The following is a 115,343-nucleotide window of genomic DNA, read 5'->3' as shown; positions in this document are numbered from 1 at the left end:
CTGCTTGAGGACGATGGGAAACGCGACCGGCGGGATCGAGAAGTAGAACGCGGCGTTGCCGGCGATGCCGTGCGTGGCGCGCAGCTCGTCCAGCGAGGAGGCCAGCGTGTCGAACGCGGCGTCGTCGTCGAACGAGCCGGCCACGAACTTGATGTTCTCCGCCAGCCGGGCCCAGACGTCCTCCCGCCACGGGGTGCGGGCGCCCTTCTTGGCCGCCTCGTAGGCCAGCGACTCGAAGTCGCCGTCGCCCCAGTCGCGCCGGGCGAAGCCGAGCACCACGAAACCGGGCGGGAGCAGGCCACGGTTGGCCAGGTCGTAGACCGCGGGGATCAGCTTCTTACGGGACAGGTCGCCGGTGACGCCGAAGATGACCAGAGCACACGGCTCCGGGATCCTCGGCAGCCGGCGATCCTGTGGGTCGCGCAGCGGATTTCTCACGCCGCCATCCTCCCAGTTTTTGCCAGGCAGAGCAGGTTTACAGTGCCTGCGCGGCCGTTACGAGTTGATTGATTCCGGCCGTGCGGTCGGTGAGGTGCAGGCGAAGCAGCGGGCGGCCGTCCAGCGCGGCCCGGTCGGCGGCGGCCTGGGCGGCCTGCAGGCGCCCGAACGTGTACGGCCGGCCGGGGATCGCCAGGTCGTCGGTGACGGCACCGGTGATCTGCAGGAACGCGCCGGTCCGCGGCCCGCCCTTGTGGAACTGGCCGGCGGTGTGCAGCAGGCGCGGGCCCCAGCCGAAGGTGACCGGCTTGCCGGCCTTGTCGGCCAGGACGGCCCGCAGGCGCGCGATCTCCGCGTCGCCGTCACGGTCCAGATAGGCCATCACCGCAAGATAGTCACCGGCGTCCAGGACGGCCCGGAGCGCACCGGTCAGGGAGTCGCCGGAGAAGCCCTGGACCGCGCCGTCGGTGAACGCGGGCTCCGCTGTGGGCATCGCCTCCAGCAGGCGCGCCGTGTGCCGTTTCGTGGCCGCCACGTCGGGCTGGCTGAACGGGTCCACGCCGAGCACCCGGGCGGCCAGCGCGGTGGCGAACTCCCAGGCCAGGAACTGCGCGCCGAGCGGCCCGTTGACCGCCAGCTGCGCACCGATCCCGCCGCCGGGCACCGCGCCGGTGCCGAGCGACCCGCCGTACGCCACGGTCAGCACGCCGAGCCCGGTCGCGCCCGGTGCGGACGGCGACTCGACCACGACCGGCAGCAGCCCGAGACCGTCCTTGCCCAGCGACTCCGCGAGCAGCTGCTCGGCCCAGTCGCCGAGCCCGTCCAGTCCGCTGCCGTCCGGCACCAGCGCCACCGCGGAGTAGCCGGCGGTGGCCGCCGCGCCGATCGCGGCGCCGAGAGCCAGCGCCGGATTGTTCTCCTCGCCGCCGAGCGAGGCGGCGAACTCCTCCGCCTGGTCCAGCAGTTCGGCCACGTCGACCCCGGCCAGCGCGGCCGGGACCAGGCCGAACGCGGTCAGTGCACCGAACCGCCCGCCGACCGACGGGTCCGCCACGATGACGAACGCGCCCATCTCCAGCCCGGTCTCGACCAGCGGCGAACCCGGATCGGTGACGACCACGAAGTGCCGGCCGGCCTCCTCCGGAGTCCTACCGAGATCGAGAAATGCCCGGTGGTACGCCCGGCGCTGCGCGTCGGTCTCGATCGTGCCGCCGGACTTGCTGGCCACGACCACCACGGTGGTGTCCAGCCGGTCGCCGAGCGCAGCCCGGATCCGGGCCGGGTCCGTGGTGTCCAGCACGGTCAGCGGGCGCCCGAGCGTCGCGGCCATCGCGGCCGGTGCGAGCGAGGAACCGCCCATGCCGCACAGCACCACGTGGTCCAGGTCGCCGAGCTCCGCGCACAGCTCCGCGAGCTGGGGGAGCAGCTCGCGGGACCGGTGGAACGTGTCGAGCCAGCCGAGGTGCGCCGCGGCCGCCGGCTCCGCCTCCGGACCCCACAGCGTGGGATCCTTGCGGGCCAGCAGGCCGGGCACACCGTCGGCGACCAGCGCCCGCCGGACGGACGCCGGTGACTGCTCATCGATGGCGCGTGCGCCGTGGACGGCCAGTCCGGCGGCCGCCTCGGCGCCACCGCTGAGCAGATCACTCATCTCAGGCCGCGTCGCTCGGGTTGGACGCGCCCTTCTTGGCCGCGTCGAGCGACTTGGCCAGGCCCTCCAGCAGCTCGGCCCAGGAGGCCTCGAACTTCTGGACGCCCTCCTCCTCGAGGACCTTCACCACGTCGTCGAAGTCGATGCCGACCGCGGCGAGCTTGTCGAACACGTCCTGCGCCGCCGCGTACGACCCGGTGACGGTGTCACCGCGGGTGTCGCCGTGGTCCGCGTACGCGTCGATGACCGACTCCGGCATCGTGTTGACGACGCCGGACGCGATCAGCTCCTCGACGTAGATCGTGTCCTTGTACTCCGCGCTCTTCGTGCCGGTCGACGCCCACAGCGGACGCTGCGGGTGCGCGCCGGCCGCCTTGAGCGCTGCCCACCGCTCGCCGCCGAACTTCTCCTCGTACAGCTGGTACGCCAGCTGGGCGTTGGCGACGGCCGCCTTGCCCTTCAGCGCCTTGGCCTCGTCGGAGCCGATCTTGTCGAGCCGCTTGTCGATCTCGGTGTCCACCCGGGAGACGAAGAACGACGCGACCGAGGCGATCTTGGAGAGGTCGTGGCCGTTCGCCTTCGCCTGCTCCAGACCGTCCAGGAACGCGTCGATCACCTTGCCGTACCGGTCCAGCGAGAAGATCAGCGTCACGTTGACGCTGATGCCCGCGGCCAGCGTGGCGGTGATCGCCGGCAGACCGGCCAGCGTCGCCGGGATCTTGATGAGCACGTTGTCCCGGTCGACCAGCCACCACAGCGCCTTGGCCTCGGCGACGGTCTTCGAGGTCTCGTGCGCCAGGCGCGGGTCGACCTCGATCGAGACGCGGCCGTCCTGACCCTGCGAGCGGTCGTACTCCGGCTTCATCACGTCGGCGGCCCAGCGCACGTCGTACGTGGTCAGCGCGCGCGTCGCCTCCTCCACGGTGACGTCGCGGTCGGCCAGCTCGCGCAGCTGCTCGTCGTACGCGTCCGCGTCGGAGAGCGCCTTGGCGAAGATGGTCGGGTTGGTGGTCACGCCCACCACGTGCTTCTCCGTGCGGAGCTTGTCCAGCGTGCCGGACGCGAGACGGACGCGGGACAGGTCGTCCAGCCACACCGCCACGCCGGCGTCGGAGAGTTCCTTGAGCCGATCGGTCATCGGAATCACACCCCTATCAGAAGTCAGTTACCGGTCTTGCTGCCGGTGATGGCGCCGACCTTGGTGAGCGAGGCGTGCGCCTTCGCCACCACGTTGTCGGCCGTGAAACCGAACTGCTCGAACAGCACCGTGTACGGCGCGGAGGCTCCGTAGTGCTCAATGCTGACCGACTCGCCGGCGTCGCCGATCAGGTGCCGCCAGGACATCCCGATGGCGGCCTCGACGCTGACGCGCGCCTTGACCGACGACGGCAGCACCGACTCGCGGTACGCCTGGTCCTGCGCGTCGAACCACTCCTGGCACGGCACCGAGACGACGCGCGTCGGCGTGCCCTCGGCCTCCAGGCGCTCCCGCGCGGTCAGCGCGATCTGCACCTCGGAGCCGGACGCCAGCAGGATCACCGACGGCTGCGAGTTCGACGCGTCGACCAGCACGTACGCGCCCTTGGCGGTGTTCTCCGCGGAGGCGTGCGTGGACCGGTCGATGGTCGGCAGGTTCTGCCGGGACAGGATCAGCGCGGTCGGCCGGTCGGTGTGCTCCAGCGCCGCCTTCCACGCCTGGGCGGTCTCGTTCGCGTCCGCCGGGCGGACCACGTCGAGGCCGGGGATGGCGCGCAGCGCGGTCAGGTGCTCGACCGGCTGGTGCGTCGGGCCGTCCTCGCCGAGGCCGATCGAGTCGTGCGTCCACACGTAGACGACCGGCAGCTTCATCAGCGCGGCGAGCCGCACCGACGGGCGCATGTAGTCGGAGAAGACCGCGAACGTGCCGCCGTAGACGCGGGTGCCGCCGTGCAGCGCGATGCCGTTCATGATCGCGCCCATGCCGTGCTCGCGGATGCCGAAGTGCAGCGTGCGGCCGTACTTGTGACCCGGGAACGCCTTGGTGGCGTACTCCTCCGGGATGAAGGACGGCTCGCCCTCCATCGTCGTGTTGTTCGACTCGGCCAGGTCGGCCGAGCCGCCCCACAGCTCCGGCAGCACCGGGGCCAGCGCGTTCAGCACCTTGCCGGAGGCGGCGCGGGTGGCGACGCCCTTCGCGTCGGCCTCCCAGACCGGCAGCGCGGCGTCCCAGCCGGCCGGCAGCTCACGCTTGGACATCCGGTCCCACAGCGCCTTGCGCTCCGGGTTCGCGGCGGCCCACGCGTCGAACTTCTCCCGCCAGGCGGCCTCGGCGGCCTTGCCGCGCTCGACGACCTCGCGGGCGTGCTGCAGCACCTTCTCGTCCACCTGGAACGACTGTGCCGGGTCGAAGCCCAGGATCGTCTTGGTGGCGGCGACCTCGTCCTTGCCCAGCGCGGAGCCGTGGATCTTGCCGGTGTTCTGCTTCTTCGGCGCCGGGTAACCGATCACGGTGCGCAGCGCGATGAACGACGGCTTGTCGGTGGTCGCCTTCGCCGCGACCAGCGCCGCGTACAGCGCCTCGACGTCCTCCGCGTACTCACCGCCGTCGTCGAACGACTTGCGCCAGTTGACGGTCTGGACGTGCCAGCCGTACGCCTCGTAGCGCGCCGCGACGTCCTCGGACTTCGCGATCCGGGTGTCGTCCTCGATCGAGATCTCGTTGTCGTCCCAGATCAGCGTGAGGTTGCCCAGCTTCTGGTGACCGGCGATCGCGCTGGCCTCGTGGCTGATGCCCTCCTCGATGTCGCCGTCGGAGGCGATCGCCCACACGTTGTGGTCGAAGATCGACTCGCCGTCCGGCGTCTCCGGGTCGAACAGGCCGCGCTCCCGGCGGGCCGCGATCGCGAAGCCGACCGCGTTGCCGATGCCCTGGCCCAGCGGGCCGGTGGTGGTCTCGACGCCGTCGGTGTGCCCCTGCTCCGGGTGGCCCGGGGTGAGCGAGCCCCACTGACGCAGCGACTTCAGGTCGTCCAGGCCCAGCCCGTAACCGGAGAGGTAGAGCTGGATGTAGAGGGTGAGGCTGGAGTGCCCGGCGGACAGCACGAAACGGTCCCGGCCCGGCCACGCCGAGTTCGCCGGGCTGTGCGTCATGACCTTGTTGAAGAGCAGGTAGGCCGCGGGCGCCAGGCTCATGGCGGTGCCGGGGTGACCGTTGCCGGACTTCTCCACGGCGTCCATGGCCAGGACGCGGACGGTGTCGACCGCCTTACGGTCGAGATCGGACCAGCTCAGAGCGCTGTCCTCGGATGGGGTGGCAGCCACGATCTGTGTGCTCCTCGGGTGTGACCGGCAAATGAGATTTTCGACTACTCCAGTGTCCGACCCTAGCGAGCGCTGTTGAACACGCGCCCGCGGAACGCGGGAACAACCTAAGCTGTGAGCGGACACACGCCTTGATCATCCGCGTGCGCCGGTGTGACGCCGCGCATCCTTGCCGGGTCTGCCGGGACGGCGAATCCCGGGCCGATAGGCTGTCGCCCATGGCGCGTGACCTTGGCGGCACCCCTCTGAGGTGCGTCGCCGTTCGGCCGCTTGCCTGGGTCGCTCCAACGCCGATGCCGGAAGGTGACAATCCGTGAGCACACTCACCGAACGCCCGGTTCAGCCCACTGTCCGTGGGCGAAAGACCCGGTCGGTGAAGCGTCCTCCGGATGCCACCCCCCGCGCCGGAGATGTGATCAAGGCGTATGTCGCGCTCACCAAGCCGCGCATCGTCGAACTGCTGCTCGTCACGACCGTACCCACGATGATGCTGGCCGCAAACGGCCTGCCGTCGCTGTGGCTGATGGCGGCGGTTCTGGTCGGCGGCTCGTTCGCCGCCGGTGGCGCCAGCGCGCTGAACTGCTACATCGACCGGGACATCGACCAGGTCATGCGGCGCACCAAGCGCCGCCCGCTGCCGGCCCACTCGGTCTCGCCGCGCAACGCGCTGATCTTCGGTCTCACGCTCGCCGCGCTCAGCGTCGCGATCATGGCGTTGACGACGAACTGGCTGGCCACGGCCATGACGCTCGGTTCGATCGTCTACTACGACGTGGTCTACACGCTCTGGCTGAAGCGGGTCACCGCGTGGAACACGTTCTGGGGCGGCATCTGCGGCTCCGCGCCGGTGCTGATCGGCTGGGCCGCGGTCACCGGCTCGCTGTCGCCCGCGGCCTGGGCGCTGTTCGGCGTGGTCTTCTTCTGGCAGATGCCGCACTTCTACGCGCTCGCCATCAAGTACAAGGACGACTACGCGCGGGCCGGCATCCCGATGCTGCCGGTGGTGGCCTCGGTCCGCCGGGTCAACGTGGAGATCGTCGGGTTCGCCTGGCTCACACTGATCTCCTCGCTGGCCGCCTGGCCGTTCGGTCTGAGCTGGATCTACGGCGTGCCGGCCACCGTCGTGGGCGCGCTGTTCGTGCTGGAGTCGCACCTGCTGGCCCGGCGGGCGTCCAAGGGGGAGCCGGTCAAGCCGATGCGGCTGTTCCACTGGTCCACGACGTACCTCACGATCGTGTTCCTCGCGGTCGCGATCGACGCGCTGGTGTGATCACGACCCGATAACGCTTCGAACTGGGCTTTCTCGGCCGAAAGGTTGATGCCCGGCCGTCCCTTACGGGCCGTCTTGCTGGTGAAACGCCCGAAAATCCCCGTCGAGTGGTGCTACTCCCTGGGTGGCGCGCTGAAAGTCCGTTTCGTACCGAAATTTTGTCTCGTTTTTCTGGTATAAAGCCTGCCAAAACGGTCAATGATGACGTTGAAACCCCTCGTTAGAGGCATCACAAAAACTTCGGGTAACCCCTGCGTTTCATCTTCTGTCTGCCTACGCTTCCCCGCATGGCAGAAGGTTCCGATACGACGCTGACGATCGACGAGAAGTCGCAGCCGGCCGGTCTGGTCGGCAGCATCCGCTCTTTCGCCGCAGGGCACGGCGGCGCGAAGGCGGTCGTTGAGTACGTCGGTAAGCGCGGCGCCCGCATCGTTCTCGTGGGCGAGGACGGTGAGTGGGCGGACCAGTTCGCCTCCGACACCAAGACGGCGCGGCAGGCCTGCGAGAAGGCCGGCGTCACGGTGGAGAACGAGTGGGAGCGCGAGCTGATGGAGCAGATGCGCCCGAGCAACGACCTCTGGCGGTCCATGGGTCGCCGGATCATGGCGCGTTGAGCCGGTTCCGGCACCAACCCCGCCGCGCGGCATCACCGCAACCTCCAGCACCATCCTTGATGTGACAACCCGACCCTTCGACGACACGGCGACCCGGGCGCAGTCCCGGGTCGCTGTCGTCACCGCAGCCTCCATTCCCGACCTGGAGCCGGACGACCGCCTGATCCTCGCGCCGCTCGCCGCCGCCGGGATCGCCGCGGAGCCGGTCGTCTGGACCGACCCCGTCGTGGACTGGACGGCGTACGACCTGGTCCTGCTCCGCTCGCCGTGGGACTACACCGAGCGCCGCGCCGACTTCCTGGCCTGGGTGTCGTCCGTGCCCGGCCTGCTCAACCCGGCCGACGTGATCGTCTGGAACACCGAGAAGACCTACCTGCGCGACCTGGCCGAGACCGGCGTGCCGGTCACCGAGACGCAGTGGATCGGCGCCGGTGACGTGTGGGCGCCGCCGGAGTCCGGCGAGTGGGTGGTCAAGCCCGCGGTCGGCGCCGGCAGCGTGGACGCGGGCCGCTACGACCTCGGCGACCCCGAACACCGCGAACTGGCCGAACTGCACGTGGAACGACTGCTGGCGGCGGCGCGGCTGGTGATGGTGCAGCCGTACCTGACCGCGGTGGACACGGACGGCGAGACCGCGCTGCTGTACTTCACGGACCCGGCCACCGGCACGCTCGCCTACAGCCACGCGATCCGCAAGGGAGCGATGCTGACCGGCCCGGACACCGGCGTCGAGGGGCTCTACAAGCAGGAGCAGATCGACCCCCGGATCGCCACCGACGCGCAGCGGGCCGTCGCGGAGCGGGCGTTGGGCGCGATCCCCGGCGGCACCGAGCGGCTCCTCTACGCCCGCGTCGACCTGCTCCCCGGGCCCGGCGGCGACCCGGTGGTGGTCGAGCTGGAACTCACCGAACCGTCCCTTTTCTTCGGTTTCGACCAGGACGCCGCCGGCCGGTTCGCCGCGGCCGTCGCCGCGCACATCACCCGTTAGGGCGGCGGATTCCCTCGTTCGAGGACCAACGGGCGCGAGGGTACGGTGGGACGCGCTCATTTATTGACGCTGATGAATGTTGCTTTTGCCGCAGTTCATGTGTTGTTGTCGATGAATGAGCGCTTCCCACCGACGCCTCCTCGTCCTGCCGCTGCTCGCCGGGCTGCTCTGCCAGGCACCCGGCGTCGCGACCGCGACCGGCGCCGTCCCGGCACCGTCGACCGGGGTGACGTCGACCGGGGTGACGTCGACCGGGGTGACGTCGACCGGGGTGACGTCGACCGGGGTGACGTCGACCGGGGTGACGTCGGGCGGGGTGACGTCCTTCGCGGGGGCGGCCGCGACGCATCCGGTCACGCTGATCACCGGTGACCGGGTCACGGTCACGGCCGGTGACAAGGTCGCGGTGGAGCCGGGCCCGGGACGGGCCGGCATGATCTTCGTGACCCGGCGGGACGGCGGACGGCTGACGGTGACGCCGGTCGACGCGCTGCCGCTGGTCCGCGACGGCCGGCTCGACCCGCGGCTGTTCCAGATCGACACGCTCCTCGAGTTCGGCTACGACGACCGGCGCGCCGACCTGCCGCTGATCGCGAGCTACGACGGCGGCGGCGAGAACCAGCCGTTCCCCGGCCTCGCGGTGCCCGGCGCCACCGTCCGCGACGATCTGACCGAGCTCGACGCGGTACTGCTCAGCACGGACCGCACCCGGCAGGCCGCCTTCTGGTCCGCCGTCGTCGCACCGTCCCGCACACTCGCGCCGCCGTTCCCCGCACCGGCGGGGTCGTCCTCCGCGTCTGCGGGGTCGTCTCCCGCGGGCACGGGGTCGTCGTCGCGGCCTGCGGTGTCGTCTGCCGTGGTGTCGTCTGCCGCGCCGGCGGCACCGGCTTTCGCGTCCGTGGGGTCGTCTGCCGGGTCCGCGGGGTCGTTCCGCGCGGGTGTGGCGGACGGCGTGTTCGCGGCCGGGATCGGCACGATCTGGCTGGACGGGGTGCGGCAGCCCGCGCTCGAGCGGAGCGTGCCGCAGATCGGCGCGCCCGCCGCCTGGCAGGCCGGCCACGACGGCACCGGCACCACCGTCGCGGTCCTGGACAGCGGCGTCGACGACACGCACCCGGACCTGACCGGCCGGGTCGCCGGCCGGGCGAACCTGACCGAGGGCGCCGAGGACGCGCAGGACCGCACCGGCCACGGCACGCACGTCGCGTCCACGGTGGCCGCAGTCGCGCCCGGCGCGTCGCTGCTCGACGGCAAGGTGTGCGTCGACGGCGGCTGCGCCGAGTCGTGGATCCTGGCCGGCATGGAATGGGCCGCCACCCGGGGCGCGACCGTGGCCAACCTCAGCCTGGGCGGCCCGGACTCGGCGGGCACCGACCCGCTGGAGGCGGCGATCGGCAACCTCACCGGCGTGCTGTTCGTCGTCGCGGGCGGCAACACCCCGCTGGACTCCGCGATCAACTCACCGGCCTCGGCCGACGCGGCACTGGCCGTGGGCGCGGTCGACAGGTCGGACCGGCTCGCGTCGTTCTCCGCCCGCGGGCCCCGGATCGGCGACGGCGCGCTCAAGCCGGAGCTGGTGGCGCCGGGCGTGGACATCACGGCGGCGCGGGCCGGCACGGACCAGCGGGTGGCCATGTCCGGCACGTCGATGGCGGCACCACACGTCGCCGGCGCGGCCGCGCTGCTCGCCCAGCAGCACCCGGACCTGTCCGCCGCCGCGCTCCGGGCACTGCTGATCGGCGGCGCCACGCCACTGCCGGACATCGCGGTCGTCGCGCAGGGTGCCGGCCGGGTGGACGTGGCCCGGGCGATCACGCAGCCGGTCCTCGCCGAGCCGCCGGTGCTCAACCTCGGCCGCGCGTCGTGGCCGCACCAGGACGACCCGCTGATCACGCGCACCGTCACGTACCGCAACACCGGGTCCGCCGCCCTTGAACTTGATCTTGATCTGTCCGGCTTCCCGGCCGGCATGGCCGAGGTCAGCCCGGCCACGCTCAGCGTGCCGGCCGGCGGCGTCGCCACCGCCACGGTCACCGCCGACACCCGGGTCGACGGCGCCACCGGGCTGATCAGCGGGCGGCTCACCGCGTCCGGCGCGCTGGTCACGCCGGTCACGCTGGACCGTGAGGCGGAGAGCTACCAGGTCACGGTCGCGCACGTGGGCCGGGACGGCCGGCCGCTGCCCGACTACAGCACGCTGCTGGCCCGCGCGGACGGGACCGTGGTGGCGTCGCTGCCCGCGTCCCCGGCCGGCGACGGTGTCGTCACGGTCCGGGTGCCCGCCGGGTCGTACTCGCTGATGACCGCGCTCGTCGGCCCCGGCGTGTCCGTGCTGGCCCAGCCCGCGCTGACGGTCGCCGGCGACGTGCGGGTCACGCTCGACGCGCGGCAGGCCGCACCGGTCTCCGCCCGCGTGCCGGCCACCGACGCGGTCCCGGTGTTCGGCGAGGTCGCCACCACGCTCGTCACCCCGGCGCGGACCGTCGAGGTGGGCACGTTCGGCGGGTCGCTGGACGGCTTCTTCGCCGGCGCGACCGGCCCCGCCGCGGCCCAGCCCGGCTTCGTCGCCCGGGTCAGCTCCACCTGGACCGCGCCGGGCACGTCCGGCAGCCCGTACGTCTACCACCTCGGCTGGCTGCGGCGCGGCACGATGATGACCGGGCTGACCCGCACGGTCACGCCCGACCAGCTCGCCACCGTACGCGCCGACCACGCCCGGGAGGGCACGGTCGTGACCGGCCGCAAGACGGCCTGGCCGGTGCTGCCCGACACCATCATGGGCGGCTTCGCGCACCCGTTGCCGTTCGCGCTCCCGTTCGCCCGCACCGAGTACTACAACACCGACGGCGGCGCCTCCTGGTTCCGCTCGCTCGACGAGATCGCCCGGGTCGACGGCGTCGACGTCGCCGTGACCAGCACCGTCGCGCCACCGCAGGGCTACCGGCCGGGTGCCGTCGCGGAAAGCTGGAGCCGCGGCGTCTTCGCGCCCTCCGTCGCGTCCCCGCCGTACGACCACCAGTGGGTCACCCGGGACGGCGACACGCTCCGCGCCCTGGCGCCGCTCTACGGCGACGCGGCCGGCCGTGCCGGCTACTCCTCGCTGGCCACCGGCACCGTCACGCTCACCCGCGACGGCGAGCCGCTGGCCTCCGCCGACGGCGTCACCGCGGAGTTCGCGCTGCCCCCCGACCCGGCGTCGTACCGCCTGGAGGTCTCGGCCTCCCGCGGCGGCCCCGCCGTGCTCTCCACGGACGTGCGGGTGGCGTGGACGTTCCGCTCCGCGCACACGACCGGGCTGACCCGGATGCCGCTCTCCACGATCCGCTTCGCACCCCCGGTCGACGCGTCCAACGCCGCCCCCGCCGGCCGCCGCGTCACGGTCCCGGTCACCGTCCACGCCCAGCCGGACTCCGCCGCCGCACCGAACGCGCAGCTCACCGTCGACGTCTCGTACGACGACGGCGCCACGTGGTCGGCCGCGCCGGTCACGGCGGGCACGGTCGTGCTGGATCACCCGTCGACGCCGGGGTACGTCTCGCTGCGCGCTGCCGCCGCAGACGCGTCAGGCAACAGCGTTGTTCAGACCGTGATCCGCGCGTACCGTACCGCCTGATCCTCAGCCGGCGAGACGGCGCAGCGTGGTGTTCATGTTCCGTAGCATCAGTACGGTGTCCTCCGGCAGCGGATCCGGATTGAAGTGCATGACCTTGTTCCGGATCCGTCGGATCTCGTCCAGCCGTCCGATGAAGGCCTTTCGATCGAGTTGCCAGTTCAGACGTTCCCACTGGGCCTCGCTCTCCAGCACTCGCTGGTAGTCGCCCATCGACATGTCATCGAAGCCGTTGATGCGCGAGCTGCAGAGCGCTTTCACGTCGTCCAGCAAGATCCGGGCGGCGATCGCCCGTCGCAGTGCACGGTCCAGATCGCCGATCAAGATGAACGGGTTCGCGGTCTCCCCGTAGCGGGCCACGATGTCGTCGGTGGTGACGACGCCCGCCACTTCGTTTCGCTCGTTCTTGACGAAGACGAACCCGGATCGGCGGACTCGGTCCAGCACATCGAAGAGGTCGGTGTCGTACGGGACCGCCTGCGCGTCGATCGTGGCGTCGGCCAATCGTGCGTCCGAGTTCCGGTGCCGCGCCTGGCTGATCGACTGCCAGGTCACCGCGCCGCGTAACTGATGCTTGCCCGACATCACCGCGAGCTGCGAATAGTCGTTGAGCGACATCTTGGTCACGGCCTCGTTCATCGATGCCGTTGGTGGCACCGACTCGACGCCACTCAATGGGGACAGGTTGCCGACCGTGAGCCAGGCGTGGCGCGGCTCGGCGTCGTCCTCGTCGTCCTCCGGCAGGACGGTGACGTCGGGCTCCGGTTCTGCGGCCTCCTCCTGGGCGATCTCCTGCGCTGCGGTGATCATTTGAACCGTCGCGTCCAGCGTTACGCTCCGGAATCCCGGCCGGGTGGCGAGACCGTGGTTGGCCAGGTCCGCCTCGATGCGGCTCACCTGGTCGCCGCGATCGTGCGCGCCCCACAGCGACAGTAGTTCACGGACCGTCGTCGACTGCGGATCGTTCGCGTCCGCCCGCCTCCGCATCTCTCGCAGGCGTTCGTGCACGCGGGACAGATGGCCGTCACCGGCCGTCTCGGCCGCGATCGGAGGCGCCTCCGAGACCGCTTTATCCAGCAATTCTTGCCGCAGTGCGTCGAGGGGCCGGTGTTCAGGCTCGACGATCCAGGCGTGCCAGCCATCCAGTACCCGCGTGTTCGCGGCCGCCATTGCGGCACGGGACGGCGACTGGAATTCCTCCCCGTTCTCGAGGCGGATCCGGCCGTCCTCGGTGACGACAGCGCTGTACGACTCACGCATGCGCGGCCGTGTGAAACTGAGCGCCGTGCCCGGGGCGAGCAGTCCCGCGGCGAGTAGGTCCCGTAGGACGACGCGGCGTCCGTCGATGAGATATGTGGACCGGATGCGGTCGGGCGTCACCATGAGGACAACCCGTCGAAGGTCCGGCGCGCACCGATCGCGTGCCGCAGAATGTGCTCGATCAGTTTCGCCTTGCTCAGACCGCCCGCACCCTCGATGTTGAGTGCCTGCGCGATCAACTTCCGGTCCTCGTTGTTCTTGGCGACGCGGTTGAGGTGTCCGAGGCCGTCGCTCTCCGTCTCGCACCGGCGCAGCGCTTCCGCCGTCTCCGCCGCCTTCTGTTCGTCGATGGTGGGTTTGGTTCGGCCGGATGACCTCTTCGCCGGTGCCGGGTTCACCGCTGGCAGCGGCACGGTTTCCGGCGGACGCGCGCTCGACTCCATTGGGCGGGACGGCGGGGGCGCGCTCGTCTCCACCGGCTGGGACGCGGAGATGAAGGCAAGTGTGGTGTGCCCGTGTGCGAAGGCGAGCACCTCCTCCTCGCGCTGCTTGACCAAGAATTCGAGCACGCCGTGCGCAAGGCGCAGCATGGTCATCAGCGTCGATGCGGCCATGATCACCCCTTTTCGGAAAGGGAGGCCAGGAATTCCTCGGTCAACTCGCGTAGTTCGACGGTCAGCGGATCGACCGGAGAACCGCGGAGGACTGCCGGTATTCCGTTCTCGCCCGCCTCCGAGAAGTATTTAGGATTGTTGCGAATGGTGGACTGCAGCACGCGAGCCAGTCCTTGCGCGCGAACCAGTTCGATCTGATTGCGCTGGGCGTTGATCGGCCGACCGATCTGGTGCTGCGTCATGGTGAAGGCGATGCCGGCGATTCGCGGTGCGATGGGTCGTCGTGGACCCCAGTTTTCCGACTGATGACTGGCGTGTTTATTGAAGTCCTTTACCAGTTTGTTCAGGCTGGTGACCATGTAGCCGATGCCGAGCGTCGAAAGGTAATCTGGCTTGGCGGGCACGAGAAGATAATCGCTGGCCACGATCGCGGTCTTGGTGACCAAGCCGAAGTTCGGCGGACAGTCGATCATGATGAGGTCGTAGTCGCGGAACTCCGGTGCCTGTAGTGCGTTGGCCAGGCAGTCATGCACAAGAAGATATTTTCGGGTCGACGAGTCGAAGTCGTGGCCGCTGTTGAGGATCGCTCCCACTGCAGGTCGATGTCGATGAGGCCGAGGTGCGAGGCGATGAGGTCGAGCCGGCCACCCGTGTCCTGGATCCGCTCATTAACGCGTGGTGGAGTCACGACGAGTTCCGCTAGCGGCACCTTCTGGCCCGGGCTGTCGCCGTCGTACCAGCGCTTGATGGTCCGATTCTCGCGCAGTTCCTCCTGCCATTCGGTTGTGGTGTAGAAGGACAGTGTGAGATTTGCCTGCGGGTCGAGATCGATGACCAGAACTCGATGCCCGAGATTCGCAGTTTCCGCCGCGATGTTCGCGGTCAGCGTCGTTTTGCCGACACCGCCCTTGTAATTCATCACTGACACGACATGCACGAGACACCCCCCGGGTGGGTACGAAAGCAAATGGCCCCGGAGGCACTATATGTGGCAAATGGTTTTTCTAGTGAGCAGTCAAGAGGCGTCATTGACGAATGGCGCGAAAAGGGTGTCCGGGGGAATGGCATTCCCAGAATAGAGTGGACTTCCGGGTGCCGTAATCACCTGATCGGCGTAGTCATTCCGGCTACGCCGTGGTGTGCTCCCCCGCCGGGCGGGTGGCGTGCAGGACGTGGAGGGTGGCGATCCAGACCAGGCAGGCGCCGAGCATGTGGGCGCCGACCAGGATGACCGGGAGGTGGGTGAAGTACTGGACGAAGCCGACGGTGCTCTGGGAGAGCTCGACCACGAGCAGCAGGATCGCGGGGCCGGTGGGGGCGCCGGCCAGCCGGGCGGCGAAGTAGAACGCGACGGACAGGCCGATCAGCAGCATGACCAGGTCGACGTGGAGCTGGGAGATGAGCTCGGGGTCGAGGTGGTTGCGCTTGGCGCCGCCGTCGCCGGAGTGGGGGCCGGCGCCGGTGACGATGACGCCGACGACGACCACGGCGAGGCTGACCAGCGTGGTGATCCAGGCGAGGTGGCGCAGCGGGCGCGGGGGAGTGGTGGTGACCGGGTGGTCGACGGTGCGGCGCCAGAACAGGTACGCGGTGGTGATGACGAAGATGGAGCCGAGGAAGTGCAGGCCGACCACCCATGGGTTGAGGTTGGTCAGCACGGTGATGCCGCCGATCACGCCCTGCATCGGGATGCCGAGCAGCGTGACCAGGCCGAGCGTGACCAGGCGGCGCCGGCGGGGACGTTCCAGTACGGCGGCGAGCAGCGCGGCGATCGCGATCGCGATGACCACGAACGTGAGCAGCCGGTTGCCGAACTCGATGATGCCGTGGATGCCCATCTCGGGCGTGGTGGTGTAGGACTCGTCCGTGCAGCGGGGCCAGGTGGGGCAGCCCAGGCCGGACTTGGTGAGCCGGACCGCGCCGCCGGTGACCACGATGCCGACGTTCGCGACGAGGGACGCCAGGCCGAACCCTCGCAGCCAGCGGTCCAGGTTCCGGACGGCTCCGGGATCGGAGGTGGGCGGAGCGGGCGTGATCACGGACGATTGGCTCACGGAGCCCAATCCTACGCAGCGTCGTAGAGGCGTGTTCACCCCGGTGGCGCGGGTCACCGGAGGGGCGGTTTGCAGGTGCGAGCCGAAATACGTAACACTGGCGTAGTGAAAAACCTGGAGCTGCTCTCCGCGAGCGCGACGGAGGCCGACCCGGCCACCGGCGCGCAGGACGGCCGCACCCGGGACAAGATCACTCAACTGTTGCTGGAGCGCGGTGGCGCCACCGCGGCCGAGCTCGGCCGGGCGCTCGGGCTGAGCGCCGCCGGCATCCGCCGCCACCTGGACGCGCTGCTCGCCGACGGTGACGTGACCACCCGTGACCACACCTCGGGCGCGCCGCGCGGGCGTGGGCGGCCGGCCAAGGTCTTCCTGCTCACCGACGCGGCGCGGCTGCGGTGCGGCACGCACGCCTACGACAACATCGCCTCCGCGGCGCTGCGCTTCATCGCGGTGCACAGCGGTGCCGCGGCCGTCACCGAGTTCGCCGAGGCACAGGTCTCCGCGCTGGAGCAGCGCTGCCGGCAGGCCCTGGAGGGGGCGGGCGACGACCCGTTCGCCCGGGCGGAGGCACTCGCGGCCGTGCTGACCGCGGAGGGCTACGCTGCGAACGCGACCACGATCGCGACCGGCGGGCAGCTGTGTCAGCACCACTGTCCGGTGGCGCACGTGGCCGCCGAGTTCCCCCAGCTCTGCGAGGCGGAGACGGCGGTCATCTCCCGCCTGATCGGCACCCACGTGCAGCGTCTGGCCACGATCGCGCACGGCGACGGGGTCTGCACCACGCATATCCCGGCTCCGGCCGGGCACGCAGGTAACACCACCACGAAGAAGAACTCCACCGTGAGGACAGATCGATGACGGACCAGATCGCGCAGCCGATCAGCCAGGAGGAGCACCTCGCCGCGCTCGGTAAGTACGAGTACGGCTGGGCTGACTCGGACGCGGCCGGCGCCGCGGCGCAGCGAGGGCTGTCCGAGGCCGTCGTCCGGGACATCTCCGCGAAGAAGAGCGAGCCGCAGTGGATGCTCGACCTGCGGCTGAAGGGCCTGCGCCTGTTCGGGCGCAAGCCGATGCCGAACTGGGGTGCCGACCTGACCGGCATCGACTTCGACAACATCAAGTACTTCGTGCGTTCCACCGAGAAGCAGGCCGCCAGCTGGGAGGACCTGCCCGAGGACATCAAGAACACGTACGACAAGCTCGGCATCCCGGAGGCGGAGAAGCAGCGCCTCGTCGCGGGCGTCGCCGCGCAGTACGAGTCCGAGGTCGTCTACCACGCGATCCGTGAGGATCTCGAGGAGCAGGGCGTCATCTTCGTGGACACCGACACCGCGCTCAAGGAGCACGAGGAGCTGTTCAAGGAGTACTTCGGGACGGTCATCCCGGTCGGCGACAACAAGTTCGCCGCGCTGAACACCTCGACCTGGTCCGGCGGCTCGTTCATCTACGTGCCGAAGGGCGTGCAGGTCGAGATCCCGCTGCAGGCCTACTTCCGGATCAACACGGAGAACATGGGCCAGTTCGAGCGGACGCTGATCATCGCGGACGAGGGCTCGTACGTGCACTACGTCGAGGGCTGCACCGCCCCGATCTACTCGTCCGACTCGCTGCACAGCGCGGTCGTCGAGATCGTCGTGAAGAAGAACGCCCGGGTGCGGTACACGACCATCCAGAACTGGTCGAACAACGTCTACAACCTGGTCACCAAGCGCGCCGTGTGCCACGAGGGCGCGACCATGGAGTGGATCGACGGCAACCTCGGCTCCAAGGTCACCATGAAGTACCCGGCGGTCTACATGACCGGCGCGCACGCCAAGGGCGAGGTGCTCTCCGTGGCGATGGCCGGCGAGGGCCAGCACCAGGACGCGGGCGCGAAGATGGTGCACGCGGCGCCGCACACGTCGTCCAGCATCATCTCGAAGTCGATCGCCCGGGGCGGCGGCCGCACCTCGTACCGTGGCCTGATCCAGGTCCTGGAGGGCTCGACCCAGTCGAAGTCGACGGTGAAGTGCGACGCGCTGCTGGTCGACACGATCTCCCGGTCGGACACCTACCCCTACGTCGACATCCGCGAGGACGACGTGTCGATGGGGCACGAGGCCACGGTCTCGAAGATCAGCGACGACCAGCTCTTCTACCTGATGAGCCGCGGCCTCAGCGAGGACGAGGCGATGGCGATGATCGTGCGCGGGTTCATCGAGCCGATCGCCAAGGAGCTCCCGATGGAGTACGCGCTGGAGCTCAACCGCCTGATCGAGCTGCAGATGGAAGGCGCCGTCGGTTAATCCCGACGCTTCACGAATCAAGAGCTAGGACGAGATGACTGCTGAAGCCATAGCGCCGCCGAAGACCAAGTCGCAGGCGCTGCGCTCCTACGATGTTGCCGACTTCCCGGCGCTGACCGGCCTGGAGGAGGACTGGCGGTTCACGCCGCTCAAGCGCCTCCGCGGGCTGGCCGGCGCCACCGAGGCGGTCAGCGGCGGCGTCACCGTGGCGCTGCCCCAGGTCGACGGCGTGACCTTGCGGACGCTGGCCGCGTCCGAGGCCGAGAAGGTGCTGACCCCGTTCGACCGGGTCAGCGCGCTCGGCTACGGCGCGGCCACCGAGGTCACGCTCATCGAGATCGCCAAGGACGCGGTGATCAAGGAGCCGGCCGTCATCACGGTGACCGGTACCGGTGCCGAGGGGCTGCACGCGACCCGTACCCAGATCACGGTGGGCCGGTTCGCCGAGGCCTCGCTGGTGCTCTGGCAGCAGGGCTCGGTCACGCTGGCCGACAACGTCGAGGTCGTGATCGCGGACGGCGCCCGGCTGAACCTCGTGACGGTCGCCGACTGGGCGTCCGACGCGGTCCAGGCGCAGCACCTCAAGATCCGCCTCGGCCGGGACGCGCGCGTCGTGCACACCCAGGTCACGCTCGGCGGCGACCTGGTCCGGCAGTTCACCAGCGTGGAGTACACGGACCGGGGCGGCGACGCCGAGCTGTACGGCCTGTACTTCGCGGACGGAGGCCAGCACCAGGAGCACCGTCAGCTCGTCGACCACAGCGTGCCGGACTGCCGCAGCTACGTCGGCTACCGCGGCGCGCTGCAGGGCGCGGAGTCGCACACGGTCTGGGTCGGCGACGTGCTGATCCAGACCGAGGCGACCGGCACCGACACGTACGAGATCAACCGGAACCTGGTGCTCACGGACGGCGCCCGCGCCGACTCGGTGCCGAACCTGGAGATCGAGACCGGCGAGATCGCCGGTGCCGGGCACGCCAGCACCACCGGCCGGTTCGACGACGAGCAGCTGTTCTACCTGATGGCCCGGGGCATCCCCGAGGGCGAGGCCCGCAAGCTGGTCGTCCGGGGCTTCTTCGCCGAGATCCTGCACAAGATCCCGGTGGCGGACCTGCGCGACCGGCTCGGCGACGCCATCGAGGCCCGGCTCGCCAAGACGGGGGCCTGAATGCCGGCAACGGTACGGGTGGCGGCCGTCGCCGAGATCGCCAAGGGAACGGCCATCGCGGTGGAGGTGGAGGGCGTCCCGCTCGCGGTCGTGCACACCGACGACGACGAGTTCCACGCCGTCCACGACGAGTGCTCGCACGCCACCATCCCGCTCTCCGAGGGTGAGGTCGACGGCTGCACCCTGGAGTGCTGGCTGCACGGCTCGCGCTTCGACCTGCGGACCGGCGAGCCCAGCGGCCTGCCCGCCACCGAGCCGGTGGCCGTCTTCCCCGTCGAGGTCCGTGACGGGGACATCTACGTCGACCTGAATCCGAGTAATGGAGTAACGCTGTGAGCACCCTCGAGATCCGCGACCTCCAGGTGTCGGTCAAGCTGCCCGAGGGCGAGCTCAAGCCGATCCTGCGCGGCGTCGACCTGACCGTACGGTCCGGCGAGACGCACGCCATCATGGGGCCCAACGGCTCCGGCAAGTCCACGCTGGCCTACTCGCTGGCCGGCCACCCGCGGTACGAGATCACCGGCGGCACCGTCACGCTGGACGGCGTCGACGTGCTGGCGATGACCGTGGACGAGCGGGCCCGCGCCGGCCTGTTCCTCGCCATGCAGTACCCGGTCGAGGTTCCCGGCGTGTCCGTGGCCAACTTCCTGCGCACCGCGAAGACCGCGATCGACGGCGAGGCGCCGAAGCTGCGCACCTGGGCCGGCGAGCTGCGCGGCGCCATGGAGCGGCTGCAGATGGACCCGGCGTTCGCCCAGCGCAACGTGAACGAGGGCTTCTCCGGCGGTGAGAAGAAGCGCCACGAGATCGTCCAGCTGGAGCTGCTCAAGCCGAAGATCGCCATCCTCGACGAGACCGACTCCGGCCTCGACGTGGACGCGCTGCGGGTGGTCTCCGAGGGCGTCAACCGGGTCCGCGAGAGCGGCGACACCGGCCTGCTGCTGATCACGCACTACACCCGGATCCTGCGCTACATCAAGCCGGACTTCGTGCACGTCTTCGTCAACGGCAAGATCGTTGAGGAGGGCGGCCCGGAGCTGGCCGAGAAGCTGGAGTCCGAGGGCTACGAGCGGTACGTCGCCGGCGCCGGCACGGCCGCGATCTGATCGTCGAAGGAGCCTGATGTCGACCGCCGCGATTCCGCAGGGCATGCCTCAGTACGAGGACAAGCCCCGGTTCGACGTGGAGAAGGTCCGCGCCGACTTCCCGATCCTCGACCGTGAGGTCAACGGTCACCGCATGGTCTACCTGGACAGCGGCAACACGTCGCAGAAACCGCGCCAGGTGCTCGAGGTCATGCAGGCGCACCTGGAACGGCACAACGGCAACGTGTCCCGTTCCGTCCACACGGTCGGCACCGAGGCGACCGAGGCGTACGAGGGGGCCCGCGCGAAGGTCGCGGGCTTCATCAACGCGCCGAGCGTCGACGAGGTGGTGTTCACCAAGAACGCCACCGAGTCGATCAACCTGGTGGCGTACTCGTTCTCCGAGCGCGCCGACGACCCGCGTTTCCGGATCGGGCCCGGCGACGAGGTCGTCATCACCGAGATGGAGCACCACTCCAACATCGTGCCGTGGCAGCTGCTCTGCGAGCGCACCGGCGCGACGCTGCGCTGGTTCTCCATCACCGACCAGGGCCGGCTGCAGCTCGACAAGCTCGACGAGCTGATCAACGAGCGCACCAAGATCGTGTCGTACGCGCTGGTCTCCAACACGCTCGGCACGATCAACCCGACGTCCGCCATCACCGCGCGGGCGCGCGAGGTCGGCGCGTTGGTCATGCTGGACGCGTCGCAGGCCGCGCCGCACATCCCGGTCGACGTGCGCGACCTGAACGTGGACTTCATCGCGTTCACCGGGCACAAGATGTGCGGCCCGACCGGCGTCGGCGTGCTCTGGGGCAGGTACGAGCTGCTCACCGCGATGCCGCCGTTCCTCGGTGGCGGCTCGATGATCGAGACCGTGTCGATGAGCGGGTCCACGTTCGCGGCGCCACCGGCGAAGTTCGAGGCCGGCACGCCGCCGATCGTGGAGGTGGTGGGACTCGGCGCGGCCGTGGACTACCTCACCGGCATCGGCATGGAGGCCATCGCCTGGCACGAGAAGGAGCTCACCGCGTACGCGCTGGACGCTCTTCTGGCCGTGCCGGGTCTTCGGATCTTCGGCCCGGAGACGCCGGTCGGCCGCGGCGGCACGCTCTCGTTCGCGCTCGACGGCGTGCACCCGCACGACGTCGGTCAGGTGCTCGACTCGCTCGGCGTGGAGGTGCGCGTCGGCCACCACTGCGCGCGGCCGGTCTGCGCCCGGTACGGCGTTCCGGCGATGACCCGAGCGTCGTTCTACCTGTACACGACCACCGAAGAGGTCGATGCGCTCGTGCGCGGCCTCGATCAGGTGCGGAAGATATTCGGCTGAGGGGCGCGAGCGATGCTTGACGGGCTCTACCAGGAGATCATCCTGGACCACTACAAGCACCCGCACGGGCGCGGGCTGCGTGACCCCTTCGCCGGGGAGGCGCACCACGTGAATCCCACGTGCGGCGACGAGGTCACCGTGCGCGTCGCGGTGGACCCGGACGGCGTGCTCTCCGACATCTCGTACGACGGGCAGGGCTGCTCGATCAGCCAGGCGTCCGCCAGCGTGCTGCACGAGCTGCTGCAGGGCCGCCGGCCCGACGAGGCGGCCCGGGTGCACGCGGCGTTCGCCCACCTGATGGGCGGGCGCGGCGCGGTCGAGCCGGACGAGGAACTGCTCGGTGACGGCGTCGCCTTCGCCGGCGTCGCGAAGTACCCGGCGCGCGTGAAGTGCGCGCTGCTGCCCTGGATGGCGTTCAAGGACGCGGCGGCGCGTGCCGGCGTGGCCGTGACCACACCCGCTGCCTGAAAGGTTCCCTGATGACTGACACCCCTGCGTCGATCTACGACGCCACGGTTCCCGCCACCGCCCCGGCCGCGACGGACACCGCGGACTCCCCGGAGGTCGCGGCCGTGCCGTCGGCCCCGGTGGCCGTGGACCCGAAGCTGGTCGCGGACATCGAGGAGGCGATGAAGGACGTCGTCGACCCCGAGCTCGGCATCAACGTCGTCGACCTCGGCCTGATCTACGGCGTCCACGTGGACGCGGAGAAGGTCGCCACGCTCGACATGACGCTCACGTCCGCGGCCTGCCCGCTGACCGACGTGATCGAGGACCAGACCCGTACCGCGCTGCTCAGCGGCCCGGACGGCGGACTCGTCAACGACGTGCGGATCAACTGGGTCTGGCTGCCGCCGTGGGGCCCGGACAAGATCACCGACGAGGGCCGCGACCAGCTCCGCTCGCTCGGCTTCAACGTCTGATCACCCGGTGAACCGGTGCCCGGATCAGCCGGGCACCGGTCGCTTTTGGACACCGGCCGTATCCGGGTATCCCCCGATACGGCCTACCGGTGCGAACATGTCAGGATCAATGCCGTGTTGATCAGGCCACGGGCGCTGCTGCTCGACTTCCACGGGGTGATCGGCCACGCGACGGCCCGCCCCGGCCGCGAGGACGCGTTCATCGAGGTTCTCGCGCGCATCGCCGGGCCGTCCGTGCCCGTCGAGCGGATCCGCGCGGACCACGCGGCCGGCCGCGCGGCCTACCGCTCGTGGCGCGACGCCATGTCCCGCCCGTCCGCGCCGCCGGAGCTGTCCCAGCAGGAGTTCTGGGCCGAGTACGTGGCCGCGGACTGGCCGGCCGCCGCGCGCGCCGCGGTCCGGGACAGCGCCGAGGTGCTCAGCCGCCTCTGGCTGATCGACAACAACGACTGGACGCTGCTGCCCGGCATCGTCGAGCTGGTCCAGACCGCGGTCGACGCCGGTCTGCCGGTCGCGGTGGTCAGCAACACGCTCTGCGGCGCCGCGTTCCGCGAGATCATCGCGGAGTCCCCGCTGGACGGCGCGTTCGGCGCGGAGATCTACAGCGACGAGGTCGGCGTCCGCAAACCGAACCCGGCCATCCTCAAGCACGCGGCCGACCGGCTCGGCGTCGACCTGACGCACGCCTGGTTCGCCGGCGACAAGCTCGACCGCGACGTCCTCTGCGGCCGCCGCGCGGGCGTCGGCGCGACCATCCTGATGGCCGCGGAACCGGTCCCGCACCCCTCCATCACGCCACACACGAACGTGCCGGACGCGGACGCCCTCCGCACCCTGCTCCAGGCGTACCTGACCTGACGGTGCCGCGCCCGCGGCGGGCGGGCCGGAAAACCGATCGCCCGGCACGGTACGGGCGGCCACCATGGAGCGCATGACCGAGACGACGCGGCGCCGGCTCACCGTCCCGACGGCCACCCGGGCCGCGCGACAGCGGTGCGCCTCCGGGCCCGGCTCGGCGCGCCGCCGGCAGCGGCGGGGTTACCGGACCGCCTCGGCGCACCGCCGCCGACGGTGAGCGCGGCCTTCCTGGCCGGGGTGGTCGCCGGTTAGGCGTGGCCGTGCCGGTCGGGGCGATCGCGATCCTGATCGCCGGCCTGGCCGCCCGCACGTCGCCGCGCGTCGGTGCCGCCGCCGCGCTCGGCGTGGCCACCGCGGACGGTCTCTACGCGGCCGTCGCGGTCACCGGCGGTGCGGCCCTGGCCGGGATCATCGCGCCGGTCGCCGCGCCGATGCGCCGGATCGCCGCGCTCATCCTGGTCGCGCTCGCCGCGCACACCGCGTACACCGCGATCCGGCAGCACCGCCGTCCGGTCCGCGCCGCGGCCGGCGCCGGGATGACCACACCGATCCGTGCGTACGGCGGGATTCTCGCGCTGACCGTGCTCAACCCGATGACCGTCGTCTACTTCGGCGCGCTCGTGCTGGCCCGGCAGGCCTCCGGCGATTTGTCGCCGGCCGCGGCTGCGGCGTTCGTGCTGGGCGCGTTCCTGGCCTCGGCGAGCTGGCAGCTGCTGATCGCGGCCGGCGGTTCCCTGGTCGGCCGCGCGCTGACCGGCCGTCGCGGCCGGCTGCTGACCGCGCTGGTCTCCGCCGTCCTGATCGTGGCCCTGGCCGCCCATACCGCCACCTCCTGACCGCACCGGCCGACCGCTCCCGCCGACCGCGCTCGGCTGACCGCACTCGGCTGACCGCGCTCGGCCGACCGCGCCCGGCTGACCGCGCCCGGCCGAACCGCCCGGCACACCGCACCGCGCCGTGCGTCCCGCGCCACGGCGGCGCCGGTGGACCGCCGTCCGCCGCGGCGGGTGGCTCGTGGTGGCGGGTGGCCGCACCGTGACGAGCCGGACGCGCGGCGCACGAGGGCTGTTCCGCCGGTCACGCGGCGAGCGTACGGCCCGGGTCTGCGGTTGTATGTGGGAGTGACGGTGCTGGTGGTGGGCGCGGGCCCGACGGGACTGACGGCGGCGATCCTGCTCGCCCAGCGGGGCGTCCCGGTGGTCGTGGCCGAGCGGCACCGCGAGCCGTACCCGTTGCCGCGCGCCGTGCACCTGGACGACGAGGGCCACCGGATCCTGCAGTGGGCGGGCGTGGCCGACGCGTTCAGCGCGATCAGCCGGCCCGCGCTCGGGCTGCGGATCGTGGACGGGCGGCTGCGCACGCTCGCCGAGTTCCACCGGGACAGCGCGGTCGGGGTGCACGGATGGCCGCAGGCCAACATGTTTGACCAGCCGGCGCTGGACGCGCTGCTGCGGGACCGTCTGGCCGAGTTGCCGCACGCGCTGTTGCGCACCGGCACCGAGCTGGTCGCGCTCGACCCGGCGGGCCGGCACGCCACGCTGCGCTCGGCCGACGGCACCCACCGCCTGGAGACGGACGCGATCCTCGCGTGCGACGGCGCGAACTCCACGGTCCGCACGCTGCTCGGCGCGCGCAGCACCGACCTCGGCTACAGCGAGGACTGGCTGGTCGTGGACGCGGTCAGCGCGCACGACCTCGGGCACTGGGGCGGCGTGCACCAGGTCAGCGATCCCCGGCGCGCGGCCACCTTCATGCAGATCGGCGCGGACCGCTACCGCTGGGAGTTCCGGTTGCTGCCCGGCGAGACGGCGGACGGGCCGGACCTGACCGCGCTGCTGGCGCCGTGGACCGGCGGCACGGACGTGGAGATCCGGCGGCGGGTCGCGTACACGTTCCGGGCCCGGATCGCGGACCGCTGGCGGTACGGGCGGGTCTTCCTGCTCGGCGACGCCGCGCACGAGACGCCGCCGTTCATCGGGCAGGGACTGGGCGCGGGACTGCGCGACGCGGCGAACCTGGCCTGGAAGCTGGAGCTGGTGCTGACCGGGCGGGCCGGGGAGGCGCTGCTCGACACCTACCAGCGGGAGCGCCGCCGGCCCGCGCTGCGCCTCATCCAGGCGGCCCGGCTGCTCGGCGCCGCGATGACCGGGGGACAGGACGGTGCCGCGGCGGTACGCCGGGCCGTGCTGGCCGCGGCCGTCCGGGTGCCCGGGTTCACCGCGGCCGGCCTGCGCGGCATCGCGCCGCTGATCGGGCCGAGCGAGCTGCGCCCGTGGTGGAGCCGCCCGCCGACCGGCCGGGTGCTGCCGCAACCGCGGGTCCGGTACCGGGGCCGTGAGGTGCTGCTCGACGACGTGCTCGGCCCCGGCTTCGCGATCCTCACCACCGCACCGGGGCGGCGCACGGCGGAGCTCGCGGCGGCACTGGACGCGCCGGTCGTCGACCTGACGAACGACGTCACGGACGGGACCCGCGTGCTGGCCGGATGGGTACGCCCCGGCCGTACCCTCGTGGTGCGCCCGGATCGGTTGATCCTGAGGTCCGGTCACCGGTTCTCGGGCGCCTCCCGGCCGGAGAGCGGTGACGGCCTGCCCGTGTGAGCGGTGACGCACGCGCGCCACCGTCTCCGGCGTGACGTGGGAATGCCGTGGAACGCGAAGACGGTGGCGCGGCGGGCGATCGTCAACCGGTCGGCGACGTCCGTGCGGGACGGTGTCACCGAACCGGCGTCCGCGGAGTCTTCATGGCGTCGGCCGGAAGAGGGAAACACCGCTGTGACTCATGAACTACGCCGGCTCCTCGAGGAGGAGCTCGCCGGGGAGACGCCACCACCGCTCGGCGACGTGGTGCGGGTGTCCGTCGACTCGGGGCGACGCGTCCGCCGTCGGCGCCGGTGGTTCGCCGGTGCCGGCGGCGGTACCGCGGCCGCCGTGCTCGCCGTCGCGGGACTCGTCGCGCTGGGCACGCCGACCGGCTCCACCCAGCCACCCACCGCGGAGTCCTCGCCGGCGCTGACCGCGGCGGCACCGCCGGAGCAGGCCGCCCCGGCCACGCCGGGACGGTGCGCCACACCGAGCGCGAACCCGAGCCCGGCGGCCGGCGACCCCCGGCCCGCGGACGGCGCTGCCGGCCCCGCCACCAAGGGCGACCCCGGGCAGGCCGGGGGCACCGACCTGAGCCAGGCGGACGCGCACTCGGACGACCGGTGGGGCAGCGGCGGCCTCTGGATGGTCGACTGCACGGGCGCGCTCCGCGGGATCGACCTGACCGCGCCGGTGCTGCAGCCCGCGAGCGGGCTGGGGCTCGCCCGCACCACGCCGTCGGCCGCGCTGGCGCTGCTCTCCTCCCTGGTACCGAAGGGCGCCGTCGACGGGCTGGCCTACCGGGAGACCGCGGACAGCCCGCCCGGGTCCGTCTACGTGCAGATGTACCTGAACCGTGGCGACGGCGCCGGCATGATCCGCCTCTACCTCGCCGGCCCGGAGAAGATGACGGCCGGCCTCGCGTCGCGGATGTGCGTGGGCATGCGGTCGTGCGTGAACATGCCCGGCACCGGGCTGCTGGTGGTGGAGAACAACCCGGACGAGTGCACGCTCTTCCAGACCGTCTCGCTCTACCGCGCGGACGGCGTGGTGGTGTCGCTGATGCTCGGCGACTGCCTGATGTGGGACGGCCGGCAGAACCCGCCCGGCCAGGTCGTGCTGACGTTGCAGGAGGCGGTCACCGTGGTGCTGGATCCACAGTGGGGACCGCAGATGCCGATCGAGCTGATCAAGTCGGGCGCGACCGACTTCCCGAAGCTCGACACGATTGTTGGAGGCTGAGTGACCAGCGTTCCCGGCAACTACGCCCTGGCGGCGCCGGCCGTGGCCCCCTCCGCACCACCCCAGCCGTCGTCGTCCGAGTCCGGCGCGCGTCGCCTGCTGCGCACCGGGCGGGCCCGGGCCGCGCGCCAGGAGCAGGAGGACGAGTACGTCGAGTTCGCCCAGGCGATGGCGGAGCGGCTGCGGCGCACCGCGTTCCTGATGTGCCGCGACTGGCACCTGGCCCAGGACCTGACCCAGATCACGCTCACCAAGATGTACGTGTCGTGGAACCGGATACACGGCACCGTCAACGTCGAGGCGTACAGCCACAAGGTGCTGATGAACGCGCTCTTCGACCACCGGCGCAAGGGCGGCCGCGAGTTCGTCGGCATCGCGACCGGTGACCAGCTCGACTCGCCGGTCCCGGAGGCCGGCCCGGAGCTGCGGATGACGCTGCTGGAGGCGCTCGGCACGCTGCCGGAGCGGGACCGCGCGATCGTGGTGCTGCGCTACTGGGAGGACCACAGCGTGGAGACCGTCGCCGAGGTGATGGGCGTCTCCACCACGGTCGTGAAGTCGCAGAGCAAGCGCTGCCTGCAACGCCTGCGCCGGCTCCTCGGCGACCACCGCGCGCTGCTCCTGGAGGAGACCGACTGACGCTCTAGGCTGTGGGCATGCGCGCGCGACCGGCCGCGGGCGGCGGCCGCCGGGTCGAGGTGGTCCCCGGCCGCCTGACCCGCTGGCTCGACAACTTCACGGCCCGGCACGGGCAACCCCGGCAGACCATGCGGGGGTACGCGGTACGCCTGGAGGCACCGGACGGCGCGGTCGCGGAGCTGCACGCGCCGCCCGGTGCGCCGCTGACCGGCGACCCGGAGTCGTTCCTGGCCGCCGCGGTCGCGCCGCGCCCGCTCGGGCTGCTGCTGGCGCGCAAGTCCGCGGTCGCGGTCGGCTGGGCGGCCGGCGACGACCTGCGCGAGTCGAAGGTCGACCGCAGCTACGTGCAGTCCCGCACCGCGGCCGGCGGCTGGTCCCAGCAGCGCTTCGCCCGCCGCCGGGACAACCAGGCGAAGGCCGCGGCCGGCGGCGCCGCCGACATCGCGGTCCGCCTGCTGCTGCCCCGCGCGCGCGAGCTGACCGCGCTGGTCACCGGCGGCGACCGCGCCGCCGTGGACGCGATCCTCGCCGACCGCCGCCTGGCGCCGCTGCTGGAGCTGCGCGCCGAGCGCTTCCTGGACGTCCCGGAACCCCGCCAGGCGGTCCTGGAGGCCGCGCTCCCCGAGGCCCGCGCGATCACGATCGTCGTTCACGACCCCGAACAGTGACCGGGTCGTGGTCGCGTCCCCACGGGAACAGCGACCACGACCCGGCCCTCGGAGGTGCGGGAACTCAGAGCGCGTTGCCGAACGTGTTGCAGGATTTCGGGTCGCCGGTGTCGTAGCCGGTGCGGAACCACTTCTGGCGGTCCGCGGACGAGCCGTGCGTGAACGCCTCCTCGTCGACCGGGTTGCCGGACTTCTGCTGCAGCGTGTCGTCGCCGATCGCGGCCGCGGTGTCCAGGCCCTCCTGGATGTCCCGGTCCGTGATGCTCTTGAAGATCTTCTGGCCGCTCGCGTCGTCGGTGCCGGTCGCGTTCTTCGCCCAGGCGCCCGCGTAGCAGTCGGCCTGCAGCTCCAGCGCCACCGAGAGCTGGTTGGCCGCGCCCGGGTCGCGCTCCTGGGCCCGGCGCATCTCCGCCTCCGTGCCGAGCAGGTCCTGCACGTGGTGGCCGTACTCGTGGGCCAGCACGTACGGCTGGGCGAACTCGCCGGGCGCGCCGAGCTGGTCGGCGAGCTGCCGGTAGAACGTGAGGTCGATGTACACCAGGTCGTCGGCCGGGCAGTAGAACGGGCCGACGCCGGAGTCCGCGTTGCCGCACCCGGTGCTGACCGCCTGCTGGAAGAAGACGGTGTCGGACTCGGCGTACTGCTCGCCGAAGTGCTGCGGCAGCGCGTCCTTCCAGTAGTCCTGGATCGAGTTGACGTAGAGCGCGTTCCGGCACTCCAGCTGCTGCAGCCGGTCCTCCGCGCTGCACTCCTGGGCCAGCGACTGTCCGGAGCCGGCGCCGGTGTCGGTTCCGTCGCCGCCCATCGCGTTCAGGCCGAGTCCGCCGCCGACCAGCGAGACCAGCAGGAAGACCGCGAGCCCGATCCAGGCGCCCTTGCCGCCGCCGATCGGGATCGGGATGCCGGACAGCCCGCCGCCCCCGCCGCCGCTGCCGCGCCGGTCGGTGATCTGGTCGGTGTCGATCCGTGCGTTCTCGTTGAGCTCCATCGTCCGGCTCCACTCGTGATGCGAAGGGTGGCATCGACGTACCCGTTGATCTTGGAAATCAATCCGGCGGAGCGTGCGTTGCGGCATCGGTACACTGAAGGTTGGTGCTCCGCCGTGTGCGGAGCTTCTCTATGCGCCTTAGTAATTTCGTGCCGGGCCAGGTCTCCCGCCCGGGTCTCTTCGAGAGCGAGTCACACCGCATGATCACCGCCACCGGTCTGGAGCTCCGCGCCGGAGCCCGCATCCTGCTGTCCGAGGCCAACCTGCGGATCCAGCCGGGTGACCGGATCGGCCTGGTCGGCCGGAACGGCGCGGGCAAGACCACGACGCTGAAGGTGCTCGCCGGCGAGGGCCAGCCGTACGCGGGGAAGGTCGAGCGCAAGGGCGAGGCCGGCTACCTGCCGCAGGACCCGCGCACCGGCGACCTGGGCGTCACCGCGCGCGACCGGGTGCTCTCCGCCCGCGGCCTGGACGCGATCCTCCGCGAGATGAACGAGCTGCAGGAGAAGCTGGCCGTGGACACCGACGACCGGCTGGTCCGCAGGTACGGTTCGCTGGAGGACCGGTTCGCCGCGCTCGGCGGTTACGCGGCCGAGGCCGAGGCGGCCCGGATCTGCGCGAACCTGGGCCTGGAGGACCGGATCCTGGCGCAGACGATCGGCACGCTCTCCGGTGGCCAGCGCCGCCGGATCGAGCTGGCCCGGATCCTGTTCCGGGACGCCGGGGACAGCGGCATCCTGCTGCTCGACGAGCCGACCAACCACCTGGACGCCGACTCGATCAACTGGCTGAAGAGCTTCCTCGCCGCGCACAAGGGCGGTCTCGTGGTGATCTCCCACGACGGCGCGCTGCTGGAGGCCGTGGTCAACAAGGTGTGGTACCTGGATGCCACCCGGTCCGTGGTCGACCAGTACAACCTGGGCTGGAAGTCGTACCTCGAGCAGCGGGAGACGGACGAGCGCCGCCGCAAGCGCGAGCGGGCCAACGCGGAGAAGAAGGCCGGCGCGCTGATGGCGCAGGCCGACAAGATGCGCGCGAAGGCCACCAAGACCGTCGCCGCGCAGAACATGGCGAAGCGCGCCGAGAAGCTGCTCTCCGGCCTGGAGGACGAGCGCACCGCGGACCGGGTGGCGAAGGTGCGCTTCCCGGCGCCGGCGCCGTGCGGAAAGACGCCGCTGACCGCGTCGAACCTCTCCAAGTCGTACGGCTCGCTGGAGATCTTCACGGACGTGAACGTGGCGGTCGACCGCGGCTCCCGGGTCGCGATCCTCGGCCTGAACGGCGCGGGCAAGACCACGCTGCTGCGCATGCTGGGCGGCCTGCTGGCGTCCGACACCGGGTCGGTGAACCCCGGGCACGGGCTGCGTCTCGGCTACTACGCGCAGGAGCACGAGACGCTGGACGTGGACCGCACGATCCTGGAGCACATGCGCAGCGCCGCGCCGGACCAGTCGGACACCGACCTGCGGAAGATCCTGGGCGCGTTCCTGTTCAGCGGCGACGACGTGAACAAGCCGGCCGGCGTGCTCTCCGGCGGTGAGAAGACCCGTCTGGCGCTCGCCACGCTGGTCTGTTCCGGGGCGAACGTGCTGCTCCTCGACGAGCCGACGAACAACCTGGACCCGGCCAGTCGCGAGCAGGTGCTGGACGCGATCGCGAACTACCCCGGCGCGATCGTGCTCGTCACCCACGACCCGGGCTGTGTGCTGGCGCTGAAGCCGGACCGCGCGATCCTTCTTCCGGACGGTGACGAGGACGCGTGGAGCGACGACCTGCTCGAGCTCGTCGAGCTCGCCTGAGCCGCAGCTAATCCCACCTTTTGCAGTTCCCGTGAGTGGAATTGGCGCCGAAAATTTCAGTGACGGTAGGTATTGACGGCCTCTCCTGTCGGCGGCGACACGGGAGTGTGAAAATCTTGGCACACTCCGTACCGCCCGCGATGTACGGCCGACGATGCCGCACCGCGCGGGCGGCGCCAAGAATGCGCAGGTACGAGCCGATAGGCGGGTAACGAGCCAGCCCACGAAGCGACTCGGCCGCCGTGCGCGCGGCCCGACAGTGGCATGCGTGTCGGTTGGCGAACGAATGGTATCTGGCGCATGATCGTTCGAGGCGGTCTAATAGGTGGGACCGCATCGAACCGCACAGTCTGGGACGTGAGGATTCAACATGGCAGCCACTGGCACAGCCACCAGCACTGAGAAAGGTCGCCGAATTGTCGGGCAGGAGCGTCAGACGCTCGCCAAGGACCTCGTAAAGCGGTATACCTCTGGGGAAAGTATCCGCGCCTTGGCCGCCTCGACGGGCCGTTCCTACGGTTTCGTGCACCGAGTTCTGACCGAAAGCGGCGTTCAACTGCGCCAGCGCGGCGGCGCCCGTCGTCGCAAGAAGGCGTGAGCCCGGTAATCGCCGGCAAACAGTACGCGCGTCCGGGATCCCCCCGATGAATTCAGATAGTGGCGTGCGGCTTGAATGCGACGGGCCGGTGGCGACGGTGACGTTGTGCCGGCCCGACGTCCTCAATGCGCAGACGCCGGATTTGTGGCGCGCGCTGCGCAATTTCTCCCGGGAACTGACCGGAGACGTCCGGGTCGTTGTGGTCCGGGGCGAGGGACGCGCGTTTTCCGCCGGCCTGGACCGTGCGGTGTTCGGCGGCGGCGACTTCACCGAGCTGGCCGCGCTGCCGGAGGCCGAGGCCGCGGACCGGATCGCCGGGTTCCAGGAGGCGTTCACCTGGCTGCGCCGGCCCGACCTGGTGACGATCGCGGCCGTGCAGGGCCACGCGATCGGCGCCGGGTTCCAGCTGGCGCTCGCCTGCGACCTGCGGATCCTCGCCGACGACGCGAAGCTGTCGATGGCCGAGGTGACGCTCGGCCTGGTCCCCGACCTGGGCGGCACAAAGCGCCTGGTCGAGCTGGTCGGCTACGCCCGCGCGCTGGAGATCTGCGTGACCGGCCGCCGGGTCGCCGCGGCCGAGGCCGCCGCGATGGGCCTCGGCAACCTGGTCGTCCCGGTCGCCGAGCTGGAGCAGGCCACCAGCGACCTCACCGCCGCGGTGCTCGCGAGCAACCGGGACGCGGTCATCGAGATCAAGGCGCTGCTCTCCGCCGCCGCGGACCGCTCCTATGCCGACGCCGACCGGGCCGAGCGCGAGGCCCAGGTCCGCCGGGCCAAGGACCTCTTCGGGTGACCGAGGCGTCGGCCGCGTCGCACCGGCGACGCGAACGACGCCTCGATCAGTGGAGTGAACGACGCCTCGATCAGCGGGGTGAATGACGCCTCGATCAGCGGGCCGGCGCGAGCGGCGCTAGATTTGCGGCCGAGATGAACAACATGCGGGGAATGCCGGGCGGGCCCGGGAGCATGGGCGGCTGGTCCACGCTGCGGGCGCTGAACAACGAGAAGAAGCTCGAAGGCCGCAAGGTCGACTGGAAGGTCACCGGGCGGGTGATGCGCTTCGCGTACCCGTACCGCCGGGATATCGTGATCTTCCTGATCGCCGTGGTGATCTCCGCGGTGCTCGGCGTGGCCACGCCCGTGCTGGCCGGCGACGTGGTCAACGAGATCACCCGGGGTGGGCCGGAGGCGGCCCGGACCGTCGTCTGGATCGCGGTGGCGATCGCCGGCATCGCGCTCGCGGACGCGCTGCTCTCGCTCGGCCAGCGGTGGTACTCCGCGCGCGTCGGCGAGAGCATCATCCTGGACCTGCGCACCCGCGTCTTCGACCACGTGCAGCGGCAGCCGCTGGCGTTCTTCACCCGCACCCAGACCGGCGCGCTGGTCAGCCGGCTCAACAACGACGTGATCGGCGCGCAGCAGGCGTTCACGTCCACGCTCTCCGGCGTGGTCAGCAACGCGATCCAGCTCGCGCTCACCGCGGGCGTCATGTTCACGCTCTCCTGGCAGATCACGCTGCTGTCGCTGGTCATGTTGCCGCTGTTCATCCTGCCCGCGCGCCGGGTCGGCCGCCGGCTCGCCGAGATCACCCGGGAGTCGTACGAGCTGAGCGCGTCCATGCAGGCGACCATGGTCGAGCGGTTCGGCGTCGCCGGCGCGCTGCTGGTCAAGCTGTTCGGGTCGCCGGCCGACGAGGCGCGCAAGTTCGAGACCAAGGCCCGGCGGGTCCGCGACATCGGCATCCGTCAGGCGATCTACTCCCGCACGTTCTTCGTCGCGATGCTGCTGGTCGCGTCGCTGGCGCAGGCGCTCACCTACGGCCTCGGCGGCTGGCTCGCGGTCACCGGCGCGGTCAGCGCGGGCACGGTCGTCACGCTCGCGCTGCTGCTCACCCGCCTCTACGGCCCGCTGACCGCGCTCTCGAACGTGCGCGTCGACGTGATGAGCGCACTCGTCTCGTTCGAACGCGTCTTCGAGGTGCTCGACCTGCGCCCGGCGATCGAGGAACGGCCCGGCGCCGTGGAGATCACCGGTGCCCGCGTGGTCTTCGACGACGTCACGTTCCGGTACCCGACGGCCGCGGAGACGTCGCTGGCCTCGCTGGAGGACGTCACGGTGCTGGACCGGGCCGCCACCGAGCCGGTCCTGCACGATCTCTCGTTCACCGTCGAACCGGGCACCATGGTCGCGCTGGTCGGCCCGTCCGGCGCCGGCAAGTCCACCACCGCCATGCTGCTGTCCCGGGTCTACGACGTCACGTCCGGCGCGATCACGATCGGTGGCACGGACGTCCGCGACGCCCGCCTCACCTCGCTGCGCGACACGGTCGGCGTGGTCACCCAGGACGCCCACCTGTTCCACGAGACGATCGCGGAGAACCTCCGCTACGCGCGGCCCGGCGCCACCGACGGCGAGCTGTGGGCCGCGCTGTCCGCCGCGCAGGTCGCGGACGTGGTCCGGGAGCTGCCCGACGGCCTGGAGACGGTCGTGGGCGAGCGCGGCTACCGCTTCTCCGGCGGCGAGAAGCAGCGGATCGCGATCGCCCGCCTGCTGCTCAAGGCCCCGTCCGTGGTGATCCTGGACGAGGCCACCGCACACCTGGACTCGGAGAGCGAGGCGGCGGTGCAGGCCGCGCTCACGGCCGCGCTGACCGGCCGGACCGCGCTGGTCATCGCGCACCGGCTGTCCACCATCCGGGCGGCCGACCAGATCCTCGTCATGAGCCACGGCCGCATCGTCGAACGCGGCACCCACGAGTCCCTGCTCGCCGCGAACGGCCTCTACGCCGACCTCTACCGCACCCAGTTCGCCACCGCGGGCTGAACCGGCGCCGAGTCAAGGGCTATGCCCGCGCCTCGGTGCGCAGGCGGGCGAACTCCTCGATCAGCCGGGGGAGTTGGTAGGACGCGTTGAGGCCGCTGGGGTTGGGGAGGATCCAGATGGCGGTGCCGGCGAGGCGGTCGGGCTGCGGGCCGATGCCGGCCCTGGGGCGGGCGAACGCGGAGCGGTAGGCGCCGATGCCGAGCACGGCCAGCCAGGCGGGACGGAACTCGGCGACCTTCGCGGTCAGCGCGGCGCCGCCGGCGGTCAGCTCGGCCGGGGACAGCTCGTCGGCGCGGGCCGAGGCGCGCGGCACGATGTTCGTGATCCCCAGGCCGTACCCCGGAAGCGTGTCCTGCTCGGCGGGGGTGAGCAACCGGGGCGTGAAGCCGGCGCCGTGCAGCGCCGGCCAGAACCGGTTGCCGGGCCGCGCGAAGTGCCGGCCGGTCGCGGCCGAGTACAGCCCGGGGTTGATGCCGCAGAACAGCACGCGCAGGCCGGGGGCGATCACGTCGGGGACGACCCGGTCGGCCGCGGCGGCCAGCTCCGCCCTGGTGAAGGCCATCAGAGGGTACGGATGGCGCCGCCGTCGACCGGCAGCGCCACACCGTTGAGGAAGCTCGCGGCGGGGGAGAGCACGAACGCGGCGACGCGGCCGAACTCCTCGGGGTCGCCGATCCGGCGCAGCGGGATCGCCCGCCGGTAGCCCGCGGCGGCCGCCTCGGCGTCGCCGGTGGCCTCCATCAGCTCGCGCAGCCGGTCGGTGAGGAAACGGCCGGGCAGCAGGCTCAGCACCCGGACGCCGCGCGGGCCCAGCTCGTCGGCCAGCTCCTTGGCGACCATGGACAGGCCCGGCCGCAGCCCGTTGGAGATGCCGAGACCGCTCAGCGGCGACTTCGACGAGTTGGACGCCACGAACGCGATCACGCCGCCCTCGCCGAGCTCACCGGCGATCGTGCGGGCCACGCGCACCGCGCCCAGGAACACGGTCTCGAACGCGGACCGCCACTGCTCGTCCGTGGCCTCGAGCGTGGAGACGGACGGCGGGCCGCCGACGGAGATCAGTGTGCCGTCGAGCCGCCCGAACCGGGCCCGTGCCGCGTCGACCAGGCGCCGCGCGGCATCCGGATCGCCGAGGTCGGCTGCCACGCCGAGCGCGTGCTCCTCGCCACCCAGGCGGGAGACCGCGTCGCCGACCGCGGCCGCGTCGCGGGCGGAGATCACCACGCGGGCGCCGTCCGCGACGAGCGCGGCCGCGGTGGCGAAGCCGAGACCGCGGGAGGCGCCGGTGAGCACGTACACACGACCGTTCAGACCGAGCTCCATGGCAGTCATCCTACGCACGCGCGAGTTACAAGCCGTACGTACGGATTGCAAAATTACTGCGCAGCGTGACACGATCGACGGCGTGCCAAGGGTAAGCCAGGATCAGCTCGACGCGCGTCGCCAGGAGATTCTCTCGGCCGCGCGGGCCTGCTTCGCCCGGCACGGATACGAGGGCGCCACCGTGCGTCGCCTGGAAGAGGCCACCGGGCTGTCCCGGGGTGCCATCTTCCACCACTTCCGGGACAAGGACTCGCTCTTCCTCGCGGTGGCGGAGGACGACGCGGCCGCGATGGTCACCACGGTCGCGGAGAACGGCCTGGTCCAGGTCATGCGCGACCTGCTGGCCCGCGCCGGCTCGCCGGACACGGCCGGCTGGCTGGGCAGCCAGCTGGAGGTCTCCCGGCGGCTGCGCACCGACCCGGACTTCGCGTCCCGGTGGGCGCAGCGGCAGGCCGCGATCGAGGAGGCCACCCGCACCCGGCTCGGCCGGCTGCGCGACGCCGGCAAGCTGCGCGACGACGTGCCGCTGGACGTGCTGGCCGAGTTCCTGGAGCTGGCCTACGACGGGCTGGTGCTGCACCTGGCGATGGGCCGCCCGGCCGGGTCGCTGAGCCGCGTGCTCGACGTGGTGGAGGAAGCGGTCCGGCGCAGCTGAGCCGCGCCCGCCGGGAAGACCGAGGACGGCACGTTCTGGGGAGATCCACAACTGGCGGGTGTGGCGCACAATGACCGCATGGACACGCTTGCGGCCTCGGGCGACACGTGGGGTATCCCCGGCCCGACCTTCCTCGCGCTGTATCTGGGTGCCGTCGCCGTCGCCCTCGTCATCGTTCTGGTCCGCCGCCACTCCATGGCGGCCGGCCGTCAGGTGCCCGGAACGGATCATCTGACGGCCCAGCAGGCGGCGTACCTCACCGGGGGATCGGATCTCGCCGTCTACTCCGCGATCGCCGGCCTGCGCGCCGGCGGCCTGATCGCCAGCGCGCCGAACAAGACGCTCGCGCCGGTCGCCCCGCTGCCGGACGGCGCGCCGCCGCTGGACGCGGCGATCTACCGAGTGCTGCAGCGCGGCCCGTCGACGGTGTACGGCGTGCGGAACAACAGCCAGGTCAAGAGCGAGCTGGACCGGCTGCGCGACGACCTGGAGCGGTACGGGCTCGCGCTCGGCGAGGACGACCGCCGGGCGTACCGCAACACCACGCTGCTGCTCGCCGCGCTGGCCGCGCTCGGCGTGGTGCGCCTCGTGTCCGGCCTGATCAACGGCGCCGCGATCTGGTACCTCGTGATCATCGTCCTGGCGCTCGGCGTCACCACGCTGGTGCTGCGTTCGCGGACGCCGTGGATGACCCACGCCGGAAAGAACGCGCTGGCCGGGATGCGCACCCGCTACCAGTACCTGTCGCCGGCGCAGTCGCCGGCCTGGGACACCTACGGCATGACCGGTCTCGCGATGGGCGTGGCGCTCTGGGGCACCGCGTCGCTCTACACGTACGACGCCGCGTTCGCGGCCGAGGCGGAGATCCAGCGGCAGGCCGCGGCCTCGTCCGGGAGCGGCGGCGGCTGGTCCGGCGACGGCGGCTCGACCTGGTCCGGCTCGGACAGCGGCGGCGGGTCGGACGGCGGCGGCAGCTCGTGCGGCGGCGGTGGCTGCGGCGGCGGAGGCTGCGGCGGATGACCTCGCCGTTCTACGGTGTGGGGATCGGGTGGCGTCCGGAGATCTCCGGATTCGTCGGCGGGCTGCCCGGTCTCCGCTTCACCGAGGTGATCGCGGAGACCGTGCCGGTCACCGGTCCGCTGCCGCCCGGCCTGGCCGCGCTGCGGGACCGTGGCGTGACCGTGATCCCGCACGGCGTCCGGCTGTCGCTGGGCGGCGCCGCGCCGGTCGAGCCGGAGCGGGTGGCACAGTTCGCGGCCGCGGCCGAGGCGCTGGACGCGCCGCTGGTCAGCGAGCACATCGCGTTCGTCCGGGCCGGTGGCGTGGAGGCCGGGCACCTGCTGCCGCTGCCACGCACCCGGGAGGCGGTGGACGCGGTGGTGGCGAACGTGCGGCGGGTGCGCGCGGCCGTGTCCGTGCCGATCGCGTTGGAACCGATCGCGGCGATCTTCGACTGGCCGGACGAGGAACTGACCGAGGCGCAGTTCATCACCGAGATCATCGAACGGTCGGACGCGATGCTGCTGCTGGACGTCGCGAACGTCTACGCCAACGCGCGCAACCGCGGCACCGACCCGGTGGCGGTGCTGGACCGGCTGCCGGTGGAGCGGATCGCGTACTGCCACGTGGCCGGCGGCGACGACGTGGACGGCATCTACCACGACACGCACACGGCCGTGACGCCGCAGCCGGTGCTGGACCTGATCACGGAGCTGACCGCGCGGTGCCGGCCGCCGGCGCTGATGCTGGAGCGGGACGGCCACTACCCGCCGGCGGCGGAGCTGACCGCGGAACTGTCCGCGATCGCAGCCGCGGCGGGATACCCGGACCCGACGCGCCGTGGATGACCGCGACCGCGGCGGGCCGGCCGGCGCACCGCATGACGCGCCGGCCGACCTGCCCCGGGACCCGGCCGCCGGCCCGGTCCGTGATCTAACGGCCGGCCCGCCGCGGGACCCGGCGGCCGGCCCGGTCCGTGATCTGGCGGCCGGTCCGTCTCGGGGCCTGGCGGCCGGTCAGGAGGCGCTGGTGGCCGCGCTGACCGCCGGCGCGCCGGTCCCGGCCGGGTTCGACACCCGGCTGGTCGGCGTGGCCCGGGCTGCGCTGCTGCGCAAGCGCGCCGGCGTGGTCGCCCGGCAGTGGCCGATGCTGGCCGCCGGTTACGGCCCAGAGTGGATCACCGCGTTCGCGGAGTGGGCGGCCGGCCGGCCCACCACCGGCTCGCTGCGGGACGGCTGGGACTTCGCGCGGGCCCGCGGCGTGCGTGGGCCCGCGGCCGAGGAGGAATTGGCCCGGCGCGAGGTGGCGTGGCGCTACGACGGCGTGGGCGAGCCCCGGCCGCGCCGGATTCCGGCCGTCCGGCGTACCCCCGGGATGGTGTTCGTCCAGGTCGGCGGCCGGGTGTTCAGCCGTTCCAGGCAGCTTTAAACGTCTTGTTTACATGGTGGGACTGGTCGGTTCCCAGGCTGCTCAACTAGTGTGCGCGAGTGCCCCTCATGTTGCTGGCGCTCGACAACACCCTCCTGGACCGGGAGGCGGCGTTCCGTGCCTGGGGTGCGAAGTTCCTCGCCGAGATCGACGCCCCCGGGACTGACCTGGAGTGGCTGGTCTCGATCGACGCGGACGGACTGACCTCACGGTGGGACCTGGCCGACGCGATCAAGGCGCGGTACCGGTTGCGGGCCTCCTCGGTGGACCTGGTCGACGAGCTCGACCTCGGGCTGGTGGAACACACCCGGCTGGATCCGCTGGTGGCGTGCGCGCTGCGGATCGCGGACGACGCGGGCTGGATGCCGGTGGTGGTGAGCAACGGGCCGGCGTACCGGCAGGAGAGCATCATCCGCCGCACCGGTCTGGACCACTACGTGGCGGACTGGGTGATCTCCGAGGCCGCCGGCGTCAGCAAGCCGAACCCCCGGATCTTCACGCTCGCGGCCGAGCGGGTGCGCATGCACATGCGCGGCGCCTGGATCGTCGGCGACAGCCCGGAGGCGGACATCGGCGCGGCCGCGGCCATGGGCCTGCCCAGCGTGTGGCTGCATCGCGGGCGGCAATGGATGGAGTCGCGCTTCGAGCCGACCACCTCGGCCGGGTCGCTGATCCAGGGCCTGTCCGCGGTGCTGGCCGGCGGCCGGATGGTGCGTCCGTAAATCGCTTGCGCGGTCCGCCCGGGTCCGCGATAGTAGTCGCGCAACGACCTGACCAGGTTGTTCGTGCTCACCGCGTGCGGTGGGTGATTCCGCGGGGCGCGCGTGCGCTCGGCGAGAGAAGGAGGAGGTGCGAGTAATGGCTGTCATGGTCACGAGCTTCGCCATGCCTTTCTTCCTTTTCTCGTCCGAGGAGACGCTGAAGTGTTCGACAGTTCCCGTCCGCGTGGCCGTCGCAAGTTCGACGACGACGAGCCGCACGATCTGAAGTTCCGCGGTGCCCGCCGGCAGGCGGTCGCCGACGCCGACGTCCCCGACACCGGCGATCGCTGGTCCACGTGGGAGGCGGCCGACCACGGCCCCGAGCCGATCCCCGACTGGGTGGTCACCGAGCACGCCGCCGTCGACGACGAGCTCGGCGTGCTCAAGACCGGAAAAGAAGCCGACGTCCATCTGGTACGCCGCGGTGTGCCCGGCACGGACCGGTCCGTGCTGCTCGCCGTCAAGCGCTACCGGGACGCCGACCACCGCCTGTTCCACCGCGACGCCGGTTATCTGGAGGGGCGCCGGGTGCGGCGGTCCCGCGAGATGCGCGCGATGGAGAACCGCACCTCGTTCGGCCGGCAGGTGATCGCCGGGCAGTGGGCGGCCGCGGAGTTCGCCGCGCTGTCCCGGCTCTGGCACATCGGCCGGACCATGGGCGGCATCCACGTGCCGTACCCGGTGCAGCTGCTCGGCACCGAACTGATGCTGGAGTTCCTCGGCGACGACGACGGCCGGGCCGCACCGCGCCTCGCCCAGGTCCGCCCGGACCCGGACGAGCTGCTGGACCTGTGGCGGCAGGCGGTCGAGGCGCTGACCGTGCTGGCCCGGTGCGGGCTCGCGCACGGCGACCTGTCGCCGTACAACATCCTGGTGCACGACGGCCGGCTGGTCCTGATCGACCTGCCGCAGATCGTGGACGTGATCGCGAACCCGCAGGGCCGCGAGTTCCTCGCCCGCGACGTGCGGGTGGTCGCGGCCTGGTTCGCGTCCCGCGGCCTGCCCGCCGAACTCGCCGATCCGGAGCCGTTGATCACCACGCTGCTCGCCGAGGCGAACCTGCGGTAGAAACGACACATGGAAGACACGACAATCCTCAGCCAGATCAACAACCTGGTGGACGAGGAGCACAAGCTCCGCCAGCAACTCGCCGCCGGTGAGATCACCGCCGGCGAGGAGCACGACCGCCTCCGCGCGGTCGAGGAGTCCCTCGACCAGTGCTGGGACCTGCTGCGCCGCCGCCGGGCCGCCCGCGAGTTCGGGCAGGACCCGGACACGCAGGAGGCCCACTCCAAGCAGGAGGTCGAGAACTACCTGCAGTGACGGGTACGGGAGGTCGCCGCGCACGCGGTGGCCTCCCGTCCGCACAATGACGGCGTGCTGCCGTACTACCTCTATCTGACGACCGTCCCGCCACGCGACCGGATCGCGGCCGCGCTCGCCGCGGCGGGCGGCGTCCCGGCGTCCGCGGTCGACCTCGCCGACACCGCGACGACCGAGCGGAACTGGCGGGCGGCCGTGCTCGGGACGCTGCACCCGGTCGCCGGCGACCTGCGGCTGTGCGTGGAGGTCTGGTTCGGCGACGGCGCCCGGGTCCCGTCCGAACCGGAGACCGCGGCGGCGCTGGCCCGCACGCTCGACACACCGGTCGCCTACCCGGCCGTGGAACACCGGCCGAGCGCGTACCGGATGGCGCTGGCGGACGGCCGGCACACCCGGATCCGGGTGTACGAGCAGGACGAGCCGCCCGCGGACGGCGAGCCGGTCCGCCTCGACGTCGACGCCACCGAACACCCGATCCCCGCGCTGCCCCGCGTGCCGGTCATGCCGCTGCCGGAGGTCATCCACGACCACCCGCTGCCGTCCGGGTGCGACGTCCCGGAGCTGCGGAGCTGGGACCACCTGGTGGTCCGCGTCGAGTCCGGCTGGCCGCCGGACGGCTGGTACCCGGCCGAGCTCTACGCGTCCTTCCTGGCGGCCCGCGACGCTGTCGACGCCGCGGCGCTCGACGACCCGGCCCGCGCGGCGCTGGCCGCGCTGGACGCCCGCTTCCGTTCCCGGACCGTCGACGACGGCGGTGCGGCGCTCCGCGCCCGGCTCGCCGAGGCCCGGATCCCCGGCCTGGACTGGGCCCGCCCGCCCACGGTCGGCACCGCCTGGTGGTGGCGCCGGATCACGCTCCCGCCGCCATGGGCCCGCCAGCCGGGCGGCTGAGCCGCGGCATCCCACCGGCCGGGCGGCTGAGCCGCGGCATCCCGCCGGTCGGGCGGTTGAGCCCGGCATCCCGCCGGTCGGGCGGTTAGCGCCCCAGCACCACGGCCCGGGCGTCCACGTTGAGGATGTGGCCGTCGCCGAGAGCCGCCACCGGGTCGTTCCAGTGCACGTGCCCGCAGACGGTGAGCGCCGGCGGCCGGTTCGCCAGCCGCGCCCGGACCGCGCCGTTGCCGGGCTGCCCGGTCCCGCCGGCCGGTCCCTCGTGCAGGATCAGCACGTCGGCGGCGTCGGCGCCGGTGAGCTGGCGGAGGAACTCCGGCTCGGTCCGGCGGCCCGGCCGGGACGGGTTGCCGATCACGCCGCTCACCCCGCCCACGGTCAGTCCCGCCGGACGCACGACCGCGCCGTCCAGCAGCGCGACCTCGGGCCCGAACGCGGCCACGTCGGCCGCGTCGACGACGTCGTGGTTGCCGGCCACCCCGACGACGAACCGGCAGCCCGCGGCCGCGAACGCGAGCCACACGTCGGTCACGTCGCCGGACGCGCCGCGCACGTCCGCCTCCGGCGCCGAGTAGAGGTCACCGGCCAGCAGCACGCCGAGCCGCTCCGGCGGCGGCAGCAGCCCCGCGTCGGCCCACCCGGGCAGCCAGTCCGCGAGCGCGATGCCGAGCAGCACGTCGCCGCCACCGCGCGGCGACGCCGCGACGCCCTGCAGATCGCCGGTGATCAGGATCCCGTCGCAGCCCGGTGGCAGTGCGTCGACCGCCAGCCGCTGCACGGGGAGGCCGGCGCTCTCGGTGCCGCCACCGGTGCGGGCACGCCGGTACCGCAGCGTGGTCAGGTCGGCCGGCGTGGTGTCGATCAGGCGCATCGGCCGGGTCCGGCGGGCGGGGCCATGGGGCTGACCCTATCCGGCCGGCGGGTGCGGGGTGTCACGCGACCGGCGGCGGAACCGGCAGGGAGGCCGCTCGCGGCCGACCGGTGCCCGCGGGAGCACTCGGGGAGCGGCCACGCCGGAAGCGGGAAAACGGCTTCTCGGGGTTTCGGTGGGGGAAAGACGTCGGGCGGCCGCCCCAAAGGACGGCCGCCCGACGGCGGTACGGCGATGATCAGCTGGCGATCATCTTGCGGAGCACGTACTGCAGGATGCCGCCGTGCCGGTAGTAGTCGGCCTCGCCGGGGGTGTCGATGCGGACGACCGCGTCGAACTCGATGCCGGTGTCGGTGGTGACCTTGACGGTGCGCGGCGTGGTGCCGTCGTTGAGCGCGGTGACGCCGGTGACCGTGAAGGTCTCGGTGCCGGTGAGCTTCAGCGACTCGGCGCTCTCGCCCTGCGGGAACTGCAGCGGGAGCACGCCCATGCCGATCAGGTTCGAGCGGTGGATGCGCTCGTAGGACTCGGCGATGACGGCCCGGACGCCGAGGAGCATGGTGCCCTTGGCGGCCCAGTCGCGGGACGAGCCGGAGCCGTACTCCTTGCCGGCCAGGATGACCAGCGGGACGCCGGCCTCGGCGTAGGCGACGGAGGCGTCGTAGATGGTGGTCTGGTCGCCGGTGAGGTGGTTGACCGTGAAGCCACCCTCGACGCCCGGCACCAGCTGGTTGCGGAGCCGGATGTTGGCGAACGTGCCACGGATCATCACCTCGTGGTTGCCGCGGCGGGAGCCGTACGAGTTGAACTCGTGCCGGGCCACGCCGTGCTCCGCGAGGTACTTGCCGGCCGGGGAGTCCGGCTTGATCGAGCTGGCCGGGGAGATGTGGTCGGTGGTGACCGAGTCGCCCAGCTTGGCCAGCACGCGCGCGCCGGAGATGTCGCCGACCGGGGTCGGCTCCGCGGCCATGCCCTCGAAGTACGGGGGCTTCCGCACGTAGGTGGAGTCCTCCGACCACTCGAACGTCTTGCCGGTCGGCGTGGGCAGCGACTGCCACTGCTCGTCGCCCGCGAAGACGTCGGCGTACGCGGCGGAGAAGCCCTCCGCGCCGATCGCCTGCGCGATGACCTCGTCGATCTCCTGCGTGGACGGCCAGATGTCGTTCAGGAACACCGGCTTGCCGTCCGTACCCGTGCCGAGCGGCTCGGTGGTGATGTCGATGTCCATCGAACCCGCCAGCGCGTACGCGACGACGAGCGGCGGGGACGCCAGGTAGTTCATCTTGACGTCCGGGTTGATCCGGCCCTCGAAGTTGCGGTTGCCGGAGAGCACGCTGACCGCGGTCAGGTCGGCCTCGTTGATCGCGGCGGAGATCGCCTCGGGCAGCGGGCCGGAGTTGCCGATGCAGGTGGTGCAGCCGTAGCCGACCAGGTGGAAGCCGACCTTCTCCAGGTACGGCGTGAGCCCGGACCGCTCGTAGTAGTCCATGACCACCTTGGAGCCCGGCGCCAGCGTGGTCTTGACCCACGGCTTGCGGGTCAGGCCGCGCTCGACCGCCTTCTTCGCCAGCAGCGCCGCACCGATCATGACCTGCGGGTTCGAGGTGTTGGTGCAGGACGTGATCGCGGCGATCACGACCGCGCCGTGGTCCAGCTCGAACTCGGCGCCGTCCTCGCCGACCACCCGGGTGGGCTTGGAGACCCGGCCGTCGGCGCCGGCGGCCGCGCTGAACACGTGCGGCTTGTCGGCCTCGTCCTGCACGCCGTTGGCCGGCGGGTCGCTGGCCGGGAACGACTCCTCGCTGGCCTCGTCCGCGTGGCCCTCGGCCTGGACGTAGTTGCCGAGCGCGTCGCGGAACGACGCCTTCGCCTGGTTCAGCGCGACGCGGTCCTGCGGGCGCTTCGGGCCGGCCAGCGACGGGACGATCGTGGACAGGTCCAGCTCGAGCTTCTCGGAGTAGTCCGGCTCCGCGTCGACGTCGAGCCAGAGGCCCTGCTCCTTGGCGTACGCCTCGACCAGCGCGACCTGCGCCTCGGTGCGGCCGGTCAGCTTCAGGTAGTCGATCGTCTGCTCGTCGATCGGGAAGATCGCGACGGTCGACCCGTACTCCGGCGACATGTTGCCGATCGTGGCGCGGTTCGCCAGCGGCACGGTGGAGACGCCCGGGCCGTAGAACTCGACGAACTTGCCGACCACGCCGTGCTTGCGCAGCATCTCGGTGATGGTCAGCACCAGGTCGGTCGCGGTGGTGCCGGCCGGCAGCTCACCGGAGAGCTTGAAGCCGACCACGCGCGGGATGAGCATGGAGACCGGCTGGCCCAGCATCGCGGCCTCGGCCTCGATGCCGCCGACGCCCCAGCCCAGCACGCCCAGGCCGTTGACCATCGTGGTGTGCGAGTCGGTGCCGACGACCGTGTCCGGGTACGCCTGGCCGTTGCGCTCCATGATCGTGCGAGCCAGGTACTCGATGTTGACCTGGTGCACGATGCCGGTGCCCGGCGGGACGACCTTGAACTCGTTGAACGCGGTCTGGCCCCAGCGGAGGAACTGGTAGCGCTCGCGGTTGCGCTGGTACTCCAGGTCGACGTTGCGCTGGAACGCGTCCGCGCGGCCGAACAGGTCGGCGATGACCGAGTGGTCGATGACCATCTCGGCCGGTGCCAGCGGGTTGACCTTGGTCGGGTCGCCGCCCAGGTCACGGACCGCCTCGCGCATGGTGGCCAGGTCGACGACGCAGGGCACGCCGGTGAAGTCCTGCATCAGCACGCGGGCCGGCGTGAACTGGATCTCCACGCTCGGGTCCGCGTTCTGGTCCCACCCACCCAGCGCGCGGATGTGGTCGGCGGTGATGTTCGCGCCGTCCTCCGTGCGGAGCAGGTTCTCCAGCAGGATCTTCAGGCTGTACGGCAGGCGGTCGTGACCTTCCACCTTGTTGATCTTGAAAATCTCGTAGCTCGCGTCACCGACGCGCAGCTCGCTCTTCGCACCGAAGGTGTCGAGGCTCGCCACGTCGTACTCCTTCCCGCTGTCCCTGCGGTCCCTCGGCCCCCGGGGCCACTCGCCGCTCGGCGTGCTGGCTCCCGGAAAACGGGCTGACCGTGAGTAGTCCTCAAACAGTCTTTCGTACGTGTTACCCGTTCGTGTCGGTTAGGTAGGGCTAACTCGCCGCTCTACAAAACCGTACGTCCGTCTTGCTAGAAGCATACAGGGATTCCACGCGGCGGCGAGGGCGGGCTCAGCCCGTGGAGATGACGGTGCAGATCTCCGGGCCGTGCGCGGTCGCCCGGAGCAGATAGCGAAAACTCTGGCCCGGCACGGCCGCGCCGTGACTGTCCAGGAACTCCCAGTCCACCGCCACCATCGACAGGCCCTCCGCGAGGCGCTGCACGTCGCGGATCTGCGCGTGCGCGGCAACCAACTCGCGTTCCAGGTACGACGGCGCGGCACCGAGGAAGCTCAGCGCGACCGCGGTCGGCGAGGTGAACGTGAAGCTGTACGAGCCGGAGACCACCATGCCCGGCAGGGCATAGCACCCGGCGATCCCGGTCAGGTCACCGGCGGTCAGCGCGGCGCCATAGCGGTCGAAGAAGTCACTCAACGTGTCCAGATCAGTCGTGGCGCTCACATCTGCAGAGTTTCCTGCCAGCGACGCCCGCAAACCGCGCCGACACACCGATCACGCATCGTTGATCACGTACGGGACGCCGTTCGCGGGCGCGCTGGGCGCGATCTCGTGGGGCGCGCTGGGCTCCATCTCGTGGGGCGCGCTGGGCTCCATCTCGTGGGGCACGCTGAGCTCGATCTCGTGGGGCACGCTGAGCTCGATCTCGTGGGGCACGAAGTGCGAATCGTTGCGTGTGATGAGGCCGGCGGACTCGCGGATGCCGAGGCCGGCCGGTTCGCCGTCGACCATCCAGACGCCCAGGACCGGGTGCATCGGGCCGTGCGGGGAGCCGAACGCGGGCAGCGGGGCCAGCGCCTGCGCCACGAAGCCCTCCGCGCCGTACGGACCGGGGGCGTCCTCGAGCGGCGCGCCGTCGCGGATGAGCCGGGTGGACGCGCCCTCGCGACCCCACAACGGCTTCAGCGCGTACGACGTGACGTGTGCCGGCCGCTCGTCCGCGAACCAGGCGGGCAGCAGGTAGCGGCTGCGCTCCGGATCGTCCCGGTAGAGCTGCCAGAGCACCGGCAGCAGCCCCTTGTTGCCCCAGAGCGCGGCGGTCCACGGCGGCTCGATCCACACCGTGCCGCGCTTCGCCGGGTCGGCCAGGTCGCGCAGGATCGGCCGGCCGCCCTCCTCGTGCCACATCCACTCCCACGGGTAGAGCGCGAACACCACGTCGAGCTGCCGGCCGCGGAAGACCATCCGGTCCGCGCGGGTGTCCCAGCCGATCTGGGACATCGCGATCAGCTCGGTGCGGTACCCGGCCTGGCGGCACGTCTCCTGCAGGTACGCGGTGTTCATCCGGTCCTCGCCGGACGTCTCGCCGGTCTCGTACGCGAAGTGCACGGTCAGGTCCTCGGGCAGCCACGGCCGGGCCCGGCGCAGCGCGGTCAGGTTCCGCCGCCACGCCTCGACCAGCATCTCGTGCATGCCGTTCCACTGGTCATGACCGCCGGTGCCCTCCAGCCACCGCCACTGCACCACGGCGGCCTCCAGCAGGCTGGTCGGCGTCTGCGCGTTGAACTCCAGCAGCGTGGGCGGCCCGGTCCCGTCGTAGCGCAGGTCGAACCGGCCGTACACGCTGGGCGAGAAGTCCGGGGTCTGCGGGGGGTACGCGCGGTCCAGGTCCTTGTCCGCGTGGGTCCAGGTCTCCGGGCCGCCGTCCTGCCAGGTGCGGATGATCTGCGCGTGCGCGAACTCCGGCACGCCGAACCGGGCCAGCAGGCACACGTCCGGCGTGCACACCGGGTCGAGGTAGTGCCGGGACCGCACCGCGCGGTCGCGCCGCGGGCAGGTGCCGACGATGTGGTCGCCGGCCGCGACGCACATCTCGTGCAGCGTGGCGGCCGCGTGTTCCAGCTCGGCGATCTCGGCCGCGGTGAGGACGTACCGGGCGCCCTCCCGCCAGTACGTGCTGTCGTCGTAGGTCAGGCCGAGCCGCGCGTTCTCCGCCCGCCAGCCCGGCCGGGCCGCAACGGTCTCCCGCCGCACTCAGCCGCCGCCGGAGCCGGCGGCCGCGCCGCCCTGGCCGACGATGCCGGTGCGCACGACGCCGTCCGGCACCACGGCGGAGTTCCGCGTGCCGAGCGGCGCCGCGCCGGTCGGTGCACCCGTCGGAAGGCCGGTCGGTGCGCCGGTCGGCACGCCGGTGGGTGCGCCGGTGGGTGCGGCCGGGGTCGGCGCGGGCGCGTACGGCGCGGCCGGCCGGCGCGGGGGTGGGTCCGCGTCGCAGGCGGCCGTGCCGCCCGCCGCGAGTCCGAGAAACGCGGCGGTCAACGAGATCCGTCGCGCGGTCGTCCGTCGGGGCATTCACCAACTCCAGTGCGGGGGTGCATCCGATCATGACATCGGCGCGCAACGGCGTACCGACTTGCGCAAGGCTTGCGGATCTTTTGCAAGGTCTTGCATCGACTTTCATCGCGGGATAGCGTGCGGCGACACCGCTGACGAGGAAGGTTGTCGATGGACGCCGTCTGGAGAACGCTTGTCGCGGCGCTGGCCGTGACCGTGGTGCTGCCGCTCGGGGCCGTCGCGGGCGCCGGTCCGTCGGCGCCGCCGGGTCGGACCGCCACCGGCGCCGTGACGTGGAACGCGGAGCCGTCGAACGCCGTGCTGGCCGGTCAGCACGCGCCGGAGCGCGACGCGGAGCAGTTCTACTTCGTGCTGCCGGACCGGTTCGCGAACGGGGACCGGCGCAACGACCGCGGCGGGCTGGGCGGGGACCGGCTGAGCACCGGGCACGACCCGGCGGACAAGGGTTTCTATCACGGTGGTGACGTGCGGGGCGTCCTCGACCGGCTGGACTACATCGAGGGGCTGGGCACGACCGCGATCTGGCTGGCGCCGGTGTTCAAGAACCGGCCGGTGCAGGGCTCGGGCGCGGACGTGAGCGCGGGCTACCACGGGTACTGGATCACGGACTTCACCCGGCTCGACCCGCACTTCGGCTCGAACGACGACCTGAAGAGGCTGGTCGACGCCGCGCACCGGCGGGGCATCAAGATCTATCTCGACATCATCACCAATCACACGGCGGACGTGATCGCGTACGCGGAGAACCGGTACGGCTACGTCTCGAAGGAGGCGTCGCCCTACGTCGACGCGGCCGGGAACCCGTTCGAGGACCGCAACTACGCGGACGGGACGCGGCCGTTCCCGGCGGTCGCCGCGGACTCCGGGCCGTACACGCCAGTGTTCCGCACGCCGTCGGACGCGACCGTGAAGGTGCCGCGCTGGCTGAACGATCCGACGATGTACCACAACCGGGGCGATTCGACGTTCACCGGCGAGAACAGCGAGTACGGCGACTTCTTCGGGCTGGACGACCTGTGGACCGAGCGGCCCGAGTTGGTCGACGGGATGACGAAGATCTACGCGGACTGGATCCGGGAGCTCGGCATCGACGGCTACCGGATGGACACGGTCAAGCACGTCAACATGGACTTCTGGCCGCGCTTCAGCCAGGGGGTACAGCGGGCCGGCGGCGACGAGTTCTTCATGTTCGGCGAGGTCTACAGCGCGGATCCGCGGATCACCTCCGGGTACGTGCGGCGCGGTGGTCTGCCGGCCACGCTCGACTTCCCGTTCCAGGCCGCGGCGCAGAGCTTCGTCACCGGCACCGGGACGCCGCGGGCCCTCGCGGACGTCTACGCGGCGGACGACCTCTACACCGCGCGGGACACGGACGCGGGCCGCCTGCCGACGTTCCTCGGCAACCACGACATGGGCCGGATCGGGTCGTTCATCGCGGCGTCCGGCGGCTCCGAGCAGGAGCGGTTGCGGAAGGCGCAGCTCGCGCACGAACTGATGTTCCTCACCCGCGGCCAGCCGGTCGTCTACTCCGGGGACGAGCAGGGCTTCACCGGCCCGGGCGGGGACAAGGACGCGCGGCAGGACATGTTCGCCAGCCGCACGCCCGACTACCTGGACGACGACCTGATCGGCACCGCGCGCACGCACGCGACCGACAGCTACGACACCCGGCACCCGATCTACCGGACCATCGCGGCGCTCGGCGCGCTGCGGGAGCGCTACCCGGCGCTGGCCGACGGCACCCAGACCACCCGGCACGCGGCCGGCGCGCCCGGCGTGTTCGCCGCGTCCCGGCTGCTCGCGGACGAGCGGGTCGAGCACCTGATCGCGGTCAACAACGCGCCGGCCGCGCAGACCGTCACGATCGACACGTTCTCGCCGGCCACCCGCTTCGCACCGATCTACGGCGGGGGAGCGGCGGTGCGGTCCGGCGCGGACCGGCGGGTGACGATCACGGTGCCGCCGATGTCCGCGGTCGCGTGGCGCGCGGCCGCCGCCGTGCCGGGGCCGTCGGCGCGGCCCGGCCTGAGCCTGACCGCCTCGGCCGACACGGTGGAGGCGACCGTGATCGGCGGCGACCCGGCCGCGACCGTCACGCTCGCGGCGAAGCGGCCGGGCGGCCGGTGGGAGCTGGTCGGGACCGCGACGCGCGCGCCGTACCGGTTCCACCACGACCCGCAGGGGTTGCCCGCGAACGCGTCGATCACATACAAGGCAGTGGTGGAAGACAGCAAGGGGCGTACCGCCTCCGCCACCGCGACCGCGACCGTCGAGACACCGCCGCAGACGCCGAGCCGCGACTGGCTCGTCGTGCACTACCAACGCCCGGCCGGGGACTACGACGGCTGGAACCTGTATCCCTGGGGTGACATCGACCCGGCATGGGCCACGACCTGGCCGGCCGGGCAGCCGTTCACGGGCGAGGACTCGTACGGCCGGTTCGCCTGGGTGAAGCTGAAGCCGGGCGCGCAGAGCGTCGGCTTCCTGGTCGTCGACCCGTCCGGGACCAAGGACCCGGCCGTGGACCGGACCGTGGACGTGACCGCGACCGGCGAGGTGTGGGTCAGATCGGGCGACGCCACGATCTATCCGACGCGGCAGGCGGCGACCGGGGAGCCGGACCCGCCGCGCGACCCGGACACCGCGATCATCCACTATCGACGGCCGGCCGGTGACTACGACGGCTGGGGACTGCACGTCTGGGACGGCGCCGCGACGCCGACCTCGTGGGACGCGCCGCTGATGCCGGTGCGCCGGGACGCGTTCGGTGCGGTGTTCGAGGTGCCGTTGGCGGAAAGCGCGACCGGGCTGAACTACATCCTGCATCGTGGGGACGTGAAGGATCTCCCGGAGGACCAACGGCTCGACGTCCGCGCCACCGGGCCGGAGGTGTGGCTGCAGGCCGGCGTGCCGGGGCGGTTGCTGCCCGGCGGCACCACCACGCTCAGCCCGGACGTGGACCCGACCACGGCGGAGGCGCAGTGGCTCGACCGGTCCACGGTCGCCTGGGCCCGGCTCGCGACGCCCACGTCCGGCGAGGGGCGGCCGGCGGACGGCAAGGCGTACGCGCTGGTCTGGTCCGCGGACGGCGGCATCGGCGTGGCGGACGGTGAGCTGACCGGCGACTACGTCAGCGTCCCGCTGGCCGCGCGGCGCAATGGGCTCAGCGAGGCGCAGCGGCAGCGGTTCCCGCACCTGTGGGCCTACGGCGCGCTGGAGGTGCCCGGGTCCGCGCGTGTGCCGGACATCCTGCGCGGCCAGGTCGTCGTCACGGAGCGCGACCACACCGGCAGGCTCCTGGCGGCCACGGCCGTGCAGATCCCGGGTGTGCTCGACGACGTCTACTCCGGCGCGGTCACGGCCACGCTCGGGCCGGTGTTCGCGCCGGACGGGCAGCCATCGGTCTCGGTCTGGGCGCCGACCGCCCGTACCGTGCGGCTTCAGCTCTTCCCGTCGCCGTCCGCCACGCCGGCGTCCACCGTGGACATGCGGCGGGACGACGCGACCGGCGTGTGGTCGGCGTCGCCCGGCCGGGAGTGGGCCGGGAAGTTCTACCGGTTCGAGGTGACCGCGTGGCAGCCGGCCGCGCGGAAGGTGGTGACCGCGTCGGTGACCGACCCGTACTCGGTGGCGCTCGCGGCCGACTCCACCCACAGCCAGTTCGCCGACCTCGACGATCCGGCGCTCGCCCCCGAGGGCTGGGCGGACCTGACGAAGCCCGCCGCGGTGCCGGCCACCAGGATCCAGATCCAGGAGCTGTCGGTACGGGACTTCAGCATCGCGGACGCGACCGTGCCCGCCGCGGCGCGGGGAACCTACGCGGCCTTCGCCGAGCGCGGGTCCGCGGGTGCGACGCATCTGCGGGAACTGGCCGCGGCCGGCGTGACGCACGTACACCTGCTGCCGGCCTTCGATTTCGCGACGATCCCGGAGCGGCGCGCCGACCAGGCGCAGCCCGCCTGCGACCTGGAGTCGCTGCCGCCGGACTCGGACCGGCAGCAGGCCTGCGTGGCGGCGGTGGCGGACACCGACGGTTACAACTGGGGGTACGACCCGCTGCACTACACGGTGCCGGAGGGCGGCTACGCGGTGGACCCGTCCGGTGCGGCGCGGACCCGCGAGTTCCGGTCGATGGTGGCCGCGCTCAACCGGGACGGGCTGCGGGTGGTGCTGGACGTGGTCTACAACCACACGGCGGCGCACGGCGTGCACCCGCACTCGGTGCTCGACCAGATCGTGCCCGGCTACTACCACCGGCTGCTCGCGGACGGCACCGTGGCCGACTCGACCTGCTGCTCGAACACCGCGCCGGAGCACGCGATGATGGGCAAACTGGTCGTCGACTCGATGGTCACCTGGGCCCGCCAGTACAGGGTGGACGGTTTCCGCTTCGACCTGATGGGCCACCACCCCAAGGCCAACATCCTGGCGGTACGGTCCGCGCTGGACGCGCTGACGCTCGCGCGCGACGGCGTCGACGGTTCCAAGATCTACCTGTACGGCGAGGGCTGGAACTTCGGCGAGGTGGCCGGGGACGCGCGGTTCGTGCAGGCCACCCAGGCCAACATGGCCGGGACCGGGGTCGGCACGTTCAACGACCGGCAGCGTGACGCGGTGCGCGGCGGCGGGCCGTTCGACGCGAACCCGCGCGTGCAGGGCTTCGCGTCCGGGCTGTTCACCGACCCCAACGGCGACCCGGTGAACGGTACGCCCGACGAGCAGCGGGCCGCGCTGCTGCTGCGCCAGGACCAGATCAAGGTCGGCCTGTCCGGGAACCTCGCGTCGTACCGGTTCGTCGCGTCGTCGACCGGTGCGTCGCAGACCGGCGCGGAGATCCCCTACAACGGCTCGCCGACCGGCTACACCGCGGCGCCGGGCGAGGCGATCACGTACGTGGACGCGCACGACAACGAAATCCTCTACGACGCGCTCGCGTTCAAGCTTCCGCAGCGGACCTCCGCCCTCGACCGCGCCCGGATGCAGACGCTCGGGCTGGCCACGGTGGTGCTCGGCCAGGGCGTCGGCTTCGTGACGGCCGCGTCGGAGCGGCTGCGGTCGAAGTCGCTGGACCGGAACTCGTTCAACTCCGGCGACTGGTTCAACGCGATCTCCTGGGACTGCGCGGCCGGCAACGGCTTCGGTCGCGGCCTGCCACCCGCGCCGGACAACCAGGACAAGTGGGACTACGCGCGCCCGCTGCTGGCCGACCCGGCGCTGGTCCCCGGCTGTGACGCGATCACCCTGGCCGACGCGCGCTACCGGGAGCTGCTGGAGATCCGGCGGTCGTCGCCGCTGTTCTCGCTCGGCACCGCGGAGGCGGTCCAGGAACACCTGTCCTTCCCGCTGTCCGGCCCGGCCGAGACGCCCGGCGTGCTCACCATGCTGCTGACCTCCGCCGACGAGACCGTCACGGTGGTCTTCAACGCCACCCCGGAACCGGCGACGCAGACGGTCCCGTCGCTGGCGGGCACGTCGACCGCGCTGCACCCCGTTCTGCGGAACTCCGCCGACGAGTCCCTGCGCACGGCCGCGTTCGACGCCGCGACCGGCACGTTCTCGGTCCCACCCCGCAGCGTGGCGGTCTTCGTCCGATCCTGATGGCAGCCCGGCGCCGGTCAGCGGACCGGCGCCGGCTGAATCACGCGTCCGAGCGTGATCGATCATGTGAACGGGACGGCGATCATGGGAGACTGCGTGACAGCATCCTGTTCCGTTAGGAGGCGAGTCCGCCGATGAGCGTCTCCGCGTTTGATCAGTGACGAAGATGCAGCTGTATGCGGCTGCCCGCATCGAGTGGTATCTGCTCGTCGAGCCGGACGCGACCGATCCGACTCGCATCACGATGTGGTTGTTCCGCCTACACGGTGATCACTACGTCGAACATGCGACGGCCGGGCCGGGGCAGGCACTCGTGTCCGCTGAGCCGTTCTCGATCGATATCGCCACCGAATCGTTGATCCTCAAGCGCTGACCGCCCACGCCGCTCTCAGGCTGTCGTCGGCGCCGCGCGGAGGAGGGGGAGTTCGGCGGTGACCTGGGTGCCGCGGCTGAGCTCGGAGGTGATCTTGATGCGGCCGGTGTGTGCCTCGATGATCTCCTTGACCAGGCTCAGGCCCAGGCCGGGACCCTCCACGGCCGCGCGGACCGCGTTCGACGCGCGGTAGAACTCGCCGAACACGCGGTCGACCTCCTCCGGCGGGATGCCGATGCCGGTGTCGCTGACCGTGAGCACGGACGTGCCGGCGTCGCCGACCTTGCGGGGCGGGATCGTGCAGCGGAGCGTGGCGGTACCGGACTTGGCGGTGAACTTGGCCGCGTTGTCCAGCAGATTGCGCAGCGCGTGCGCGAGCAGCTCCGCGTCGCCGCCGACCTCGGCCTCGTCGGCGCGGCAGTCGACCGTGAACGTGACCTCCTGCGACTCGAACCGCGGGCGGAACTCGTCCGCGACCGCGTTGACCACGTCCGCGATCGGCACCGGGCGGCCCTTCGCCTTCGCCATCCGCGGGCGGATCGAGGAGAGCGTGACCATGTCGTCGACCAGCGCGCGCAGCCGGTGCGCGTTGCGGTCGATCACGCCGATCATCTTCTGCGCGGGTGCGGGCAGCTCCGTCGGTGACTCGTCGATCAGCTCCAGGTAGCCCTGGATGCTGCTCAGCGGATTGCGGATCTCCCGGGTCACGTCGGTGAGGAAGCGCTCCTTGTGCTCGTCCAGCGCCTTGACCTCGGCCAGCAGCCGGTTCTGCTCCGCGTAGACCGACGAGTGGTGCAGCGCCCGGTCGATGTCCTCACGGACCAGCGCGAGCAGGCCCAGCTCACCGTCCGGGACCTCGTACTCGCGCGGGAACGCCATCGTCACCGTGCCGTTCGCGCCGTCGCTGCCGCCGATCTCCATCAGGATCCGGCCCTGGCGGAAGTGGATGCCGGGCGGCGCGTCCGGGTCCTGCTCCGACATGGCGGCGTCGATCCGGCCCGGAGCCTGGGTGAGCAGGCTCGGCGGCAGCGGCACCAGGCCGGGCGCGTGCCACTGCTTCAGGCGCATGCCGCCGGCCAAGCCGCTGAGCTGCACGTACACCCGGTCGGCGCCGATCACCGGGCCGAGCTTGTCGACCATCTCCTGGAGCACGGTGTCGATGTCCAGGTGCGCGCGGACCGCCACGCCGATCGTCCGGGCCACCTCGCGCATGTGGCCCTCGTGCTCGTGGCGTACCCGCAGCCGCTGATTCTCGACCGCGAGCCGGTTCACCCCGTTCGCCGCGTTCTGCACCTCGGCCGGCCCGAACACCGGCGCACGCTCGTGGTGGTCGCCGCGCTCCAGCCGGCGCAGCGTGATGCTCAGCGCACGCAACGGCCGGATGATGTCGCCGACCGCGCGGTACGCCAGGTACAGCGTGACCGCGACGGTGACCAGCGTGATCAGCGCGGAGACCGCGTTCACCAACTGGATCAGGTCCCTCGCGGCGGACATCGACGCGGTCATGTTCGTGTCGATCCGCGCCTGGGCCTGCGCGTTCGCGGGCGGGATCGCGGCGAACGCGGTGGCCGCCTCCGACACGTCGATCCGCTCGCCGTTCGCGACCGGCTCCGCGTACGTCTGCCACCACCGCTTGCCGAGCGTCTCCTGCCGGTCCAGCAGCGTACCGAGATCGGGGTCGGCGGCGCGCAGCCCACGCAGCCCGTCCACGGCGGCGAGGAACCCGGCCGTACCGGACGAGTAGGCGTCCATGAACGTGGCGTCGCCGGTCAGCTGGTAGCCGCGGATCCCGGACTGCACGTCGGTCAGCGACTGCAGCACCCGCGCGTTCGTCACGCCGGCCGGCGCCCAACGGTTCGCCACCTCGGTCATCTGCCGCGTCGCGTACTCCATCACCACGGCCCGCGCCACCGCGGTCAGCGCCAGCAGCACCACCAGGACCGAGAAGTAGAACGTCAGCTGCCGACCCGCCGACCGCCCCTCACCCGGCGCCGCGTCCCGCCGCCGGTTGCCCGTGTGCCTGTTCTTCGCCTCACGCGCTGCCATCGCCGCCGCCTGGGTCCGATCCGCTGGAATGGGTCTGCGGTGTCCCATCGGCCCGTCCGGGGCGTTTATGAGCTTTTGGGGCTTCTTTCTACGGCCTGTACACCCGCCAAGATCCTGATATTCCCACATCCGGCCTGGCTGAGGGCCGAATGCGCCGCCGTGCACTCCGCTCGGGACGGCGGGCGCTTCGGTCGGGACGGCGGGCACGGCGGTCGGCCGGGGCGGCCGCCGGCCCGTGATCCGTGGCCACCCCGGAACGGCGGGCCGGCTACGAGAAGGAGATCCAGTCCAGGTAGACGAAGTCGCCGGGGGCGCGGCTGACGAACGAGACGTACACCGTCCGGCCGCCGGTGGCGGACGTGCAGGAGACGCTGCGGGTACGCCACTGCGACCAGCCACCGGTGTTGTCCACCGAGACGGACGCGGCCGGGGCCGACCACGGGCTGTCGTAGCGGAGCTCGATCCGGCCGCTGCTGCCCGAACCGTTCGCGATGCGTGCCGTGAACGTGCGCACGCCGCCGCCGAAGTTGAGCGTGTCGAAGCGCAGCCAATCACCGTTGCTGACCGCGGAGACACCCCGGCCGCCGGAGGCGCCGTCCAACGAGGCCGCGGTCACGCCCCACTGCCACGCGAACGACTCCGCCTCGACCTGGCCGAGGCTGATGCCGTTACCGCCGTGCAGCGGGGGCGGCGTCGGCGTCGGCACACCCGGCGCCACGGGCGCACCGGTGGTCGGCACGGCCACGCTGGGCGACGCACCGGCGGCCGGCGTGGTCCCGGCCGGCCGGGCGGCCGCGGCCGCCCGGCTCGGCGGCGTCGTCACCAGGCCGTTGTCCGTGGGCCGGCCGGGCACGGGAGACTCGAACGGCGCGCTGGCCGGGGGCGCGCTGACCGGCTGCTCCGCGCTCGGCGTCCCGCCGGGCGCGCCCGGCGGCCAGTTGCGGTCGCCGCCGCCGGCCCAGTCCGCGCCACCGGGCGCGCCGGGCAGGCTGACCAGCAGCCACGCGGCGGCGACGATCAGGACCACCGCGATACCGACCCCGACCATCGCCCGCGACGGACCGCGGCGCCGTGCGGTCTCGGGCACGTCCGCGTCCGGTGCGTCCGGTGCGTCCGGTGCGTCCGGTGTTCCCGGCGCTTCCGGCCGGCCGGCAGCTGCGGAGCCGGAGGCGGTTGCCGCGGCGACGGCGTCCGCCCGTGCCGCGGGTGCCGCCGGCCGGGCGCGGTTGGTGGGCGGGCGCTCCCGCTCCTGCTTGGTGGTGCGGCCCCGAAGCGCGGGCAGGATGACGGTGTCGTCACTGCCCGGCGGAACCGCGGGGAGCGTCTGCGTGACCGCGTTCTCGGCGGCACTGTTCTGCTGTGAGCTGTCCTGTCGCGCGGTGCCGTCCTGCTGCGCGGCGCTGTCCTGCTGCACGGCGTGATTCTGCTGCACGGCGTGGTTCTGCTGCGCGGCGCGGCTCTGCTGTGCGCTGTTCTGTGGCGCGGTGCCGCCGTGCTGCGCGGCGTGGCTCTGCTGTGCGCTGTTCTGCTGCGCTGCGCTGTTCTGCTGCGCTGCGCTGATCTGTGGCGCGACGCCGCCTCTCGGCGCGGTGGTGTCCTTGTGCGCGGTGGCGCCGGACGCGGATCCGCCGGGGGCGGCGTGGCTCGGCGTGTGGGCGCCGGCCCGTTGCGCGGTGGCTCCGGGTGCTGTGCCGCCGGGCGTGGCGGTGATCGGCCCGGCAGGCTGCGCGGGGATCACCTGGGTGACCGCGTCGCCGTCCGAACCGGCTCCCGGCGTCACTCCGCCGGAGCCGGCCTTCGGCGCCGCGCCGCTGGCACTCGCTTGTGGTGCCGCGCCGCCGGGACCGGCTTGTGGTGCCGCGCCGCCGGGACCGGCTTGTGGTGCCGCGCCGCCGGGACCGGCTTGCGGTGCTGTGTCGCCCGAGCCGGTTTGCGGAGCCGTGCCGCCGGGACCGGCCTTCGGGGTCGCACCGCCGGGACCGGCCTTCGGGGTCGCGGCACCGGGCTGGCCGGTGACCGCGGTGGTGCCGGCCTCCGGTGCGGCGGTGCGCGGCTTGATCAGCGGCATCACGATCGTGGCCTCATGATCGATTCGGCCCGCGGACGGTGGCGGAGGTGTGCGCACCGACTCGGATGCGTCACCGTCCGTACGCCGTCCACCAGGTATCTCGGGCTCGGTGTCCCGGCCCGAATCGCGACTCGGCATCGGCTTGAGTTCTCCCTTGTCCCGCGGCGCCGCTGATCGTACTGCGCCGTCCGGGCCGCGCGTCGACCGCGATACGATCTCGGCATTCCGCATCGAGGGTGCTGCATATCGTGCTCGGTCGCCAGGCGTGACAACGTTTCCGGGCCGCCGCGGCGTCTCGTCGGCATGGCGACCACGGCATCCCGATGATCCGCATCTGGCTCGGCCCCGACGACCTCGCGCGCACCCGGCTGCTCCCGGCACCGCTGCCGCTGCACGAGGTCTTCATCGGCGTCGCCGCCCGTACCGTCCAACCCGGTCGTGAACTGCGGGATCTGGTGCACCCGGCCGCGTTCCCGGACTTCCTCGCGCCGCTGCCGGACACGCCCGCGCCGGAGACGCTGGACGACTCGCTGCGCCGCCTGACCGGTGCCGGCCGTCCGCGGGTGCGCCGCGAGCTCATCGGATTCACCGGTGGCGTGCTCAACGCCTGGCACCACCGTCTCGCCGCCGGCGACCGCCCCGCGTTCCGCCGCCTGGCCGACGCCATCCGCCGGCACCACGACCGGCACACCGCGCCCGCCAGTTCCGGTGCCGCGGCCCACGTCCAGCGGGACGTCCGGGCCAAGACGCGGGACCTGGCCGCGACCGGCGTCGAGGGCCTGTTCGCCACGATCCATCCCCGGGTCCGCTGGCACAACCCGGTCCTGATCGTCGACACCGCCCACGATCTGGACCTGCGCCCGAACGGCGCGGGCGTCACGCTCATCCCCTCGGTCGCGGCCACCCGCCCGTGGGTCGGCACCGACCCCGGCGCTGTCTTCATCGCCTACCCGGTCACCGAGCCTCCCGCCCCCGGTTCCGGCCCCGGCGCGCCCGCCGCCGTCGTGACTCCCCGGCCCGCGCGCGGCGCGGCTCCGCCGGCCGTTCCGGGGGACCCGCTGGCCGCGCTCCTGGGACGCTCGCGCGCCGCCCTGCTGCGCGCCGCCACCGACCCGCCGTGCACCACGTCCGACCTGGCCCGGCGGGTCGGCATCAGCCTCCCCTCGGCCTCCCAGCACCTGTCCGTCCTCCGCGCGGCCGGTCTGCTCCTCACCACCCGCCACGGCAACGCCGCCCACCACGTCCCGACCTCCCTCGCCTACTCCCTCCTCTCCACCGCCTCGCCGTAGCCACCGGTCCCGCTCGACCACCACTCCCGCTGGATCACCGGTTCGCTGCGACCACCGGTTTCGCGTCGGGTGGCAGTGCTATTTCGCGATATTTCGGGCGCGAAGCGCCCGGCTCCACCGTCGACAGCCGGCCTCCGGCCGTTCTCTCCGGAGCAGCATCGACCTGGTCACGGGTGACGTGCCGGTCCTGTGGCGATGTCCGTGCAGCACGCATCCCGCTGTCGCCGTGGCAACATGCGCGGCTCGATCGCGCCACCACGTGGTTCCCGGAAGGTGAGTACCGCTGGCGTGCGTGGCTCGGCGGCGCCTGGCGGCCCACGAGATGTGGCTGTCGTGAGTGGGCGCGGCCTCGGTGGGACGCCGGGAAATCCACGGATGCGGTAGCCGCTGGCGGGCGCGGCTCGGTCAAGCGCCGCCGGGCCTACGGGAGGTGGCTGCCGTCGGCGTGCGCGGCTCGGTCGGGGCGCCGCGGGGCCTACGGGAGGTGGCTGCCGTCGGCGTGCGCGGCGCGATCGGGGGGCGCGGCCGCCCACGAGATGTGGCTGCCGCCGACGCCTGCGGCCACGCCGGATTCGAGAACGGGCTTGCGATGGGCTCTCGGCCGCTTCGCGCCGGATGGGGGAGCAGCGGGGAGCGTCCGGCACGGCCGATGTGCGGGGAGATGTGTGCGCCGGATGCCGACAGGCGCGTCCGGCGTGCCGGAGCGTCTCGCGCCCGGACAGGCTTCTCACGCGCCCGGGGAAGCGTCCGGCGTGCCCGGACCGTCTCGCCGGAGGGGCGTCCGGCGTGCCCGGACCGCGTCTCGCGCCGGGAGGGCGCTGGAGCGTCGAGGGTGGGAAGTGGGTGGGGCGTCCGGTGTGGCCGGACGCCCCGGGGTACGTCAGGCGCCGGGGAGGCGGGGGCCCTCCGCGCGCTGGGCGGCGAGCCAGGTCTCGACCTCGGCGGACGTGCGGGGCAGGCCGGCCGAGAGGTTGACCGCGCCCTCCGCGGTGACCAGGACGTCGTCCTCGATGCGGATGCCGATGCCGCGCAGTTCCGCCGGGACCAGGTCGTCCTCCGGCTGGAAGTAGAGGCCGGGCTCGACGGTGAGGACGAAGTTCTCGCCGAGCTCGCCGTCGCGGTAGCTCTCCTTGCGGGCGTGGGAGCAGTCGTGGACGTCGATGCCGAGCATGTGGCCGAAGCCGTGCAGCGTCCAGCGGCGGTAGACGGTCGACTTCGGGTCCATCGCCTCGTCCGCGCTGACCGGGAGCACACCGAGGTCGGAGAGGCCCTCGGCGAGCACGCGCATGCAGGTCTCGTGCACGTCCTTGAACTTGACGCCCGGCTTGATCAGGTCGATGCCGGCCTGCTGGGACGCGTGCACGATGTCGTAGACCTGGCGCTGCAGCGGGGAGAACGTGCCGTTGACCGGGACGGTCCGGGTGACGTCGGCGGTGTAGAGGTGGTTGCCCTCGACGCCCATGTCCATCAGCAGCAGCTCGCCGGGCGTGGTGACGCCGTTGTTGCGGACCCAGTGCAGGATCGTGGCGTGCGCGCCGGCGCCGACGATGGAGCCGTAGCCGACGTCGTTGCCGTCGTGCCGGGCGCGCAGGCCGAAGACGCCCTCGATGAGGCGCTCGGAGACGCCGCGGTCGGCCGGGATGACGCGGACCGCGTCCTCGAAGCCGCGCACGGTGGCGTCGATCGCGGCCTGCAGCTGCGCGATCTCCCACTCGTCCTTGACCAGCTTGAGCTCGGAGATGGTCCAGGCGAGCTCGCGGTCGCGGGCGCCGGCCTTCTCCGTGTCGAACGGCCGGATCGCGGCGTCGACGCGCGGGTCGAGGCGGCGCAGCACCCGGGTGCGGGCGGGCGCGCAGCCGGCCAGCGCGGCCTCGGCGTCGCGCAGTGCGGCGGTCTCGATGCCGAGCAGCGTGGACTTCTCGGCGAGTGTGTGCCGGCGGCCGACCCACAGCTCGCCGTCGCGGCTGCGGAAGAACTCGTCGGTCTCCCGGGACGAGCGCGGCCGGGTGTAGAGGACCGCGTCGTGACCGTCCCCGGACGGCGTCATGATCAGCACGCTGTCCGGGTCGTGGTCGCCGGTCAGGTACGCGAAGTCGCTGCCGGGCCGGAACGGGTGGTCGGTGTCGTTGGCCCGGACCTTCTCCTGGCCGGTCGGGATGACCAGCGTCTCGCCCGGGAACGCGGCGGACAGCCGGGCGCGGCGGGTGGCGTAGCGCTCGGCCTCGGGCCGGGCCGCGACCGTGAGCGAGTCGTCCCGCCAGCCGGAGCGCATGAACTGCAGCAGCGCCTCCGGGAAGTCGGGGTCGTGCGACTCCGTCTTCGGGGCCTCTTTCTCGGCCATGGGACCTGCCTCCCGGGGGGATGAGTGCCGGCGACGGCGGGCAGGAGGGGGTGATCTGCCGCGCCGAGGATTGTCCTCCCGACGTTACCGCGTCGGCACGCCCCCCGGCGTACCCACCCGGCGCTAATTGATCTTCGTGGTGGGGGCCCAGCGGCGGCGCAGGTCCTCCGGCGTGGGCATCGCGACGGCGCCACCGACCCGTTCGCAGACCAGCGCGGCGACCGAGAGCGCGAACTCGACGTGGTCCCGCCAGGCGGCGTGGCCGGCGGGCCGGCCGCCCTCGATCAGCCGGTACGCGAGCGCGGCCATCACGGAGTCGCCGGCGCCGGTCGCGTCCACCGCGTCGACGGCCGGTGCGGGCACGAACGACTCCTGGTCCCCGGTGGAGACCAGCGCGCCGCGGGCACCCGCGGTCACCACCACGACCGGTGCGCCCAGCGCGTGCAGCCGGCGCGCGGCCTCGGCGGGCGCGGCGCCGTAGAGGCCCTCCGCGTCCACCGAGCTGAGTTTGACCAGGTCGGCGCGCGCGGTGAACTCGGTGACCAGCGCGCGCTGACGGTCCCAGGCCGCGTCGTCCGGCAGCAGCCGCGGCCGCACGTTCGGGTCGAAGATCCGCAGCGGGCCGTCGGTGGCCCAGGCCGCGCGGGCCGCGTCCGCGAACGGTTCGCGGAGCAGGCTGATCGAGCCGCAGTAGAGCACGGCCGCGCGCGCGGTCAGTTCGGCCGGCAGGTCGGCGGGGCGGTAGAGCGCGTACGACGGTGGCTCGCCGTAGAACCGGAAGTCCGGGTCGGCGCCGTCGAACGTGGCCACCGCGAGCGCGGTCGGCGCGGTGACCCGGGCCACCGCGCGGGTGCCGACGCCGGCCTCGGTGAGGAACGCCTCGATCCGGCCGGCGAGCACGTCGTCGCCGAGCGCGCCGCCGAACTCCGCCCGGCCGGGGCCGGCCAGCCGGGCGATGCCGGTCGCCACGTTGAGCGGCGCGCCGCCGATCACCTGACGGTAGACGGGCAGACCCTCGTGCTCGGTCTCCAACAGGTCGATGAGCGCCTCGCCCAGCACGACCGCGTAGGTCATTCGGTGCCTCCCCGGATCAATTTTCTCCCGATCCTCCCAGGCCATCCGCACCATCGGCGAGTGGAACCCTGGAACAATGGGCACTGAAATATCATGATTTGTCGGATTCAGGGGTGAGGAGTGGGCGGATGCGACGAGCACTGATGGCCGGGCTCGGACTGGCGGGACTGCTCACGGCGGCCACCGGCTGCGGGTCGGAGGACCGGGACACCGCGCTGCCCTCGGCGCCGTCCACCGCGTCGGTGCTGCGCGCCTACGCCGAGGGCGGGACGTTCGCGGCCTGGGCGGCGGACCAGACCGCCGTCACGTACGATCCCGCGCTCGTGCCGATCGGCGCGAGCGCGCTGGTCACGGTCTCACCGGCGGTGGTCGACACGATGGTCCAGCTGGACGTCGAGGGTCTGCTGCCGTCCCGCGCGTACGGCGCGCACCTGCACACCAACGTCTGCGGCGCGAAGGGTGACGACGCCGGCCCGCACTACCAGCACCACCAGGACCCGAAGGCCGCCGCCTCCCCACCGTCCGTGGACCCGTCGTTCGCCAACCCCAGCAACGAGGTCTGGCTCGACTTCACCACGGACGTGGCCGGCACCGCGTCCGTCACCACCACGGTCGCCTGGCGCTTCGACCAGGTGAAGCCGCCGCGCTCACTGGTCATCCACGCCGAGCACACCAAGACCGCCCCGGGCAAGGCCGGCACCGCCGGCACCCGCCTCGCCTGCATCACGCTGCCCGAATAGCCGGGATCGGGGTTGGCCGGCCGGTCGTCGGAACGATCGGGCCGGCCACCCCGGTCACCGGGCCGGCGTCAGGAGAGGGACGCGTAGGCGCGGCGGGCCGCGGCGAGCGCGGACTCCTCGGTGAGGCCGAGCGTGGTCTTCGCCAGGACCGCGCGGGCGGCGTCCTCGACCGGGGCGCCGTCGCCGTACGCCTCGCGGAGCGTCCACTCGACCGTGGCCAGCTCCTCGTGCTGCGCCTTGACGAAGTCCGGCGTGACCGGGGCGCCGTGGCCGGGCACGATCGTGATCAGCGGGTCCAGGCGGAGCAGCGCGGCGACCGTCTCCGGCCACTGCAGCGGGTACGAGTCGTCGCCGTAGGACGGCGGCGCCGACTCCTCGACCAGGTCGCCCGCGATCACCACGCCCGCGTCCGGCACGTGCACCACGATGTCGCCGGCGGTGTGGCCGTGGCCGAGGTGCTTGAGGTGCACCAGCCGGCCACCGAGGTCGAGCGGGATCTCCTGGGCGAACGTGTCGGTCGCACCGCGCACCTCCACCCGGGCCAGGTCCGCCGCGTGCACCGGGTCGCTCTCCGACCAGCGCGCGATCCAGGCGGCACGCTGCTCCTCCGCGGTCGCCAGCAGCAACCGGTTCGCCTCCTCGTGCGCCCACACCGGGCGCATCGCGTCGGCCAGCGCGGCGTTGCCGAAGGCGTGGTCGAAGTGGTGGTGCGTGTTCACCACCGCCCACGGGAAACTGGTGATCGCCCGCGCGGCCTCGCCCAGGTCGGCGGCCTGCCGGCCGGTGGCGAGCGTGTCGACGAGCAGCGCCTCGCCGTCCCCGACGATCAGCGTCGAGTTGACGTCCAGCATGGGGTAGCGGAGCACGTAGACACGATCGGCGACCTCGACGAACCTCACGGATGACCCTTCAGTCGAACGCTCTGGACAGGAAACGTTGCCGGTCGACCAGCATCCGCTCGACGCGGCCCTCCGCGATCACCCGACGCTCCTCGTACGGCACGTCGGCGACCTCGGTGACGTGCACGTCGAACACCAGCCGGCGACCGTCGGCCGAGGCCAGCGTGGCCTGCGCGGCGACGACCCGGCCGATCGGCGTGGGCGCCAGGTGCGTCAGCTCCACCCGGACGCCGACCGTGGTCGTGCCGCTCGGCAGCTGCCGGGCGGTCGCGGCCACCGTGGCGGTCTCGGCCAGCGCCAGCACCCGCGGCGTGGCCAGCACCGGCACGTCGCCGGAGCCGAGCGCCTGGGCGGTGTCGGAGTCGCTGACCGTCAGCTCGACGCGGGCGGTCAGGCCGGGGGCGAAGACCGGCTGCTCTTCCATGGCCACAGCCTATGCGCAACACACACCGGCGCGCCGTGCAGGATCCGTCAGGATCCCGTCGCCGCAGCCTGGGCCGCGTGCGCGCGGGCGGTCAGCGCGGCGGCCAGCGCCCACGCCTCGTGGATGTCCCGGTCCGGCGCCTCCGCGCCGGCGCCGCCCGCGGTGTCGACGTGCACGGTGGCCAGCCGCAGGCGCCGCTGCAACGGCCCCTGCACCACCCGCACGCTCTGGATCCGCGTGTACGGCACGGCCACCAGCTCGCGGGTGACCACGCCCCTGGTCACCGTGAGGACCCGCGCGTTCAGGCCCACGCCCATCCGCGACCAGGCGAACGGGTGCAGCCAGCGGACCCGCGCGGGCGGCGGCTGCACCCGGACCGTGGCCAGGTCGAGGCCGGGCATGGCGAGTGCGACGAGCCGCCGGCCGGTCTCCGGGTCGCCGACCGGGAGCAGCCGGTCGGACTGCTGCTCGTTGCCGTCGCCCGGGCCCGCGACGCCGGCCACCGAGAAGCGCACGCGCAGCCACGACTTGGCCCGCCAGAACAGCGGCCAGGTGACGGTCACGGCCTGCAGCCGGTGCAGCGGCACGGTCTGGTTGCGCGTCTCCAGCAGCCCGTACGCCATCCGCAGGCCGCGGCCCTCACCGTTGAGCGGGGTGTCCCACAGCCGAAAGCCCCAGTCGTTGAGCACCCGGCGCGCCGGGGCCAGCATGACGCCGCCGACCGCCGCCAGCGTGGAGAAGATCGCCACGAGGTTGAAGTTGCCGGCGAAGCTGAACTGGACCAGCACCGACGCCACGCCGAGCGGCAGGAAGAACGTCTGCGGCGTGAGCACCTGACTCAGCACGAGATCGGCGTTGCGCACCGCGTGCAGCGGAAGATCACGATCCGCCCGGGGGTACGCGGTGGGCGCCGCCACCGCCGACGGCGTTCCCGGGTGCTCCGCCCCGGGAGTCACGCGGGTATCCGTACCGGCGAAGAGGTGTTGATCGTGAACTCGGCCGGACAGGTGCACCAGGCGCTCGCGGAGTGCTTCCGCGTCCGCGACCGTGAGGAACGCCAGCGGTGCCTCGGTCTTCCCGCCGCCGACCACCTCCAGCCGCAGTTCGGCCAGGCCGGTCAGCTGCGCCAGCAACGGACGCCGCACCTCCACCGTCTGCAGCCGCTCCAGCGGGATCGCCCGGGTGCGCCGCCAGAACAGGCCCTCGTGGATGCGCAGCTCGCGGCCGACCACGTGATAACCGGTGTTCGCCCAGTTGACCAGCGAGAAGACCACGGCGCCGACCGAGATCACCGCCAGCATGACGCCGAAGCGCTGCCAGCCGAACTCGGAGGCCTGGGACAGCGAGATCGCGCCGACGATCACCACGAACGTGCGGGCACCGTTCAGCAACGGGCTCAGCGGGTGCAGGCGCCTGCGCGGCGGGACCGCCGCCTCGTCCGTGGGCCGGCCGGCGGTGGGGGATGCGTCGGTCGGTGGTTCGTCGGTCGGTGGTTCGTCGGTCGGTGGTTCGTCCGCGGGCCGGTCCGGAAGCGGTGTGCGGTCCGTCTCGGTCATCGTCACAGACCCTCGGCGCGGTCCGCGCCCAGCGCGGTCAGCCGGTCGCGCAACCGGGACGCCTCGGCCGGCCGCAGCCCCGGCACCTTCGCGTCGCTGGCCGCCGCGGCCGTGTGCAACTGCACCGTGGCCAGGTCGAACGAGCGCTCCAGCGGGCCGGCGGTGACGTCCACGAACTGCATCCGCGCGTACGGCACGATGGACAGCCGGCGCACCAGCAGCCCGTGCCGGACCAGCAGGTCGCGCTCGCGCTCGGCGTAACCCCAGGCGCGCACGGCCCGGCCGATCACGATCGCCCGCCACACGCCGAAGAGGAGCACCAGGCCGAGCCCCACGCCGAAGATCCAGTGGTCCACCAGCACCCAGCCGGCGACCATCGCGCCCAGCATGATCACCAGCAAGATCGCGAGGCGCACCAGCTCGACCCAGATCAGGTCGTGCGACACCGGGCGCCAGTCGACCGTGTCCGGCCACGGCTCCAGCGCGTTGATGCGCACTTCGCCGCTGTCCATGGGTGCGGGCGTCTCAGTCACGGCATCCACGGTAGTCGCCGTACGCCGGGAACGCCGCGTTCAGAACGGCTCGACCGCGCGGAGGAACCGGCGGGCGTCGAGGAACCCGGAGAGGTGCTCACGATGATCGTCGCAGGCCAGCCACGTCTTGCGACGGTCCGGGGTGTGCAGCGCGGGATTGTTCCACAGCAGCCGCCACGACGCCGGGCGTTTGCAGCCCTTCGCGGAACAGATCGGCTCCGCGGGCTGGTCCGCCGGCGGCTCCTGGGGCCCGGTCATCATCACGAACCCCGCGTTTCCCGATGCGGCTGATGGGTCGCCGGGCAGCCACGGGGGAAGCCGCCCGGCGACGGCTGAAATGGTACACACGGGACCGTGGCACCTGTCCACCCACCCACGGCGAGTCCTCCCGGAGACTCCCGGCGTACTCCCAGCCCGGTGTCAGGCAAGTGTGGTTGTCTCAAGCGGCCGGAATCGGGACGTGTCACGCTTGGTGTGTCCCGCGGACTAGCCTTTGATCAAGAGAACGACAACTCGTACACGTCCCACGTTGTGGAGGACCGGTGGCCGAAGAGACCACGCCCGAGGTGCCCGTTTCCGACGGTGAGCCGGAGGCTCCGCCGGCTCCGCAGGGCACCACTCCGGCGCAGGACGCCACCCAGGTCGAGCGGGCGCTCTTCGAGGTCAAACGCGTCATCGTCGGCCAGGACCGGATGGTCGAGCGGATGTTCGTGGCGCTGCTGGCCCGCGGCCACTGCCTGATCGAGGGGGTGCCCGGCGTCGCCAAGACGCTCGCGGTCGAGACGCTGGCCAAGGTGGTCGGCGGCACGTTCTCCCGCGTCCAGTTCACGCCCGACCTGGTCCCGGCCGACATCGTCGGCACCCGGATCTACCGGCAGTCCAGCGAGAAGTTCGACGTGGAGCTCGGCCCGGTCTTCGTGAACTTCCTGCTCGCCGACGAGATCAACCGCGCGCCCGCCAAGGTCCAGTCCGCGCTGCTCGAGGTGATGGCCGAGCAGCAGGTCTCGATCGGCGGCGAGAGCCACCGCGTCCCGCACCCGTTCCTGGTGATGGCCACGCAGAACCCGATCGAGCAGGAGGGCGTCTACCCGCTGCCCGAGGCGCAGCGCGACCGCTTCCTGATGAAGATCGTGGTCGGCTACCCGACGGACGCTGAGGAGCGCGAGATCGTCTACCGGATGGGCGTACGCGCGCCGGAGCCGATGGCGATCTTCACGCCGCACGACCTGATCAAGCTGCAGCAGAAGGCCGACCAGGTCTTCGTGCACAACGCGCTGATCGACTACGCGGTCCGGGTGGTGCTCGCCACCCGCGACCCGGCCGCGCACGGCATGCAGGACGTGGCCCGGCTGATCCAGTACGGTGCCAGCCCGCGCGCCTCGCTCGGCATCGTCCGCGCCACCCGCGCGCTCGCGCTGCTCCGCGGCCGGGACTACGCGCTCCCGCAGGACATGCAGGACATCGCGCCGGACATCCTCCGCCACCGGCTGGTGCTCAGCTACGACGCGCTCGCCGACGACGTGCCGGCCGACCACGTGGTCGCCCGGATCATGGCGACCGTCCCGCTGCCCACGGTCACCCCGCGGCAGGGCGCCACCCCCGGCGCGCAGACCACACCGGCCGGCTGGCCGGGGGCCCGGTGATCGGATGATCCGGGGCATCGCGCCGGCCGAGTCGACTCGCTCCGAAGCGGTCCTCGCCCGGCTGCAACTGCTCGTCACCCGGAAACTCGACGGCCTGTTGCAGGGCGACTACGCCGGCCTGCTCCCCGGCCCCGGCACCGAGGCCGGCGAGTCGCGGGAGTACTCGCCCGGCGACGACGTGCGCCGGATGGACTGGCCGGTCACCGCGCGCACCACGGTCCCGCACGTGCGCCGCACCGTCGCCGACCGCGAACTGGAGACGTGGCTCGCGCTGGACCTCTCCGCCAGCCTCGACTTCGGCACCGCCCGCTGGCTCAAACGCGACCTCGCGGTCGCTGCCGTCGCCGCGATCGGCCACCTCACCGTGCGCGGCGGCAACCGGCTCGGCGCCGTCATCGGCACCGGTGGCAGCACCCAGCGCCGGCCCGCCCGCCCCGGCCGGAAGGAGGCGCAGGGCCTGCTCCGGCACGTGGCCGCGCTGCCCAGCACCCCCGGCCGCTCCGACCTCGGCGAGCTCGTCGACCTGCTCAACCGGCCACCCCGCCGGCGCGGCGTCGCGGTGATCATCTCCGACTTCATGTCCGACCCGGCCACCTGGACCCGGCCGGTGAAGAAACTCGCGGTCCGGCACGACGTGCTGGCCATCGAGATCGTCGATCCGCGCGAGCTGGAACTGCCGGACGTCGGCGTGCTCGCCGTCGTCGACCCGGAGACCGGCGCCGTGCACGAGGTCCAGACCTCCGACCCCAAGCTGCGCCGGCGGTACGCTGAGGGAGCCGCCGCGCAACGTGCGGCCATCGCGTCCGCACTGCGCGGCGCCGGCGCGGCCCACCTGCGGCTGCGCACCGATTCCGACTGGCTGCTCGACATGGTTCGCTTCGTGGCCGCCCAGCGGCACGCCCGGACCCGAGGGACGACCCGATGATTCGCTTCCTGGAACCGTTCTGGCTGCTCCTGGTGCTGCCGGTGCTCGCCACCGCCGGCGCCTACGTCTGGCGGCAACTACGCAAGAGCACGGTCGCGGTCCGCTTCAGCAACGTGGAACTCCTGCGCACCCTCGCCCCCAAGGGCCTCGGCTGGCGCAAACACATCGGCCCGACCGCGTTCCTGCTCGCGCTGCTCACGCTGGCGCTCGGCATGGGCCGCCCGTCCGTCGACCGTGAGGAACCGCTCGAACGCGCCACCATCATCCTCGCCATGGACGTGTCCCTGTCCATGCAGGCCGACGACGTGGCACCGAACCGGCTCGAGGCCGCACAGGTCGCCGCCAAACAGTTCGTCGGCGAACTCCCCGAGACGTTCAACGTCGGCCTGGTCTCCTTCGCCAAGTCCGCGAACGTGCTGGTCGCCCCGACCAAGGACCGCTCCGCCGTCCGCGCCGCCATCGACGGCCTCACGCTCGCCGAGGCCACCGCCACCGGCGAGGCCGTCTTCACCTCCCTCGACGCGATCCGCTCCGTCCCCGCCGACGGCGCCGAGGGCGCCCCACCGGCCCGCATCGTCCTCCTCTCCGACGGCTACCGGACATCCGGCCGCTCGATCGAGGAAGCCGGCGCCGCCGCCGTCGCCGCGAACGTCCCCGTCTCCACGATCGCGTTCGGCACCGACAGCGGCATCGTCGACATCGCCGGCGAACTCCAGCCCGTACCGGTCGACCGCTACTCGCTCGCCCAACTCGCGGAGGCCACCAAGGGCTTCTTCTACGAGGCGGCATCGGTGAGCGAGCTGAAGCAGGTCTACGAGGACATGGGCAGCTCGATCGGCTACCGGATAGAGCCACGCGAGGTCACCCAGTGGTACGCGGGCTTCGCCCTGCTGCTCGGCCTGGTAGCGGCGGTCTGCAGCCTCCTCTGGTCCTCTCGGCTGCCGTAGCGCCGGTTTCCATCGCGCCGGTTTCCATCGCGCCGGTTTCGCCTTGCCGGTGCGGTGCAGGGCGCCTCCGGCGGGCCTCGGGTTCCGGGGAGAGGCGTTTCGTCCCGTGTGACTGGCGGGCGTCCCGCTCCATGGCGAGTCGGCCGTCGAACGTACGTGGGAGCCCTTATGGCGCGTGCACAAGGGCTCCCACGTCGGAGCTAGTTCGCCGTCGGTTCGAGAGCCTCGGCGACCGCCCAGGAATCCTCGAACATGTGGTAGCGGGTGATGAGCCCGTTGCGGACTTCGATGTCATAGGCGAAGTCGGTGGTGATGTCTCGGCCGGTGGAGAGCACCGTGGTCTTCAGGTCGCCGAGCAGGACGCACCGGTCCCCGTCCCCGATGATGGTGTCGATGGTGAACTGTTCGACCTTGGCCATCTGGCCGAGCTCGGTGTAGAACTCGGCGACGCCGGCGCGGCCCTCCCGGGGGCCGATCCACGGCACGACCGCAGTGTTGCCCGGAATGGACCAGTCCACCTTCTCGTCGAAGCGCTCGGCCAAGGAGGTCGGCGAGGCGCCGGCGAGCAGTTGATCGAACAGGGCGGTCGCCACCGTCCGGCAGGACGGATCCGAGGCTGCCGACGAGGGCGCGCTCGTGGCCGTTTCCTGCGCGGAGGTGCATGCGCCGAGGAACATGAGCACGGGTGCGGCCACGGCGACGAGTGCGGCTCGGGTCCAGCGTCGGCGTCCCGGCCGGGACGACGGAGAAGACTTTTCGTTGCTTGCCATTTTTGGAATCACTTTCGGGTGGTGGTGAAAGGGGGCTGGGTACTTGCTCAGCGGTCGATGGCGGCCATGCCTGCTTCGTCATGACGGTCACCGAGGGCCGGGGCCAGCACGTTCAGACGGGTGACCTGGTCCTCGGTGAGCTCGATCGCAGTGGCGGCGGTGTTCTCCTCCAGTCGGTCGGTGCGGGTGGTGCCGGGGATGGGAGCGATGTCGTCGCCTTGGGCGAGTAGCCAGGCGAGGGCGACCTGCGCCGGGGTGGCTTCCGCCTCGGCGGCGACGGCGTGGACCTCGTCGACGATGTGCAGGTTGCGTTCGAGGTTGCCGCCGGTGAAACGCGGATTGGTGCGCCGCCAGTCGTCGGCGTCGAGGCCGTCGAGTGAGCGAATGGTGCCGGTCAGGAATCCGTGCCCGAGCGGGGAGTAGGGCACCAGCCCGATGCCCAGTTCACGCAGCACCGGCAGGATCTCGGCCTCGGGGTCACGGGTCCACAGGGAGTACTCGGTCTGCACCGCGGCGATCGGGTGCACGGCATGCGCCCGCCGGATGGTTGCCGGTCCCGCCTCGGACAGGCCGATATGGCGGATCTTGCCCTCGGCCACCAGTTCGGCGAGTTCCCCGACGGTCTCCTCGATGGGCGTGTCAGGGTCGACGCGGTGCTGGTAGTACAGGTCGATGTGGTCGGTGCCGAGCCGCTTGAGCGACCCTTCGACAGCGAGGCGGATATTGGCCGGAGTGCTGTCCGCGCCGGGCCGGCCGGTGTGGGAGACGAGGCCGAATTTTGTGGCCAGCACCACCTCGTCACGGCGCCCTCGGATGGCCCGGCCGACCAGGTCCTCGTTGGTGAAGGGCCCGTACACCTCGGCGGTGTCGAGGTGGCTGACGCCGAGGTCGAGCGCGCGGCGGATGGTGCTGATGCCTTGTTCGTCGACGCGTCCGGCGCCGGTGTAGAAGACCGACATGCCCATCGCGCCCAGTCCGATGCGGGAGACCTTGAGGCCGCCGAGCGACGTGGTTTCCATGGTGATGATCCCTCGTGTCGATATGAGTCCGACCACTTGTGGGCCGATCGGTCCAGAACGCTAGCACATCGGGACCGCTCGGTCCTATAGTCTGTGGCGAGAGATGACATGGCGGCCGTGAACTGGGCGGCGCCGTACTGGATCCGGATCAAGGAGATGCCGTCATGGCTGATTCCCCGAACGCGGCGTTCGGCCGCCCGCGCGAGTTCGACCTCGACGAGGCGCTGGAGCGTGCCATGCAGGTGTTCTGGGCGCGCGGGTACGACGGCGCCAGCCTGTCCGATCTGATCGGCGCGATGGGAATCACCAAGTCGAGCATGTATGCCGCTTACGGCAACAAGGAGCAGTTGTTCCGCAAGGCTCTGCAGCGCTATGCCGAGGGGCCCGCCTCCTACGCGACCCGAGCCTTGAAGGAGCCGACCGCCCGGGCGGTGGCCGAGACGTTCCTGCGCGGAGCGGTCCGCACGGTGACGACCCCCGGCAGGCCGGTCGGGTGCATGTCCGTCCAGGGCGCACTCGCCTTGAGCGAGCAGGGGCGCGCCGCGCATGACGTGCTCGTCGACTGGCGCAACGATGCCGGCGTCCGTCTTGAGGAGCGCTTCCAGCGCGCCGTCGACGAGGGTGATCTTCCCGGCGGCGCCGACCCGAGGCGCTTGGCCCGCTTCATCATGACCACCGGCTTCGGTCTTGCGGTTCAGGCCGCGAACGGCCTGGCCACCGAAGACCTCGACGAGATCGTCGACACGGCCCTGTCCAACTGGCCGTCGTAGCGACTCCGAACATCAAGTAACGCCCCCGGCCGTCCTGGCCGGGGGCCGGGGTTCACGCGTCCCTTTTGTGGACCGATCGGAACATAAATGGAGAGGGGAAAAGGATGAAACACACCATCGGTGTCGGCATCGTCGGCTTGAGCGCCTCGGGGGGCTGGGCGGCGGGAGGACACCTACCGGCCCTGTCCGCGGTCGACGGTCTCGAACTGACGGCCCTGGTGGCAAGCTCGGACGCCTCGACCGGCGCGGCCGGCGCCAGGTACGGGGTGCCCGCGTACTCGTCGGTCGACCAGCTCGCCCGGGACAAGAACGTCGACCTTGTCGTCGTCGCCGTGAAAGTGCCCCGGCATCGCGAGCTCGTGCTGCCCGCGCTGCACGCGGGCGTGCCTGTGCTCAGCGAGTGGCCGTTCGCTCTCGACCTGCCCGAGGCCGAAGAGATGCGGCGCGCCGCCGGCGCAACGCCGACCTTCGTCGGGCTGCAGGGACGTTCCTCGCCCACCTTCCGCTGGGTGGCCGACCTCGTTTCCGGCGGATACGTCGGAGAGGTGCTGTCCGCGACCGTGGTGGCGTCCTCGTCGGAGTGGGGCACCCCGGTCTCCGAGCGCATGCGCTACACCCTCGACCACACGCTCGGGGCCACGATGCTCACCATCGCGTTCGGGCACGCCATCGACCTCGTGTCGATGGTCCTCGGCGAGTTGCAGGACGTGGTCGCCACCACCGCGGTCCGCCGGCCCCGCATCCCCCTGGGCCGCACCGGTCAGACGGTCCCGATGACCGCCGAGGACCAGATCGCCGTCTCCGGCACGCTGCCCGGTGGAGCCGTGCTCTCCGTTCATCATCGGGGCGCAACAGCGTCCGGCCCCGGCTTCTCGCTGCTGATCGACGGCACGGACGGCGTCCTCGAGATCACCGCACCCAACCATCCGCACCTCAGCCCGGTCACGGTGCGTGGCGCGCGTGGTCATGCCCGGCCGGCGGTGCTGACGCTGCCCGACGGCTACGACGCCTACCCCCACCTCGCCGGCACACCGATCCACACGCTGACCCACGCGTACGCCGCGATCCGCGACGACCTTCGGATGGGCACCGCGACCGCACCGGACTTCGCCCATGCCGTCACCCGCCACCGGCTCCTGGACGCGATCGTGCGGTCCGCCGCCGATGGCCGCCGGATCCAGCTCTGATGAGGAAGCCATGAACACCACCACCGCACCCCCACAGAAGCCGGCCACACACCGGCACGGCTGGGCCGGCGTCGTATCCCTGAGCCTCGGCGTGTTCGCCCTCGTCATGGCCGAATTCCTGCCCGCGAGCCTGCTCCCGTATATCGCCGACGACCTTGGCGTCACGCCGGGAGCCACGGGTCAGGCCGTCACCATGACCGCCGTCACCGCCGGCTTCGCCGGACTTCTCCTCCCGGTCGCGCTACCCCGGTTCGACCGGCGTCATCTGATGCTCGTGCTCACGGCGGGCGCGATCGTCTCGAACCTGCTCGTGGCGGTGGCCCCCCATCTAGGCGTGTTGCTCGCCGCCCGCGCCCTGTTGGGTGTCGCCCTGGGCGGATTCTGGGCTCTGGCGATCGCGGTAACGGCCCACCTGGTACCTCGGGATCACCTCGGCCGGGCCGTGACCGTCGTCAACAGCGGCGTCGCGCTCGCCACCATCGCTGCGGTGCCGCTCGGAACCTGGCTCGGTGAACTCTGGGGATGGCGTCCGGTCTTCCTCGCCGCGGCTACGGTCGCAACGCTCGCGCTGGTCGTCCAAGCCGCGACACTGCCCACCATCGCCTCCCGCACGGCAGGAGGCCTGCGTGCCCTCCGCTCGACGATGCGCTCCGGCTTCCTGCTGGCCGGACTGTTGGCGATTCTGCTGATCGCCGCCGGACAGTTCACCGGTTACACCTACATTCGGCCGGCTATCGAAAGTCTGCCCGCCATCGATGCCGGCGGCATCGCCGTACTGTTGCTCATCTACGGAATCGCCAACGTCATCGGCACCGCCCTCAGCGGCATCTTGGCCGACCGTGCCCTGCGGATCGCCACGCTGGTCTTCCCGGCCGCGCTCGGAGCCGGGATGCTCGCCTTGACCTTCACCGCCGGCTCGATTCCCGCCCTGGTCATCTCTGTTGCCCTGTGGGGCTTCGGATTCGGCGGAGTCCCCACCACGGCGCAGACCTGGGGAGCTCGCGTCGAGCCGCAACGACTCGAGCCAGTCGGCGGGCTGATCGTGACCGCATTCCAGATTGCCATCGCCCTGGGCGCTGTCGTCGGCGGCCTGCTCCTCGACAACATCGCGCCCACCAGTCCCCTGATCGCCGGCAGTATCGTCACCATTGCCGGCGCCTTACTGCTGACCAGCCTGCGCCGACGACGTGGATGAGTCCACCTCTCATCAAGGCGTATCGACGCAGGCAGTCTTGCCGCGTCGGTGGCCGGACTGTCTTTCCTTCATCCGCTCGGACACGACAACAGTGTTTCGGTATCGAGTCGACTCGATACCCGAAATTTCGGCATATGTGAGTACTGGCAAGCGCAGTAGCGCGGTCTTCCCGCCGCCGCGGCCGTCCGCCCGTGAGCGGGTGATGCACGCGCCGCCATTCCCGCCCCCGCCGTCGCGTCCACCTGCTTGAACGCGTCGTGCCCAGTGCGGTTTCTTCGCGCGTCCCGCGCAGACCGCCACCGCCTGGCTGCCCCGCCTGCCGTCGACCACCCCTCGGGGTGCAGATCATCGCCGGGTCCGCCACCACCACGCCAACCGCCACCACACCACGCGAATCGACAGGTCTGGCCACCGCCCAGCCCTCACCGATGTGACCAAGGCCGGCGGGCCCGGCGATGATCTGCTCGGCTCGGCCTGGAAGACGGCAGACGGGCAGCCAGGCACGCCCCGCCCCACCCACGAAAAAACAGCCGGGCCGGTGACCCCGAGCCGGCTCGAACTCCGCTCTCTCCCCGAAGCGCGAGGCCTGCCGGAGGCGCCCTGCACCGCACCAGCGAAACAAAACTAGCCTCCTAGGAAGACCTACACGCTGTGCGCGAGGCAGCCGCGAAAAGCGTTCTTCCTGTCCGCCCGAGTGGATCAGGATGCGCCCGTGGATGCCGGCCTGGACGCGGAAGATTCTGGCCGGTTGCACGCGGTGGGCTGTTCGCGGCGGAGGCCAAGGACCGTGGTGTGTTCGTCGGCTGGTTCGGGTGCCGAGCGCGGGGGTGTGCGGTACGAGATCCCCCGGGAGTGGTGGGGCGGCTTCGGTGCGGGGACGCCGTTCGGCGTCCCCATCGGGTCAGCTGGGGGTGGCGCTGGCGAGGACGAACAGGGTGACGACCCAGGCGGTGGCCAGCATCAGGCCGAGCGGGGCTACGTAACGGCTCATGGTGGTGTCTCCGGCGGCGACGAGCCCTGCCGGCGCGGCGGGGCCGCGGGGTGGCAGGGGGAGATCAACGCGCACACGCTCCCGGCGCCCGTGGCGGCGCGACACGCACACGGGCGGAGGCCCGGCCCCGGGAAGTGGGGGCGGGATGGTGTCAGGAAGCGGTCACCGGGTCAGTCGCTGAATGGAGACGCCGGGAGCGGCGTCAGCGGAACTGACGGGTGGCCCGGCTATGACTGGGGGGATCGCTATCTCGCATAGCAATCACCTCCCGCAGTCGTTCCGGACCGAACCGAGGCCACCTTACACCCGTTGCGCGCGACCGTGTTTGACCATCCGGTGAACCCGGGGGTCGTGTCGCGTATGGACGGCGTGTGCGGGGCGAGCGGCGGCCGGCGCGCGTAACGCCAGCTCAACGGGTTGGATTCCCGGGACGAGGACCGGCCAAACCTGTCGATCTTTGATCCACGTCACGAACGGTGATCAACACCGAGCGTGACCGTTGTCCGATCATGGACAACGGTCACCGCAACCCGATCGTGACGTGTCAGTGCGCGGCCACGGTCGGCAGCGCGAGCGCGGCCACGGCGGGGAGCGTGGGGGAACCGGCGGTCAGGTAGGCGTCGTGCACGGTGGACGGTGCGGTGGGCAGCGGGAGCGCGCCGAACGCGGGTGCGGACGGCGGGGTGCCGTGACCGAAGCCGAGCAGGCTCCCGGCGGGCACGCGGGCGATCCAGTCGGCGCCGGATCGGGCGGCCCAGACGCGTACCCCCGGGAAGTCGGTGGCCTCGGCGCCGCCGATGCCGGGCGCGCCGAGCGCGACCAGGTCGGTGACCGTGGGGGCGCCGGCGCGGACGGCCAGGCCGGCCACGATCGCGCCGTAGCTGTGACCGACCAGCGTGACGGGTACGCCGGGGCGGGCACTGCCGAGCGCGGCCAGCAGCTCGGTGAGGGCGCGGGCGCCGGAGCGGGCCACCTCCTGGCGGGCGGCGGAGACGCCGACGCCGTCCGGTGGGTCGTAGCCGAGCCAGGCGACGACCGCGACGCGGGCGTGCGGGTCGCGGGCGAGCGCGGCCCGGTGGATCGCGCGGGCCTGGACCGCGGGGGCGCGCCGGGCGACGTCGCCGAGGCCGCGGGTGAACGTGCCGAGCGTGGTGGCGACGCCGGGGACGACGACCGTGATCCGGGCGGCGGTGGTGAGGTCGCCGACCACCTCGACGGCCTGCCCGTCGCCGCGCGGGTCGAAGCCGAGGAACGTGCGGCCGGCCCAGGTCGCGTAGGGCGGCCCGGCCGCGCGCATCGACGCGGTGCTGAGCGCGTAGAGCCGGTCGACGCGGAGCGCGCACTCGGGTGCGGTGGCGCAGCCGGCCAGCGTTCCCGCGATGGTGGCGGCCATCCGGGGCCGGACCCGGCCGGGGTGGTGCGCCGGCAGCATCGGCAGGTGTGCCCACAGCACCACGGCGACCAGGGCGGTGATCAGCATGCGTCCCGTCATGGCGGTCCTCTCCTCGCTGGAGAGGACACCGTGCGGTGCCGGCCGCGGGTGTCTCGTCCCTCCCCAGAGCCGCCTTTCGACTGGCTTTCCGGAGGTACGTGACCGAATCGTGATCCGTTCACCACGGCCGGGGTAGTACTACTCGCCGGGGGAGATCAACCCGGTCTCGTAGGCGAGCACGACCGCCTGGGCCCGGTCGCGCAGGCCGAGTTTGCCGAGGATGCGGCCGACGTGGGTCTTCACGGTCTGCTCCGCGACCACCAGCTCGGCGGCGATCTCGGTGTTCGAGCGGCCGCGCGCGATCAGCCGCAGCACCTCGGTCTCCCGGGCGGTGAGCGCGTTCAGCGCGGTCGGGCGCGGCCGTTCCCGCGGTGCCGGGCGCGCGGTGAACTCGGCGATCAGCCGGCGGGTGACGGACGGGGCCAGCAGCGCCTCGCCGGCGGCGACCACCCGCACGGCCTGCACCAGGTCGGCGCCGGGCGCGTCCTTGAGCAGGAACCCGCTGGCACCGGCGCGCAGCGCCTCGAAGACGTAGTCGTCCAGGTCGAACGTGGTCAGGATGAGCACCTTGGGCCGGTCGGCGCCGGGGTCGGCGAGCAGCCGCCGGGTCGCCTCCAGCCCGTCCATGACCGGCATGCGGACGTCCATCAGCACCACGTCCGGGTCGAGCCGGCGGGTCTCGGTGACGGCCTGCTCGCCGTTCGCGGCGGAGCCGACGACCACCAGGTCGGGCTGGGCGGCGAGCAGCGCGCCGAAACCCTCGCGCACCATCGCCTGGTCGTCGGCGATCAACAGCTTGATCAAGGAACCTCCACGGCCAGGGGAAGGGTGGCGGACACCTCGAAACCGCCACGGGACGGCATCGCGACGAACGTGCCGCCGAGAGCCTGCGCGCGCTCCCGCATCCCCATCAAACCGTGCCCGGATCCGGCGGGCGACAGCGACGTGGAGCCGGCCGGTGCCGGCCCGTTCGCCACGGTGACGCGCAACGCGCCGTTCTCCGGGAAGACCGTCACCCGCACCACCGCGCCCGGCGCGTGCCGGCCCGCGTTCGCCACCGCCTCCTGCACGATCCGGTACGCGGCCAGCGACACCGGCTCCGGCGGCGCCGGCTCGATCTCGTCCGTCTCGAGCGTGACCGGCATGCCGGCCCGGGACGCGGTGGCGATCAGCGTGGGCAGGTCGGCGAGCGTGGGCTGCGGCGTCAGCTGCGGGTCGTCCGGGCGGCTGGTGCGCAGCACGCCGAGCAGCCGCCGCATGTCGGCCAGCGTCTCCCGGGCCGCGTCGGCGATCGCGGTGAACTCGTCGCGGGCCGGGCCGGGCAGCTCGGCCAGCCGGTACGGGGCGGTCTCCGCGCGTACCGCGATCATCGACATGTGGTGGGCGACCACGTCGTGCATCTCGCGCGCGATCCGGGCTCGTTCCTCCAGCACCGCGCGCTGTGCCCGGGCCAGGTCGGTGATCTCCTCCTGCACCTCCAGGCTCTGCTGGGCGCGGGTGCGCCGCCGCACCTGGTCGCCGAGGACGATCACGACGAGGAACAGCAGCCAGACGACGAACGCGTTGTTGTCCGGCGTGAAGCGGAAGCAGGGGATCGCCATCAGCAGCGCGACCCAGAGCGCCGTGCCGCCGGTGGCCCGGGCCGAGACGACGCCGAACACCAGCAGCAGGACGAGGACCTGCACCGGGTTCCACGGCCAGTCCCCGTTCTCCCGCTCGACCCAGAGCGCGCCGATGAACGTGCCGGCGTACGCGAACCGCCACGCGATCACCGGCCGCCAGAAGACGAACAGCAGTGGTGCCGTGCCGGACAGCGAGAGCAGCGTCGCGATCTCGACCGAGAGGTCGCGCTGCGTCTGCAGATAGGCCGCGCCCCCGGCGGTCAGCGCGACGATCACCACCAGCCCCGGCGGTACGAGCCAGGGACGCGTCCGGGCCCACCGCGAGCCCGGCCGCGGCGGCGGGAACGGGTAGTCCGCACCGGCGACGAGGCGGCCCAGGTCGCGCAGCGGGGCGGGCCGGCGGAAGCGTGATGCGGAGGGCACACGGGCAGGCTACGGCGGGTGACGGCCCGGTGTCGTGCCCCTCCGGTGCTCATACCGTGGTATGACCCGGCTCACCGGCGCCGATGGTTACCGTTTACCAATCGGTAGCACCTAGGCTCAGCCCGACCGCCCGCCGACCGGCAGGCCGAGAGAGGGAGTGACCGTGGCGCGCACGGTGCTGGTGACCGGAGGCAACCGCGGGATCGGGCTGTCCATCGCGCAGGCCTTCGCCAAGCAGGGCGACCGGGTGGCGATCACCCATCGGGGTTCCGGCGCACCCGACGGCGACCTGTTCGGCGTGCAGTGCGACATGACCGACCCGGCCTCGATCGACGCCGCGTTCACCCAGGTCGAGGAGAAGCTCGGCCCGGTCGAGGTGCTGGTGGCGAACGCCGGCATGACCGCGGACACGCTGTTGCTGCGGATGACGGACGAGCAGTTCACCGACGTGGTCGAGACGAACCTGACCGGCGCGTTCCGGGTGGCCAAGCGCGCCACGCCGAAGATGGTCCGCGCCCGGTGGGGTCGCATGATCTTCATTTCCTCCGTGGTCGGCCTGTCCGGCAACCCGGGCCAGGTCAACTACGCGGCCAGCAAGGCTGGCCTGGTCGGCGTGGCCCGGTCGATCACGCGGGAGCTGGCGTCGCGCAACATCACGGCGAACGTGGTGGCGCCCGGCTTCATCGACACCGCGATGACCGACGTGCTCTCCGACGAGCGCAAGGCGGAGATCCGCAAGCAGATCCCGCTCGGCCGGATGGCCACGCCGGAGGAGGTCGCGTCCGTGGTGACGTGGCTGGCGAGCGACGGCGCGGTCTACGTGACCGGCGCGGTCATCCCGGTCGACGGCGGCATGGGCATGGGTCACTGAACCACTTCTATAAAGGGATAACGAACAGTGTCTGGATTGCTTGCGGGCAAGCGCCTGCTGATCACCGGCGTGCTCACCGATCAGTCGATCGCGTTCTCCACGGCCAAGCTCGCGCAGGAGGCCGGCGCGGAGGTCGTGCTGACCGGCTTCGGCCGGCTGTCGCTGGTCGAGCGCACCGCGAAGCGCCTGCCCAAGCCGGTGCCGGTCATCGAGCTGGACGTGTCGAGCAAGGAGCACCTGGACGGGCTGGCCGACAAGGTGCGTGAGCACGTCGACGGGCTGGACGGCGTGGTGCACTCGATCGGCTTCGCGCCGCAGAGCTGCCTCGGCGGCGGGTTCATGGACGCGCCGTGGGAGGACGTGGCCACGGCCGTGCAGGTCTCCACGTACTCGTACCCGGCGCTGGCCAAGGCCTGCGCGCCGCTGATGGCGCCCGGCTCCGGCATCGTCGGCCTCACGTTCGACGCGACCGTGGCCTGGCCGGTCTACGACTGGATGGGCGTCGCCAAGGCGGGCCTGGAGTCGGCGAACCGCTACCTGGCGCTGCACCTCGGCAAGGACGGCATCCGCAGCAACCTGGTCGCGGCCGGCCCGCTGCGCACGATGGCCGCGAAGTCCATCCCCGGCTTCGAGCAGTTCGAGGAGGAGTGGACCAAGCGGGCCCCGATCAAGTGGGACCTCTACGACACCGAGCCGGCTGCGAAGGCGATCCTGGCGCTGCTGTCCGACTGGTTCCCGGCCACCACCGGCGAGATCATCCACGTCGACGGCGGATTCCACGCGATCGGCGCCTGAGGCGGGAGCCATCAGCGGGTACGGCTGACGTCGTACCCGCTGATGGTGTTGTGTTTGTCGCGTTTCTGGGGGCTGCCGCCGAACGGCGCGGGTGAAGCGGGCAGACTGGGGGCCGTGGGTTACGACGCGTTGCTGGTGATGTCGTTCGGCGGGCCCGAGGGCCCCGATGACGTGATGCCGTTCCTGGAGAACGTGGTCCGGGGCCGTGGGGTGCCGCGCGAGCGCCTGCTCGCGGTGGCCGAGCACTACATGCACTTCGGCGGCGTGTCCCCGATCAATCAGCAGTGCCGCGAGCTGATCGCCGCGCTGACGGCCGACTTCGCCGCGAACGGCCTGGACCTGCCGATCTACTGGGGCAACCGCAACTGGCATCCGATGATGGCGGACACGCTGGCCCAGATGAAGGCGGATGGGATCAAGAACGCGCTCGGCTTCGCGACCAGCGCGTACGGCGGCTACTCGTCCTGCCGGCAGTACTGGGAGGACATCGAGAAGGGCCGGGCCGCGGTCGAGGGCGCGCCCGAGATCCACAAGCTGCGCCAGTTCTGGGACCACCCGGGCTTCGTCGAGCCGCACGCGGACGCGCTGCGCGACGCGCTGGCCACGCTCGACCCGGCACGCCGGGCGACGACCCGGATCGTGTTCACCGCGCACTCCATCCCGAACTCGATGGCGGCCACCGCGGGCCCGACCGGCGGGCGGTACGAGGCGCAGCTGAACGAGACCGCCGCCCTGGTGGCGGAGAAGGCCGGCGCCGGCCCGGAGTGGGACCTGGTCTGGCAGAGCCGCTCCGGCCCGCCGCAGGTGCCGTGGCTGGAGCCGGACATCAACGACCACCTGGCCGAGCTCGCCGAGAAGGGCGTCACGGACGTCGCGGTCAGCCCGATCGGCTTCGTCTCCGACCACCTCGAGGTGGCCTGGGACCTGGACAACGAGGCCAAGGAGACCGCGGCTGAGCTGGGCCTGGGCTACGCCCGCGCCGGCACCCCCGGTCACGACCCGCGCTATGTGACCATGGTGCGCGAGCTGGTGCTGGAGCGGCTGTCCGAGCCCGCCACCGACGGTGTCCGGGCGCCGTTCACCGCGCCCGAGCCGGTCTGTGTGTCGGCTCCGGGGCGGCGGTTGGGCAGCATCCCGGTGTGGGACTACTGTGCGGTGGACTGCTGCAAGCCGCCGGCGCGTCCGGCTCGATGAGCTTCCGTGGTGTGATCTTCCCGAGGGAGAGGCCGATGGGTGCCGAGCGCAAGCCGGTGGAGAGCTGGCTGACCGACATGGACGGCGTGCTGGTGCACGAGGGCCAGCCGGTGCCGGGCGCGCCCGAGTTCATCAACCGGCTGCGGTCGTCCGGCAAGCCGTTCCTGATCCTGACGAACAACTCGATCTACACGCCGCGGGACCTGCACGCGCGGCTGTCCCGGATGGGTTTCGAGGTGCCGGAGTCGGCGATCTGGACGGCCGCGCTCGCCACCGCGCAGTTCCTGTCCGACCAGCGGCCGGGCGGCACGGCGTACGTGATCGGTGAGGCCGGGCTGACCACGGCGATGCACGCGGTCGGCTACATCCTGTCCGACTACGACCCGGACTACGTGGTGCTCGGCGAGACCCGGACGTACAGCTTCGAGGCGATCACCAAGGCCGTCCGGCTGATCAACGACGGCGCGAAGTTCATCTGCACGAACCCGGACCCGACCGGTCCGTCCGTCGAGGGCGCGCTGCCGGCCGCCGGCTCGGTCGCCGCGATGATCTCCAAGGCCACCGGGGTCGACCCGTACTTCGTGGGCAAGCCGAACCCGATGATGATGCGGTCCGCGCTGAACACCATCGAGGCGCACTCGGAGACGACCGCGATGATCGGCGACCGGATGGACACGGACGTCCTCTGCGGACTGGAGGCGGGACTGCACACGATCCTGGTGCTGTCCGGCATCTCGGACGAGGTGGAGGCGGACCGCTACCCCTACCGTCCGTCGCGTGTGGTCAACTCCGTCGCGGACCTGATCGACGAGATCTGAGAGATCCTTGTAGGCTGCCCCCGGACTTTCGCAGACCAGGGGAGATGCACATGACCGACGTTGCGGACAACGGGGCCACGCGCGGCACGACCAGCGTGGACGACGAGGTCGTCGAGAAGATCGCGGCCGCGGCCGCCCGGGCCGTGCCGGGCGTGACCGACCTCGGCGGCGACGTGGCGCGCTTCTTCAACACCGTGTTCGACCGGGTCGGGCTGGACTCGGTCGGCGACGCCACCCGCGGCGTCAACGCGAAGATCACCGGCACCGCCGCCGAGATCAACGTCGTGCTGGTGATCGAGGCCGGCTCGGTCGTCGCGGACGTGACCGAGGCCGTGCGGGTCGCCGTGATCGAGGCGGTCGAGAAGTACGGCCTGACCGTGTCCGCCGTCAACGTGAAGGTCGACGACATCGAGGTCGGCGGGGCCACCCCGTCGGTATAGTCCTATGCTGTGCCGAATTTCGATACGGTGAACCGGCGCCTGCTCGCTGAGCTGCAGCGCAACGCGCGACAGACGAACCGCGAGCTGGCCCGGATCATCGGCACGGCCGAGTCCACCTGTCTGGAACGCGTGCGGCTGCTGCACGCGGACGGCGTCATCACCGGCCACCATACCGAGGTCGACCTGCCCGCGCTGGGCCGCCCGGTGCAGGCCATCATCGGCGTGCGCCTGCAACCCAAGACCCGGGTGGCCGTCGACGAGTTCCGCGCGCTGGCGCTGGCACTGCCGGAGACGATCGCGGCCTTCCACACCGCGGGCGCCGAGGACTTCCTGGTGCACGTGGCCGTGCCCGGCACCGGCGAACTGGACTCGTTCGTCCTCGACCGCCTCGCCGCGCACTGGGCCGTCGCGGAACTGCGCACCACGCTGGTCTACCAGCACTCCCGCCGCCGGCCCGTCGAGCCGCTGCTCTAGGTTTTCGCGCGACCACGCCGGAACCGGCAGGGAGGCCGCCCGCGGCCGACCGGTGCCCGCGGGAGCATGCGGAAACCGGCCACGCCGGAAGCGGGAAAATCTATTCCTGGATCGTGACGAAGTCGATCAGGCGCTCCATCGAATTGATCAGCGGTGTCTCCAGGTCGCGGTAGCTGCTGACCGAGGTCAGGACGCGACGCCACATGTCCTGCGGGGTGGCGACGCCGAGCGCGGCGCACACACCCTCCTTCCACGACACGCCACGCGGCACCTCCGGCCAGGCACGGATGCCGACCCGCTCCGGCTTCACGGCCTGCCAGATGTCCACGTAGGGGTGCCCGGTCACCAGCACGTGCGGCGACGTCACGGACGCGACGATGCGGCTCTCCTTGGAGCCGGGGACCAGGTGGTCGACGAGCACGCCGAGGCGGCGCCCGCTGGACGGCCGGAAGTCCGCCACGGCCGCGGCGAGGTCGTCGATGCCGTCCAGCGGCTCCACGACCACACCCTCGATGCGCAGGTCGTCGCCCCAGACCCGTTCGACGAGCGTGGCGTCGTGGATGCCCTCGACCCAGATGCGGCTGGCCCTGGCGACCTGTGCGGGCACGTCCGCGACCGCGATCGAACCGGACGCGGTCAGTCGGCGGCCCGGCCCGGCCTGCTTCGCGACCGGACGGGTCAGCGTGACCGGCACGCCGTCGAGCAGGAACGCGGCCGGGTCGAGCGGGAAGTTGCGGCGGCGGCCGTGCCGGTCCTCCAGCACCACCGCGCCGTACTCGAAGCCGACCACCGCGCCGCAGAAGCCGGACGACACGTCCTCCACGACCAGGTCGAGTTCGGCCTCCACGACCGGGATCGTCCTGCGGCGGCGCCGGTTCCCGGCCAGTACGTCCTCCCCATACATGGTCAGGACGGTAACCCGCTCACGTTTGCGGAACCATCACCCACGCCGTGGTCGCGTGACGTTCTCGACAGTGCGACGCGCGACATTCGTCGTACCCACGCCGTACCCTTCTCTGCATGTCCCCCACCGCAGGCGCCACGACGCTGGTGGCGCGCCGGTCGACCCGGTTCACGGCCTGGGTGCGCGCCTGGCGTGCCGGCCTCGTCCCGTTCGACGACCTGGCCGAGGAAATCACCAGTTTCGCCCCCGACGAGGAGCACCTGGCCGCCGACGCCCCCGGCACCTGGTCCGACGTCGCACTCAGCGCCGCGCTCCCCGCGTTCGCGAAGGTGCACCCGGACGAGATCCGCCTGGTGCTGCCGGTCCCCGGCGACCCGCGCGGGCTGCCCGGCCCCGGCGAGTTCACGAACGCGGCGCTGCTGGCCGGCGAGGGCATCGTCGCCCGAGGCTTCGGCCTCGTCCCGGAGGTCCGCACGCACACCTCCGGCTCCGGCGTCACGTTCTCCACCGTGCTGTGGCGCTTCCACCCGCTGCCCGCGACCGCCCCACGCGCCGCGCTGACCGAGCCGACCGCGGCCGAGGCCGAAACCGACCTGTCACTCGCGCTGGCCGAGGCGACAACCGCGCTGACCCGGCTGGACGTCGCCGCGTGGAAGCCGGAACTGGCCGGCGCACTGGCCGCGCTCCGCAAACCGGACGCCGGCACCGACCTGCCGGCCGGGTTCGACCCGCGGGCACGCCGCCTCTACGCCCGCGCGTCCGTCCTCGACCGAGTGCTGGCGCTCGCGTCCACGGCCGCTCCCGGCGGCGCGGTCAACAACTTCGAGGCCCAGCAGCGCGACGCGGCCCTGCGACCCCTGACCACCGCCTGCCGCCGCGCCCTGGTCGCCGCCTGCAACGCGCCGCTGGCACTTCACTAGCGTCATTTCCCGCTTCCGGCGTGGGCACGTCCCGCATGCTCCCGCGGGCACCGGTCGTCGCCGGCGCTCCTCCCTGCCGGTCACGCGGTCGGCCGCGTGCAAACCCCTGCCGTCCTGAGCCCGTGAAAGGCGCCGCCTTCTCGGTCCCAGCCGGGCCGCCGAGGCGAGCGCGGCGATCTTCGTCTCCTGGGCGGGCCGCTGAGGTGAGCGCGGCGATCTTCGCCTCCTGGCCGGGCCGCGGAGGTGAGCGCGGCGGGCTTCGTGTCCCGGCCGGGCCGCTGAGGGGAGCACGGCGTCAAGGGCCGCGGAGGCCTTTATGTGGCGCCAGGCCTCTGTGGTCAGACGCGATGCGGCGGAGTTCCGCCGCATCGGGTCGTGAGGTTCGCGGGCCGCGAGAGCAGCACAGATGCCACGGCCTGGTGGCAACGGTTGCCGCCGGCTGGCGGGCCTGGGAGGGCGGCGGCGGGTGCTGTGGCGGCCGGGTTGCGAGGGTTGCCGGCGGTCCGCGGGCCGAGAAGGGCGGCGGCGGTGGGTGCCGTGGCGGCCTGATTGCGAGCGCTGCTGGCGGTCGGCGGGCGGAGAAGGCGGCGGCGGTGGGTGCCTTGGCGGCCGGGTTGCGAGGGTTGCCGGCGGTCCGCGGGCTGGGATGGCGGCGGCGGTGGGTGCCGTGGCGGCCGGGTTGCGAGGGTTGCCGGCGGTCCGCGGGCTGGTAGGGCGGCGGCAGAGGGAGCCGTGGCGGCCGGGCCACGAGGGCTGCCGTGCGGTCGGCCGGCAGGTCGATCGCGGCGGGTGTTGTGGCGGTTGGGTTGCGAGGACTGCCGGCGGTGGCCGGGCCGAGCTGCCGTGGCCGCGTGGTGGCCGGGTGTGAAGGTGGCGGACCGCAGGGCCATCGGGCACGTTTTGCCCGAAATATCGCTATATCTCGCCCGGCGGTCGGCTTCGCTCCCTGAAGAACGCGGTCACCTCGTGCTGAGCGATCAATCAGGTGGGCGAAAAGTAGGTCAACTTCGATATTGGATCTATCTTTTGCTCACCTGATTGATCGCTCAGGAACGGGGATGCAGGATTTGCGGGATTGCGGGATTGCGGAAAACGCTCGGCGGAGCGAAGCGGGGCGGAGGCCGCGCCTTCTGTGGCGGTTTCGCGCACGCTCGCCCAGGCGCGTCAACGGCCACACGCCACAGCGGCCACAAACGCCACGGCGGCCGGAGCGGTGGCGGCCGGAGCGGTCACGGCGGTCACGGCGGTCGTAGCCGCCACGGCGGCTGGAGCGGCCACGGCGGCTGGAGCGGCCACGGCGGCTGGAGCGGCCACGGCGGCTGGAGCGCGGTCACGACGGCTGGAGCGGTCGCGGCGGCTGGAGCGGCCACGGCGGTCGTAGCCGCCACAGGAGCCGGAGCGGCCGGTGCCGCCCAGCGGCCGGAGCGGTCGGGATGCGGCCGCGACCGTATCGCGGGGGTGTCCCGGGTGGACGGGAAGCGGCGAACGCCTCGGTGCGGGGAGCTGTGGTGTTCGTGGTGGTCGTCAGGTGGGGGAGCGGGTGAAGACGGCGGTGGCGATGTCGAGGGACGATACGGCGCCGGAGTCGTCGAGGATGGGGGTGAGGAATTCGCCGGCGTTGGAGCCGGTCTGGCCGCGCCACCGGGTGGCGGACTCCTGGCGGAAGTGCCACGCGTCCCGGTCCGGGAGGGTCACGCACGTCATCCGCAGCTCGGCCGCGTCGGCCTGCCAGGTGATCTCGTACTCGCGGCCCATCCACCACCAGCGGCCGCACAGCGGCAGCGCCGCGTCCGGGGGTGGTGCGCCGGCGGCCCGCCACGGCCGGGGCAGCGGGGGTTCCAGGTCGAGGACCGCGGTGAGCGCGTCCGTGGTGACCGCGCGCAGGCCGCCGGGCGTGGGCATGGTGTGGGCGTTGGCGAACGCGACCACGCCGGTACGGGTCGGGCGGTGCACGGTGAGCTGGGCGGCGTAGCCGGGCATCGAGCCGCCGTGGCCGGTGAAGACGCGTTCCCCGACCCGGAACAGTTCGACGCCGAGCCCGTGGCCGTGCGTCCAGGACTCGAGGTCGCTGAGCGCGACCGGCGCGCACATCTCCGCGACCGTCTCCCGGGACAGCACGGTGGGCACCGGATCGGCCAGGAAACCGGCCCACTTGGCCAGGTCGGTGATGGTCGACCAGAGCTGCCCGGCCGGGGCCATCGCGCCGGCGTCGAGCCGCGGCTCCTCGGTGAGCGTGTGCCGCCACGGGTGCACGACGTGACCGCGGGCGAACGGCTCGACCGGGTGGTACGTGGTGCGCTTCATGCCGAGCGGGTCGATCACGCGCTTGGCCAGCAGTGACGACCAGGTCTCGCCGGTGACGCGCTGCAGCACCGCGCCGAGCACGCCGTAGGCCAGGTTGGAGTAGTGGTACGCCCGGTACGGCGGCCAGGAGATCTTCTCGAACGACAGGCCCTCGATCAGCCGTTCCGTGTCGCCGCCGGTGGTGCGCGGCCACCAGTCGCCGTCCGGTTCGCGTTGCAGGCCGGCCACGTGCGCGAGCAGCTGCCGCAGCGTGACGCCGCCGATCGAGGTGCCGGGCAGGTGCCGGTAGACGAGGTCGTCGAGGGAGAACGCGCCCTCGTCGCGCAGCTGCATGACCATGGCGGCGGTCATCGTCTTGGTGATCGCGCCGATCCGGTACTGCGTCTTGGCGTCCGGGCGCGGCGCCTCGCCGGCGCCGGTGAAGCAGGCCAGTGCCCGGTCCCGGACCACGCCGAGGACCAGTGACGGCACCCGGCCGGCGGACTGCGCCGACGTGACGATCTCGGTGACCCGCCGACTGGTTTCCGGCAACAGCGACACGTGAACTCCGTTTCGGGCCCGGCGGTCGGATTTCTTTCGTTAGGCTTTCGTCATATTCGACCGCCCGCAGTGCGGTATATTCCCGCCAATCTAACGCATTTCCGGCGGCCGGGATGTTGCCGCGCGGTCCAGTATGTAGATGCAATGAACCATTCAAGATCCGCAGCGTTCGCGGTACGTGCGCGGGCGTGACACGATCAGTTCGTGGAGCCCTTTCTGTGGATCGCGCTCGGCGCCGTTCTGGCCGTCGCCGAGATCTTCACGGTGTCGCTCTTCCTCATCATGTTCGCGGTCGGCGCGTTCGCCGCGGCCGGTGCCGCCGCGCTCGGGTTCGGCGTGGCGGTGCAGCTGGCCGTGTTCGCCGGCGTCTCCGCCGCCACGGTCGCCGCGTTCTGGCCGGCCGTCCGCCGGCACCGGCTCGGCGGCGCGGGCGGCGACGATCCGCACCACTTCGACGCGCACGGTGTGGCGGGCGAGACCGCGCTGGTGCTGGAGCGGGTCGACGGCGAGCACGGCCAGGTGAAGATCGGCGGCGAGCTGTGGAACGCGCGGCCGCTCGACGACACCGAGTCGTACGAGGCCGGTGAGCGGGTGCGAGTGATCAGAGTGCAGGGAGCGACCGTCTACGTCTGGCGTGAGGGGATCGGCCCGGCCGCCCGGACGGAGTTGGAGGAATAGGTGGAGACAATCATCGGCGTGCTCATCGGCGCCATCGCCCTGATCGTGGTGGTCACGCTCGCATCGGCCCTGAAGATCGTGCCGCAGCAGCGGGAGTACATCGTGGAGCGGCTCGGCCGCTATCACCGCACCCTGACGCCGGGACTCAACCTGCTGGTGCCGTTCATCGACCAGGTCCGCACCAAGGTGGACGTGCGCGAGCAGGTGGTCAGCTTCCCGCCGCAGGGCATGATCACCTCGGACAACCTGAGCGTCTCGATCGACACGGTGCTCTACTTCAAGGTCGTCAACTCCTCGGACGCGACGTACCAGATCGCGAACTTCCTGCAGGCGATCGAGCAGCTGACCGTGACCACGCTGCGCAACGTGATCGGTTCGTTCGACCTGGAGCGCGCGCTGACCAGCCGCGAGGAGATCAACCGGCACCTGTCCGGCGTGCTGGACGAGACGACCGGCCGCTGGGGCATCAAGGTCACCCGGGTCGAGATCAAGGCGATCGAGCCGCCGTCCAGCATCCGCGACTCGATGGAGAAGCAGATGCGCGCGGAGCGGGACCGGCGCGCCGCGATCCTGAACGCGGAGGGCCACAAGCAGTCCGCGATCCTCACGGCCGAGGGTGACAAGCAGGCGGCGATCCTCAAGGCGGACGGTAACCGGCAGTCGCGGATCCTGGAGGCGGAGGGCCAGGCCAAGGCGATCCGCACGGTGTTCGACGCGATCCACACCGCGAACCCGAGCCAGAAGGTGCTGGCCTACCAGTACCTGCAGGCGCTGCCGCAGATCGCGCAGGGCTCGGCGAACAAGGTGTGGGTGGTCCCGGCCGAGCTGACCAAGGCGCTCGAGGGGCTCGGCGGCGCGCTCGGCGGGCTGGCCGGCACCGCGAACGACGTGCCCGCACCGGCCGCGGCCGGCGTCGCGATCGAGGTCGAGGAGGAGGCCGCCCGGGCCGCCGAGGAGGCCGCCGCGGCCGCCCGCGAGGTCGCGGACGCGGCCCGGGCCGCGGAGGCCGAGGTGAGCGCGCCGGTCGACGCGGACGTGCCGAAGGGCCTGCCGGCGTCGCCGCCGTCCGCGATCTCGGGCCTTTACGAGCCGTCCCGGACGGACAAGGCTTAGCGGTGTGCGGCGCGGACCGGTTCTGATCGGATTTCTGACGGTGGCGGCCACGGCGATCGCCGTGGCCGCCACCGTCGTCCATGTGACGGCCGACCGGACCGGCGTGGCCGAGCCGGCGATCCCACTCGGCGCGGAGCTGGTGCAGCACCGGACCGACCAGGTGACGCGGACCGTCAAGATCCAGCTCAGCAACCGCGGTGCCACGCCGGTCCGGGTGGTCCGCGCGGAGCTGCGCTCGCCGTCGTTCACCGGTGCCGGGCCGATCGACACGGACACGCTGGTGCTGACCGGCGACGTGCGCACCGACATCCGCATCGGGTACGGCCGGGGTGTCTGCACCGGGCCCGCGCGCTCGCTGACCGCGGAGCCGGCCACGGCCGTGCTGACCGTGCGGGACGGGGACCGTACGCGGGAGGTCGCGCTGCCGTTGCCGTACGCCGGCGAGCTGTTGACCTCGCTGTTGCGCGCGGACTGCGAGCAGACCGAGGTGGCCCGCGTCGCCACCGCCACGCTCACCGGCCTCGCGGAACGGCCGGACGGCGCGCTGGACGCGGTGGTCCGGCTGACCCGGACCGGCGGGACCGAGCCGGTCCGGATGACGGAGCTGCGCGGGAGCATCCTCTACACGCTGACCCCGGTGGGGGAGCGTGCCGGTCTCGCGGCCGGGCAGGCGACCGCGGACATCGCGGTCACGATCGACTCGAACCGGTGCGACCCGCACGCGGTCGGCGAGGTGAAGAAGCCGTACGAGTTCCCGGTCTGGCTCGCGGTGGGTGACGCGCCGGCCGTCCACACGCTGATCGAGGTGCCCGCCGCGGCGCAGGAGATCCTCCTCGGATTCGTCCACCGCCGGTGCGGCCTCCCCGGCTGACGGCACGGCCCGCCGGCTAGTCCGTGCGGGACAGCTCCCAGAACGCCACCGCCGCCGCCGTGGCCACGTTGAGCGAGTCGACGCCGCGGTGCATCGGGATCGCGACCCGCGCGTCGGACGCGGCCAGGGCCCGCCGGGTGAGCCCCGGGCCCTCCGCGCCGAGCAGCACGGCCGGCCGGGCCCGCTGCGCGGACGTCAGGGACTGCAACGGTACGGAGTCCGCCGCCGGCGTCATGGCCAGCAGCGTGAACCCGGCCGCGCGGATCTCGTCCAGCGCGCCCGGCCAGTCCACCGCCTTCGCGTAGGGGATCGCGAACACCTCGCCCATGCTCACCCGCACCGCCCGGCGGTAGAGCGGGTCCGCGCAGTCCGGCGACAGCACCACCGCGTCCATCCCGAACGCGGCCGCGCTGCGGAACAGCGCGCCCAGGTTGGTGTGCGTGTTCAGGCCCTCCAGCACCGCGACGCGCCGGCTCGCGGAGAGCACGTCGGCGATCGAGAGCGGCGGCTTGCGGTGGAACGACGCGAGCACGCCGCGGTGCACGTGGAAGCCGGTGATCGACTCCAGGACCGGCGGCGTGGCCGCGTAGAACGGCGCGTCGCCGGGCAGGTCGGCGAGCTGCTCCACCCGCTTCTCGTCGACCAGCACGCTGCGCAGCCGGTAGCCGGCCCGGACCGCGCGCCGGATGACCAGCTCGCCCTCCGCGATGAACAGCCCGTTCGGCGGCTCCCATTTCGTGCGCAGCTCCACGTCGGTGAGCGCGCGGTAGTCCGCGATCCGGTCGTCGTCGGGGCTGGTGATCTGCTCGGCTGGCACGGGATGGCATTCTTCCAGGCGCCATTTGGGATCCACGTGGTCTATCTTGGGATCCCATGGGAGTACAGCGGATCATCGCACTCACGCTCGGGTGGGAGGACCTGCCCCGGTCGGCCTCCGTGCACGGCGCGTCCCGGACGGAGCGGGTCCGCGAACCCGTACCCGCGCTGCTGCTGGAGCACGACGAGGGCTGGCTGCTGATCGACACCGGCTTCAACACCGCGCTGCTGCGGGACCCCGCGCTGCGCCGCCGCTTCTACCCGAGCCCGAACTACCAGCCGGAGCTGCCCGGCCCCGGCGAGCCGCTCGAATCGTCGTTCGCGGCCGTGGGGATCGACCTGAACGACGTCACCCGGGTCGCGCTCAGCCACCTGCACGTCGACCACGCGGGCGGGCTGAAACACTTCGCCGGGCGGGTGCCGGTGCACGCCCAGCGGGCCGAACTCGACTACGGGCTCAACAACCACCCGGAGCCGGAGCGGTACTCGATGGCCCGCGTCGACTACGACGACCCGCGCATCGACTGGCGGCTCGCGGACGGTGACACGGAGATCGTGCCCGGCGTCACCGCGCTGCTCACGGCCGGGCACACGCCCGGCCATCAGAGCTTCCTGGTGCACCTGGACGGCGGCGGCGGATACGTCTTCGCCTGCGACGCCGCCGACCTCACCGAGAACATCACGCACGAGCGGGCGATCGGGTCGTTCACCGGCGTCACCGCGGACCGGACCGTGGTCCCGATCCGCCGGCTGAAGGAGATCGGGGCCCGGTACGGCTACCCGGTGATCCCCGGCCACGACCCGATCGCGTGGCCGGCGCTCACCGCGGAGCTGGCGGACCGGTTCAGGTCGTGATCGAGACGGTGACCGTGCCGATCACGATGCGGTGGTCGGAGCACGGGCCACCGCAGTCGTTCGAGACGGTCAGCGAGTCACCGTCGTAGGCGCCGGCGATCCGGTTCTCCCGCACGAAGATCAGGTCGATCTTCTTGCCCGGCCCGCACGGTCCGGCCGGCGTACCGTCGTCCTCGCTGTTCTCGCCGTACCCGGGGCAGCGCGAGTCCAGATCGTCCAGCTCCCGGTAGGCGCCGGTGTTGCCCCGGTTGTTCGCCGTGTTCACGCTCGGTGCGTACCACTCGTCGAGGCGTTCGTAGTTCGGCTGCGCGTTGAAGTCACCCGCGATGATCACGGTGTCGCCGGCCGCGTGCCAGGCCTTCACGCGCGCGCGGACCGCGTCGAGCTGCTGCACGTTGATCTCCACGCCGTTGATCTTCTTGTCCAGCGTGGTGATGTGCGTGGTGCAGAAGCGCAGGTGCGGCCGGGCCTCCAGCGGCGCGCAGAGCAGCTTGCGCTTCTCCGCGCGGCCGTCGTCCGGCAGCGTCACCCGGTTCGCCGTACCCATCGGTGCCTTGCTGAACAGCGCGATGCCGGACTGCTCGCCCTCGCAGCCGGTGTCGTTGGTCGACTCGAACCGGGAGAAGTTCTCCACGTCCTGCGGCCAGCCGGAGCCGCGCAGGTTCGACTGGATCGCCTTGTACTGGCTCCAGCACAACTCGTTCAGCGAGGCCAGGTGGGACCCGCGGTTTCGGATCGAGTTGGCCAGCACCGTGATCAGGCCGGTCCCGGTGCTGCCGTCGTGGATCTTCAGGCCCGCGACGTTCCAGTGCCACACGGTGAAGGTCTGGTTGACGGCGGCCGAGGCCGCGGACGCCGGCAGCAGGACGGCGGCCGACATCAGGACAGCAGTCAGCACCGCACGTACGAAACGCATGTCTTTCCCCCGTGATCGCGTTCGACAGTGAACGCATCCTCACATACGGCGATCATGGCGGAAAGGTGTCTTTCAGTTGACGAACAGCGCACGGGCGAGGAGCCAGAGCCCGACCGCGGTCCCGAACGTCACGATCACCACGCGGAGGGCCCGGGCGGGCAGGCGCCGGGCCAGCCGCGCACCCAGGTAGCCACCGACCACCGTGGCCGGCGCGACCACCGCGACCGCGGCCCAGTCGACCGGGCCGAAGATGCTGTAGACCAGCACGGTCACCACGCCGACCACGGCGGAGAGCAGATTCTTCAGCGCGGTCACCCGGGCCAGCGTCTCGTCCAGCACCAGCGCCAGGCCGGCCACCAGCAGCACGCCCAGCGCGGCGTTGAAGTAGCCGCCGTACAGCGCGCACAGGAACACCGCGGTGTGCAGCATGACCAGGCCCCGCCGCGGCGACACCTCCCGCGGATGCCCGACCCGCGCCCGCAGCCGCGCCTGGAACGCCAGTGTCATCGTGGCGCCGAGCACCAGGAACGGCACCACGTAGTCGAACAGGTCCCGCGGCGTGCTCAGCAACAGCACACACCCGCAGGCGGCGCCGGCCAGCGCGGTCGGCACCACCCGCAGCACCCGGCCGCGCTGACCCGCCAGATCCGCGCGGCTGCCGACCACACTGGACGCGTAGCCGGGCGCGACCGACAGCGCGTTGCTCACGTTCGCTGACACCGGCGGGATCCCGATCGCCAGCATGCTCGGAAACGTGATCAGTGAGCCGCCACCGGCGATCGCGTTCACGACCCCGGCCGCCAGACCGGCCACCAGCAGCAGCGCCGCTTCCATCAGCTCCATCGCACCCCGTCCTCACCGAACACCATCAAAATCCCGCCACGGTACGCCGTCCGGCGGCACCGAGACCGCCGTGCACCACCGTGCCCCCGACGATCGTCGCGGTCACCCGGATGTCGCGCAGCGCGTCCGGCTCGACGGCGAGCGGATCGCCGTCGAGGACCGCCAGATCGGCCGGGCCGCCCGGGCGGAGCCGGCCGGTGCCGTGCCCGCCGGTGATCGCGGCCGCGCCCGTGGTGAACAGCGCGAGCGCCTCCGCCGCGGTGATCGCCTGGTCCGGGCCGAGCGGCGCCTCCCGGCCACGGACCCGGCGGGTGCGCGCCTGCCACATGCCGTGCAGCGGCGCGATCGGCGGTCCCGGGCCGTCCGACCCGCCGCCGACCTCGACGCCCGCGTCCAGCCAGGCCCGGAGCGGATTCGCGGCGGCCGCACGCTCCTCGCCGAGCCGGTCGACCAGCCCGGCACCGAAGTCCCACTGCAACGCCGGGTGCGCGGAGACGCGTACGCCCAGGGATCGTGCGGCGCCCATCGCGGCGGCGCCCGGACCCAGGTAGGCGTGGATCAGGTGAAAGCCCAGGCCCGCGATCGGCGTCTCCGCGTCCACCTCGGCCAGCACGTCCAGGACCAGGTCGATCGCGGCGTCGCCGACCGCGTGCACGCCGGCGCCCCGGCCCGCCCGGGCCGCATCCCGGCAGTGCGCGAGCAGCACGTCCCGGCTCAGCGTCTGGTTGCCGTGGTAACCCTCGGTCCCCGGCCAGGGCGCGGACAGCAGCGCGGTGCCGAGCGAACCGCCGCCGTCCAGGAACAGCTTCGTGGGGCCGCGGCGCAGCATGCGCGGGTCCGCACGCTCCAGACCGCAGTCCGCCACGGCCCGGTCCAGCGCGGCGAAGCCGGTGTCCGCGGAGCCGAGCGGCATAGCGGTCACCCGCAGCCGCAGCGCGCCCGCCCGGGCCGCGTCCGCGTAGGCGGCCAGCTCCGGCCCGGCCACCGCCGGGTCCGTCGCGGCGGTGATCCCGTGCACGAGCAGCTCACGCTGGCCGGCCTCGATCCAGGCGCGCCGGTCCGCGTCCGACGGCGGCGGGAGCACGGCACGGACCAGCGCCACCGCCGGATGCTCGACCAGCAGCCCGGTCGGGTCGCCGTGCGCGTCCCGTTCGACGCGTCCGCCGGGCGGGTCCGGCGTGGCCGCGGTGATCCCGGCCAGCCGCAGCGCGGTCGTACCGGCCAGCGCGTCGTGCCCGCGCCGGTCCAGCAGCACGCCCCGGCCGGGCGCGGCGGCCTCCAGCTCGGCCGCGGTGGGCAGGCGGTTCTCCGCGAGATCCCACGGGTCCAGGTCGTCGTCCGCCTCGATCCAGCCGTCGCCCGGGTGCGCGGCCGCGTGCGCGCGGAGCCGTCGCTGGATCTCCGCGATCGAGGTGGCGCCGGTCAGCGACACGCGCGCGGCGCGGCGGCCGGCCCAGAGCAGATGCACGTGACTGTCCACGAAGCCGGGGACCACGGTGCCGGCCACCCGGACCTCCGGGGTCCCGGCCGGCACCGCCCGCCGCACCTCGTCCGCGTCCCCGGTCGCCGCGACCAGACCGTCCGCGATCGCCACCGCCGCGACCCGGGGGCGCGCCGGATCCATCGTCAGCACGTCTCCGACGATCACCAGCCGGCCGGCGCTCATCGGGCGGCCACGCCGTGATCCGGGGCCTGGGCTCGTCATCCGCTCGCTCCGATCGTCACGTGCTTCTGCTCTGCTTACCCGCGGCCCGCGCGCTGCTTACCCGCGGTGCGTGCGTGGCGCTGTCTACTCGCGGTGCCCCGCGTGCCGCTGCTCATCCGCCGGTCGTGCGTGCCGCCTCTCTGCGATGCCGGGGCGTGCCGCGGCGCGGCGAGTGGGTGCGGTGCGCCGGTGGGACCGCGCCGCGGGGCCGTGCCACCGGGGTCGGCGACGCGGCGTGGCCCCGCGGCGCGGGCACGGTCCGGCGGCGGGCATCAGAGGACGGCGGCGAGCCCGTCGGCGCGGGGGTCGCTCGCGGCCGCGAGCGCGCCGCCGGTGAGGCGGGCGACCTGGACGTGACCGGCGTCGTCGTGCGGGCCGGCCGTGGTGTCGACGACCAGGCCGAGCCCGCCGGCGGTACGGGTGAGCGCGTCCACCTCCGGCGTGTCCGGCTCCAGCAGCAGCGTCGGCACGTCGCGGCCGATCTCCCGGGCGCCGATGACCCAGCGCGGGCGGGCGAGCAGCCCGTCCAGGTCGGTGGAGTCCAGCACGGCCGGGGCGACCTGGGCGAGGATCCAGGGCTGGGCACGTCCGCCCTGGCAGCCGAGCGCGGTGACGTCGCCGGCGGGGGTGGTGGCGAGCGCCGGGCAGAGCGTGTGCGGCGGCCGGACGCCCGGCGCGATCCGGGCCGGATGCGCCGGGTCCAGGCTGAACGACGAGCCGCGGTTGTGCAGCACCAGCCCGGTGCCGGACTCGAGCAGGCCGGAGCCGAAGCTCTGGAACACGCTCTGGATCAGCGTGACCGCGTTCCCGTCCGCGTCGACCGCGGTGACCGCGACCGTGTCCCCGGCCGGCTTCGGCCCGCCGTCCGCACCGGCGAACGATTCCGCGGTACGCAGCAGCAGCCCGTCCAGGTCGACCGGCCCGGTCCGCGGGTCGCCGAGCAGCGCATCCCGCGCCAGCTGCGCCCGCCGCGCGTCGGTGAGCAGCGTGCCGGCGTCCGTCGCCGAGCCGGCGATGGCGAGGAAGGTGGCGCCCTGGACCGGCGGCGGGGCCGCGGACCAGGTGACGTCGCCGACCGTCGTGGTGAGCGGCGCCGTCACCTCGGCCCGGTGCGCGGCCAGGTCGCCGGCGGTGAGCGGGCTGCCGAGCGCGGCGAGCCCGTCCGCGAGGCGGTGCGCGAGATGTCCGCGGTAGAAGGAGCGCCAGTTCGCGCCGATCTGCCGCAGCGTCTCGGCCAGCGCGGGCTGGACCAGCGTGCGGACCGGCTCGCCGGTCTCCGGGTCCAGCAGCAGCGCGGACAGGCCGGGGTCGGCCGTCACGCCGTCGCGCCTGCCGAGCGTGGCCCGGTGCAGGCCGGGGCTGACCGGCACGCCGCCGTCGGCCAGGCCGATCGCGGGATCCAGCAGCGTGGACAGCGGCAGTGACGCGCCGAGGGCGGCGACGGAGGCCCAGCCCGCGACCACGCCGGGCACGGTCACGGTCTGCGGCCCGCCGAACGGCATCCGTTCGCCGCCCGCGCGCAGCGCGTCGACGTCGACCTCGGCGGCGGCCGCGCCGATCGAGAGCACCGCCTGCGCCTCGCCGCCGGCCGGGCGCACGACGGCGACCAGGTCGCCGCCGACCGAGCACTGGTGCGGGTAGGCCACGGTCAGCGCCGCCGCGGCCGCGAGCGCCGCGTCGAACGCGTTGCCGCCGGCCGCGACCACGGCCCGCGCGGCGTCGATCGCGGCCGGATGCGGCGCCGCGACCGCCACGCGGAACCCCCGCACGCCACCGGCCGCGCTGTCACGGGCCGCGTCGTCACGGGCCGCGCTGTCACCGGCCGCACCGACGCCGGCCGTACTGACGCCGGCCGTACCGACGCCGGGCGCGGTGCCGCTTGCCGTGCTGTGGACCGGCGCGGTGCCGGCGGACCCGGGGGCGGCCGGGACGCCGGTGGTGGGGTCCGCCGCGGACATCAGGCGTCCCGCTTGATCAGGATGGCGCGGGTGAACGAGCCGTCCGCGTCGACCAGCTTGGCCGGCAGCGCGACCAGCTCGTACTCGCCCGGCGGGACGCCGTCGAGGTCCGCGTTCTCCAGGATGATCAGGCCGGCGCCGAGCAGGACGTGGTGGGCGTCCCAGGTCTCGGTGCGGGTGTGGCTCTCGATCGTCAGGTAGTCGATGCCGATCAGCCGCACGCCCTGGTCGATCAGCCACCGCGCGGCCTCGGGGGCGAGCCCGACCCAGCTCTCCGCGCGGTCCGGGAGCTTCAGCGCGCCGGCCGAGTTGGACGTCTTGAGCAGCACCCGCTGGTGCCCGGCCACGCCCGCGGCCGAGAGGTCGGCGATCGTGATGTCGCCGGTGACCGCGGTCGCGTCGACGACCAGCGCGGGGCCGACCAGCGCGTGCAGGTCGAGCTTGTCGACCGGGGTGGCGCCGTCGACGAAGTGCGCGGGCGCGTCCACGTGCGTGCCGGTGTGCGCGCCGAGCCGCCAGCGGGTCACGTTCGAGGCGTCGCCGTTGGCCAGCGACTCGACGATCTCCACCTCGGGCTTGCGGCCCCAGTGCAGCATCTCCGGGTGGATCGGCAGCGTGATGTCGTAGATCTCCATGAAGATCCCTTTCAGAGCGAGGGGCGGTGGGCCGAGGACGGCCAGGGCTCGCGGACGGCCGCGGAGATCGCCCGTGCGGTGGTCCGGACGCAGCGCTCGAACTCGGACTTCCCGTGGTCGGCGGAGGCCTCGGCCACGTCGCGCCCCCAGACGCCGGTGTCGCTGACCTGGTCCATCCGGTAGTCCCAGAACGAGTCGACGTCGATGTGCGAGGTGGCCCGGTCCATGTGGACCAGCTCGGGGCGCAGGTGCAGCATCACGGACGTCTCGAAGAAGTTCGCGTGCATCAGGCCGCGGCCGTACATGACCCGGCCGTTGACCTCCGGCCCGGGATACATGGTCACGTAGGCGATCGACCGCACCCGGGAGTCCCGGTGCCGCACGCGCAGCTTCTCGGCGGAGACGTCGAGCGAGCCGCTGTTCCAGATGTGGCCGTTGAGCAGGATGAACTGCCGGATGCCGCTGGCGTGCAGGGAGTCGATCACGTCCTCGACCACGGCGATCAGCGTTTCCGGGCGCAGCGCGAGCGTGCCGGCGAAGTCGCCGTGCGAGCCGGAGACCCCATAGGTCAGCGTGGGTACGACCGGGACGCCGGTCAGCGCGGAGACGCCGAGCGCGACCTCCTCGCAGATCACCGAGTCGACGTTGAGCGGCAGGTGCGGCCCGTGCTGCTCGATCGCGCCGACCGGGATGATCACCGCGTTCGTCTCGGCCGCCAGCGCGCCGGACTCCGGCCAGGTCAGCGTGTCCCAGCGCACCGGCCGGCCCGTACCGCCGAGGTTGTCAGTCATCGCATGTCACCACTTCCGTCGGGATTTCGAGGGCAGCAGGTCCAGCGCCCGGTACGAGACGATCGAGTCGTCCTCCGGGGCGGTCAGCCAGACCACGGCCGAGGGTGCGTAGTCGCTGATCAGCTCGCGGCACACGCCGCACGGCGCGATGATCCGGAACCGGTCCGCCGGTTTGATCTGCACGGACACCACCGCCACCACATCGGACAGCGCCGCTCCGGCGGTCCGCGCGGCGCCGAGCGCGATGCCCTCCGCGCAGATCGAGCTGCGCCGGCAGGAACCCTCCAGGTGCACGCCCGTGAAGACGTCGCCGGACGCGGTCCGCAGCGCGGTCGCCACCTCGTGCCGGCCGTCCACCCAGACGCGTCCCAGCAGCTCCTCCGCGGTGGCGAGGAGGCTCGCGTCCGCCGCCGGCATCGAGTCCGGCGGCACCACCCGGGTGATCACAGGCCGAGGATCCGCGCCATGTTGCCGCCCTCGATCTTCGCGCGGTCCGCCTCGTCCGGGACGGCCTTGGCGATCTTCATGCGCTCCAGGTCGAAGTCGGACCCCGGCCACTCGCTGCCGAACAGGATCTGGTCCGGCCCGAGCCGCGCGTACGCGCGCTTGACGTCCGCGATCAGCGTCGCCGACGTCTCCAGGTAGATGTGCGGGTTCCGCTCGGCCACGATGATCGCCTCGGGCACGTTCCAGACCGCGCCCATGTGCGCGATGATCGTCGGCACGGTCGGGTGCCCCTTGGCGATCTCCTCGATCGCCAGCGGTGAGCAGAACGCGTCGTCCAGCGCGTTGATCAGGATTGGCATGCCCAGCGCCGCGCACGTCGAGAAGACCGGGTCGAGCAGTCCGTGGTCCGCGACGTGGTAGCCGTGCAGTGACGGGTGCAGCTTCAGGCCGGAGATGCCGAGGTCCCTCATCCGGGCGATCTCGTCGAGCGCGTCGTCCGCCTGCGGCATCACCTGACCGAAGCCGATGAACCGGTCCGGGTACGCCTTGACCAGCCCGGCGATGAAGTCGTTCTCGATCCGCTGGGCTAGCGAGCAGACCATCGCCATGTCGACCCCGGCCGCGTCCATCCGGTCCAGGATCCGGCGCGGGTCGAACGGCGTGTACGGCGGCGGCGCCTGTCCGGGCCGGGCGCCGGTCAGGTAGTCGGAGCGCCCGCGAACGTCCTGCGTGGTGTTGTACGCGTCAATGATCATGCGACGGTGCCTTTCGTGACGGGCGCGGCCGGGGACGACGGCGCGGCGGACAGCGGGACGAGCGGAAGGTGGCAGCGGACCTGCCGGCCGGGCGCGACCTCGCGCAGTTCCGGGGCCTCGACCGTGCAGCGGTCGATCGCGTACCGGCAGCGGGTGTGGAACGTGCACCCCGGCGGCGGCGCGGCCGGGTCGGGCAGCTCGCCGGCCAGCTCGATGCGTTCCCGGGCCGAGCCGAGCGACGGCACCGACGACAGCAGCGCCTCCCCGTACGGGTGGGCCGGCCCGGCGAAGAAGTCGTCCCGGGACGCGATCTCGATGATCTGCCCGAGGTACATGACCGCGATCCGGTCCGCGATGTGCCGGACCACGCCCAGGTCGTGCGAGATGAACAGCATGGTCAGGCCGCGCTCGCGGATCAGGTCGGTGAGCAGGTTGATCACCTGCGCCTGGATCGACACGTCCAGCGCGGAGACCGGCTCGTCCGCGACCACGAACCGCGGCGACGGCGCCAGCGCGCGGGCGATGCCGATCCGCTGCCGCTGCCCGCCGGAGAACTCGTGCGGCCGCCGCGCGCCCGCCTCCCGGCCGAGGCCGACCTGTTCCAGCAGCGCGTCGACGGCGGTGCGGGCATCCGCGCGGGACATGCCGCGGGCGCGCAGCATCGGCTCGGCCACGATGTCCGCGATGGTCCGGCGCGGGTTGAGCGACCCGAACGGGTCCTGGAACACCATCTGCAGATCCGCGCGGGTACGCCGGAACACCGTCCCCCGCAGCCGGGTGATGTCCAGCCCGAGGTAGTTGATCGCGCCCGCGGTCGGCTCGGTGATCCGCAGCATGGCCCGGCCGAGCGTGGACTTGCCGCAGCCGGACTCGCCCACCAGCCCGAGCGTCTCGCCCTCGTAGATCTGCAGGTCCACGTCCCGGACCGCGCGTACCTTCCGCCCGGCCGAGCCGTTGAACTCGACGCGGAGCTTCGACAGCTCCAGCAGTGGCGTGGGTTTCGGCGTCACGGCGTCACCACCTCAGGGTCGGAGCCGGCTCGGGCCCGCACCCGGGCCGGCTCGTCCAGCAGACAGCGGTCCAGGTGACCGGGCTCGCCGTACCGCTGGAGCAGTGGTGGCATCCGGTCCGCGCAGGAGTCGTGGGCGAACGCGCACCGCGGCGCGAACGCACAGCCGGGCGGCCGGGTGACGCCGGTGAGCGGGCTGCCCGCGATCGCCGGGAGACGGTCGGCATGCGGCCCGTCGACCCGGGGGACGGAGCCGAGCAGCGCCATCGTGTACGGGTGCTGCGGGTGGAACAGCACCTCGTCCCGGGTGCCCTGCTCGATCACCCGGCCGGCGTACATCACCGCGACCCGGTCCGCGACCTCCGCGACCACGCCCAGGTCGTGCGTGATCAGCACGATCGACGTGCCGTGCTCGGCCTGGAGGCGTTTGAGCAGCTTGAGCACCTGCGCCTGGATGGTCACGTCCAGCGCGGTGGTCGGCTCGTCCGCGATCAGCACGGCCGGGTCGTTCGCCAGCCCGATCGCGATCATGACGCGCTGCCGCATGCCGCCGGAGAGCTGGTGCGGGTAGGCGCGCGCGGCCTGCGCCGGGTTCGCGATGCCGACCTCGCCGAGCAGTTCCTCCGTGCGCCGCCAGGCGTCCCGGCGCCCGATCCGGCGATGCGTGCGGATCATCTCGGCGACCTGGTCACCGACCTTCTGCGTCGGGTTGAGCGCGGCGAGCGCGTCCTGGAACACCACGGAGATGTCCTTGCCGCGCACGCCGCGCAGCTCCTTCTCGGACGCGGCGACCAGGTCCCGGCCGCCGAAGCGCACCTCGCCGCTGATGTGCGCGGTGGGCCCGCGGTTCAGCCCGACCAGGCTCATCGAGAGCGCGGACTTGCCGGAACCGGACTCGCCGACCAGTGCCAGCAGCTCACCGGCGCGCAGGTCGAGGTCGATGCCGGCCACGGCGGGCAGCCGCCCGGCCGGCACGTCGAACTCCACCCGCAGGTCGCGGATCTCCAGCAGCGCGGTCACAGCGCGGCCAACGCGGTCTCGATCAGCGCCACCACGTCCTTCGGGCGCACCCGCGGCGTGAAGTGGCTGCCCGGCACCTCGCTGGTGATCGCGTTCGCGCGTGCGGCCATGTCGCGCTGCACGACCGTGCTCAGCGTCCGGTCCTGCGCCGCGACCAGGTACCAGGTGGGCTTCGTGCGCCAGGCCGGCGTACCGGTGGGCTGGGTGAAGATCCGGTTGTCGCTCTGCCGGGACTCGGCGTCCCAGATCGCGCGCTGCGCGACCGGCACGTCCCAGCCGATCTCGGCCCAGTACTCGTCGGTGTGCTCGGACCTCCACTCGCCGTTCGGGCCGCGCCGCATGTACTTGGCGACCTCGGCCGGGGGGTAGCGCTCCACGATCCCGTTCACGGTCTCGCCCTCGTCCGGCGCGAACGCGGCCACGTAGACCAGGCCCTTGACGGCGTCGGCACGGCCCACGCCGGTGATCACGGCGCCGCCGTACGAGTGACCGACCAGCAGCACCGGCCCGCCGACGCCCTCGACCACGGAGAGCGTGTGCGCGATGTCGTCCTCCAGGGACGTCATCGGGTTGGTGACCAGCGTGTGCGGCAGACCGGCGGCGGTCAGCAGCGGCGTGACCTCGGACCAGGTGGTCGGGGTGCCGCCGGCGCCGTGAACGAGGACGATGTGCATGTGTCAGGCCTTCCGGAGCCGGGGGTCGAGGGCGAGGTAGAGCAGGTCCACGACGACGTTGACCAGGGTGAACAGCAGCGCGATGGCGAGCGCGGCGCCCTGCACGATCGGGTAGTCGCGCTGCAGGATGCCGTTGACCAGCAGGTTGCCGACGCCGGGGTACGAGAACACGGTCTCGGTGATCACCGACCCGCCGAGCAGCGAGCCGAACTGCAGGCCGAGCACGGTGACGATGGGCAGCGACGAGTTGCGCAGCACGTGCCGGCGCATGATCGTGGCACCGGACAGGCCCTTCATCCGCGCGGTCCGCACGAAGTCGTCGCTGAGCACCTCCAGCACGGACGCGCGAACGATCCGGGTGATGAACCCGGCCATCGACAGCGCCAGCGTGGTGGCCGGCAGGATCAGGTGCCGCAGCCACGGCCAGACCAACTCCGGCCGGTCCTGCAGGATCGCGTCGAGCAGCACGAAGTTGGTGAACGGCTCGTAGTCCAGCGCGTTCGGCAGCCGGCCGATGACCGGCAGCCAGCGCAGCCACACGCCGAAGACGACGATGGAGAGCACGCCGAGCGCGAACCAGGGCAGCGAGAAGCTGACCGTGCCGATCGTGCGCGTGGTGGTGTCGATCCAGGTGTCCTTGCGCAGCGCCGCGAGCACGCCGGTGACCATGCCGATCAGCACCGCGATCAGCATCGCGGCGACGGTCAGCTCGATCGTGGCCGGCAGCGAGTCGCCGAGCAGGCCGGTCACGTCGTTGCCGCCGAAGAACGACCGGCCCAGGTCCAGTGCGAGCACGTCGCCGAGGAACGTCGTGTACTGGTCGGCCAGCGAGTCGTTCAGGCCGAGCGCCTCGTTGATCCGCTGCTCGCTCGCCGCGATCTCCTCGGCCGAGGACTGGCTCGCGGCGCCGCCACCGACCGCCAGCGACGTGGCCGGCGAGCCGGGCAGCATGCGCATCGCGACGAAGACCATGGTGGCCAGCACGAGCATCACGAGCGGCACCGCGGCCAGCCGCTTGGTGACGAGCCACAGCGTGCGATTCACCGCGACCCCCGCGGGTCCAGCGCGTCGCGGAGATCGTCGCCGACGAAGTTGCAGGCCACCACGAACAGCAGCGTCGCCGCCGCCGGCAGCACCACGAGCCGTGGCGCCGTGTAGAGGAACTCCTGGCCGGCCTGCACCATGTATCCCCAGTCCGGAGTCGGGGGCTGGATGCCCAGCCCGAGGTAGGAGAGGCCGGCGGCGAACCCGGCGGCGACGGAGAGCGTCATGACCACCTGGGCGAGCATCGGGCCGGCGATGTTCGGCAGGATCTCCTGCACGAGGATGCGCGGGCCGCGGGTGCCGCCGAGCTTGGCCGCGAGCACGTAGTCGCGGCGGGCCTCCCGCGCGGCGAGCGCGCGGGCGAGCCGGGCCAGCCCGGGCGCGAGCGCGAGCGCGATGCCGACCACCATGCTGCTCACGCCGGGCCGCCAGGCGGACACGATCAGGATGATCAGCAGCATCGACGGGAACGCCAGCGCGAGGTCCATGCAGCGCATCAGGACCCACTCGATCCAGCCGCCGGCGTACCCGGCCAGCAACCCGACGCCGATCCCCAGCAGCGCGGCGAGCCCGGTGGAGAGGAACGCGACCATCAGCAGCGGCCGGGCGCCGTGGATCATCCGGGCCAGTTCGTCGCGGCCCAGGTCGTCGGTGCCCAGCGGGTGCCCGGGCGCGCCGAGCGGCAGCAGCGTGTCGTTGGTCCCGCGGGTCGGGTCCGCGCCGACCAGCAGCGGGCCGAGCGTGGCGACGACGACGAACAGCGCCACGATCACCCAGGAGCCGGCGGCGAGCGGGCCGCGCCCGAGCCTCCGCGCCCGGAACGAGGCGCGGAGGCCGGCCGGAGCGGCGAGACTAGACACTCGTGTTTTCCATGTAGCAGCGGTGGCTGCCGAGGGCCTTCCAGTTCATGCCCTCGACGTTCTTGCCGCTGACCACCGGGTTCGCGCCGGTGACCAGCATGGAGAGCGTCATGTACCGAGTGGCCCACTCGCGCTGGATCTCGGTGTAGCGGGCCTTGCGGGCGGCGACGTCCGCGATGTTCTTCGCCTCGAAGAGCTTGTCGGCGTACTCGGCGGAGCCGTCCAGCGTCTTGAACCCGGAGATGAAGTCGCCGTAGACGCCGGACGGCCGGGCCAGCGACCCGATCATGTCGTCCGCGTCCGGGTAGTAGCCGTTCCGCTCCCAGATCATGATGTCGTGGAACCGGTCGGCCGGGTCCAGCAGCCGGTTGAAGTACGCGGCCGGGTCGACCGAGTCGCTCTCCACCTTCAGCCCGATGTCCGACAGGTTCTGCGCGATGATCTGCGCGGCCTTCGGGTGCCAGCTGTCGCTCGCGGCCATCAGCCGCACGGTCCGGCCGGTCGCGCCGGCGGCCGCGATCAGCCGCTTCGCCTCCTCGAGGTTCGTGGCGCTGAGGTCGGCCAGGCTCGGGTCGTACGCGTCCTGGCCCGGCGGGATCGTGTAGCCGTCCGGCAGCACGGCCGCGCCGAAGAACGCCTGCGCGATCAGCGCCTGCCGGTCGACCGCCATGTTGATCGCCTGGCGCACCTCGAGCTCGGGGATGCGGCGGACGTCCATCATCATGAACGCGTCGAAGCTCTTCGGCGTGTCGTACACCGTGACGCTGTCGTCGCCGCGCAGCTGCTCCAGTGCGGAGTACGGCGTGAACTGGGTGGCGCCGATGTCGCCGGAGAGCAGTGAGCTGACGATCGTGGACGGGTCGGTGACCTGCTGCATCACCAGCCGGTCGATCGGCGCCCGGCCCTTGTACCAGCCGTCGAACGCCTCCAGCGTGACGTTCTGGCCGGACGTGGCGGAGACGAACCGGAACGGCCCGGTGCCGACCAGGTTCTTGCCGATGTCCTTGCCGTGCTTGTCCAGCGCGGCCTTGGAGATGATCCGCGCGCCGATGTCGGAGAGCCGGCCGAGCAGCGTGCGGTCCGGCTTCTTCAGCACGATGACCACGGTGCCGGCGTCCGGGCCGGTCAGCGACGCGACGTTGGTCCCGAGGCTGTTCAGCGGCCGGGACGCGCCCTCCGGCAGGCTCGGGTCCTCCTTGTTGAACTGCCGGTTCAGGCTGGCCAGCACATCCGCGGAGGTGAGCGTGGTGCCGTCGTGGAACGTGATGCCCTGGCGCAGCGTGAACGTGTACGTGAGCTGGTCCTCGGAGACCGTCCAGCTCTCCGCCATGTCCGGCTTCGGCTCGGTGGTCTCGTAGTCGATGAACGTCAGCCCCCGGCAGACGCAGTCGACGACCATCCAGTCGCCGAGCGTGGTGTAGAACGCCGGGTCGTTGACCGCGCTGGTGCCGTCGATCGCCAGCGTGAGCGTGCCGCCGGTCCTGCCGCCGCTCTCACCCTCCTCGGAGGCGATACCGCAGGCCGCGAGCAGGCTGGTGAAGCCGGCGCCCATGCCGAGGATGGCAGCGCCGCGCAGGATGGTGCGCCGGGAGACTGTGTCAGTCATGTGGGAACTCCTTGGCCTACCGAGGGGTGGTATCAAAGTTTGGCTATTTGGGATTTCATTCCGTTGGGATTGGATCCAATCCTGCGGTCCGACCGCTGCGGTGGCGTATCGGGTTTGTGAACAAGATGTGTCGCCGACCCGGTGTTCCGCGCCGGCGCGCACCCGTCATGAGCAGCAGGAATCCGGCTCGGCCGCGCGTGCCGCCGCCGGGTCGGGGATGTCGAGCGCCGGGTTGCGGTCGAAGAAGCCGTCCGGCGCCAGCGTCAGGTGGATCGCCTCCACCGGCATCACCGGCCACTGCTCCGGCCGCGGCAGGTGGTGCGTGCCGAGCACCGGCCAGAGCACCAGCGGCACGCCGTCGATCGAGCGCCGCTGCCGCTGCCAGACGTGCACGCCGTCCTCGCCCGGCTCCGCGTGGTTCGGGTACTGGCCGCCGATGAAGTTCTCGTCCGCCGCGTACGGCGTGGCCCACAGGTGCTGGTGGATGAACGGGGCCCGGGTCGCCATCACCGAGTCCGGCCGGCCGAAGCTGCGCGTGGTGTCCGGGATCCGCAGCTGGTACGCGGTCGGCTCGCCGTACCGGTTCGTCCGGTCCGCGCTCTCGATGCGCCAGTGCCGCGCGGTGCCCGGGTCGTTGCGCCGGCCGGTCTCCACGGTCAGCGGCTCCCGCACGAAGCGGACCGCATTGCCGTACGGGTTGAGCGCCGGGTCCGGCTCCGCCTCCGCGTGCACCTCCGCGAGCCGGTTGAGCTCGCCGTCGACCGCGGTGTCCAGCCGGATGCCGAAGTAGTGCTGGTGGATCGGCGCCTGGACCAGTTCGGAGACCTTCCGGCCGTACGGCACCTCGTCGCCGGCGTTGATCCCGGAGGCGGAGAGGATGCCGGTCAGCTTCACCTCCAGCTCGATCCGGCCGTCCTGGTAGAGCGACCAGTAGAAGCCGTAGTCGTAGTTCGCCACGGTCTGGAAGTTCGAGACGATCAGCCGGCGGGAGCGGCGGACCTCGCTGACGCCGCGGCGCAGATCGTTGTGCTTCCAGAGGATGCTGTTGTCCTCCTCGTGCATGCAGATCGCGTTCTTGATCGTCACCGGGTCGCCGTACCCGCCGAGGTGGGTGCCGTCGAAGTAGTGGATGACGCCGAGGCAGTCGCAGCCGAGCGCCAGCGAGTTGGTCAGCGGGCCGGCGCCGTACTCGCCCCAGTCGAAGAAGTTCTTCCGGTACTGCGTGGAGTTCGAGTCCAGGTACGGCACGTACATCTCGTTGCAGGCCGCGCGCTTGAGCACGGACCGGCCGAGGAACTCCAGGTCGTAGAGGACCAGGCCCTCGCGGTGGGTGAACCCGATCCGGAACGTCCAGCCCTGCCAGCTGACCCGCCAACCGTCGACGTCGAAGCTCGGGCCGTCCTTCTGCACCACCTCCAGGGCCTTCAGGCCGGTCCGGTCCGGGCCGAAGCCGCCGGTGGTCAGCGGGCCGGCCTCCGTGGAGACCGGGATGACGCCGTGGTCCTCGACCTCCAGGACCTCCATGGTGTGCATGTCGATGATCGGCACCACGCCCTGGACCGGCCGGGCGTACCCGTTGTCGTCCTCGGTCGTGCGGTGCCAGACCGTACCCCAGGTGACTCTTCTGCCCCGGTACTTCGCCGGCTCGAAACCGCCCATCGACTCCGCGTCGATCATGCAGAGCGAGACGTCGTGGATGCCGCGGCGGGCCATGACCTCCTGGAACAGCGGGCTCTCCCGGCATGCCCGCGCGGCGGCGCGCGCCTCGTCCGAGGTGATGCCGGGGCGGCGCGGGTCGACCGGCCGCCAGTCCGTGGCCTCGTCCCCGGCGTCGCTCAGCAGCACGTCGATCTCCCAGGCGCCCGCGCCGTCGATCCGCATGCCGACCAGGCCGAGCCGGACGCCGGTCGCCGCACCCGCGACGACCCGGCGGGCGTGCGCCTCGTCGAGCGTGGCGCCCCAGAAGCGGGCGGGGTCACCGAGTCGGCCGTCCGCGCGGGCGGCGGCCACGGCGCGGGAGATCTCGTCCGCGGTCGGCGGGTCGAGCGGGTGGGACCGGACGGAACGTCCGCCGTCGGACTCGGGCGAGGTGTGGCAGGCGCTCATCGGCGGCTCCTGTCTGTGCGCTGTCGTGTGGTGACCATACGAGAATTTGGGATACGAGGATAGTGTTCTTGGATCCAAAGTTGGGGTGGACCGCATCCACATCGGCGGTGGGCTTGCTATGGTGAGTCGCCCGGCTGTCGCCCCGAGCGCACCCCCACAGACGACCGAAGGCCCCGGCCTTCCCGAAGAGGCCACAAGCCTTCCCGAAGAGGCCACAATGGACGACTCCTCCACCAGCGGCACCGCGCTCGTCGACGAGACCGCGGCCGCGATCCGCGCGCGGATCATGTCCGGCGAGATCCCGATCGGCGCGCAGCTGCGGCAGGCCGAACTGGCCAAGACGCTCGGCGTCAGCCGCACGCCGGTGCGCGAGGCGCTGCGCCAGCTGCAGACCGGCGGCCTGATCGAGGTCGTGCCGAACCGTGGCGCGGTGGTGCGCGTGCCCGCCCCGTGGGAGGTGCGCGAGGCGTACGAGGTGCGTGCCGAACTGGAGGGCCTGGCCTGCGAGCGCGCCGTGCGCCGGCTGACCCGCGACTCGCTCGCCGAGCTGCGTGCCACGAACGAGCTGCTCCGGCCGGGTGACGCGCCGCCGAACCCGGCCTCGCACGCGGCGAACGACCGGTTCCACACGCTCATCCACCAGATCGCCGGCAACGAGCGCCTCGCCAAGGTGATCAAGGAGATAAACGAGGCGTTCCCGCGCAACGTCTCCGCGCTGGTGCTGCAGGAGCACCCCCGCCACCGGGACGACAACTTCGCCGAGCACGAGCGGATCCTGGCCGCGCTGGCCGCGGACGACGCCGAGACCGCGCGCCGGGAGATGCTGGCGCACGTGCTCAGCGCGGGGGAGCAGCTGGCCCGCTGGTACGAGCGCCGCTCCGCCACCGTCTTCAAGGGCTGACTCACCCGAGCGCGCCCGGTGCCAGGAAGTCCAGGTCCGGGCGTTGCCCGCCGAGGGCCAGGTCGGCCAGCGCCGCACCGATCACCGGGCCGAACTTGAACCCGTGCCCGGAACAGGCGGCCGCCACGAACACCCCCGGCGACGACGGCAGCGCACCCACGGCGAACCGGTTCCGCGGCGCCATCGTGTAGCGGCATGACACCGAGTCGACCACGTCGCCGTCGGCCGCGGGCAGGAAACGGCGGGCATGGACCAGCAGCTCCGCGGCCTCCGCCGCGGTCACCGGCGTCTGCGGGCGGTCCGGGTCGTCGTCCGGGCCGTGGTCCAGCCCGATCTTGAGCGCCGCGCCGCCGAACGCGGGCAGCCCGTAGAGCAGCCCCACGCCGGGCACCTCGACGGAGAACGGGCCGAGCACGGGGGCGGACACCGCGGAGACGTCCGAGGCGCCGACGTGGATGTTGACGATCCGGACCACGCGCAGCAGGTCCCGCAGCGCCGGCACCAGCGCGCCGGTCCACGGCCCGGCCGCGATGACCAGCCGTTCCGCGCGCAGCACGCCGTCCGGGGTGCGCACCGCGACGCCGTCGCCGTCCGTCTCCCAGCCCAGAACGCGCACGCCGGTACGCCGGTCGGCGCCCGCCGCGACCGCCAGTGACCGCAGCGACCGCATGGTGGCGGCCGCGTCCAGCACGCCGGCCGCCGGGTCGTACACCGCGGTGAACTCGTCGCCGAGCCGCAGCCCCGGGAAGATCTCCGCGGCCCGTGCCGCGTCCACCGTCTCGCAGCCGGGCCCGCGCAGCCCGGGTGAACCGTCCGCGGCCGGCCGCGCGTAGAGCCCGCCGGTCGTGGTCAGCAGCGTCTCGCCGGCCGCGTCGGACAGCTCCGACCAGGCGAGATAGGCCCGGTCGACCAGGCCGTCCCAGACCGGGTTCGGGTAGGCGCGCCGGATCATCCGGATGTGCCCGTGCGACGACCCCTGCGCGTGCCCGTCCGCGAACTGGTCCAGCTGCACCACCGAGGCGCCCCGCCGGGCGAGGTTCCAGGTGGCCGCGCTGCCGTGCACGCCCGCGCCCACCACGATCACGTCCGCGCGGGCACCCGACGGGATGAAGGCCGGACCGGACATCTGTCTCCCCAATGCCGCCGTCAGGGCCGAGACGTCGGACTCGTCGTTGTAGACGTGCACGGACGCGCGCACGACCGACTCCAGGCCGCGCCGCCCGAGATCCCACTGACCGTGGTGGTCCGGCACCGAGGTCACGTGGATGCCGGCGGCGCGCAGCCGGCGTACCGTGTCCGCGGGTTTCTCCCCGTCCACCACGAAGGTCACGATCGCGCCGCCGGCCGCGTCCGGATCCACCGGCGTCACGCCCCGCACCGTGCGCAGCGCGTCCTTCAGGCAGTCGGCGAGGCCGGACGTGTAGGCGTGGATCGCGTCCACGCCCAGGTCCAGCGCCTCGCGCAGCGCGGTCCCGAAGCCGAGCCGCAGCGCGTGCGCGGTCTCCCAGGTCTCGAACCGGCGCGCGCCGTCCTTCACCTCGTAGCCGTCCGCGCTGCTCCAGACCGCGCCACGGACGTCCGGGCGGGCCGGGCGCAGCAGTTCACGGATGCGCGGCGACGCGTAGAGCAGCCCGGTGCCGCGCGGGCCGCGCAGGAACTTCCGCCCGGTGCCGACCGCGAGGTCCACGCCGAGCGCGGCCAGGTCCACCGGCAGTTGCCCGAGCGACTGCACCGCGTCCAGCAGCAGCGGCACGCCGGCCGCGTTCGCCAGCGCCGCCACCTCCGCCACCGGCTCGACCAGCCCGGACGACGTCGGCACGTGCGCGATCGTGACCAGCCGGGCCGGCGTCCGCAGCGCCTTGTCCAGCGCCTCCAGGTCGACCGTGCCGTCCGGCGCGCAGGGGAGCACCTCGATGATCACGCCGTGCGTCTCGCGCAGCCGGAACAGGTGGATCGCGGAGCTGACGTAGCTCGACGCGGACGCCAGGATCCGGTCGCCCGGCCCGAACGGGATCGCGTCCATCGCGGCGTGCCAGGCCACGGTTGCGCTCTCGGTCAGCGCGATGTCGTCCGCCGTGCCGCCGACCAGCCGGGCCGCGAGCGCGTACACCTCCTCGTGCCGTTCCCGCGCGACCTCCGCTGCCTCGTAGCCACCGATCGTCGCCTCGAGCCGCAGATGCGCGACCACGGTCTCCAGCACGGCCGCGCTCGGCAGTGCCGACCCGGCCGCGTTGAAGTGCCGCGCGTGCCGCATCCCCGGCGTCGCCGCCCGCAGCGCGACCGGATCGAACCGCGTCACGGCACATTCCTGGATGTCAAAACTCTCATATTGGATCCAATCAAGATCAAAATCCCCGGAGGGTACGCGTGAACACCACCCCGCCACGGCCACCCAGACCTCATCCCCACGTGGCCCCACCACCCACCCCACCCCGCAACCCGCCAAGCGCGCGACTCCGCAACTCCGCGACCCGCGACCCGCGACCCGCGACTCCGCAGCCCCGGGCCCACCACCCCCACCTCACCGTCCCGTAGCACCACTCCCCGAGGCGCGGGCGACCAGAGAAGGCGGGCGAGCCCCGGACACGCTCTTCGTCTGGAGCTCGTCTGTCTTCGCCGGGAGTGGCGCCGAGCCGGAGGAGCGGAGCGACGACCAGGAAATCAGGGCGGAGGAGCGAAGCGACGACCAGGACTACAGCTTGACCACGACGCCCTTGGACTCGGTGAACGCGTGGAGGGCCTCGTCGCCGAGGTCGCGGCCGACGCCGGAGTCGCCGACGCCGCCGAACGACAGCGCCGGGTCGAAGACGTTGTAGGTGTTCACCCACACCGTGCCGGCGTGCAGCCGGGCCGCCATCCGGTGCGCGCGGGACAGGTCCCGCGTCCAGACACCGGCCGCGAGGCCGTAGGACGTGTCGTTGGCGATCGCGAGCGCCTCCTCCTCGTCCTCGAACGCGATGACGCCCGCGACCGGCCCGAAGATCTCCTCGCGCGCGATCGTCATGTCGTTGGTGACGCCGGTGAACAGCGTCGGCTCGACGAAGTAGCCGGGCCGGTCCGGCACGCCGCCGCCGGCTGCCACGGTGGCGCCCTCGGCGCGTCCCTTCTCGATGTAGGAGAGCACGATCTGCCGCTGTTCCTCGGAGACCAGCGGCCCGACCGAGATCCCGCCGTCGAGCCCGTTGCCGACCGGCACCTTCCGGGTCGCGGCGGTCAGCCGGCCGACCATCTCGCTCAGGATCGAGCGCTGCACCAGCAGCCGGCTGCCGGCCGTGCACATCTGGCCGGAGTGGCCGAACGACGCGCGCATCGCGGTGGCGGTGGCGGCGTCCAGGTCCGCGTCCGCGAAGACGATGTTCGGGCTCTTGCCGCCCAGTTCGAGCGTGAGCCGCTTGGTGGTGGCCGCGGCCGAGACCATCACCCGCCGGCCGACCTCGGTCGAGCCGGTGAACGACACCTTCGCCACGCCCGGGTGTGCGACCAGCGCGGCGCCGGTGCGGCCGTCGCCGGTCAGCACGTTCAGTACGCCCGCGGGCAGGCCCGCCGCCGCGCAGAGCGCGGCCAGCCGGAGCATGGTCAGCGGTGTCTGTTCGGCCGGTTTGACCACGACCGTGCAGCCGGCCGCGAGCGCCGGGGCCAGTTTGTGCGCGGCCGTCATGATCGGGAAGTTCCACGGCAGGATCAGCGCGGCCACGCCGACCGGTTCGCGCACGGTGTAGACGTGGTGCGCGCCGCCGTCGATCGGGACGACCGTGCCGGTGAGCCGGCCGGGCGCGCCCGCGAAGTGCCGGAAGTCGTTGGCGGCGAACGCGGTGTCGGCCCGGGAGCGTTCGATCGGCTTGCCGTTGTCCCGGGTCTCCAGGACGGCCAGCTCCTCCAGGTTCTCCTCGATCAGGTCCGCGATCCGGCTCAGCACCCGGGTGCGTTCGATCGGCGGCAGCCCGGACCAGCGGCGGTCCGCGTGCGCGGTCGCCGCCGCCGTCACGGCCGCGTGCACGTCGTCGTCGGTGGCCTGGGCGACGCGGGTGAGTACCTCGCCG

General features: G+C 72.2%; 102 protein-coding genes and 3 pseudogenes (2 of these 105 running past the window's edge). 54 read left to right on the top strand and 51 right to left on the bottom strand.

Annotated elements, in window-relative coordinates:
- The 4 genes in view from zwf to tkt are tightly spaced (at most 37 nt apart) and all read right to left on the bottom strand, a layout consistent with a single transcriptional unit that may run on beyond the window.
- On the bottom strand, window positions 1-438 hold the 5' portion of the coding sequence (gene zwf / locus J2S44_RS08210) for a glucose-6-phosphate dehydrogenase (protein WP_310410395.1). The gene continues 1,080 nt to the left of window position 1, outside the view; the window shows 438 of its 1,518 coding nt (coding positions 1-438); its start codon is at window positions 436-438; the stop codon falls past the left edge of the window.
- A 37-nt stretch (window positions 439-475) separates the two neighbouring features.
- Window positions 476-2,089 carry a phosphoglucose isomerase-related protein gene (locus J2S44_RS08205; protein ID WP_310410394.1) on the bottom strand — a complete coding sequence of 538 codons (1,614 nt, stop codon included), beginning with the start codon at window positions 2,087-2,089 and terminating at the stop codon, window positions 476-478.
- 1 nt (window position 2,090) lies between these two features.
- Window positions 2,091-3,227 carry a transaldolase gene (gene tal, locus J2S44_RS08200; protein ID WP_310410392.1) on the bottom strand — a complete coding sequence of 379 codons (1,137 nt, stop codon included), beginning with the start codon at window positions 3,225-3,227 and terminating at the stop codon, window positions 2,091-2,093.
- Window positions 3,228-3,250: 23 nt separating this feature from the next.
- Window positions 3,251-5,389 carry a transketolase gene (gene tkt / locus J2S44_RS08195; protein ID WP_310410390.1) on the bottom strand — a complete coding sequence of 713 codons (2,139 nt, stop codon included), beginning with the start codon at window positions 5,387-5,389 and terminating at the stop codon, window positions 3,251-3,253.
- Between the two features lie 373 nt (window positions 5,390-5,762).
- Between tkt and J2S44_RS08190 the strand changes: the two genes are divergently transcribed.
- From J2S44_RS08190 to J2S44_RS08175, 4 genes are all read left to right on the top strand, one after another.
- Window positions 5,763-6,659, top strand: a complete 897-nt coding sequence (locus J2S44_RS08190; protein WP_310410388.1) for a heme o synthase — start codon at window positions 5,763-5,765, stop codon at window positions 6,657-6,659.
- Between the two features lie 287 nt (window positions 6,660-6,946).
- On the top strand, window positions 6,947-7,273 hold the full coding sequence (locus J2S44_RS08185) for a hypothetical protein (RefSeq protein WP_310410386.1): 327 nt from the start codon (window positions 6,947-6,949) through the stop codon (window positions 7,271-7,273).
- Window positions 7,274-7,334: 61 nt separating this feature from the next.
- Window positions 7,335-8,261 carry a DcsG N-terminal domain-containing protein gene (locus J2S44_RS08180; RefSeq protein WP_310410384.1) on the top strand — a complete coding sequence of 309 codons (927 nt, stop codon included), beginning with the start codon at window positions 7,335-7,337 and terminating at the stop codon, window positions 8,259-8,261.
- Between the two features lie 115 nt (window positions 8,262-8,376).
- Complete coding sequence (locus J2S44_RS08175; RefSeq protein WP_310410383.1) at window positions 8,377-11,874, top strand: S8 family serine peptidase; 3,498 nt, start codon at window positions 8,377-8,379, stop codon at window positions 11,872-11,874.
- Window positions 11,875-11,877: 3 nt separating this feature from the next.
- Here J2S44_RS08175 and J2S44_RS08170 read toward each other — a convergent pair whose 3' ends face one another.
- From J2S44_RS08170 to J2S44_RS08150, 5 genes are all read right to left on the bottom strand, one after another.
- Window positions 11,878-13,254 (bottom strand): restriction system modified-DNA reader domain-containing protein, encoded by a 1,377-nt coding sequence (locus J2S44_RS08170; RefSeq protein ID WP_310410380.1) that lies wholly within the window; start codon window positions 13,252-13,254, stop codon window positions 11,878-11,880.
- Window positions 13,248-13,745 carry a hypothetical protein gene (locus J2S44_RS08165; RefSeq protein ID WP_310410379.1) on the bottom strand — a complete coding sequence of 166 codons (498 nt, stop codon included), beginning with the start codon at window positions 13,743-13,745 and terminating at the stop codon, window positions 13,248-13,250. Before J2S44_RS08165 ends, J2S44_RS08170 begins: the two co-directional genes overlap by 7 nt.
- Window positions 13,746-13,747: 2 nt before the next feature.
- The gene (locus J2S44_RS08160; protein ID WP_310410377.1) at window positions 13,748-14,278 is read right to left on the bottom strand and encodes a ParA family protein; all 531 of its coding nucleotides are present in this window, start codon (window positions 14,276-14,278) and stop codon (window positions 13,748-13,750) included.
- A complete protein-coding gene (locus J2S44_RS08155; RefSeq protein WP_310410375.1) occupies window positions 14,215-14,712 on the bottom strand; it encodes a ParA family protein in 498 nt (165 codons plus the stop codon). The genes J2S44_RS08160 and J2S44_RS08155 overlap by 64 nt, the downstream gene beginning before the upstream one ends.
- A 160-nt stretch (window positions 14,713-14,872) precedes the next feature.
- Window positions 14,873-15,781: a COX15/CtaA family protein gene (locus tag J2S44_RS08150; protein WP_374727963.1), complete on the bottom strand. Its 909-nt coding sequence runs from the start codon at window positions 15,779-15,781 to the stop codon at window positions 14,873-14,875.
- Between the two features lie 138 nt (window positions 15,782-15,919).
- Here J2S44_RS08150 and J2S44_RS08145 point away from each other — a divergent pair, with 138 nt between their 5' ends.
- From J2S44_RS08145 to J2S44_RS08075, 16 genes and pseudogenes are all read left to right on the top strand, one after another.
- Window positions 15,920-16,657, top strand: coding sequence for a helix-turn-helix transcriptional regulator (locus J2S44_RS08145; RefSeq protein WP_310429515.1), 738 nt, complete (start codon window positions 15,920-15,922; stop codon window positions 16,655-16,657).
- Window positions 16,654-18,084 carry a Fe-S cluster assembly protein SufB gene (gene sufB, locus J2S44_RS08140; RefSeq protein ID WP_310410373.1) on the top strand — a complete coding sequence of 477 codons (1,431 nt, stop codon included), beginning with the start codon at window positions 16,654-16,656 and terminating at the stop codon, window positions 18,082-18,084. Before J2S44_RS08145 ends, sufB begins: the two co-directional genes overlap by 4 nt.
- A 34-nt stretch (window positions 18,085-18,118) precedes the next feature.
- Window positions 18,119-18,263, top strand: a pseudogene (locus tag J2S44_RS42855) (Fe-S cluster assembly protein SufD); the annotation flags it as partial.
- 89 nt (window positions 18,264-18,352) lie between these two features.
- A pseudogene (sufD, locus tag J2S44_RS08135) lies at window positions 18,353-19,252 on the top strand (Fe-S cluster assembly protein SufD); the annotation flags it as partial.
- Window positions 19,253-19,588 carry a non-heme iron oxygenase ferredoxin subunit gene (locus tag J2S44_RS08130; RefSeq protein WP_310410369.1) on the top strand — a complete coding sequence of 112 codons (336 nt, stop codon included), beginning with the start codon at window positions 19,253-19,255 and terminating at the stop codon, window positions 19,586-19,588.
- The gene (sufC, locus tag J2S44_RS08125) at window positions 19,585-20,358 is read left to right on the top strand and encodes a Fe-S cluster assembly ATPase SufC (protein ID WP_310410367.1); all 774 of its coding nucleotides are present in this window, start codon (window positions 19,585-19,587) and stop codon (window positions 20,356-20,358) included. The genes J2S44_RS08130 and sufC overlap by 4 nt, the downstream gene beginning before the upstream one ends.
- Before the next feature lie 16 nt (window positions 20,359-20,374).
- Window positions 20,375-21,667, top strand: a complete 1,293-nt coding sequence (locus tag J2S44_RS08120) for a cysteine desulfurase (protein WP_310410365.1) — start codon at window positions 20,375-20,377, stop codon at window positions 21,665-21,667.
- 12 nt (window positions 21,668-21,679) lie between these two features.
- Window positions 21,680-22,135, top strand: a complete 456-nt coding sequence (gene sufU, locus J2S44_RS08115) for a Fe-S cluster assembly sulfur transfer protein SufU (protein WP_310410363.1) — start codon at window positions 21,680-21,682, stop codon at window positions 22,133-22,135.
- Window positions 22,136-22,146: 11 nt separating this feature from the next.
- Window positions 22,147-22,590 (top strand): metal-sulfur cluster assembly factor, encoded by a 444-nt coding sequence (locus J2S44_RS08110; RefSeq protein ID WP_310410362.1) that lies wholly within the window; start codon window positions 22,147-22,149, stop codon window positions 22,588-22,590.
- Window positions 22,591-22,704: 114 nt separating this feature from the next.
- Window positions 22,705-23,448: an HAD family hydrolase gene (locus J2S44_RS08105; RefSeq protein ID WP_310410359.1), complete on the top strand. Its 744-nt coding sequence runs from the start codon at window positions 22,705-22,707 to the stop codon at window positions 23,446-23,448.
- A gap of 73 nt (window positions 23,449-23,521) precedes the next feature.
- Entirely contained in the window at window positions 23,522-23,665 is a 144-nt protein-coding gene (locus J2S44_RS08100; protein WP_310410357.1) for a hypothetical protein, read from the top strand.
- A pseudogene (locus J2S44_RS08095) lies at window positions 23,662-24,284 on the top strand (LysE family transporter). The gene J2S44_RS08100 and the pseudogene J2S44_RS08095 overlap by 4 nt, the downstream one beginning before the upstream one ends.
- A gap of 285 nt (window positions 24,285-24,569) precedes the next feature.
- On the top strand, window positions 24,570-26,048 hold the full coding sequence (locus J2S44_RS08090) for a bifunctional 3-(3-hydroxy-phenyl)propionate/3-hydroxycinnamic acid hydroxylase (RefSeq protein ID WP_310410355.1): 1,479 nt from the start codon (window positions 24,570-24,572) through the stop codon (window positions 26,046-26,048).
- A 174-nt stretch (window positions 26,049-26,222) separates the two neighbouring features.
- Window positions 26,223-27,272: a hypothetical protein gene (locus J2S44_RS08085; protein ID WP_310410353.1), complete on the top strand. Its 1,050-nt coding sequence runs from the start codon at window positions 26,223-26,225 to the stop codon at window positions 27,270-27,272.
- Window positions 27,273-27,911: a sigma-70 family RNA polymerase sigma factor gene (locus tag J2S44_RS08080; RefSeq protein ID WP_310410351.1), complete on the top strand. Its 639-nt coding sequence runs from the start codon at window positions 27,273-27,275 to the stop codon at window positions 27,909-27,911. It abuts the gene before it with no gap.
- 17 nt (window positions 27,912-27,928) lie between these two features.
- A complete protein-coding gene (locus J2S44_RS08075) occupies window positions 27,929-28,579 on the top strand; it encodes an acVLRF1 family peptidyl-tRNA hydrolase (protein ID WP_310410350.1) in 651 nt (216 codons plus the stop codon).
- A gap of 64 nt (window positions 28,580-28,643) precedes the next feature.
- Here J2S44_RS08075 and ypfJ read toward each other — a convergent pair whose 3' ends face one another.
- Window positions 28,644-29,567: a KPN_02809 family neutral zinc metallopeptidase gene (gene ypfJ / locus J2S44_RS08070; RefSeq protein WP_310410348.1), complete on the bottom strand. Its 924-nt coding sequence runs from the start codon at window positions 29,565-29,567 to the stop codon at window positions 28,644-28,646.
- A 200-nt stretch (window positions 29,568-29,767) separates the two neighbouring features.
- On the opposite strand from ypfJ, the gene J2S44_RS08065 reads away from it, so the two are divergent.
- The 4 genes from J2S44_RS08065 to J2S44_RS08050 all read left to right on the top strand — a co-directional run bounded on the left by J2S44_RS08065 (window position 29,768) and on the right by J2S44_RS08050 (window position 34,787).
- Entirely contained in the window at window positions 29,768-31,366 is a 1,599-nt protein-coding gene (locus J2S44_RS08065; protein WP_310429513.1) for an ABC-F family ATP-binding cassette domain-containing protein, read from the top strand.
- Between the two features lie 370 nt (window positions 31,367-31,736).
- Window positions 31,737-31,964 (top strand): helix-turn-helix domain-containing protein, encoded by a 228-nt coding sequence (locus J2S44_RS08060; protein ID WP_306827061.1) that lies wholly within the window; start codon window positions 31,737-31,739, stop codon window positions 31,962-31,964.
- A gap of 46 nt (window positions 31,965-32,010) precedes the next feature.
- Complete coding sequence (locus J2S44_RS08055; RefSeq protein ID WP_310410346.1) at window positions 32,011-32,757, top strand: enoyl-CoA hydratase/isomerase family protein; 747 nt, start codon at window positions 32,011-32,013, stop codon at window positions 32,755-32,757.
- A 152-nt stretch (window positions 32,758-32,909) separates the two neighbouring features.
- Complete coding sequence (locus J2S44_RS08050; protein WP_310429511.1) at window positions 32,910-34,787, top strand: ABC transporter ATP-binding protein; 1,878 nt, start codon at window positions 32,910-32,912, stop codon at window positions 34,785-34,787.
- A 19-nt stretch (window positions 34,788-34,806) separates the two neighbouring features.
- On the opposite strand, the gene mug is transcribed toward J2S44_RS08050, so the two are convergent.
- Window positions 34,807-35,349, bottom strand: a complete 543-nt coding sequence (gene mug / locus J2S44_RS08045) for a G/U mismatch-specific DNA glycosylase (protein WP_310410345.1) — start codon at window positions 35,347-35,349, stop codon at window positions 34,807-34,809.
- Window positions 35,349-36,110: an SDR family oxidoreductase gene (locus J2S44_RS08040; RefSeq protein WP_310410343.1), complete on the bottom strand. Its 762-nt coding sequence runs from the start codon at window positions 36,108-36,110 to the stop codon at window positions 35,349-35,351. The genes mug and J2S44_RS08040 overlap by 1 nt, the downstream gene beginning before the upstream one ends.
- Before the next feature lie 82 nt (window positions 36,111-36,192).
- On the opposite strand from J2S44_RS08040, the gene J2S44_RS08035 reads away from it, so the two are divergent.
- The 8 genes from J2S44_RS08035 to J2S44_RS08000 all read left to right on the top strand — a co-directional run bounded on the left by J2S44_RS08035 (window position 36,193) and on the right by J2S44_RS08000 (window position 42,167).
- Window positions 36,193-36,765: a TetR/AcrR family transcriptional regulator gene (locus tag J2S44_RS08035; protein WP_307238357.1), complete on the top strand. Its 573-nt coding sequence runs from the start codon at window positions 36,193-36,195 to the stop codon at window positions 36,763-36,765.
- 78 nt (window positions 36,766-36,843) lie between these two features.
- Window positions 36,844-37,785, top strand: coding sequence for a TIGR04222 domain-containing membrane protein (locus J2S44_RS08030; RefSeq protein ID WP_310410342.1), 942 nt, complete (start codon window positions 36,844-36,846; stop codon window positions 37,783-37,785).
- Complete coding sequence (locus J2S44_RS08025) at window positions 37,782-38,612, top strand: MbnB/TglH/ChrH family RiPP precursor modification enzyme (protein ID WP_310410340.1); 831 nt, start codon at window positions 37,782-37,784, stop codon at window positions 38,610-38,612. Before J2S44_RS08030 ends, J2S44_RS08025 begins: the two co-directional genes overlap by 4 nt.
- Complete coding sequence (locus J2S44_RS08020) at window positions 38,605-39,192, top strand: SCO6045 C-terminal-like domain-containing protein (RefSeq protein ID WP_310410338.1); 588 nt, start codon at window positions 38,605-38,607, stop codon at window positions 39,190-39,192. The genes J2S44_RS08025 and J2S44_RS08020 overlap by 8 nt, the downstream gene beginning before the upstream one ends.
- 59 nt (window positions 39,193-39,251) lie before the next feature.
- A complete protein-coding gene (locus J2S44_RS08015; RefSeq protein ID WP_310410336.1) occupies window positions 39,252-39,914 on the top strand; it encodes an HAD family hydrolase in 663 nt (220 codons plus the stop codon).
- Window positions 39,915-40,115: 201 nt separating this feature from the next.
- The gene (locus J2S44_RS08010) at window positions 40,116-41,021 is read left to right on the top strand and encodes a serine protein kinase RIO (protein ID WP_310410335.1); all 906 of its coding nucleotides are present in this window, start codon (window positions 40,116-40,118) and stop codon (window positions 41,019-41,021) included.
- A 9-nt stretch (window positions 41,022-41,030) separates the two neighbouring features.
- A complete protein-coding gene (locus J2S44_RS08005) occupies window positions 41,031-41,276 on the top strand; it encodes a DUF2630 family protein (RefSeq protein ID WP_310410334.1) in 246 nt (81 codons plus the stop codon).
- A gap of 54 nt (window positions 41,277-41,330) precedes the next feature.
- Window positions 41,331-42,167, top strand: a complete 837-nt coding sequence (locus J2S44_RS08000) for a hypothetical protein (RefSeq protein ID WP_310410332.1) — start codon at window positions 41,331-41,333, stop codon at window positions 42,165-42,167.
- Window positions 42,168-42,252: 85 nt separating this feature from the next.
- Here the strand turns inward: J2S44_RS08000 and J2S44_RS07995 are convergent, their stop codons facing one another.
- The 5 genes from J2S44_RS07995 to J2S44_RS07975 form a co-directional block, all read right to left on the bottom strand.
- A complete protein-coding gene (locus J2S44_RS07995) occupies window positions 42,253-43,038 on the bottom strand; it encodes a metallophosphoesterase family protein (RefSeq protein ID WP_310410331.1) in 786 nt (261 codons plus the stop codon).
- Between the two features lie 238 nt (window positions 43,039-43,276).
- Window positions 43,277-46,048 carry an aconitate hydratase AcnA gene (gene acnA, locus J2S44_RS07990; protein ID WP_310410329.1) on the bottom strand — a complete coding sequence of 924 codons (2,772 nt, stop codon included), beginning with the start codon at window positions 46,046-46,048 and terminating at the stop codon, window positions 43,277-43,279.
- A gap of 226 nt (window positions 46,049-46,274) precedes the next feature.
- Window positions 46,275-46,664, bottom strand: coding sequence for a DUF6841 family protein (locus J2S44_RS07985; RefSeq protein ID WP_310410327.1), 390 nt, complete (start codon window positions 46,662-46,664; stop codon window positions 46,275-46,277).
- A gap of 51 nt (window positions 46,665-46,715) precedes the next feature.
- Window positions 46,716-48,194, bottom strand: a complete 1,479-nt coding sequence (locus J2S44_RS07980) for a glutathionylspermidine synthase family protein (protein WP_310410325.1) — start codon at window positions 48,192-48,194, stop codon at window positions 46,716-46,718.
- On the bottom strand, window positions 48,195-48,512 hold the full coding sequence (locus J2S44_RS07975) for a hypothetical protein (RefSeq protein WP_310410324.1): 318 nt from the start codon (window positions 48,510-48,512) through the stop codon (window positions 48,195-48,197).
- 153 nt (window positions 48,513-48,665) lie between these two features.
- On the opposite strand from J2S44_RS07975, the gene pulA reads away from it, so the two are divergent.
- Together pulA and J2S44_RS07965 are read left to right on the top strand one after the other, a co-directional pair.
- Entirely contained in the window at window positions 48,666-54,113 is a 5,448-nt protein-coding gene (pulA, locus tag J2S44_RS07970) for a pullulanase-type alpha-1,6-glucosidase (protein ID WP_310410322.1), read from the top strand.
- 157 nt (window positions 54,114-54,270) lie between these two features.
- On the top strand, window positions 54,271-54,486 hold the full coding sequence (locus tag J2S44_RS07965) for a hypothetical protein (protein ID WP_310410319.1): 216 nt from the start codon (window positions 54,271-54,273) through the stop codon (window positions 54,484-54,486).
- Between the two features lie 15 nt (window positions 54,487-54,501).
- Here the strand turns inward: J2S44_RS07965 and J2S44_RS07960 are convergent, their stop codons facing one another.
- Window positions 54,502-56,532 carry an ATP-binding protein gene (locus tag J2S44_RS07960; protein WP_310410317.1) on the bottom strand — a complete coding sequence of 677 codons (2,031 nt, stop codon included), beginning with the start codon at window positions 56,530-56,532 and terminating at the stop codon, window positions 54,502-54,504.
- 268 nt (window positions 56,533-56,800) lie between these two features.
- A complete protein-coding gene (locus tag J2S44_RS07955; protein ID WP_310410316.1) occupies window positions 56,801-58,600 on the bottom strand; it encodes a carbohydrate-binding protein in 1,800 nt (599 codons plus the stop codon).
- Window positions 58,601-58,923: 323 nt separating this feature from the next.
- On the opposite strand from J2S44_RS07955, the gene J2S44_RS07950 reads away from it, so the two are divergent.
- Complete coding sequence (locus J2S44_RS07950) at window positions 58,924-59,889, top strand: helix-turn-helix domain-containing protein (RefSeq protein ID WP_310410314.1); 966 nt, start codon at window positions 58,924-58,926, stop codon at window positions 59,887-59,889.
- Between the two features lie 880 nt (window positions 59,890-60,769).
- Here J2S44_RS07950 and J2S44_RS07945 read toward each other — a convergent pair.
- Together J2S44_RS07945 and J2S44_RS07940 are read right to left on the bottom strand one after the other, a co-directional pair.
- Complete coding sequence (locus J2S44_RS07945) at window positions 60,770-62,230, bottom strand: aminopeptidase P family protein (protein ID WP_310410312.1); 1,461 nt, start codon at window positions 62,228-62,230, stop codon at window positions 60,770-60,772.
- Between the two features lie 123 nt (window positions 62,231-62,353).
- Window positions 62,354-63,304 carry a carbohydrate kinase family protein gene (locus tag J2S44_RS07940; protein WP_310410310.1) on the bottom strand — a complete coding sequence of 317 codons (951 nt, stop codon included), beginning with the start codon at window positions 63,302-63,304 and terminating at the stop codon, window positions 62,354-62,356.
- Between the two features lie 128 nt (window positions 63,305-63,432).
- Between J2S44_RS07940 and J2S44_RS07935 the strand changes: the two genes are divergently transcribed.
- Window positions 63,433-64,044, top strand: coding sequence for a superoxide dismutase family protein (locus J2S44_RS07935; protein WP_310410308.1), 612 nt, complete (start codon window positions 63,433-63,435; stop codon window positions 64,042-64,044).
- Between the two features lie 68 nt (window positions 64,045-64,112).
- On the opposite strand, the gene J2S44_RS07930 is transcribed toward J2S44_RS07935, so the two are convergent.
- Genes J2S44_RS07930 through J2S44_RS07910 form a run of 5 tightly spaced genes read right to left on the bottom strand, consistent with a single transcriptional unit; the run spans window position 64,113 to window position 67,714 of the window.
- Window positions 64,113-64,895, bottom strand: a complete 783-nt coding sequence (locus tag J2S44_RS07930; RefSeq protein ID WP_374727962.1) for an MBL fold metallo-hydrolase — start codon at window positions 64,893-64,895, stop codon at window positions 64,113-64,115.
- 58 nt (window positions 64,896-64,953) lie between these two features.
- Window positions 64,954-65,367: a thioesterase family protein gene (locus tag J2S44_RS07925; protein ID WP_310410305.1), complete on the bottom strand. Its 414-nt coding sequence runs from the start codon at window positions 65,365-65,367 to the stop codon at window positions 64,954-64,956.
- A 47-nt stretch (window positions 65,368-65,414) separates the two neighbouring features.
- Window positions 65,415-66,923 (bottom strand): PH domain-containing protein, encoded by a 1,509-nt coding sequence (locus tag J2S44_RS07920; RefSeq protein ID WP_310410303.1) that lies wholly within the window; start codon window positions 66,921-66,923, stop codon window positions 65,415-65,417.
- Window positions 66,924-66,925: 2 nt separating this feature from the next.
- Window positions 66,926-67,435 carry a PH domain-containing protein gene (locus tag J2S44_RS07915; protein ID WP_310429509.1) on the bottom strand — a complete coding sequence of 170 codons (510 nt, stop codon included), beginning with the start codon at window positions 67,433-67,435 and terminating at the stop codon, window positions 66,926-66,928.
- A gap of 60 nt (window positions 67,436-67,495) precedes the next feature.
- Entirely contained in the window at window positions 67,496-67,714 is a 219-nt protein-coding gene (locus tag J2S44_RS07910) for a hypothetical protein (protein WP_310410301.1), read from the bottom strand.
- Between the two features lie 284 nt (window positions 67,715-67,998).
- On the opposite strand from J2S44_RS07910, the gene J2S44_RS07905 reads away from it, so the two are divergent.
- Genes J2S44_RS07905 through J2S44_RS07895 form a run of 3 tightly spaced genes read left to right on the top strand, consistent with a single transcriptional unit; the run spans window position 67,999 to window position 70,971 of the window.
- Window positions 67,999-69,099, top strand: a complete 1,101-nt coding sequence (locus J2S44_RS07905) for an AAA family ATPase (protein ID WP_310410299.1) — start codon at window positions 67,999-68,001, stop codon at window positions 69,097-69,099.
- 4 nt (window positions 69,100-69,103) lie between these two features.
- Window positions 69,104-70,024, top strand: coding sequence for a DUF58 domain-containing protein (locus J2S44_RS07900; protein WP_310410297.1), 921 nt, complete (start codon window positions 69,104-69,106; stop codon window positions 70,022-70,024).
- Window positions 70,021-70,971, top strand: coding sequence for a VWA domain-containing protein (locus J2S44_RS07895; protein WP_307238308.1), 951 nt, complete (start codon window positions 70,021-70,023; stop codon window positions 70,969-70,971). Before J2S44_RS07900 ends, J2S44_RS07895 begins: the two co-directional genes overlap by 4 nt.
- A gap of 200 nt (window positions 70,972-71,171) precedes the next feature.
- Here the strand turns inward: J2S44_RS07895 and J2S44_RS07890 are convergent, their stop codons facing one another.
- Window positions 71,172-71,666: a nuclear transport factor 2 family protein gene (locus J2S44_RS07890; protein ID WP_310410295.1), complete on the bottom strand. Its 495-nt coding sequence runs from the start codon at window positions 71,664-71,666 to the stop codon at window positions 71,172-71,174.
- Between the two features lie 122 nt (window positions 71,667-71,788).
- Window positions 71,789-72,760 carry an aldo/keto reductase gene (locus J2S44_RS07885; RefSeq protein ID WP_310410293.1) on the bottom strand — a complete coding sequence of 324 codons (972 nt, stop codon included), beginning with the start codon at window positions 72,758-72,760 and terminating at the stop codon, window positions 71,789-71,791.
- 164 nt (window positions 72,761-72,924) lie between these two features.
- Between J2S44_RS07885 and J2S44_RS07880 the strand changes: the two genes are divergently transcribed.
- The 3 genes from J2S44_RS07880 to J2S44_RS07870 all read left to right on the top strand — a co-directional run bounded on the left by J2S44_RS07880 (window position 72,925) and on the right by J2S44_RS07870 (window position 75,912).
- Entirely contained in the window at window positions 72,925-73,530 is a 606-nt protein-coding gene (locus J2S44_RS07880; protein WP_310410291.1) for a TetR/AcrR family transcriptional regulator, read from the top strand.
- Window positions 73,531-73,634: 104 nt separating this feature from the next.
- Window positions 73,635-74,717 carry a Gfo/Idh/MocA family protein gene (locus J2S44_RS07875; RefSeq protein ID WP_310410289.1) on the top strand — a complete coding sequence of 361 codons (1,083 nt, stop codon included), beginning with the start codon at window positions 73,635-73,637 and terminating at the stop codon, window positions 74,715-74,717.
- Window positions 74,718-74,727: 10 nt separating this feature from the next.
- Window positions 74,728-75,912 (top strand): MFS transporter, encoded by a 1,185-nt coding sequence (locus tag J2S44_RS07870; protein WP_310410287.1) that lies wholly within the window; start codon window positions 74,728-74,730, stop codon window positions 75,910-75,912.
- Between the two features lie 1,535 nt (window positions 75,913-77,447).
- Here the strand turns inward: J2S44_RS07870 and J2S44_RS07865 are convergent.
- From J2S44_RS07865 to J2S44_RS07855, 3 genes are all read right to left on the bottom strand, one after another.
- Window positions 77,448-78,395, bottom strand: a complete 948-nt coding sequence (locus J2S44_RS07865) for an alpha/beta hydrolase (RefSeq protein WP_310410285.1) — start codon at window positions 78,393-78,395, stop codon at window positions 77,448-77,450.
- A gap of 138 nt (window positions 78,396-78,533) precedes the next feature.
- Window positions 78,534-79,199 carry a response regulator gene (locus J2S44_RS07860; protein WP_310410283.1) on the bottom strand — a complete coding sequence of 222 codons (666 nt, stop codon included), beginning with the start codon at window positions 79,197-79,199 and terminating at the stop codon, window positions 78,534-78,536.
- Window positions 79,196-80,440, bottom strand: a complete 1,245-nt coding sequence (locus J2S44_RS07855; protein ID WP_310410281.1) for a sensor histidine kinase — start codon at window positions 80,438-80,440, stop codon at window positions 79,196-79,198. Before J2S44_RS07855 ends, J2S44_RS07860 begins: the two co-directional genes overlap by 4 nt.
- Window positions 80,441-80,603: 163 nt before the next feature.
- On the opposite strand from J2S44_RS07855, the gene fabG reads away from it, so the two are divergent.
- The 6 genes from fabG to J2S44_RS07825 all read left to right on the top strand — a co-directional run bounded on the left by fabG (window position 80,604) and on the right by J2S44_RS07825 (window position 85,032).
- On the top strand, window positions 80,604-81,311 hold the full coding sequence (gene fabG / locus J2S44_RS07850; RefSeq protein ID WP_310410279.1) for a 3-oxoacyl-[acyl-carrier-protein] reductase: 708 nt from the start codon (window positions 80,604-80,606) through the stop codon (window positions 81,309-81,311).
- Between the two features lie 27 nt (window positions 81,312-81,338).
- Window positions 81,339-82,106 carry an enoyl-ACP reductase FabI gene (gene fabI / locus J2S44_RS07845; protein WP_310410277.1) on the top strand — a complete coding sequence of 256 codons (768 nt, stop codon included), beginning with the start codon at window positions 81,339-81,341 and terminating at the stop codon, window positions 82,104-82,106.
- 114 nt (window positions 82,107-82,220) lie between these two features.
- Window positions 82,221-83,300, top strand: coding sequence for a ferrochelatase (locus tag J2S44_RS07840; protein ID WP_310410275.1), 1,080 nt, complete (start codon window positions 82,221-82,223; stop codon window positions 83,298-83,300).
- A gap of 35 nt (window positions 83,301-83,335) precedes the next feature.
- A complete protein-coding gene (locus J2S44_RS07835) occupies window positions 83,336-84,118 on the top strand; it encodes an HAD-IIA family hydrolase (protein WP_310410273.1) in 783 nt (260 codons plus the stop codon).
- 50 nt (window positions 84,119-84,168) lie between these two features.
- Window positions 84,169-84,558: an Asp23/Gls24 family envelope stress response protein gene (locus J2S44_RS07830; RefSeq protein WP_310410272.1), complete on the top strand. Its 390-nt coding sequence runs from the start codon at window positions 84,169-84,171 to the stop codon at window positions 84,556-84,558.
- 9 nt (window positions 84,559-84,567) lie between these two features.
- Window positions 84,568-85,032 (top strand): Lrp/AsnC family transcriptional regulator, encoded by a 465-nt coding sequence (locus J2S44_RS07825; protein WP_310410270.1) that lies wholly within the window; start codon window positions 84,568-84,570, stop codon window positions 85,030-85,032.
- 100 nt (window positions 85,033-85,132) lie between these two features.
- Here J2S44_RS07825 and J2S44_RS07820 read toward each other — a convergent pair whose 3' ends face one another.
- Window positions 85,133-85,936: a DUF3097 domain-containing protein gene (locus J2S44_RS07820; RefSeq protein WP_310410268.1), complete on the bottom strand. Its 804-nt coding sequence runs from the start codon at window positions 85,934-85,936 to the stop codon at window positions 85,133-85,135.
- Between the two features lie 116 nt (window positions 85,937-86,052).
- Between J2S44_RS07820 and J2S44_RS07815 the strand changes: the two genes are divergently transcribed.
- Complete coding sequence (locus J2S44_RS07815) at window positions 86,053-86,856, top strand: Rv1486c family protein (RefSeq protein WP_310410267.1); 804 nt, start codon at window positions 86,053-86,055, stop codon at window positions 86,854-86,856.
- Window positions 86,857-88,380: 1,524 nt separating this feature from the next.
- Here J2S44_RS07815 and J2S44_RS07810 read toward each other — a convergent pair.
- On the bottom strand, window positions 88,381-89,700 hold the full coding sequence (locus J2S44_RS07810) for a serine hydrolase domain-containing protein (protein WP_310410265.1): 1,320 nt from the start codon (window positions 89,698-89,700) through the stop codon (window positions 88,381-88,383).
- Between the two features lie 204 nt (window positions 89,701-89,904).
- Here J2S44_RS07810 and J2S44_RS07805 point away from each other — a divergent pair, with 204 nt between their 5' ends.
- The 3 genes from J2S44_RS07805 to J2S44_RS07795 are packed head-to-tail and all read left to right on the top strand — an operon-like array spanning window position 89,905 to window position 92,362.
- Window positions 89,905-90,378, top strand: coding sequence for an NfeD family protein (locus J2S44_RS07805; protein WP_310410263.1), 474 nt, complete (start codon window positions 89,905-89,907; stop codon window positions 90,376-90,378).
- Window positions 90,379-91,491, top strand: coding sequence for an SPFH domain-containing protein (locus tag J2S44_RS07800; RefSeq protein WP_310410261.1), 1,113 nt, complete (start codon window positions 90,379-90,381; stop codon window positions 91,489-91,491).
- A 40-nt stretch (window positions 91,492-91,531) separates the two neighbouring features.
- Window positions 91,532-92,362: a hypothetical protein gene (locus J2S44_RS07795; RefSeq protein ID WP_310410259.1), complete on the top strand. Its 831-nt coding sequence runs from the start codon at window positions 91,532-91,534 to the stop codon at window positions 92,360-92,362.
- Window positions 92,363-92,378: 16 nt separating this feature from the next.
- Here J2S44_RS07795 and J2S44_RS07790 read toward each other — a convergent pair whose 3' ends face one another.
- Window positions 92,379-93,179: a TrmH family RNA methyltransferase gene (locus J2S44_RS07790; protein ID WP_310410257.1), complete on the bottom strand. Its 801-nt coding sequence runs from the start codon at window positions 93,177-93,179 to the stop codon at window positions 92,379-92,381.
- Between the two features lie 56 nt (window positions 93,180-93,235).
- Between J2S44_RS07790 and J2S44_RS07785 the strand changes: the two genes are divergently transcribed.
- Window positions 93,236-94,033, top strand: a complete 798-nt coding sequence (locus J2S44_RS07785; protein ID WP_310410255.1) for an N-acyl homoserine lactonase family protein — start codon at window positions 93,236-93,238, stop codon at window positions 94,031-94,033.
- Here J2S44_RS07785 and J2S44_RS07780 read toward each other — a convergent pair.
- The 15 genes from J2S44_RS07780 to J2S44_RS07710 form a co-directional block, all read right to left on the bottom strand.
- On the bottom strand, window positions 94,023-94,949 hold the full coding sequence (locus J2S44_RS07780) for an endonuclease/exonuclease/phosphatase family protein (RefSeq protein WP_310410253.1): 927 nt from the start codon (window positions 94,947-94,949) through the stop codon (window positions 94,023-94,025). The two genes, J2S44_RS07785 and J2S44_RS07780, sit on opposite strands and share 11 nt — an antisense overlap.
- Before the next feature lie 72 nt (window positions 94,950-95,021).
- A complete protein-coding gene (locus J2S44_RS07775; RefSeq protein WP_310410252.1) occupies window positions 95,022-95,792 on the bottom strand; it encodes a sulfite exporter TauE/SafE family protein in 771 nt (256 codons plus the stop codon).
- Between the two features lie 25 nt (window positions 95,793-95,817).
- Window positions 95,818-97,458, bottom strand: coding sequence for an amidohydrolase (locus J2S44_RS07770; protein WP_310410250.1), 1,641 nt, complete (start codon window positions 97,456-97,458; stop codon window positions 95,818-95,820).
- A gap of 311 nt (window positions 97,459-97,769) precedes the next feature.
- Window positions 97,770-99,455, bottom strand: coding sequence for a gamma-glutamyltransferase (locus J2S44_RS07765; RefSeq protein ID WP_310410248.1), 1,686 nt, complete (start codon window positions 99,453-99,455; stop codon window positions 97,770-97,772).
- Entirely contained in the window at window positions 99,455-100,090 is a 636-nt protein-coding gene (locus J2S44_RS07760; protein ID WP_310410246.1) for a cyclase family protein, read from the bottom strand. Before J2S44_RS07760 ends, J2S44_RS07765 begins: the two co-directional genes overlap by 1 nt.
- A gap of 11 nt (window positions 100,091-100,101) precedes the next feature.
- Window positions 100,102-100,881, bottom strand: coding sequence for a creatininase family protein (locus J2S44_RS07755; protein WP_310410245.1), 780 nt, complete (start codon window positions 100,879-100,881; stop codon window positions 100,102-100,104).
- A 6-nt stretch (window positions 100,882-100,887) separates the two neighbouring features.
- Window positions 100,888-101,328, bottom strand: coding sequence for a cytidine/deoxycytidylate deaminase family protein (locus J2S44_RS07750; protein ID WP_310410243.1), 441 nt, complete (start codon window positions 101,326-101,328; stop codon window positions 100,888-100,890).
- Window positions 101,325-102,083 carry an amidohydrolase family protein gene (locus tag J2S44_RS07745; protein WP_310410241.1) on the bottom strand — a complete coding sequence of 253 codons (759 nt, stop codon included), beginning with the start codon at window positions 102,081-102,083 and terminating at the stop codon, window positions 101,325-101,327. Before J2S44_RS07745 ends, J2S44_RS07750 begins: the two co-directional genes overlap by 4 nt.
- Complete coding sequence (locus J2S44_RS07740; RefSeq protein WP_310410239.1) at window positions 102,080-103,093, bottom strand: ABC transporter ATP-binding protein; 1,014 nt, start codon at window positions 103,091-103,093, stop codon at window positions 102,080-102,082. Before J2S44_RS07740 ends, J2S44_RS07745 begins: the two co-directional genes overlap by 4 nt.
- Window positions 103,090-104,112, bottom strand: coding sequence for an ABC transporter ATP-binding protein (locus tag J2S44_RS07735; RefSeq protein WP_310410238.1), 1,023 nt, complete (start codon window positions 104,110-104,112; stop codon window positions 103,090-103,092). The genes J2S44_RS07740 and J2S44_RS07735 overlap by 4 nt, the downstream gene beginning before the upstream one ends.
- Window positions 104,109-104,786 (bottom strand): alpha/beta fold hydrolase, encoded by a 678-nt coding sequence (locus J2S44_RS07730; protein ID WP_310410236.1) that lies wholly within the window; start codon window positions 104,784-104,786, stop codon window positions 104,109-104,111. Before J2S44_RS07730 ends, J2S44_RS07735 begins: the two co-directional genes overlap by 4 nt.
- A 3-nt stretch (window positions 104,787-104,789) precedes the next feature.
- A complete protein-coding gene (locus tag J2S44_RS07725; RefSeq protein WP_310410234.1) occupies window positions 104,790-105,830 on the bottom strand; it encodes an ABC transporter permease in 1,041 nt (346 codons plus the stop codon).
- A complete protein-coding gene (locus J2S44_RS07720; RefSeq protein WP_310410233.1) occupies window positions 105,827-106,690 on the bottom strand; it encodes an ABC transporter permease in 864 nt (287 codons plus the stop codon). Before J2S44_RS07720 ends, J2S44_RS07725 begins: the two co-directional genes overlap by 4 nt.
- Window positions 106,683-108,296 carry an ABC transporter substrate-binding protein gene (locus J2S44_RS07715; protein ID WP_310410230.1) on the bottom strand — a complete coding sequence of 538 codons (1,614 nt, stop codon included), beginning with the start codon at window positions 108,294-108,296 and terminating at the stop codon, window positions 106,683-106,685. Before J2S44_RS07715 ends, J2S44_RS07720 begins: the two co-directional genes overlap by 8 nt.
- 165 nt (window positions 108,297-108,461) lie before the next feature.
- Entirely contained in the window at window positions 108,462-110,402 is a 1,941-nt protein-coding gene (locus J2S44_RS07710) for a primary-amine oxidase (RefSeq protein WP_310410228.1), read from the bottom strand.
- 217 nt (window positions 110,403-110,619) lie between these two features.
- Between J2S44_RS07710 and J2S44_RS07705 the strand changes: the two genes are divergently transcribed.
- A complete protein-coding gene (locus J2S44_RS07705; RefSeq protein WP_310410227.1) occupies window positions 110,620-111,303 on the top strand; it encodes a GntR family transcriptional regulator in 684 nt (227 codons plus the stop codon).
- Between the two features lies 1 nt (window position 111,304).
- Here J2S44_RS07705 and solA read toward each other — a convergent pair whose 3' ends face one another.
- Window positions 111,305-113,602: an N-methyl-L-tryptophan oxidase gene (gene solA, locus J2S44_RS07700; RefSeq protein WP_310410224.1), complete on the bottom strand. Its 2,298-nt coding sequence runs from the start codon at window positions 113,600-113,602 to the stop codon at window positions 111,305-111,307.
- 393 nt (window positions 113,603-113,995) lie between these two features.
- On the bottom strand, window positions 113,996-115,343 hold the 3' portion of the coding sequence (locus tag J2S44_RS07695; protein ID WP_310410222.1) for an aldehyde dehydrogenase family protein. It continues 86 nt past the right edge of the window; the window shows 1,348 of its 1,434 coding nt (coding positions 87-1,434); its start codon lies beyond the right edge, outside the window; it ends in the stop codon at window positions 113,996-113,998.

This window comes from Catenuloplanes niger (assembly GCF_031458255.1).
In the GTDB taxonomy this organism is placed as follows: Bacteria; Actinomycetota; Actinomycetes; order Mycobacteriales; family Micromonosporaceae; genus Catenuloplanes; species Catenuloplanes niger.
Note: the sequence above shows the minus strand (reverse complement) of the source record. Positions and strands in the feature narration are given on the sequence as shown.

Excerpts from the sequence above, each read along its gene's own strand:
- ypfJ (WP_310410348.1), bottom strand. The coding sequence starts at position 29,567 with ATGGAGCTCAACGAGAACGCACGGATCGACACCGACCAGATCACCGAC.
- J2S44_RS07960 (WP_310410317.1), bottom strand. The coding sequence starts at position 56,532 with ATGGCAGCGCGTGAGGCGAAGAACAGGCACACGGGCAACCGGCGGCGG.
- J2S44_RS08050 (WP_310429511.1), top strand. The coding sequence starts at position 32,910 with ATGCCGGGCGGGCCCGGGAGCATGGGCGGCTGGTCCACGCTGCGGGCG.
- sufU (WP_310410363.1), top strand. The coding sequence starts at position 21,680 with ATGCTTGACGGGCTCTACCAGGAGATCATCCTGGACCACTACAAGCAC.
- J2S44_RS07815 (WP_310410267.1), top strand. The coding sequence starts at position 86,053 with ATGTCCCCCACCGCAGGCGCCACGACGCTGGTGGCGCGCCGGTCGACC.
- J2S44_RS07935 (WP_310410308.1), top strand. The coding sequence starts at position 63,433 with ATGCGACGAGCACTGATGGCCGGGCTCGGACTGGCGGGACTGCTCACG.
- J2S44_RS07900 (WP_310410297.1), top strand. The coding sequence starts at position 69,104 with ATGATCCGGGGCATCGCGCCGGCCGAGTCGACTCGCTCCGAAGCGGTC.
- J2S44_RS07765 (WP_310410248.1), bottom strand. The coding sequence starts at position 99,455 with ATGTCCGCGGCGGACCCCACCACCGGCGTCCCGGCCGCCCCCGGGTCC.
- J2S44_RS07895 (WP_307238308.1), top strand. The coding sequence starts at position 70,021 with ATGATTCGCTTCCTGGAACCGTTCTGGCTGCTCCTGGTGCTGCCGGTG.
- J2S44_RS07745 (WP_310410241.1), bottom strand. The coding sequence starts at position 102,083 with ATGATCATTGACGCGTACAACACCACGCAGGACGTTCGCGGGCGCTCC.
- J2S44_RS07955 (WP_310410316.1), bottom strand. The coding sequence starts at position 58,600 with ATGCCGCTGATCAAGCCGCGCACCGCCGCACCGGAGGCCGGCACCACC.
- J2S44_RS08110 (WP_310410362.1), top strand. The coding sequence starts at position 22,147 with ATGACTGACACCCCTGCGTCGATCTACGACGCCACGGTTCCCGCCACC.
- J2S44_RS08100 (WP_310410357.1), top strand. The coding sequence starts at position 23,522 with ATGACCGAGACGACGCGGCGCCGGCTCACCGTCCCGACGGCCACCCGG.
- J2S44_RS07875 (WP_310410289.1), top strand. The coding sequence starts at position 73,635 with ATGAAACACACCATCGGTGTCGGCATCGTCGGCTTGAGCGCCTCGGGG.
- J2S44_RS07785 (WP_310410255.1), top strand. The coding sequence starts at position 93,236 with ATGGGAGTACAGCGGATCATCGCACTCACGCTCGGGTGGGAGGACCTG.
- J2S44_RS08165 (WP_310410379.1), bottom strand. The coding sequence starts at position 13,745 with ATGGCCGCATCGACGCTGATGACCATGCTGCGCCTTGCGCACGGCGTG.
- J2S44_RS07880 (WP_310410291.1), top strand. The coding sequence starts at position 72,925 with ATGGCTGATTCCCCGAACGCGGCGTTCGGCCGCCCGCGCGAGTTCGAC.
- J2S44_RS07780 (WP_310410253.1), bottom strand. The coding sequence starts at position 94,949 with ATGCGTTTCGTACGTGCGGTGCTGACTGCTGTCCTGATGTCGGCCGCC.
- J2S44_RS07975 (WP_310410324.1), bottom strand. The coding sequence starts at position 48,512 with ATGCCCCGACGGACGACCGCGCGACGGATCTCGTTGACCGCCGCGTTT.
- J2S44_RS07930 (WP_374727962.1), bottom strand. The coding sequence starts at position 64,895 with ATGCTGGACGTCAACTCGACGCTGATCGTCGGGGACGGCGAGGCGCTG.
- J2S44_RS07870 (WP_310410287.1), top strand. The coding sequence starts at position 74,728 with ATGAACACCACCACCGCACCCCCACAGAAGCCGGCCACACACCGGCAC.
- J2S44_RS08175 (WP_310410383.1), top strand. The coding sequence starts at position 8,377 with ATGAGCGCTTCCCACCGACGCCTCCTCGTCCTGCCGCTGCTCGCCGGG.
- mug (WP_310410345.1), bottom strand. The coding sequence starts at position 35,349 with ATGGCCTTCACCAGGGCGGAGCTGGCCGCCGCGGCCGACCGGGTCGTC.
- J2S44_RS08025 (WP_310410340.1), top strand. The coding sequence starts at position 37,782 with ATGACCTCGCCGTTCTACGGTGTGGGGATCGGGTGGCGTCCGGAGATC.
- J2S44_RS07775 (WP_310410252.1), bottom strand. The coding sequence starts at position 95,792 with ATGGAGCTGATGGAAGCGGCGCTGCTGCTGGTGGCCGGTCTGGCGGCC.
- J2S44_RS07760 (WP_310410246.1), bottom strand. The coding sequence starts at position 100,090 with ATGGAGATCTACGACATCACGCTGCCGATCCACCCGGAGATGCTGCAC.
- J2S44_RS07755 (WP_310410245.1), bottom strand. The coding sequence starts at position 100,881 with ATGACTGACAACCTCGGCGGTACGGGCCGGCCGGTGCGCTGGGACACG.
- J2S44_RS08030 (WP_310410342.1), top strand. The coding sequence starts at position 36,844 with ATGGACACGCTTGCGGCCTCGGGCGACACGTGGGGTATCCCCGGCCCG.
- J2S44_RS07920 (WP_310410303.1), bottom strand. The coding sequence starts at position 66,923 with ATGACCGAGACGGACCGCACACCGCTTCCGGACCGGCCCGCGGACGAA.
- J2S44_RS08075 (WP_310410350.1), top strand. The coding sequence starts at position 27,929 with ATGCGCGCGCGACCGGCCGCGGGCGGCGGCCGCCGGGTCGAGGTGGTC.
- J2S44_RS08170 (WP_310410380.1), bottom strand. The coding sequence starts at position 13,254 with ATGGTGACGCCCGACCGCATCCGGTCCACATATCTCATCGACGGACGC.
- J2S44_RS07730 (WP_310410236.1), bottom strand. The coding sequence starts at position 104,786 with ATGCACATCGTCCTCGTTCACGGCGCCGGCGGCACCCCGACCACCTGG.
- J2S44_RS08205 (WP_310410394.1), bottom strand. The coding sequence starts at position 2,089 with ATGAGTGATCTGCTCAGCGGTGGCGCCGAGGCGGCCGCCGGACTGGCC.
- J2S44_RS08005 (WP_310410334.1), top strand. The coding sequence starts at position 41,031 with ATGGAAGACACGACAATCCTCAGCCAGATCAACAACCTGGTGGACGAG.
- J2S44_RS07950 (WP_310410314.1), top strand. The coding sequence starts at position 58,924 with ATGATCCGCATCTGGCTCGGCCCCGACGACCTCGCGCGCACCCGGCTG.
- sufB (WP_310410373.1), top strand. The coding sequence starts at position 16,654 with ATGACGGACCAGATCGCGCAGCCGATCAGCCAGGAGGAGCACCTCGCC.
- J2S44_RS07835 (WP_310410273.1), top strand. The coding sequence starts at position 83,336 with ATGGGTGCCGAGCGCAAGCCGGTGGAGAGCTGGCTGACCGACATGGAC.
- J2S44_RS07910 (WP_310410301.1), bottom strand. The coding sequence starts at position 67,714 with ATGACCGGGCCCCAGGAGCCGCCGGCGGACCAGCCCGCGGAGCCGATC.
- J2S44_RS08120 (WP_310410365.1), top strand. The coding sequence starts at position 20,375 with ATGTCGACCGCCGCGATTCCGCAGGGCATGCCTCAGTACGAGGACAAG.
- pulA (WP_310410322.1), top strand. The coding sequence starts at position 48,666 with ATGGACGCCGTCTGGAGAACGCTTGTCGCGGCGCTGGCCGTGACCGTG.
- J2S44_RS07995 (WP_310410331.1), bottom strand. The coding sequence starts at position 43,038 with ATGCGCCTGATCGACACCACGCCGGCCGACCTGACCACGCTGCGGTAC.
- J2S44_RS07705 (WP_310410227.1), top strand. The coding sequence starts at position 110,620 with ATGGACGACTCCTCCACCAGCGGCACCGCGCTCGTCGACGAGACCGCG.
- tal (WP_310410392.1), bottom strand. The coding sequence starts at position 3,227 with ATGACCGATCGGCTCAAGGAACTCTCCGACGCCGGCGTGGCGGTGTGG.
- J2S44_RS08060 (WP_306827061.1), top strand. The coding sequence starts at position 31,737 with ATGGCAGCCACTGGCACAGCCACCAGCACTGAGAAAGGTCGCCGAATT.
- J2S44_RS07820 (WP_310410268.1), bottom strand. The coding sequence starts at position 85,936 with ATGTATGGGGAGGACGTACTGGCCGGGAACCGGCGCCGCCGCAGGACG.
- J2S44_RS07925 (WP_310410305.1), bottom strand. The coding sequence starts at position 65,367 with ATGGAAGAGCAGCCGGTCTTCGCCCCCGGCCTGACCGCCCGCGTCGAG.
- J2S44_RS07940 (WP_310410310.1), bottom strand. The coding sequence starts at position 63,304 with ATGACCTACGCGGTCGTGCTGGGCGAGGCGCTCATCGACCTGTTGGAG.
- J2S44_RS08185 (WP_310410386.1), top strand. The coding sequence starts at position 6,947 with ATGGCAGAAGGTTCCGATACGACGCTGACGATCGACGAGAAGTCGCAG.
- J2S44_RS07710 (WP_310410228.1), bottom strand. The coding sequence starts at position 110,402 with ATGAGCGCCTGCCACACCTCGCCCGAGTCCGACGGCGGACGTTCCGTC.
- J2S44_RS07945 (WP_310410312.1), bottom strand. The coding sequence starts at position 62,230 with ATGGCCGAGAAAGAGGCCCCGAAGACGGAGTCGCACGACCCCGACTTC.
- J2S44_RS08040 (WP_310410343.1), bottom strand. The coding sequence starts at position 36,110 with ATGGAGCTCGGTCTGAACGGTCGTGTGTACGTGCTCACCGGCGCCTCC.
- J2S44_RS07715 (WP_310410230.1), bottom strand. The coding sequence starts at position 108,296 with ATGACTGACACAGTCTCCCGGCGCACCATCCTGCGCGGCGCTGCCATC.
- J2S44_RS07885 (WP_310410293.1), bottom strand. The coding sequence starts at position 72,760 with ATGGAAACCACGTCGCTCGGCGGCCTCAAGGTCTCCCGCATCGGACTG.
- J2S44_RS08130 (WP_310410369.1), top strand. The coding sequence starts at position 19,253 with ATGCCGGCAACGGTACGGGTGGCGGCCGTCGCCGAGATCGCCAAGGGA.
- J2S44_RS07830 (WP_310410272.1), top strand. The coding sequence starts at position 84,169 with ATGACCGACGTTGCGGACAACGGGGCCACGCGCGGCACGACCAGCGTG.
- J2S44_RS07915 (WP_310429509.1), bottom strand. The coding sequence starts at position 67,435 with ATGGACAGCGGCGAAGTGCGCATCAACGCGCTGGAGCCGTGGCCGGAC.
- J2S44_RS08055 (WP_310410346.1), top strand. The coding sequence starts at position 32,011 with ATGAATTCAGATAGTGGCGTGCGGCTTGAATGCGACGGGCCGGTGGCG.
- J2S44_RS08065 (WP_310429513.1), top strand. The coding sequence starts at position 29,768 with ATGATCACCGCCACCGGTCTGGAGCTCCGCGCCGGAGCCCGCATCCTG.
- J2S44_RS07865 (WP_310410285.1), bottom strand. The coding sequence starts at position 78,395 with ATGACGGGACGCATGCTGATCACCGCCCTGGTCGCCGTGGTGCTGTGG.
- J2S44_RS07770 (WP_310410250.1), bottom strand. The coding sequence starts at position 97,458 with ATGAGCGCCGGCCGGCTGGTGATCGTCGGAGACGTGCTGACGATGGAT.